100 protein-coding genes, 2 tRNA genes, 6 pseudogenes and 1 riboswitch (2 of these 109 running past the window's edge) are annotated in these 113,109 nt (G+C 72.2%); of the genes and pseudogenes, 56 read left to right on the top strand and 52 right to left on the bottom strand.

Features of this window, described 5'->3' with window-relative positions; translation table 11 throughout:
- Positions 1-279 carry the start of a flippase-like domain-containing protein gene (locus tag H297_RS0102455; RefSeq protein ID WP_037792781.1) on the bottom strand. It extends 2,535 nt beyond the left edge of the window, so 279 of the gene's 2,814 nt are visible here — the first part of the coding sequence; its start codon is at positions 277-279; the stop codon falls past the left edge of the window.
- Between the two features lie 449 nt (positions 280-728).
- Between H297_RS0102455 and H297_RS0102450 the strand changes: the two genes are divergently transcribed.
- The 5 genes from H297_RS0102450 to nudC all read left to right on the top strand — a co-directional run bounded on the left by H297_RS0102450 (position 729) and on the right by nudC (position 11,099).
- Positions 729-1,160, top strand: coding sequence for an MGMT family protein (locus H297_RS0102450; protein ID WP_078513677.1), 432 nt, complete (start codon positions 729-731; stop codon positions 1,158-1,160).
- 200 nt (positions 1,161-1,360) lie between these two features.
- On the top strand, positions 1,361-4,948 hold the full coding sequence (locus H297_RS0102445; protein ID WP_027735753.1) for an ATP-dependent DNA helicase: 3,588 nt from the start codon (positions 1,361-1,363) through the stop codon (positions 4,946-4,948).
- A gap of 86 nt (positions 4,949-5,034) precedes the next feature.
- Positions 5,035-8,610, top strand: a complete 3,576-nt coding sequence (locus tag H297_RS0102440; protein WP_027735752.1) for a UvrD-helicase domain-containing protein — start codon at positions 5,035-5,037, stop codon at positions 8,608-8,610.
- A gap of 10 nt (positions 8,611-8,620) precedes the next feature.
- Positions 8,621-10,030 carry a M20/M25/M40 family metallo-hydrolase gene (locus tag H297_RS0102435; RefSeq protein WP_027735751.1) on the top strand — a complete coding sequence of 470 codons (1,410 nt, stop codon included), beginning with the start codon at positions 8,621-8,623 and terminating at the stop codon, positions 10,028-10,030.
- Between the two features lie 94 nt (positions 10,031-10,124).
- The gene (gene nudC / locus H297_RS0102430) at positions 10,125-11,099 is read left to right on the top strand and encodes an NAD(+) diphosphatase (protein WP_027735750.1); all 975 of its coding nucleotides are present in this window, start codon (positions 10,125-10,127) and stop codon (positions 11,097-11,099) included.
- 236 nt (positions 11,100-11,335) lie between these two features.
- On the opposite strand, the gene H297_RS0102425 is transcribed toward nudC, so the two are convergent.
- The gene (locus tag H297_RS0102425) at positions 11,336-11,578 is read right to left on the bottom strand and encodes a mycoredoxin (RefSeq protein WP_027735749.1); all 243 of its coding nucleotides are present in this window, start codon (positions 11,576-11,578) and stop codon (positions 11,336-11,338) included.
- 135 nt (positions 11,579-11,713) lie between these two features.
- Here H297_RS0102425 and H297_RS34060 point away from each other — a divergent pair, with 135 nt between their 5' ends.
- Complete coding sequence (locus tag H297_RS34060) at positions 11,714-14,176, top strand: ATP-dependent DNA helicase UvrD2 (protein ID WP_078513676.1); 2,463 nt, start codon at positions 11,714-11,716, stop codon at positions 14,174-14,176.
- Positions 14,177-14,471: 295 nt separating this feature from the next.
- Here H297_RS34060 and H297_RS0102415 read toward each other — a convergent pair whose 3' ends face one another.
- On the bottom strand, positions 14,472-14,819 hold the full coding sequence (locus H297_RS0102415; RefSeq protein ID WP_027735748.1) for a VOC family protein: 348 nt from the start codon (positions 14,817-14,819) through the stop codon (positions 14,472-14,474).
- A 385-nt stretch (positions 14,820-15,204) separates the two neighbouring features.
- Between H297_RS0102415 and H297_RS41005 the strand changes: the two genes are divergently transcribed.
- The 3 genes from H297_RS41005 (at position 15,205) to H297_RS0102405 (ending at position 16,335) form a co-directional block, all read left to right on the top strand.
- A complete protein-coding gene (locus tag H297_RS41005) occupies positions 15,205-15,480 on the top strand; it encodes a hypothetical protein (RefSeq protein WP_199787129.1) in 276 nt (91 codons plus the stop codon).
- Positions 15,481-15,610: 130 nt separating this feature from the next.
- Entirely contained in the window at positions 15,611-15,979 is a 369-nt protein-coding gene (locus H297_RS0102410; RefSeq protein ID WP_027735747.1) for a WhiB family transcriptional regulator, read from the top strand.
- Positions 15,976-16,335 carry a hypothetical protein gene (locus H297_RS0102405; RefSeq protein ID WP_051351421.1) on the top strand — a complete coding sequence of 120 codons (360 nt, stop codon included), beginning with the start codon at positions 15,976-15,978 and terminating at the stop codon, positions 16,333-16,335. Before H297_RS0102410 ends, H297_RS0102405 begins: the two co-directional genes overlap by 4 nt.
- Before the next feature lie 78 nt (positions 16,336-16,413).
- On the opposite strand, the gene H297_RS34055 is transcribed toward H297_RS0102405, so the two are convergent.
- Positions 16,414-17,805 carry an ABC1 kinase family protein gene (locus tag H297_RS34055; protein WP_037792506.1) on the bottom strand — a complete coding sequence of 464 codons (1,392 nt, stop codon included), beginning with the start codon at positions 17,803-17,805 and terminating at the stop codon, positions 16,414-16,416.
- 76 nt (positions 17,806-17,881) lie between these two features.
- Positions 17,882-18,982: a ThiF family adenylyltransferase gene (locus H297_RS0102395; RefSeq protein WP_027735745.1), complete on the bottom strand. Its 1,101-nt coding sequence runs from the start codon at positions 18,980-18,982 to the stop codon at positions 17,882-17,884.
- Positions 18,983-19,497: 515 nt separating this feature from the next.
- Here H297_RS0102395 and H297_RS0102390 point away from each other — a divergent pair.
- Positions 19,498-20,070 (top strand): M48 metallopeptidase family protein, encoded by a 573-nt coding sequence (locus tag H297_RS0102390; protein WP_027735744.1) that lies wholly within the window; start codon positions 19,498-19,500, stop codon positions 20,068-20,070.
- Between the two features lie 45 nt (positions 20,071-20,115).
- Here H297_RS0102390 and H297_RS34050 read toward each other — a convergent pair whose 3' ends face one another.
- Positions 20,116-20,724, bottom strand: a complete 609-nt coding sequence (locus H297_RS34050; RefSeq protein WP_051351420.1) for an NUDIX domain-containing protein — start codon at positions 20,722-20,724, stop codon at positions 20,116-20,118.
- Positions 20,721-22,262: a zinc-dependent metalloprotease gene (locus tag H297_RS0102380; protein WP_027735743.1), complete on the bottom strand. Its 1,542-nt coding sequence runs from the start codon at positions 22,260-22,262 to the stop codon at positions 20,721-20,723. Before H297_RS0102380 ends, H297_RS34050 begins: the two co-directional genes overlap by 4 nt.
- Positions 22,263-22,450: 188 nt before the next feature.
- Between H297_RS0102380 and H297_RS0102375 the strand changes: the two genes are divergently transcribed.
- The 4 genes from H297_RS0102375 to H297_RS0102360 all read left to right on the top strand — a co-directional run bounded on the left by H297_RS0102375 (position 22,451) and on the right by H297_RS0102360 (position 25,846).
- A complete protein-coding gene (locus tag H297_RS0102375) occupies positions 22,451-23,551 on the top strand; it encodes an SDR family oxidoreductase (protein WP_027735742.1) in 1,101 nt (366 codons plus the stop codon).
- A 73-nt stretch (positions 23,552-23,624) separates the two neighbouring features.
- Entirely contained in the window at positions 23,625-24,125 is a 501-nt protein-coding gene (locus H297_RS0102370; protein WP_199787128.1) for a molybdopterin synthase catalytic subunit, read from the top strand.
- 229 nt (positions 24,126-24,354) lie between these two features.
- The gene (locus H297_RS0102365; RefSeq protein ID WP_027735740.1) at positions 24,355-24,705 is read left to right on the top strand and encodes a hypothetical protein; all 351 of its coding nucleotides are present in this window, start codon (positions 24,355-24,357) and stop codon (positions 24,703-24,705) included.
- Between the two features lie 25 nt (positions 24,706-24,730).
- Positions 24,731-25,846 (top strand): PDZ domain-containing protein, encoded by a 1,116-nt coding sequence (locus H297_RS0102360; RefSeq protein WP_027735739.1) that lies wholly within the window; start codon positions 24,731-24,733, stop codon positions 25,844-25,846.
- A 118-nt stretch (positions 25,847-25,964) separates the two neighbouring features.
- Here the strand turns inward: H297_RS0102360 and H297_RS0102355 are convergent, their stop codons facing one another.
- A complete protein-coding gene (locus H297_RS0102355; protein WP_027735738.1) occupies positions 25,965-26,531 on the bottom strand; it encodes a PPA1309 family protein in 567 nt (188 codons plus the stop codon).
- 162 nt (positions 26,532-26,693) lie between these two features.
- On the opposite strand from H297_RS0102355, the gene H297_RS0102350 reads away from it, so the two are divergent.
- The 4 genes from H297_RS0102350 (at position 26,694) to H297_RS0102335 (ending at position 32,254) form a co-directional block, all read left to right on the top strand.
- Positions 26,694-29,609 carry a UPF0182 family membrane protein gene (locus H297_RS0102350; RefSeq protein WP_486589399.1) on the top strand — a complete coding sequence of 972 codons (2,916 nt, stop codon included), beginning with the start codon at positions 26,694-26,696 and terminating at the stop codon, positions 29,607-29,609.
- Between the two features lie 48 nt (positions 29,610-29,657).
- Positions 29,658-29,731 (top strand) — tRNA-Met (locus tag H297_RS0102345).
- A 179-nt stretch (positions 29,732-29,910) separates the two neighbouring features.
- Positions 29,911-31,734 (top strand): tetratricopeptide repeat protein, encoded by a 1,824-nt coding sequence (locus tag H297_RS0102340; protein WP_486589376.1) that lies wholly within the window; start codon positions 29,911-29,913, stop codon positions 31,732-31,734.
- Between the two features lie 446 nt (positions 31,735-32,180).
- Positions 32,181-32,254 (top strand) — tRNA-Met (locus H297_RS0102335).
- A 65-nt stretch (positions 32,255-32,319) separates the two neighbouring features.
- On the opposite strand, the gene H297_RS0102330 is transcribed toward H297_RS0102335, so the two are convergent.
- The 4 genes from H297_RS0102330 to H297_RS0102315 all read right to left on the bottom strand — a co-directional run bounded on the left by H297_RS0102330 (position 32,320) and on the right by H297_RS0102315 (position 35,790).
- On the bottom strand, positions 32,320-33,468 hold the full coding sequence (locus tag H297_RS0102330; protein ID WP_486589375.1) for an ABC transporter substrate-binding protein: 1,149 nt from the start codon (positions 33,466-33,468) through the stop codon (positions 32,320-32,322).
- Positions 33,469-33,487: 19 nt separating this feature from the next.
- A complete protein-coding gene (locus tag H297_RS0102325) occupies positions 33,488-34,345 on the bottom strand; it encodes an ABC transporter permease (RefSeq protein ID WP_027735734.1) in 858 nt (285 codons plus the stop codon).
- A 5-nt stretch (positions 34,346-34,350) separates the two neighbouring features.
- Positions 34,351-35,169, bottom strand: coding sequence for an ABC transporter ATP-binding protein (locus H297_RS34045; RefSeq protein ID WP_037792501.1), 819 nt, complete (start codon positions 35,167-35,169; stop codon positions 34,351-34,353).
- 204 nt (positions 35,170-35,373) lie between these two features.
- Complete coding sequence (locus tag H297_RS0102315; RefSeq protein WP_027735733.1) at positions 35,374-35,790, bottom strand: Fur family transcriptional regulator; 417 nt, start codon at positions 35,788-35,790, stop codon at positions 35,374-35,376.
- Between the two features lie 164 nt (positions 35,791-35,954).
- Here H297_RS0102315 and H297_RS0102310 point away from each other — a divergent pair, with 164 nt between their 5' ends.
- Positions 35,955-37,391 carry a catalase gene (locus H297_RS0102310; RefSeq protein ID WP_051351496.1) on the top strand — a complete coding sequence of 479 codons (1,437 nt, stop codon included), beginning with the start codon at positions 35,955-35,957 and terminating at the stop codon, positions 37,389-37,391.
- 114 nt (positions 37,392-37,505) lie between these two features.
- On the opposite strand, the gene H297_RS0102305 is transcribed toward H297_RS0102310, so the two are convergent.
- Both H297_RS0102305 and hisN read right to left on the bottom strand, forming a co-directional pair.
- Positions 37,506-37,928, bottom strand: coding sequence for a CBS domain-containing protein (locus H297_RS0102305; RefSeq protein ID WP_027735731.1), 423 nt, complete (start codon positions 37,926-37,928; stop codon positions 37,506-37,508).
- A gap of 187 nt (positions 37,929-38,115) precedes the next feature.
- On the bottom strand, positions 38,116-38,910 hold the full coding sequence (hisN, locus tag H297_RS0102300; RefSeq protein ID WP_027735730.1) for a histidinol-phosphatase: 795 nt from the start codon (positions 38,908-38,910) through the stop codon (positions 38,116-38,118).
- 166 nt (positions 38,911-39,076) lie between these two features.
- On the opposite strand from hisN, the gene H297_RS0102295 reads away from it, so the two are divergent.
- Complete coding sequence (locus H297_RS0102295; protein ID WP_027735729.1) at positions 39,077-39,757, top strand: TetR/AcrR family transcriptional regulator; 681 nt, start codon at positions 39,077-39,079, stop codon at positions 39,755-39,757.
- A gap of 10 nt (positions 39,758-39,767) precedes the next feature.
- Here H297_RS0102295 and H297_RS0102290 read toward each other — a convergent pair whose 3' ends face one another.
- From H297_RS0102290 to H297_RS0102275, 4 genes are all read right to left on the bottom strand, one after another.
- The gene (locus tag H297_RS0102290) at positions 39,768-40,091 is read right to left on the bottom strand and encodes a DMT family transporter (RefSeq protein ID WP_027735728.1); all 324 of its coding nucleotides are present in this window, start codon (positions 40,089-40,091) and stop codon (positions 39,768-39,770) included.
- Between the two features lie 84 nt (positions 40,092-40,175).
- Complete coding sequence (gene rsgA, locus H297_RS0102285; protein ID WP_027735727.1) at positions 40,176-41,201, bottom strand: ribosome small subunit-dependent GTPase A; 1,026 nt, start codon at positions 41,199-41,201, stop codon at positions 40,176-40,178.
- Positions 41,202-41,215: 14 nt separating this feature from the next.
- Positions 41,216-42,595, bottom strand: a complete 1,380-nt coding sequence (gene aroA, locus H297_RS0102280; protein ID WP_027735726.1) for a 3-phosphoshikimate 1-carboxyvinyltransferase — start codon at positions 42,593-42,595, stop codon at positions 41,216-41,218.
- Between the two features lie 64 nt (positions 42,596-42,659).
- Entirely contained in the window at positions 42,660-43,388 is a 729-nt protein-coding gene (locus H297_RS0102275) for a M50 family metallopeptidase (RefSeq protein ID WP_027735725.1), read from the bottom strand.
- Between the two features lie 201 nt (positions 43,389-43,589).
- On the opposite strand from H297_RS0102275, the gene H297_RS0102270 reads away from it, so the two are divergent.
- The 8 genes and pseudogenes from H297_RS0102270 to def all read left to right on the top strand — a co-directional run bounded on the left by H297_RS0102270 (position 43,590) and on the right by def (position 51,383).
- On the top strand, positions 43,590-44,432 hold the full coding sequence (locus H297_RS0102270; protein ID WP_027735724.1) for an SOS response-associated peptidase: 843 nt from the start codon (positions 43,590-43,592) through the stop codon (positions 44,430-44,432).
- 80 nt (positions 44,433-44,512) lie between these two features.
- Entirely contained in the window at positions 44,513-45,190 is a 678-nt protein-coding gene (locus tag H297_RS0102265) for an alpha/beta family hydrolase (RefSeq protein ID WP_027735723.1), read from the top strand.
- A 431-nt stretch (positions 45,191-45,621) separates the two neighbouring features.
- Complete coding sequence (locus H297_RS0102260) at positions 45,622-46,293, top strand: sigma-70 family RNA polymerase sigma factor (RefSeq protein ID WP_027735722.1); 672 nt, start codon at positions 45,622-45,624, stop codon at positions 46,291-46,293.
- The gene (gene rsrA, locus H297_RS0102255) at positions 46,290-46,658 is read left to right on the top strand and encodes a mycothiol system anti-sigma-R factor (protein ID WP_027735721.1); all 369 of its coding nucleotides are present in this window, start codon (positions 46,290-46,292) and stop codon (positions 46,656-46,658) included. Before H297_RS0102260 ends, rsrA begins: the two co-directional genes overlap by 4 nt.
- A gap of 353 nt (positions 46,659-47,011) precedes the next feature.
- Positions 47,012-47,812: pseudogene (locus H297_RS34040) on the top strand (HD-GYP domain-containing protein); the annotation flags it as partial.
- Positions 47,813-48,048: 236 nt separating this feature from the next.
- Positions 48,049-49,389 carry an HD domain-containing protein gene (locus H297_RS0102245; protein WP_027735720.1) on the top strand — a complete coding sequence of 447 codons (1,341 nt, stop codon included), beginning with the start codon at positions 48,049-48,051 and terminating at the stop codon, positions 49,387-49,389.
- Positions 49,390-49,641: 252 nt separating this feature from the next.
- On the top strand, positions 49,642-50,643 hold the full coding sequence (locus H297_RS0102240; RefSeq protein ID WP_027735719.1) for a tetratricopeptide repeat protein: 1,002 nt from the start codon (positions 49,642-49,644) through the stop codon (positions 50,641-50,643).
- 95 nt (positions 50,644-50,738) lie between these two features.
- Positions 50,739-51,383: a peptide deformylase gene (gene def / locus H297_RS0102235; protein WP_027735718.1), complete on the top strand. Its 645-nt coding sequence runs from the start codon at positions 50,739-50,741 to the stop codon at positions 51,381-51,383.
- A gap of 99 nt (positions 51,384-51,482) precedes the next feature.
- Here the strand turns inward: def and H297_RS0102230 are convergent, their stop codons facing one another.
- From H297_RS0102230 to H297_RS0102195, 8 genes are all read right to left on the bottom strand, one after another.
- Complete coding sequence (locus H297_RS0102230; protein ID WP_027735717.1) at positions 51,483-52,511, bottom strand: ribonucleotide-diphosphate reductase subunit beta; 1,029 nt, start codon at positions 52,509-52,511, stop codon at positions 51,483-51,485.
- A complete protein-coding gene (locus H297_RS0102225; protein WP_027735716.1) occupies positions 52,511-54,937 on the bottom strand; it encodes a ribonucleoside-diphosphate reductase subunit alpha in 2,427 nt (808 codons plus the stop codon). Before H297_RS0102225 ends, H297_RS0102230 begins: the two co-directional genes overlap by 1 nt.
- A gap of 108 nt (positions 54,938-55,045) precedes the next feature.
- Positions 55,046-55,182: riboswitch (cobalamin riboswitch) on the bottom strand.
- Positions 55,183-55,249: 67 nt separating this feature from the next.
- Positions 55,250-55,747, bottom strand: a complete 498-nt coding sequence (locus H297_RS0102220) for a GNAT family N-acetyltransferase (protein ID WP_027735715.1) — start codon at positions 55,745-55,747, stop codon at positions 55,250-55,252.
- Between the two features lie 97 nt (positions 55,748-55,844).
- On the bottom strand, positions 55,845-57,521 hold the full coding sequence (gene mctP, locus H297_RS34035; protein WP_486589374.1) for a monocarboxylate uptake permease MctP: 1,677 nt from the start codon (positions 57,519-57,521) through the stop codon (positions 55,845-55,847).
- Positions 57,518-57,826 carry a DUF3311 domain-containing protein gene (locus H297_RS0102210; RefSeq protein ID WP_027735714.1) on the bottom strand — a complete coding sequence of 103 codons (309 nt, stop codon included), beginning with the start codon at positions 57,824-57,826 and terminating at the stop codon, positions 57,518-57,520. Before H297_RS0102210 ends, mctP begins: the two co-directional genes overlap by 4 nt.
- Before the next feature lie 131 nt (positions 57,827-57,957).
- Complete coding sequence (locus tag H297_RS0102205; RefSeq protein WP_027735713.1) at positions 57,958-58,158, bottom strand: YbdD/YjiX family protein; 201 nt, start codon at positions 58,156-58,158, stop codon at positions 57,958-57,960.
- Positions 58,155-60,275 (bottom strand): carbon starvation CstA family protein, encoded by a 2,121-nt coding sequence (locus tag H297_RS34030; protein WP_051351494.1) that lies wholly within the window; start codon positions 60,273-60,275, stop codon positions 58,155-58,157. Before H297_RS34030 ends, H297_RS0102205 begins: the two co-directional genes overlap by 4 nt.
- 287 nt (positions 60,276-60,562) lie before the next feature.
- Positions 60,563-61,360: a GntR family transcriptional regulator gene (locus H297_RS0102195; RefSeq protein WP_027735712.1), complete on the bottom strand. Its 798-nt coding sequence runs from the start codon at positions 61,358-61,360 to the stop codon at positions 60,563-60,565.
- 341 nt (positions 61,361-61,701) lie between these two features.
- Between H297_RS0102195 and H297_RS0102190 the strand changes: the two genes are divergently transcribed.
- From H297_RS0102190 to H297_RS0102160, 7 genes are all read left to right on the top strand, one after another.
- Positions 61,702-62,925 carry an extracellular solute-binding protein gene (locus H297_RS0102190; protein WP_051351493.1) on the top strand — a complete coding sequence of 408 codons (1,224 nt, stop codon included), beginning with the start codon at positions 61,702-61,704 and terminating at the stop codon, positions 62,923-62,925.
- 69 nt (positions 62,926-62,994) lie between these two features.
- Entirely contained in the window at positions 62,995-64,005 is a 1,011-nt protein-coding gene (locus H297_RS0102185; RefSeq protein WP_027735710.1) for a carbohydrate ABC transporter permease, read from the top strand.
- The gene (locus tag H297_RS0102180; RefSeq protein WP_027735709.1) at positions 64,005-64,835 is read left to right on the top strand and encodes a carbohydrate ABC transporter permease; all 831 of its coding nucleotides are present in this window, start codon (positions 64,005-64,007) and stop codon (positions 64,833-64,835) included. The genes H297_RS0102185 and H297_RS0102180 overlap by 1 nt, the downstream gene beginning before the upstream one ends.
- 4 nt (positions 64,836-64,839) lie before the next feature.
- Positions 64,840-66,369, top strand: a complete 1,530-nt coding sequence (locus tag H297_RS0102175) for a glycoside hydrolase family 3 N-terminal domain-containing protein (protein ID WP_027735708.1) — start codon at positions 64,840-64,842, stop codon at positions 66,367-66,369.
- Between the two features lie 115 nt (positions 66,370-66,484).
- On the top strand, positions 66,485-67,546 hold the full coding sequence (locus tag H297_RS0102170) for an SIS domain-containing protein (protein ID WP_027735707.1): 1,062 nt from the start codon (positions 66,485-66,487) through the stop codon (positions 67,544-67,546).
- Positions 67,547-67,558: 12 nt separating this feature from the next.
- Positions 67,559-68,227 (top strand): class II aldolase/adducin family protein, encoded by a 669-nt coding sequence (locus H297_RS0102165; protein ID WP_199787126.1) that lies wholly within the window; start codon positions 67,559-67,561, stop codon positions 68,225-68,227.
- A 289-nt stretch (positions 68,228-68,516) separates the two neighbouring features.
- On the top strand, positions 68,517-70,013 hold the full coding sequence (locus H297_RS0102160; RefSeq protein ID WP_027735705.1) for a PAS domain-containing sensor histidine kinase: 1,497 nt from the start codon (positions 68,517-68,519) through the stop codon (positions 70,011-70,013).
- Positions 70,014-70,242: 229 nt separating this feature from the next.
- On the opposite strand, the gene H297_RS0102155 is transcribed toward H297_RS0102160, so the two are convergent.
- A complete protein-coding gene (locus H297_RS0102155) occupies positions 70,243-70,506 on the bottom strand; it encodes a WhiB family transcriptional regulator (RefSeq protein WP_016469673.1) in 264 nt (87 codons plus the stop codon).
- A gap of 319 nt (positions 70,507-70,825) precedes the next feature.
- Complete coding sequence (locus H297_RS0102150; protein WP_027735704.1) at positions 70,826-71,794, bottom strand: diacylglycerol kinase family protein; 969 nt, start codon at positions 71,792-71,794, stop codon at positions 70,826-70,828.
- A 101-nt stretch (positions 71,795-71,895) separates the two neighbouring features.
- Between H297_RS0102150 and H297_RS0102145 the strand changes: the two genes are divergently transcribed.
- Positions 71,896-72,303: a hypothetical protein gene (locus H297_RS0102145; RefSeq protein ID WP_051351419.1), complete on the top strand. Its 408-nt coding sequence runs from the start codon at positions 71,896-71,898 to the stop codon at positions 72,301-72,303.
- An 81-nt stretch (positions 72,304-72,384) separates the two neighbouring features.
- Here H297_RS0102145 and H297_RS0102140 read toward each other — a convergent pair whose 3' ends face one another.
- From H297_RS0102140 to H297_RS41000, 4 genes are all read right to left on the bottom strand, one after another.
- A complete protein-coding gene (locus tag H297_RS0102140; RefSeq protein WP_199787139.1) occupies positions 72,385-73,317 on the bottom strand; it encodes an RNA polymerase sigma factor SigF in 933 nt (310 codons plus the stop codon).
- Positions 73,318-73,337: 20 nt separating this feature from the next.
- On the bottom strand, positions 73,338-73,751 hold the full coding sequence (locus H297_RS0102135; protein ID WP_027735701.1) for an ATP-binding protein: 414 nt from the start codon (positions 73,749-73,751) through the stop codon (positions 73,338-73,340).
- Between the two features lie 517 nt (positions 73,752-74,268).
- A complete protein-coding gene (locus tag H297_RS34025) occupies positions 74,269-75,021 on the bottom strand; it encodes a pyridoxal-phosphate dependent enzyme (protein ID WP_051351418.1) in 753 nt (250 codons plus the stop codon).
- Between the two features lie 138 nt (positions 75,022-75,159).
- Complete coding sequence (locus H297_RS41000) at positions 75,160-75,513, bottom strand: hypothetical protein (protein WP_078513671.1); 354 nt, start codon at positions 75,511-75,513, stop codon at positions 75,160-75,162.
- A gap of 78 nt (positions 75,514-75,591) precedes the next feature.
- Here H297_RS41000 and H297_RS43950 point away from each other — a divergent pair.
- Positions 75,592-75,744: pseudogene (locus H297_RS43950) on the top strand (hypothetical protein); the annotation flags it as partial.
- A 45-nt stretch (positions 75,745-75,789) separates the two neighbouring features.
- Positions 75,790-76,239 (top strand): hypothetical protein, encoded by a 450-nt coding sequence (locus H297_RS0102120; protein WP_027735699.1) that lies wholly within the window; start codon positions 75,790-75,792, stop codon positions 76,237-76,239.
- Positions 76,240-76,840: 601 nt separating this feature from the next.
- Here the strand turns inward: H297_RS0102120 and H297_RS43945 are convergent.
- The 3 genes and pseudogenes from H297_RS43945 to H297_RS43555 all read right to left on the bottom strand — a co-directional run.
- A pseudogene (locus tag H297_RS43945) lies at positions 76,841-77,008 on the bottom strand (1-aminocyclopropane-1-carboxylate deaminase); the annotation flags it as partial.
- A 63-nt stretch (positions 77,009-77,071) separates the two neighbouring features.
- Positions 77,072-77,662: a peptidoglycan recognition protein family protein gene (locus tag H297_RS0102115; protein WP_027735698.1), complete on the bottom strand. Its 591-nt coding sequence runs from the start codon at positions 77,660-77,662 to the stop codon at positions 77,072-77,074.
- A 227-nt stretch (positions 77,663-77,889) separates the two neighbouring features.
- Positions 77,890-79,737: an NsdA family TPR-like regulatory protein gene (locus H297_RS43555; RefSeq protein ID WP_027735697.1), complete on the bottom strand. Its 1,848-nt coding sequence runs from the start codon at positions 79,735-79,737 to the stop codon at positions 77,890-77,892.
- A gap of 248 nt (positions 79,738-79,985) precedes the next feature.
- Here H297_RS43555 and H297_RS0102105 point away from each other — a divergent pair, with 248 nt between their 5' ends.
- Positions 79,986-81,341: an NsdA family TPR-like regulatory protein gene (locus H297_RS0102105; protein WP_027735696.1), complete on the top strand. Its 1,356-nt coding sequence runs from the start codon at positions 79,986-79,988 to the stop codon at positions 81,339-81,341.
- An 85-nt stretch (positions 81,342-81,426) separates the two neighbouring features.
- Positions 81,427-81,957: an NUDIX hydrolase gene (locus H297_RS0102100; RefSeq protein WP_027735695.1), complete on the top strand. Its 531-nt coding sequence runs from the start codon at positions 81,427-81,429 to the stop codon at positions 81,955-81,957.
- 133 nt (positions 81,958-82,090) lie between these two features.
- Here the strand turns inward: H297_RS0102100 and H297_RS0102095 are convergent, their stop codons facing one another.
- The gene (locus H297_RS0102095; RefSeq protein ID WP_027735694.1) at positions 82,091-82,324 is read right to left on the bottom strand and encodes a hypothetical protein; all 234 of its coding nucleotides are present in this window, start codon (positions 82,322-82,324) and stop codon (positions 82,091-82,093) included.
- A gap of 156 nt (positions 82,325-82,480) precedes the next feature.
- Between H297_RS0102095 and H297_RS0102090 the strand changes: the two genes are divergently transcribed.
- Entirely contained in the window at positions 82,481-83,455 is a 975-nt protein-coding gene (locus tag H297_RS0102090; RefSeq protein ID WP_199787125.1) for an EamA family transporter, read from the top strand.
- A gap of 47 nt (positions 83,456-83,502) precedes the next feature.
- A complete protein-coding gene (locus H297_RS34020; protein WP_037792492.1) occupies positions 83,503-84,702 on the top strand; it encodes a N5-glutamine methyltransferase family protein in 1,200 nt (399 codons plus the stop codon).
- A gap of 29 nt (positions 84,703-84,731) precedes the next feature.
- On the opposite strand, the gene H297_RS0102080 is transcribed toward H297_RS34020, so the two are convergent.
- The 3 genes from H297_RS0102080 to H297_RS40100 all read right to left on the bottom strand — a co-directional run bounded on the left by H297_RS0102080 (position 84,732) and on the right by H297_RS40100 (position 87,638).
- Entirely contained in the window at positions 84,732-85,502 is a 771-nt protein-coding gene (locus H297_RS0102080; protein WP_027735692.1) for a hypothetical protein, read from the bottom strand.
- Between the two features lie 90 nt (positions 85,503-85,592).
- Positions 85,593-86,630 carry a helix-turn-helix domain-containing protein gene (locus H297_RS34015; protein WP_051351417.1) on the bottom strand — a complete coding sequence of 346 codons (1,038 nt, stop codon included), beginning with the start codon at positions 86,628-86,630 and terminating at the stop codon, positions 85,593-85,595.
- 39 nt (positions 86,631-86,669) lie between these two features.
- The gene (locus tag H297_RS40100; protein ID WP_051351416.1) at positions 86,670-87,638 is read right to left on the bottom strand and encodes a helix-turn-helix domain-containing protein; all 969 of its coding nucleotides are present in this window, start codon (positions 87,636-87,638) and stop codon (positions 86,670-86,672) included.
- A 254-nt stretch (positions 87,639-87,892) separates the two neighbouring features.
- Here H297_RS40100 and H297_RS0102065 point away from each other — a divergent pair, with 254 nt between their 5' ends.
- A complete protein-coding gene (locus tag H297_RS0102065) occupies positions 87,893-89,029 on the top strand; it encodes an ANTAR domain-containing protein (protein WP_027735691.1) in 1,137 nt (378 codons plus the stop codon).
- 385 nt (positions 89,030-89,414) lie between these two features.
- On the opposite strand, the gene sodN is transcribed toward H297_RS0102065, so the two are convergent.
- Positions 89,415-89,810 carry a superoxide dismutase, Ni gene (gene sodN, locus H297_RS0102060; protein WP_027735690.1) on the bottom strand — a complete coding sequence of 132 codons (396 nt, stop codon included), beginning with the start codon at positions 89,808-89,810 and terminating at the stop codon, positions 89,415-89,417.
- Between the two features lie 172 nt (positions 89,811-89,982).
- On the opposite strand from sodN, the gene sodX reads away from it, so the two are divergent.
- Positions 89,983-90,597: a nickel-type superoxide dismutase maturation protease gene (sodX, locus tag H297_RS40990; RefSeq protein WP_078513668.1), complete on the top strand. Its 615-nt coding sequence runs from the start codon at positions 89,983-89,985 to the stop codon at positions 90,595-90,597.
- 50 nt (positions 90,598-90,647) lie between these two features.
- Here the strand turns inward: sodX and H297_RS34005 are convergent.
- Positions 90,648-91,280 (bottom strand): annotated as a pseudogene (locus H297_RS34005) (CGNR zinc finger domain-containing protein); the annotation flags it as partial.
- Positions 91,281-91,357: 77 nt separating this feature from the next.
- Here H297_RS34005 and H297_RS0102050 point away from each other — a divergent pair.
- Positions 91,358-92,146, top strand: coding sequence for a class I SAM-dependent methyltransferase (locus H297_RS0102050; protein ID WP_027735688.1), 789 nt, complete (start codon positions 91,358-91,360; stop codon positions 92,144-92,146).
- Positions 92,147-92,246: 100 nt separating this feature from the next.
- On the opposite strand, the gene H297_RS0102045 is transcribed toward H297_RS0102050, so the two are convergent.
- Positions 92,247-93,443: an NAD(P)-dependent malic enzyme gene (locus H297_RS0102045; protein WP_027735687.1), complete on the bottom strand. Its 1,197-nt coding sequence runs from the start codon at positions 93,441-93,443 to the stop codon at positions 92,247-92,249.
- A gap of 537 nt (positions 93,444-93,980) precedes the next feature.
- Here H297_RS0102045 and H297_RS0102040 point away from each other — a divergent pair.
- The 7 genes and pseudogenes from H297_RS0102040 to H297_RS40985 all read left to right on the top strand — a co-directional run bounded on the left by H297_RS0102040 (position 93,981) and on the right by H297_RS40985 (position 100,467).
- Positions 93,981-94,940, top strand: a complete 960-nt coding sequence (locus H297_RS0102040) for an ABC transporter substrate-binding protein (RefSeq protein ID WP_027735686.1) — start codon at positions 93,981-93,983, stop codon at positions 94,938-94,940.
- A 72-nt stretch (positions 94,941-95,012) separates the two neighbouring features.
- Positions 95,013-95,963 (top strand): amino acid ABC transporter permease, encoded by a 951-nt coding sequence (locus H297_RS0102035; protein WP_027735685.1) that lies wholly within the window; start codon positions 95,013-95,015, stop codon positions 95,961-95,963.
- Complete coding sequence (locus H297_RS0102030; RefSeq protein WP_027735684.1) at positions 95,960-96,721, top strand: amino acid ABC transporter ATP-binding protein; 762 nt, start codon at positions 95,960-95,962, stop codon at positions 96,719-96,721. The genes H297_RS0102035 and H297_RS0102030 overlap by 4 nt, the downstream gene beginning before the upstream one ends.
- Positions 96,722-96,785: 64 nt before the next feature.
- Positions 96,786-97,691, top strand: a complete 906-nt coding sequence (locus H297_RS0102025; RefSeq protein ID WP_027735683.1) for a TIGR03620 family F420-dependent LLM class oxidoreductase — start codon at positions 96,786-96,788, stop codon at positions 97,689-97,691.
- 152 nt (positions 97,692-97,843) lie between these two features.
- On the top strand, positions 97,844-98,806 hold the full coding sequence (locus tag H297_RS0102020; protein ID WP_027735682.1) for a zinc-binding dehydrogenase: 963 nt from the start codon (positions 97,844-97,846) through the stop codon (positions 98,804-98,806).
- 140 nt (positions 98,807-98,946) lie between these two features.
- Positions 98,947-99,570: a GNAT family N-acetyltransferase gene (locus tag H297_RS0102015; RefSeq protein WP_078513667.1), complete on the top strand. Its 624-nt coding sequence runs from the start codon at positions 98,947-98,949 to the stop codon at positions 99,568-99,570.
- 87 nt (positions 99,571-99,657) lie between these two features.
- Positions 99,658-100,467: pseudogene (locus H297_RS40985) on the top strand (IS5 family transposase).
- Positions 100,468-100,793: 326 nt separating this feature from the next.
- Here the strand turns inward: H297_RS40985 and H297_RS0102005 are convergent.
- From H297_RS0102005 to H297_RS0101990, 4 genes are all read right to left on the bottom strand, one after another.
- Positions 100,794-101,957, bottom strand: coding sequence for a low temperature requirement protein A (locus H297_RS0102005; RefSeq protein ID WP_027735679.1), 1,164 nt, complete (start codon positions 101,955-101,957; stop codon positions 100,794-100,796).
- Positions 101,958-102,165: 208 nt separating this feature from the next.
- A complete protein-coding gene (locus H297_RS0102000; RefSeq protein WP_027735678.1) occupies positions 102,166-102,546 on the bottom strand; it encodes a DUF2255 family protein in 381 nt (126 codons plus the stop codon).
- 73 nt (positions 102,547-102,619) lie between these two features.
- Positions 102,620-103,585 (bottom strand): alpha/beta hydrolase, encoded by a 966-nt coding sequence (locus H297_RS0101995; RefSeq protein WP_486589373.1) that lies wholly within the window; start codon positions 103,583-103,585, stop codon positions 102,620-102,622.
- Positions 103,582-104,520 carry an alpha/beta hydrolase gene (locus H297_RS0101990; protein WP_027735676.1) on the bottom strand — a complete coding sequence of 313 codons (939 nt, stop codon included), beginning with the start codon at positions 104,518-104,520 and terminating at the stop codon, positions 103,582-103,584. The genes H297_RS0101995 and H297_RS0101990 overlap by 4 nt, the downstream gene beginning before the upstream one ends.
- A gap of 177 nt (positions 104,521-104,697) precedes the next feature.
- Between H297_RS0101990 and H297_RS0101985 the strand changes: the two genes are divergently transcribed.
- Positions 104,698-105,579 carry an MmyB family transcriptional regulator gene (locus H297_RS0101985; protein ID WP_027735675.1) on the top strand — a complete coding sequence of 294 codons (882 nt, stop codon included), beginning with the start codon at positions 104,698-104,700 and terminating at the stop codon, positions 105,577-105,579.
- 339 nt (positions 105,580-105,918) lie between these two features.
- Here H297_RS0101985 and H297_RS0101980 read toward each other — a convergent pair whose 3' ends face one another.
- Both H297_RS0101980 and H297_RS0101975 read right to left on the bottom strand, forming a co-directional pair.
- The gene (locus H297_RS0101980; RefSeq protein ID WP_027735674.1) at positions 105,919-106,437 is read right to left on the bottom strand and encodes a DUF6624 domain-containing protein; all 519 of its coding nucleotides are present in this window, start codon (positions 106,435-106,437) and stop codon (positions 105,919-105,921) included.
- Between the two features lie 167 nt (positions 106,438-106,604).
- Positions 106,605-107,447 (bottom strand): class I SAM-dependent methyltransferase, encoded by an 843-nt coding sequence (locus H297_RS0101975; protein ID WP_027735673.1) that lies wholly within the window; start codon positions 107,445-107,447, stop codon positions 106,605-106,607.
- Between the two features lie 545 nt (positions 107,448-107,992).
- On the opposite strand from H297_RS0101975, the pseudogene ybiA reads away from it, so the two are divergent.
- Positions 107,993-108,301: pseudogene (gene ybiA / locus H297_RS34000) on the top strand (riboflavin biosynthesis intermediates N-glycosidase); the annotation flags it as partial.
- Positions 108,302-108,371: 70 nt separating this feature from the next.
- Here ybiA and H297_RS33995 read toward each other — a convergent pair.
- The 4 genes from H297_RS33995 to H297_RS0101950 are packed head-to-tail and all read right to left on the bottom strand — an operon-like array spanning position 108,372 to position 111,928.
- On the bottom strand, positions 108,372-109,487 hold the full coding sequence (locus H297_RS33995) for an NAD(P)H-dependent flavin oxidoreductase (protein WP_486589372.1): 1,116 nt from the start codon (positions 109,485-109,487) through the stop codon (positions 108,372-108,374).
- Entirely contained in the window at positions 109,484-110,263 is a 780-nt protein-coding gene (locus tag H297_RS0101960; RefSeq protein WP_027735672.1) for a CoA-transferase, read from the bottom strand. The genes H297_RS33995 and H297_RS0101960 overlap by 4 nt, the downstream gene beginning before the upstream one ends.
- A complete protein-coding gene (locus H297_RS33990; RefSeq protein WP_106959550.1) occupies positions 110,260-111,150 on the bottom strand; it encodes a CoA-transferase in 891 nt (296 codons plus the stop codon). Before H297_RS33990 ends, H297_RS0101960 begins: the two co-directional genes overlap by 4 nt.
- Before the next feature lies 1 nt (position 111,151).
- A complete protein-coding gene (locus H297_RS0101950; RefSeq protein WP_027735671.1) occupies positions 111,152-111,928 on the bottom strand; it encodes an enoyl-CoA hydratase family protein in 777 nt (258 codons plus the stop codon).
- Between the two features lie 120 nt (positions 111,929-112,048).
- Between H297_RS0101950 and H297_RS0101945 the strand changes: the two genes are divergently transcribed.
- Positions 112,049-112,807, top strand: a complete 759-nt coding sequence (locus H297_RS0101945; RefSeq protein WP_027735670.1) for an SDR family oxidoreductase — start codon at positions 112,049-112,051, stop codon at positions 112,805-112,807.
- 34 nt (positions 112,808-112,841) lie between these two features.
- A protein-coding gene (locus tag H297_RS0101940) for an SDR family oxidoreductase (protein ID WP_027735669.1) crosses the window boundary here: on the top strand, positions 112,842-113,109 show its 5' end (the start). Its footprint extends 668 nt past the window's final position; only the first 268 of its 936 coding nucleotides appear in the window; it begins with the start codon at positions 112,842-112,844; its stop codon lies beyond the right edge, outside the window.

Below are 113,109 nucleotides of genomic sequence, written 5' to 3'. Positions count from 1 at the left end.
CCGCAGCAGGTCCGAGGGGCGGTGCACCCGCGCGGAGAGCAGCGGCTCGTCGCTCTCGATCTCGATCCGGTCCCCCTTGGCGACCGCCTCCAGCTTCTCCCCGGGCCGCACCGTCTCACCCACCGCGGCCCTGCGGGCTTCCCCGCTTCCGGCACGCCCGGCGTCGCTGCCGGGCCCGGCAGCGCGCCCGTCGGCTTCGGCGTCACTCCCCGGGGCCCCGGTGTCCGCCCCGGCACCCTCGGTGCCGGGCTCGGCCTCGGCTCTCTCGGCATCCGTCATCTCGGCGTCGGTCTGCTCCGCCCTGCCTCTCACGGCTTCGCTGTCCGCGGCCACGCGCTCGGCCCGGCCCCTGCCGGCCGTGCCGGACGTGCCGTTCACGGGGCCCTCCGTGGCCTTCTCGGCGGCCCCTCCCGGGGCCTGCTCCGCGGTCTCCTCCTCGGCCTGCTCGACCGTGCGCCGGTCGTCTTCTCGGGCAGCTTCTCGGGCAGCACTGTCTGCGGCGGGTGCGCCCCCCGCGCGGGAGCCGGCACCGTGCCGCTGTCCGGATTCCGTCTCGTCGTGGTCCCGTCTCACTCGTCACCGCCCGGAAGATGGTGGCACGAGGAAAGGCTCGCCGGGACAACGAGGGGGCATTCCGGGGTCCCGGGGGACGAAACGGCGCTCCGGGGCGTGCGCCGCCGGTTCGGGAGGCGGCCCGGCTGTCGGTGGCATGAGGCAGCATGGCTCGCATGCCTGGAAACCCCGCAGGCGGTCGGCCGTCCCCCGGCGCCACCGCACCACCCGAGGGAAGTGCGGCCGTGCCGCCCGGCACGGCCGCGGCCGCCCTGCCCGAGCTGCCCGATTACGCGGAGCGCGTACTGGACGTGGCCGACCTCGTCCCGGCCGGCCGGGTGCTGACGTACGGCGACATCGCCGAGTGGCTGGAGGACGGCGGCCCCCGCCAGGTGGGCCGGGTCATGGCGCTGTACGGGGGCGCGGTGTGCTGGTGGCGCGTGGTGCGAGCCGACGGCGTGCCGCTGCCGGGCCAGGAACTCGAAGCGCTGGCGCACTACCGCGCGGAGGGCACCCCGCTGCGGGAGAGCGGTCCGGCGTCCCGTACCCCGGGGCACATCCCGCGTATCGACATACGCCGGGCCCGCTGGGACGGGAACAGCGGGTGACCCCGCGCTGCGGCTGCTGCTCACAGTTCCCAGCTTCCGTCATGCCTCGCGACCCGAGGTGTCCGCACGTCCGGACGGAGTACAGCAGCCGCACGGGCCGCGGCGGCCACCCGGGGTGCGGGAGCGATGCGCTGCGGCACATGTGCCGGACGGCGTAGCGTTCGCACCACGTCGCACAGTCCTCTCCCTAGGCGATTTACGTGAGTCCCTCCCTTACCGCCGCCGCGCCGCAGCGCTCCCGCGGTCCCGGCGCGTACCGGCTGGTGCGCACCCCGGCGGGGCCGGTCGATCTCCCTGCCTCTGACGCGGCACAGCGCGCCGTGGTTGACCACCGCGGCGGTCCGCTCCTCGTCCTGGCCGGGCCGGGTACGGGCAAGACCAGCACCCTGGTCGAGGCGGTCACCCGGCGTGTCCGTGAGGGTGTGGATCCCGAGCGGATCCTGGTGCTCTCCTTCGGCCGCCGGGCAGCGAACGAGCTGCGCGACCGGATGACGGCCCGGCTGGCCGCCCCGGCCGACGCCCCGCCCCCGATCCTGTCCGGCACAGCGGGCGGCACAGCGGACGGTGCCGGAAGCGGCCGGGTCCTGAACGCGCCGCGGGCCACCACGTTCCACGCCTACTGCTACGCCCTGGTGCGCGCCCACCAGGACGCCGATCTGTTCACCGAGCCGCTGCGGCTGCTGACCGGACCCGAGCAGGACCTGCACATCCGGGAGCTGCTGGAGGGCCAGCTCGCGCTGGAGAGCCGGGCGCGGGCGACGGTGCGCTGGCCGGACGAACTGCGTGCCTGCCTGACGACCCGCGGCTTCGCCGACGAGGTGCGTGCCGTGCTGGCCCGCACCCGCGAGCTGGGGCTCGGCCCTGCCGCACTGGGGGACTTCGCCCGGCGGGCCGGGCGCCCCGACTGGCGGGCCGCGGCCGGCTTCTTCGCCGAGTACCTGGACGTGCACGACGCACAGGGCGTGCTCGACTACGCGGAGCTGGTGCACCGCGCGGCGCTGCTCGCCGAGCGCGACGACGTGGCCGCGTGGCTCGCCGGCGCCTACGACGCGGTCTACGTCGACGAGTACCAGGACACCGACCCCGCGCAGGTGCGGCTGCTGCGGGCCCTGGCGGGTGACGGGTCCCGCACCCTCGTCGCCTTCGGCGACCCCGACCAGTCGATCTACGCCTTCCGTGGTGCGGACGTGAACGGCATCCTCGACTTCCCCGACGTCTTCCGGCAGCGCTCCGGAGCCCCCGCGCCCGTGCGTGTGCTGCGCACCGCGCACCGCGCGGCCCCCGCCGTGCTGGCCGCCACCCGCCGGCTGGCCGCACGGATGCCGCTCACCCGGCTGCCCGCCGGCGCCGTCCGCGTCCACCGCACACCGGCCCCGCCCGCCCCCCCTGCCCCTCCCGGCCGCTCCGGCGAGCGCGACGGCACGTACCCGGGCGCCCAGCAGGGGAGCACGTGGGCGGGGGTCGGGCCCGGCGGCGGCGCGGACACGGAGGGTGAGTCCGACGGCGGGCGTGCGACGGGGGCGGGCCGCGTCGAGGTGTTCACGTATCCGACGGCGGGTGCCGAGCTGGAGCACATCGCCGACCTGCTGCGCCGAGCCCACCTGGAAGACGGGATCGGGTGGGGGGAGATGGCCGTGCTGGTCCGGGCGGGCGGACGCTCCCTGCCTGTGGTGCGGCGCGCGCTGGTCTCCGCCGGGGTGCCGGTGGACGTGGACGGCGACGACGTCCCGCTGCGCCACGAACCGGCGGTCGCCCCTCTGCTGTCGGCGCTGCGGGTCGCCGCCGAGGGCGCCCTGGAGGGGAGCGCGGCCCTTCGGACCGGGACCGCGCTGACGCTGCTGACCTCCCCGCTGGGCGGGATGGACGCGGCGGACCTGCGCCGCCTGGGCCGGGCGCTGCGCGAGGAGGAGCGCGCCGCGGGTGCCACGGTGCCGCGCCCCTCCGACGTGCTGCTGGCCGAGGCGCTGGCCGAGCCCGGGCGGCTGGCCGCCCACACCCCGCACCCGTCGGCCGCCTCTTCGCCGTACGGGGGCCACTGGGCGGAGGGCGCGCACAGCCTGGGCCTGCTGCTGCGCAAGACCCGCGAACTGCTGGCCGGGGGCGGCACCGCCCAGGAGGCGCTGTGGGCGCTGTGGTCGGGCACCGGCTGGCCGGACCGGCTGGAGCGGGCGGCGCGCAGGGGCGGCACCGGCGGCCGCAACGCGGACCGCGATCTGGACGCCGTCTGCACCCTGTTCGCGGTGGCGGCCCGGGCGGAGGAGCGCGGCGGCGGCCGGGGCGCCCTCAACTTCCTCACGGAGCTGGAGGCCCAGGACATCGCCGCCGACACCCTGGTGCGGCGGGCGGTACGCCCCGAGTCCGTACGGCTGCTGACGGCGCACCGCGCCAAGGGGCGCCAGTGGCGGCTGGTGGTGGCCGCCGGGGTGCAGGAGGAACTCTGGCCGGACCTGCGGCGGCGCGGCTCGCTGCTGGAGGCCGACCGCATCGGCCGGGACGGTCTCGCTCAGCCGCTGTCCGCGGGGGCGCTGCTGGCCGAGGAGCGCCGGCTGTTCTACGTCGCGGCGACCCGTGCGGCCGAGCGTTTGGTGGTCACGGCCGCACGGGCGCAGGCGGAGGACGGCGACCAGCCCTCGCGGTTCCTGGGTGAGCTGGGGGTGGAGCCGCAGCACATCGCGGGCCGGCCGCGCCGCCCGCTGTCGGTGCCCGCCCTGGTCGCGGAGTTGCGGGCCACCACCGTCGATACGAAGGCGTCGCCCGCGCTGCGGGACGCGGCCGCGCGCAGGCTGGCGCGGCTCGCCGCCGAGCGCGACGAGGAGGGCTACGCGCTGGTGCCGGCGGCGCACCCGCAGCGCTGGTGGGGGCTGGCGGAGCCCACCCGCTGCGACGTACCGCTGCGCGACCGCGACCGGCCGGTGGCGCTGTCGGGCAGCGCCCTGGAGGGGCTGGTGCGCACCTGCTCCCTGCAGTGGTTCCTGGCGCGCGAGGTGAAGGCGGACGAGCCGGCGACGGCCGCCCAGGGGTTCGGCAACGTGGTGCACGTCCTGGCGGACGAGGTGGCCTCCGGCAGCGCCCCCGCGGACCTGTCCGTGCTGATGGAGCGGCTGGACGCCGTCTGGGACGGGCTGGCCTTCGAGGCGCCGTGGAAGTCGCGGCAGGAGAGGGAGAGTGCGCGTGCCGCCCTGGAGCGGTTCCTGCGCTGGCACGTCATGGAGCACGGCGAGGGCCGCGAACCGGTCGGCAGCGAGCACGGTTTCGAGGTGACGCTGCGGGCGGGGGAGCACGCCGTCCGGATCCGCGGCAGCATGGACCGCGTCGACCGCGATGCGCACGGCCGCGCCTACGTGGTCGATTTCAAGACGGGCCGCACCCGCCCCACCGGCCCGGAGGTCGAGCGCCACCCGCAGCTCGCCGTCTACCAGCTCGCCGTACGGGAGGGTGCCGCCGACGCACTGTTCGACGGGCGGCGCCCCGAGCCGGGTGGCGCGGAACTCGTCCACCTGCGGCTCGGTGCCGCCAGGCGGGACGGCGGTGACGCCCTCCCGGTGGTGCAGCGCCAGGAGCCGCCGGGCGGTCCTGCCGATGCCGACCACGAGGGCGACCACTCTGCCGACCCGGAGGGCGACCGCTCTGTCGACCAGGAGGGCGACTGGGTGGGCGGACTGCTGGCCACCGCCGCCGCCCGCGTACTGGACGAACGCTTCACCCCCACCCCCGGGCAGCACTGCACCCACTGCTCCTTCCGCTCGGCCTGCTCCGCCCTCCCGGAGGGCCGCCACATCGTGGAGTGACCTCCCCCACACCCCGCCCGCACAGCCGCAGGCGGGCCGCCCGGCCGCGGCGCGGAGTGTCAGCCGAGCCCGCTAGCGTCTGAGGAGTGCCCGCACCACTCACCGACCCCGGACAGCTCGCCGAGCTGCTGGGCATCCCGTTCACCCCGGAGCAGACGGCCTGCATCACCGCGCCGCCCGCCCCGCAGGTGATCGTGGCCGGAGCGGGCTCGGGCAAGACCACCGTCATGGCCGCCCGCGTGGTGTGGCTGGTGGGTACCGGGCAGGTCGCCCCCGACCGGGTCCTGGGCCTGACGTTCACCAACAAGGCGGCGGGGGAGCTGGCCGACCGCGTCCGCAAGGCCCTGCACCGGGCGGGTGTCACCGACCCCGACCCGGACCCGGCGGCCGCTGCCGGCAGTGGCGAGGCCGCCGGGGAACCGCAGATCTCCACCTATCACGCCTTCGCCGGGCAGTTGCTGAGCGAGCACGGGCTGCGGCTGGGCATCGAGCCGACGGTGGCGCTGCTGGCCGACGCCACCCGCTTCCAGCTCGCCGCCGGTGTGCTGCGCACCGCGCAGGGCCCGTTCGACGACCTGACCAAATCGGTGCCCGCCCTGGTGGAGGATCTGCTCGCCCTCGACGCCGAACTGTCCGAGCACCTGGTCGACCCGGAGGCGGCCCGCTCCCACGGCGAGGAGCTCCTCGCGTCCCTCGACGGCGCCGAGTTGACCAACGACAAGCTGCGCAGAGTGCCCCAGGCCACCCGCGCCCGCCAGGAACTGCTCGGCCTCGTCGAGGCCTACCGCGCCCGCAAACGGGAAGGGGAACGCATCGACTTCGGCGACCAGATCGCCCTGGCCGCCCGCCTCGCCCGCATCCCCGACGTCGGACGGGCGCTGCGCGAGCAGTTCTCCGTCGTCCTGCTGGACGAGTACCAGGACACCTCCGTCGCCCAGCGCGTCCTGCTCGCCGGACTGTTCGGGCAGGGCACCGGCCACCCGGTCACCGCCGTCGGGGACCCCTGCCAGGCCATCTACGGCTGGCGCGGGGCCTCTGTCGCCAACCTCGACGAGTTCCCCCGCCACTTCCCGCACGCCGACGGCAGCCCGGCATGCCGCCAGTCACTGAGCGAGAACCGCCGCAGCGGCGGCCGGCTGCTGACACTGGCCAACGGGCTCGCGGCGCCCCTGCGGGAACGGCACGCAGGCGTCGAAGCGCTCCGCCCGGCGCCGGACGCCGCACAGGCGGGACGGGTGCGGGCCGCCCTGCTGGAGACCCAGGAGCAGGAGACCGACTGGCTGGCCGACTCCCTCGCCCACCTGGTGCGCACCGGAACCCCGCCCGGCGAGATCGCCGTCCTGTGCCGTGGCGCCGGTGACTTCGCCCGGATCCAGCGCGCCCTGACCGAACGGGAACTGCCCGTCGAGGTCGTCGGACTGTCCGGGCTGCTGCATCTGCCCGAGATCGCCGACCTGGTCGCCGTCTGCGAAGTCCTCCAGGACCCCACCGCCAACGCCTCCCTGGTCCGGCTGCTGACCGGCCCCCGCTGGCGCATCGGCCCCCGCGACCTGGCCCTGCTCGGCCGCCGCGCCGCCCTGCTGGTCGCCCACCAGCGCGCCGGCACCGACGACGACCCCGACCAGCGCCTGGCCGCCGCCGTCGAAGGAGCCGACCCCACGGAACTGCGCTCCCTCGCCGACGCCCTCGACACCTTCCTCGACGGCGACGGGCCCGACGACGCGCTGCCCTTCTCCGCCGAGGCCCGCATCCGCTTCGCCCGGCTCGCCGCCGAACTGCGCGACCTGCGCCGCTCCCTGGCCGACCCGCTCATGGACGTCCTCCACCGGGTGCTGACCGTCACCGGGCTGGACGTGGAGCTGGCCGCCTCCCCGCAGGCGGTGGCCGCCCGGCGGCGCGAGACCCTCGGCCGGTTCCTCGACATCGCCGCCGGCTTCGCCTCCGTGGACGGCGAGACCTCCCTGCTGGCGTTCCTCGCCTTCCTGCGCACCGCGGTGCAGCACGAGAAGGGGCTCGACAGCTCCCTGCCGGGCGGCGAGAACACCGTCAAGCTGCTGACAGCGCACAAGTCGAAAGGGCTGGAGTGGGACGTGGTGGCCGTCCCCGGGCTGGTCGCCAAACAGTTCCCCAGCGAACAGGCCCGCGAGACCTGGACGACCCAGCCCAAGGTCCTGCCCTACGCGCTGCGCGGCGACGCGGCCACCCTGCCGCCGGCGCCCGCGTGGAGCGCCAAGGGCCTCAAGGAGCACGACAAGGCGCTCCGCGTCCACCAGGCCACCGAGGAGCTCCGCCTCGGCTACGTCACCTTCACCCGGCCCCGCAGCCTGCTGCTCGGCTCCGGCCACTGGTGGGGCCCCGCACAAAAGCGCCCCCGTGGCCCCTCCGCCTTCCTGGAGGCACTCCGCGCCCACTGCGAGGCCGGCCCCGCCAACGGGGAGGTCGAGCACTGGGCGGATCCGCCCGAGGAAGGCACCACCAACCCCGCACTGGAGGAGCCCGCCGAAGAACGCGCCTGGCCGCTGCCGCTGGACGCGACAGCCCTGGAACGCCGCCGCGATGCGGCCCGCACGGTCCTCTCCCACCTCGAAGCCCCTTGGGACCGCGCCGCCTCTGTGGACCGCGCCCCCGCCACCGCGGGCGGCACCGGCGCCGCGGGGGGTCCCTCGGACGAGGACACCGACCGGGACAGGGCCGGGTCCGCGGGGCACACAGGGGAGGAGGGTCTGGCCGAGGGCGGGGCCGAGTCCGCGGGAGACCTCTTGGAAGAGGGCACCGACCGTGCGGGGACCGGCGGTGCCGGTGGGTCCGTCGTGGAGGAGGGAGCTCTCGCCGGGGCGCCGCCGGACGGGCCCGTGGAGCCGGCCGGAGCCGCCGAACTCACGCCCGAGGAGGCGCGGCTGGTGGACGCCTGGGACCGTGACCTGGGAGCCCTCACGGACGAACTGCGCCGCTCCCGTGCGGCGGTGCGCGACGTCCCGCTGCCCGGCACCCTGAGCGCCACCGAACTGCTGCGGATGGCCGCCGACCCGGAGGGCTTCGCACGGGAGCTCGCCCGCCCCATGCCGCGTCCGCCACGGCCTGCCGCAGCGCGCCGCGGCACCCGCTTCCACGCCTGGGTGGAGTCCCGTTTCGAGGAACTGACCCTGCCCATGCTGGGCCCCGACGAACTGCCCGGCGCCGACGGCGAGGGCCCCGACGGCAGCGAGCCGCCCGCCATCGCGGACGAGCGCGACCTGGCCGCCCTCAAAGAGGCGTTCGAGCGCACCCCGTACGCGCGCCGCACCCCCTACCGCGTCGAGGCGCCCTTCCAGCTCGTGCTGGCCGGACGCGTCATCCGGGGCCGTATCGACGCCGTGTACCGCGACCGCACGGCCGACGGCGGTGTGAGGTTCGACATCGTCGACTGGAAGACCGGGCGGACACAGGACGCCGACCCCCTCCAGCTCGCCGTCTACCGCCTGGCCTGGGCCGAGCAGCGCGGAGTGCCGCTGTCCTCGGTCGGGGCGGCGTTCTTGTACGTACGCAGCGGCGACCTGGTCCGCCCGACGGGGCTGCCGGGCCGCGCCGAGCTGGAGGGCCTGCTGACCGGCGCCGCCGGATCGCCTGCCACACAGGTGCCGGGCAGCCGTCCGGCTGCGGAGGAACCGCCCGGTGACCGTTAGAGTCGAGGGCATGAGCACCACCCCGGCTCCTCCGGACAGCGCTGTCCGGGCCTTCATCGACGACCAGCGGTCCGCCTTCCTCTCCGATCTGGCCGGATGGCTGCGCATCCCCTCCGTCTCCGCCGATCCGGGGCACGCGGACGACGTGAGGCGCAGCGCCGCCTGGCTCGCCGACACGCTGCGCGCGACCGGCTTCCCCGTCGCGGAGGTGTGGGAGACCCCGGGAGCGCCCGCCGTCTTCGCCGAGTGGCCGGCCGCCGACCCGGCCGCCCCCACCGTCCTCGTCTACGGACACCACGACGTCCAGCCCGCCGCCCTCGCCGACGGGTGGCACAGCGAACCGTTCGAGCCCGAGGAGCGTTCCGGACGGCTGTACGGGCGCGGCGCCGCCGACGACAAGGGCCAGGTGCTCTTCCACACCCTGGGGGTCCGCGCCCACCTCGCCGCGACCGGCCGCACCGCCCCCGCCGTCACCCTCAAACTGCTGATCGAGGGCGAGGAGGAGTCCGGCTCCCCGCACTTCCCCGCGCTGCTGCACGACCACGCGGAGCGGCTGAGCTGCGACGCCGTCGTCGTCTCCGACACCGGCATGTGGGACGAGCACACCCCCACCGTGTGCACCGGCATGCGCGGCCTCACCGACTGCCAGATCGACCTGTACGGCCCCGACCAGGACATCCACTCCGGCTCCTTCGGCGGCGCCGTTCCCAACCCCGCCACCGAGGCGGCCCGGCTCGCCGCCGCGCTGCACGACGCGGACCGCAGGGTGACCCTCCCCGGCTTCTACGACGGCGTCGTCCCCCTCACCGACGAGGAACGCACCCTCTTCGCCGAACTCCCCTTCGACGAGGACGCCTGGGTGCGCACCGCCCACTCGCACGCCACCCTCGGCGAGCGCGACTACACCACCCTCGAACGCGTCTGGGCCCGCCCCACCGCCGAGGTCAACGGCATCAGCGGCGGCTACCAGGGCCCCGGCGGCAAGACCATCGTGCCCTCCAAGGCGCAGCTCAAGCTGTCCTTCCGCACGGTCGCAGGACAGGACGAGGAGGCCGTCCAGCAGGCGCTGCGCGAGTGGACCGCAGCCCACCTGCCCGCGGGCATCCGGCACGAGATCACCTTCTGGGGCACCACCCGCCCCTGCCTGACCCCGCTCGACCACCCCGCGCTGCGCTCCCTCACCCGCGCCATGAGCCGCGCGTTCGAACAGCGGATCCGCTTCACCAGAGAGGGCGGCTCCGGGCCCGCCGCCGACCTCCAGGACGCGCTGGCGGCACCGGTCCTCTTCCTGGGCATCTCCGTCCCCTCGGACGGCTGGCACGCCCCGAACGAGAAGGTCGAACTCGATCTCCTCTTCAAGGGCGCCGAGACGGCCGCCTACCTGTGGGACGACCTCGCGGCACACTGGAGCGCGGGCTGACCACCGGGCCGGCCGCCCTCCCGACAGCCCACCCACCGCCCCCTGACCCGCACCGGCAGGGAGGCCCCGACATCTGGGGGAGTAGGAAACAGCAGTGACCACCCGGACCCCGACCGACCGCCCCGACCGCCCGGAGAACCCCGACCGGGCCGAACGCCCGATCAGCCTCACCGCCACCGGAGGCATCGACCGCGCCTCCCACCACCGGCTCGACGAGGCATGGCTCGCGGCGGCCTGGAGCCACCCCACCACCCGCGTCTTCGTGGTCTCCGGCGGGCAGGCCCTCATCGAGGACAAGGAGGACGGCACCACAGAACTCGTCATGATGCCCTCCTTCGACGCGCCCTTCACCGAAGCCCACCGCTACTTCCTGGGCACGGACGAGGACGGGGTGCGCTACTTCGCCCTCCAGAAGGACAGCCTGCCCGGACGGATGGACGACATCGCCCGCCCCGCGGGCCTCCGGGAGGCGGGCGTGCTGCTCTCCGACCGCGACAGCGAACTGATGACCCACGCCATCGGCCTGGAGAACTGGCAGCGCACCCACCGCTACTGCTCCCGCTGCGGCGAGCGCACCGGCATCGCCGCCGCCGGGCACATCCGCCGCTGCTCGGCCTGCGGCGCGGAGCACTACCCGCGCACCGACCCAGCCGTGATCATGCTGGTCTCCGACGAGAAGGACCGCGCACTGCTGGGCCGCCAGGTGCACTGGCCCGAGGGCAGGTTCTCCACCCTCGCCGGCTTCGTCGAACCGGGCGAGTCCCTGGAGGCCGCCGTTCGCCGTGAGGTCGCCGAGGAGGCAGGCGTGACCGTCGGCCCCGTCAGCTACGTCGGCAGCCAGCCCTGGCCCTTCCCCTCCAGCCTGATGCTCGGCTTCATGGCCCGCGCCACCTCCCCGAAGATCCAGGTCGACGGCGACGAGATCGAAGAGGCCCGCTGGTTCTCCCGCGACGAACTGCGGGAGGCGATCGAGTCCGGCCAGGTGCTCCCGCCCTCCGGCATCTCCATCGCGGCCCGCCTGGTCGAACGCTGGTACGGACGCCCCCTGCCGCAGCCCCGCCACCCCTGAGTGGCCCCCTGCCGCTCCGTATCCGACACCGGCACAGCCGCCGACCCGCCGGTCTGCCGACCTGCCGTTCCGGCGGTCCGGCAGCCCATCGTTCCAAGGGGCGGCCCCGCAGAAGAGCGATCAGCCCCTTCGGCCTCGGTCCCGCTGCGGTTCCCGGGCCGCGACTGCCCCGCAGCACGAAGGCCCCGCCGGACGGCTCGGTCTCGAACCGTCCGGCGGGGCCTTCGGCAGGGCGCTCAGGCCCCGATCTTCTCCTTGACCTGCGCCAGAGACGGATTCGTCAACGTCGATCCGTCGGGGAAGAGCACCGTCGGCACGGTCTGGTTGCCGCCGTTCGCCTTCTCCACGAAGGCCGCCGAGTCCGGGTCCTGCTCGATGTTGATCTCCGTGTACGCGATGCCCTCGCGTTGCATCTGGCTCTTCAGCCGACGGCAGTACCCGCACCACGTGGTGCTGTACATCGTCACAGTGCCCGCCATCTTCCCGCGCTCCTTCGTCTCGTCCGGTGCCCTCGGTGAACGCGCGACGGCCCCAGGCCATTCCCCGCGCCATTCCCCGCACCCCGCGGAAACCCGCACCCGCAGGCAACCAGCATCCGGGAAGCGGCCCCATTCATGCGATTCATACGATCAACACCCCCACCCTGTGGACAGCCGCCCCTCACCCCGCACCCGCCCTGGCAGCATGGCCATGTGACAGCAGCAACGGACCCCCAGCTCTTTCCGCAGGCACCCGACTCCCCCGACGCGGTGCTCGAGGGCCTCGACCCCGAGCAGCGCGAAGTGGCGACCGCCCTGCACGGTCCCGTATGCGTGCTGGCCGGCGCGGGCACCGGCAAGACCCGAGCGATCACCCACCGCATCGCCTACGGCGTCCGCGCCGGAATCCTGCCGCCCGCCGCCGTGCTGGCCGTCACCTTCACCCAGCGCGCCGCCGGAGAGATGCGCGGACGTCTGCGCTCCCTGGGCGCCCAGGGCGTCCAGGCCCGCACCTTCCACTCCGCGGCACTGCGCCAGCTCCAGTTCTTCTGGCCCCGGGCCGTCGGCGGCGAACTGCCCCGCCTCATCGAGCGCAAGGGACCCCTCGTCGCCGAGGCCGCCACCCGCTGCCGGCTGCGCCTGGACCGCAACGAGCTGCGGGACGTCACCAGCGAGATCGAATGGTCCAAGGTCACCCAGACCGTGCCCGAGGACTACCCGGCAGCCGCCGCCAAGGCAGGCCGCCAAGCCCCCCGCGACGCGGCCGAGACCGCCCGTCTCTACGCCCTGTACGAGCAGCTCAAACGCGAACGCTCCGTCATCGACTTCGAGGACGTCCTGCTGCTCACCGCCGCCGTCCTGGAAGACCGCCCGGACATCGCCGAGACCGTCCGCAGCCAGTACCAGCACTTCGTCGTCGACGAGTACCAGGACGTCAGCCCCCTCCAGCAGCGCCTCCTGGAACTGTGGGTCGGCGACCGGCACAGCCTCTGCGTGGTCGGCGACGCCAGCCAGACCATCTACTCCTTCACCGGCGCCAGCGCCGACCACCTGCTGGACTTCCGCACCCGCCACCCCGACGCCACCGTCGTCAAACTGGTCCGCGACTACCGCTCCACCCCCCAGGTGGTCCACCTCGCCAACGGGCTGCTGACCCAGGCCCGCGGCCGCGCCGCCGAACACCGCCTCGAACTCGTCTCCCAGCGCGAGGCCGGCCCCGAACCCGTCCACGTCGAACACGCCGACGAACCCGCCGAGGCGGAAGGCACCGCGCGCCGCATCCGCGACCTCATCGCCTCCGGCGTATCGGCCGGCGAGATCGCCGTGCTCTACCGCATCAACGCACAGTCGGAGATCTACGAGCAGGCCCTCGCCGACGCCGGCGTCCCCTGCCAGCTCCGCGGCGCCGAGCGCTTCTTCGAACGGCCCGAGATCCGTGAGGCCTTCGTCGTCCTGCGCGGTGCCGCCCGCGCCGGCGGCAACGACGCCCTGCTGGACGACGCCGTCGACCTCCCCTCCCAGGTGCGCGCCGTCCTCGGCACCAAGGGCTGGAACCCCCAGCCCCCCGCCGGCTCCGGCGCCGCACGCGACCGCTGGGAATCCCTGGCCGCCCTGGTACGCCTTGCCTCGGACCTCGGCACGGCCCGCCCCCAGGCGGCACTCTCCGACTTCGTCGCGGAGCTGGACGAACGCGCCAGGGCCCAGCACGCCCCCACGGTCGAAGGCGTCACCCTCGCCTCGCTGCACGCGGCCAAGGGCCTGGAATGGGACGCCGTCTTCCTCGTCGGCCTCACCGACGGCATGCTGCCCATCACCTATGCCAAGACCGAGGCGCAGATAGAGGAGGAGCGCAGACTCCTGTACGTCGGCATCACCCGCGCCCGGCGCATACTCACCCTCTCCTGGGCGCTGGCCCGCTCCCCGGGGGGCCGCCCCGTCAGACAGCCGAGCCGTTTCCTCACCGGCCTCCGCTCCGGCAGCGGCGCCGCGCGCACCCTTCGCCCGGGCGCCGCCACCGGCAGCGTCGAGGGCGGAGCAAGCGGCAGCGCCGCCGGTAGCCACCGGGTCCCGGGCGCACGCTCGCGGGTGCGCCGCGCCCCCGCACGGTGCCGCGTGTGCGGGCGCACGCTCACCCACCCCGGCGAGGTGAAGCTGATGCGCTGCGAGGACTGCCCCGCGGAGCTGGACGAGGTCCTCTACGAGCGCCTGCACCAGTGGCGCGCCGACCAGGCCGCCCTGCTGCGTCAGCCGGAGTACTGCGTCTTCACGGACAAGACCCTGCTGGCCATCGCCGAGGCAGTCCCCGGCGACGAGGCCGCGCTGTCCCGGATCTCCGGCGTCCGCGCCCGCAAGCTCCAGCAGTTCGGCCCCGCTGTCCTGGCCCTGTGCGCGGGCGAGGAGCTTCCGCGCACGGACGAGGACGAGGAAGACGAGGAAGACGAGGAAGACGAGGAAGAGGCCACGGCGCGAACCGGACGTCCCCCCGAGGACCAGGCCCCGCGTGAGCGTACCGACGAGGACCGGACCCGGCGGAAGGGCAACCCCGAAGCCCAGGCCGACGAGGCGGAGGAGGAAGAGGCGGACGACAAGGGTCCGTGACTTAGGAGAGGCGGCGGAGGAGGGTGGGGGTGGGGGGAGGGGGAAGGAGCCCTGCACGCCCTCCGGCCTTTGTGCGACTGAGCGCTTCAGTTGGCCCTTGAGCGCCGTGGTCGGCGCGGCTCGGCGCCCGGGGTTGGCCCGTGGGGTGGTGACAAGGTTGTGAACTGGTGTTCTGAGGCGAATTTGAGGCGAAGGGGTGCTCGCTGCTCGGGGTCGCTGACGCCGAGCCGGGCGGCGCGGCCCACGGCGCCCCGCGGCTCGGGCGGGCACGCAGTCTCCGCCACGACAGGGCGGATTACGCCACCGGGTTCTCCAGCAGGGTTACCAGGTTGCCGTCCGGGTCCTCCAAGGCGGCGAACCGGACACGCTCGCCGCCGGTCTGCACCGGCCCCGCCGTAAGCCCGCCCTCGGCCAGCTCGGACAGCGCCTCGTCCAACGCGGGCACCTCCAGGTTGAGCAGCGTAGAACCGGCGTGTGCCGGGTCCTCGAAGACCTGGAGCCAACCGCTTGCGGTGAGGTGCCAGTCGGCCAGCGACGGCATCGGCCGGAGGTCCGCCGGACGGCCCAGCAGCCGTTCATACCAGGCCACGGCGGTGTCGATGTTCCGTACCGGAGAGACCATCAGTACGCGAGTCACGTCCATGAGAATCACCTGCTTCCACAGCGCGTTCTTGGTGCTTCTTGCACTGCAGACAACACGCAGAGCCAGAAGTCATCGGTCCTCGAACACATCGCAGCCTGCCTCCGGCATGGCGCCCTTCCCCCCGTGAGGGCCACCTTGGGCGCTCAGCCAGGCCCAATCCTTGCGCTCAAGAGCCAACTGAAGCGCTCAGTCGTACTCTGTCACAGAAGCTGTGACAGAAAGCCGCGGAAAATGGTTTGCGCCCGCCGTGCGGAGCCTCATAGCCTTCCGGACATGGAGAGGGCGGGCCTTTTCGGCTCGCGCTTTCCATGCTCTACTCAGTCCTGAACATCTTCGGACCGGCTTCGCAGCCGGTCCCCGAGACGCCGAGAGGAGGCGGAGACCAGTGGCCACGATCATGACGAAGATCAAAATGACCGATCACTCGGTCATCCGCACCTGCCTGCTCGGCTCCCGCCTCCACGGCACCGGTCTGCCCGGTGTCGTTCTGGGCGGCAATGAGCGACCGACCCAGGCACCCGCGGTAGCAGCACCGGCAGTGGCAGCAGTGGCCTTTGCCAGTGGCTTCGCGGCCAACGGTGCCGGCGAGGGACGCCAGAAGACGCAGCGCTACGGCATGTGGGCCTTCCGTGGGCCTCATCCCTGGAGAGATCCAGCCTGATCGGCAGATCAGGTCGGCACCTTCCAGGGCCGCGGAACCCACACCGGGATCCGCGGCCCTTCTGTTTGCCCGACCGGCCACCAGCCGGACCGACACGACAACAGACACACGACAGACAGGAAGAACCGAAGTGCACACCGAGACGCACCCCAACCCGTTGCGCCCCGCGCCTTCTCTGCCGCCTGACGTCTCCACGGAGGACTCCTTGACCGCCCCGCTGTTCACTCTCACCGAGCTCGACGACGCGATCGAGCGTCTCGGCGTCGATGTTCCCTGCCGCTCCTACGACCCGGAGGTCTTCTTCGCCGAGGCCCCGGCGGACGTGGAGTACGCCAAGTCCCTGTGCCAGACCTGCCCGCTGCGGGAGGCCTGCCTCGCCGGCGCCAAGGACCGCCGAGAGCCCTGGGGCGTCTGGGGCGGCGAACTGTTCGTCCAGGGCGTCGTCGTTCCGCGCAAGCGTCCGCGGGGGCGTCCGCGCAAGAACCCGGTGACGGCATGAGCTCCCGCCGTCGCAGTTCGGCCATCCGCCGGACGACGGCTGCCGGAACGATCGATCACCCGTCGGCGCTGGACCCACGCACGCGCCACCTCACGAAGCAGGATCCGACGATGACATCCACCCACAAGATCACCACTCGCTCTCCCTCCGACGCGACGCTCGTCCGTCAGAACAGGAACCGCGACATGCAACTCATGCCAGAAAGCCTGGCGAGGGTGCACATACACGACAGACTGCAGGAGGCCGAGTCAGAACGCCGGGCGCTGCGGCTGCGGACGGCCCGCCGCCTGCAGCGCCGGGCCGAACGGGCCACCAACCGGGCGCGCCGCGCTCTGGCCATGGCCGTCATGCAGTGACTCACTCACCTTCACCGAAGAGCCGGGGCCTGTGCCCCGGCTCTTCGCCGTTGGTGGTCCGGCGCCGGGGCCGGGCGGTTACAGGGCTGCTTCGGAGGGCTCCGGTTCGTCGGGGTCGGCTGACGGTGCCGGTGGGGCGCCGGGGGCGAAGCCGGGGACCCAGCTCTCCATGTCGTCCCGCATCTCCACCGTGGCGCCGAGTTGGCACAGCACACCGATGGTGCTGAGCGTCACACGGTGGATCAGCAGGTAGGAGGGCGGCAGGTTGAGCCGGCGTCCCAGCTGGTGCGCGGGGGAGCGGGGGTCGGCAATCCGGGCGGCCTGGCTGCGCATCCACTCCCGGGTGAAGGTGAACTCCTCCACGCAGGCGGGTTCGAGAATGGGCAGCAGATACTCGCGGACCGCCTCAGGCTCCAGGTCGATCTCTTCCCTGACGAAGCTCTCGTCCCGCAGCAGGGTGTAGGCGCTCTCCGCGTCACCGTCGAGTGTGAGTCGCAGCACGGTGCCGATGGTGGGCGGCAGGCCGCCGGGCAGCCTGTCGACGGTCCCGAAGTCCATCACGCCCAGCCGCCAGTCCTCGGGCGCGGTACTGCCGTCCGTCACCAGACGGAAGTTGCCCGGATGCGGGTCGGCGTGGAGCAGACCGGTGCGGGCGGTGCCGGAGAAGAGGAAGCGGCTCAGCAACTGTCCGGCCCGGTCGCGCTCTTCCTGGGTGCCGTCGGCTATCACCCGGGAGAGGGGTGTGCCCGGCAGCCACTCGGTGACGAGGATGTCCTCGCCCTGGTGCACCACGTCGGGGACGAGGACTTCCGGGTCGTCCGTGAACTCCTGGGCGTAGGCGTGCTGGGCTTCTGCCTCCAGGCGGTAGTCCAGCTCCTCGGTCACCCGGTCGTGGAGTTCGGTGAGCAGCGGTTTGATGTCCATGCCGGGGACGAGGGGGCCCAGCAGGCGGGCGAAGCGCCCGAGTTGGGCGAGGTCGGAGACGAGGGCCTCGCCCGCGCCGGGGTACTGCACCTTCACCGCGACGTCACGGCCGTCGTGCCAGACCGCGCGGTGGACCTGGCCTATGGAGGCGGCTGCCGCCGGTTGGTCGTCGAACTCGGCGAACCGGCTGCGCCACTGCGGCCCGAGCCGTTCTGCCATCAGCGTGTGCACCGTGGCAGCGGGCAGGGGCGGGGCTGCTTCCTGGAGGCGGGTGAGGGTGGCGCGGTAGGGACCGGCGAGCTCGTCGGGGAGCGCCGACTCGAACACCGAGAGGGCCTGGCCGAACTTCATGGCGCCACCCTTGAGTTCGCCGAGCACCTTGAAGAGCTGCTCGGCGGTGCGTTGTTGCAGCTCCTGGCCGACCAGGTCCGCGGAGAGGCCGCCGAGGCGCTTGCCCAGCCCCCAGGCGGAGCGGCCCGCGAAGCCCAGCGGCAGGGCGGCCAGCTTCGCCGTACGCGTCACCGCCTTGCGGGGAAGATCAGACATGCGTCCCTCCAACTCCCTGACGGCTCTGCCGGGACAGCGCCGAGGACGACAGCTACTGGAGTCATTGTGGTGCGGGCTACCCGGCCATTGTGGCGTGCGGGTCCGGGTTCCCGGAGTCCGCGGTGGGGGCGCTCACCGAAGCGGCACCGCACGGACACTCGGGGTGCGCGGCGAACTGCTCGGTGTCGGGCAGCAGATGGGGCAGTGCGAAGCGGAGGCGGTAACCGGCGGCGCAGGCGCCGTCCCCGTCGAGGTAGCTGAGAGCGTAGGAGGCCGTGGCACCGGCGACCACCGTAGCCAGGGCGACATCGCAGGCGGGGACCCCGGTGCGTCGTCTGTTGGCCGTCCGCCACTGGCCTACGAGCATCGGCCAGCTGGGCTCCCGGTCGGTCCGGGTGCGGGTCAGGCAGTCGGAGCAGGGCGAGGAGCCGGGCAGGACGAGGGGCCCCACCACGCCGGTTGCCTCCACGACGCCGCCGTAGAGGTGGGGTGTCTGTGCGGTCATGAACCGCTCGGAGAGCTCCGGGTCCGGTGCGTAGGCGTCCAGGCCGTCGCGCGGCGCGATGATCACCAGGTCGATCCGTCCCCGTGACTTGCTCCTCCAGGCACGGGTCTGCCGGACCGTGCCGCGCGCCGCGGCGTCGCGCCGCATCCCGGCCTGGGCCGCTGGGATGCCGCCGGGGGCGGTGTCCCACTCCTCGACGACTCCGCCGTCGACGACGTCGACCTGGCCGACCCCGGCTGCGGCCAGTGTGGTCGCCACCGCCGCGCCCACGCGACCGGCGCCCCGCACCTGGACGCGGGCTGCCCGCCGTGCGGCCAGCCTGCGCACCGCGCCGCCCGGCTCGCGGTGCACCACGGACAGCGACGCCAGGTCCGGCCGTAACCGGTCGGTGACGGCGGCGGAGGCGGCGCGGTCGGCTGTCGCGTCGTCGAGTACGCCGGCCGTGGTGAGCCGCTCGGTGAGCTTGTCGGGTGTCTGGGGCGCGAGGCCGAGCCGGTGGGCCTCCTGCTTGAGGCGTTCCATGCTGCGGGTGCCGTCCATCAGCTCCATGAACGCCGCGGTGGCGTCTCCCATCGGCCCCAGCAGCACTGCGTGCGCGGGCGCTACCCCGTACTGCACGGTCTCCCTGTCGCGCCAGCCGCGTCGCAGCGCGGGCTTGATCATCGGATGCATGCCGTCCCCTCTTCTCTGTGCCGGGCCGTCGAGGCCCGGCACTGCCGTCACTCCTCGTCGCAGCCGAAGCTGCGCGGGAACGTCTTGCGTCTTCTGCTGTTCTCTTCGGTTCTCTGTGCCGGTCGCTGCCGCAGCGACGCGTTGCCCCAGCCCGTACGCTGCGGGAGCGACCACCTTTGCGCCGACCGATTTCCCCTGCCGGGTCCCGGTGCTGAGCGGCGCCGTGCCGGTCGTACCGCATCGGTAACTGCCGGTGAGCGCCTCGGGGTGCTGCCGGAGCCGATCATCAGCCGGTCACGCAGACAGCATGCGGTCTGCGGCGGAAACGGCGGAGCGGGTTGTCCACAGGCGTCCGCGTTAGTCGTACGAATGCGGGGCGCTTCTCGTCGGGCGCGCGTCGCCCGGTTCGGCTGTGCCGCGGCCGTGTGGGGCCCCGGGCGGCGTTTCGCGGGCTTTCCCCCCTGAGCGAGGTCGGAGCGGGGACTTCCGCCGCTGCCAGCGGGTAACGTCGAGGCGTGTCCGCCGACCCGCTGTACAGAACCAGCAGTGCCCGTCAGAGCGCGGTCGAGGTGCGCCGCAGTGCGCGTCGACGCCGCACGGTGTCCGCCTACCGTGAAGGGGATCGCACCGTCGTGCTCCTCCCGGCCCGGATGACGGCTGACGAGGAGAAACGCTGGGTCGGCGTGATGCTCGACAAGCTCGCCGCGCAGGAGAGCCGGCGGATGCTCGGCGACGGGGACCTCGCCCGGCGGGCGGCTCAGCTGTCCGAGCAGTATCTCGACGGGCACGCGTGCCCGTCCTCGGTGCGCTGGGTGACCAACCAGAACACCCGGTGGGGATCGTGCACCCCTGCCGAGGGCAGCATCCGCCTCTCCCACCGGCTCCAGGGGATGCCGGAATACGTCCTCGACTACGTGCTGCTGCACGAGCTCTCGCACCTGCTCGTGCCCGGACACGGCCCGCGCTTCTGGCGGCTGCTGGAGGCGTATCCGCGCACCGAGCGGGCGCGCGGTTACCTGGAGGGTGTCGCGGCGGCGGAGCGCCTGCCGCACCTACCGGTCGACGGGGCGGAACAGAGCGAGTCCTGAACGCTCCGCGAAGGCCCGGCCCGGTCTGCAGCCAGGTGCACCCCGTCAGGCGCTCCCGGGCCCGCCCGCACGGTGCCGGGTCTGCACGTCGGGGCGGTGTCCGGCCCGCAGTGCGGCGACCGTCCTTGTGGTGAGACGTACGACGGAGTCGTCGGCCACGCCGGCGACCTGGTCGAAGGCGTACCAGCGCAGGTCCAGGGACTCGTCACTGATCTCCGCCACGGCCCCCTCCGGGGCGAGAGCCGCGTACTGGACGTCCAGGTGCCAGGCGCAGGGGGTGTGGTGCTTGTCCAGCCGGACGGGGCCGCCGGGCATCAGGGCCAGTCCTGCGATCCCCGACTCCTCGGCGGCCTCACGCAGCGCCGCCTCGGCGAGGGTGGCGTCCTCGGGCTCGCAGTGGCCGCCCATCTGGAGCCACATCTTCAGCTTCCGGTGCAAGGTCAGCAGCACCTTTCCGCTGCCCGGATCGACGACCAGAGCGCTGGCGGTCAGGTGCCCCGCGGAGCACGCTTTCCACATGCCGTCCGGGTGCGCGGCAAGGTGGATCAGGTACTCCTTGCGGAGCTGTTCCTGGAGCGCGTCACCACAGGGGTCACGCCACTGGGCCAGTACGTGCTCGGCGTTCTCGTGGAGACCTGCCGAAGGCGTGCTCACCGCTTTCCTTCGCCGGTGCCCTCGTCACCTTCCCCGCCGTCGGCCTGTCCACCGTGGCCCTTTTCGCCCTCTGTCCGGCCCTCGGACGTGTTGTCCCGCGCCTTCCCGTCGTCCTCGGTGCTCGCGCCGCTCCCGGTACCCGGGGTGCCGGCCTGCGCGGCCGCGTCGCCCAGGATCCGGTCGAGCTCGGAGAAGTCCGGCTGCTCGCGGTGGACGAAGGCGTCCGGGTCGTCCAGATCCGCGGCGGTGGGCAGCATGTCCGGGTGCTCCCACAGGGCGTCGCGCCCCTCGGTACCGCGTGCGTCGGCCAGCGACGCCCACAGGCGGGAGGCGTCCCGCAGCCGCCGTGGCCGCAGCTCCAGACCGATCAGGGTGGCGAACGTCTGCTCGGCGGGCCCGCCCGAGGCGCGCCGCCTGCGCAGCGTCTCGCGCAGCGCCGAAGAGGACGGCAGGTGTGGCTCCGCGGCGGCGTGCACCACCGCGTCCACCCAGCCCTCCACCAGGGCCAGCGCGGTCTCCAGCCGGGCGAGGGCGGCCTTCTGCTCCGGGGTGTCCTCCGGCTGGAACATGCCCTGCTGAAGCGCCTCCTGCAGCTCCTCAGGGCGCTGCGGGTCGAGCTGGCCGACGACGTCCTCCAGCTTGGAGGTGTCCACCTTGATGCCCCGTGCGTACCCCTCCACGGCGCCGAAGAGATGCGAGCGCAGCCACGGCACGTGGGCGAACAGCCGCTGGTGCGCCGCCTCCCGCAGGGCGAGGTAGAGCCGGACCTCCTCCTGGGGGATGCCCAGGCCGTTGCCCAGTGCCTCGATGTTGACCGGGAGCAGCGCCGCCTTGCCCGCGGGGCCCAGTGGCAGCCCGACATCGGTGGAGCCGACGACCTCACCGGAGAGCACCCCCAGGGCCTGGCCGATCTGGGTGCCGAACATGGCGCCGCCCATGGAGCGCATCATGCCCAGCAGCGGGCCCGCCATCGCCTGCATCTCCTCGGGCAGCACGCTGCCCATGGCGGTGCCGACGCGCTCGGCGACCGGGTCGACCAGGTCCTTCCAGACCGGCAGGGTGGCCTCGACCCACTCCGCGCGGCTCCAGGCCACCGCCGTACCGGAACCGGACGGCAGCGAGGTCACTCCGTCCAGCCACAGATCGGCCAGGCGTACCGCCTCCTGGACGGCCGCGCGGTCCTGGGAGCTGACCGAGGCGTCCTTGGAACCGTCCTGCGCGCCTGCCGCCACGGTCTGACGGGCGATGTCCTTGGCCATGTCCCAGTTCACCGGGCCGCCCTCGTAGGAGAGCATCTGGCCCAGCTTCTGGAAGGCGGCCCCCAGGTCGCTCGGGTCGAAGCCCCCGCCCTGCCCGCCGCCCAGCGAGCCGAACATCGCGGCCAGCGGGTTGTCCGCTCCGGAGCCGGTACCGCCGCCGAAACCGAACGGGTTGGGCTGCCCGCCGCCCGGCTGTCCGCCGCCCGGCTTCTTCTTGCCGTCGTCCCCGTCCTCGGGCTCCTCGGGAGGTACGCCGAATCCGAATGGGGTGTCACTCACGGGTTTCCTCGGCTCTGTCTCGTCGGACGGTCTGGTGGTTGCGGGGCGGTCCGCGGCGTGTGCCGCGGATGTCTCGCGCTTGCGCATGTCCTCGGTGCGATCTGCGGGCTCTGCCCCCAGCCTAGACACCAGTCAGGCAGGATGGAGCCTGCGCACCTCGTACCAGAAACAACCACTGGAGACGCCCGGTGAGTTCCTCCGAGCCCCACGTTCGCGCAGCGCGAACCCCGACCGTCGCCGTCACCGGCGCCGCCGCGGGGGTCGGCGCGCTGCTCACCGAGCGGCTGGCGGCCTCCGAGGAGATCAAGCAGGTCATCGCCCTCGACGAGCGGCGGGGCGAGGTGAGCGAGGCCCAGTGGCACACGCTGGACGTGCGCGATCCGGCCATCGCCGACCGGCTGCGGGGGGACGGGGATCCGGTGGACGTCGTCGTCCACCTCGCCCTCGATCTCGACCTGGAGACGGATCCGGCCGCCCGCACCGCCTACAACGTGCGCGGCACGCAGACGGTGCTGACGGCTGCCGCCGCGGCAGGCGTGCGCCGCGTGGTCCTGTGCACCTCGGCGATGGTCTACGGGGCGCTCCAGGACAACGACGTACCGCTGTCCGAGGAGGCGGAGCTGCGGGCGACCGCGGACGCCACCGGCGTCGGGGATCTGATGGAGATCGAACGCCTGGCACGGCGCGCTCCTCGTGCCCATCCGGGACTGAACGTGACCGTGGTGCGGCCCGCTGTGCTGGTGGGTGCCGGTGCGGACACCACGCTGACGCGGCACTTCGAGTCGCCGCGGCTGCTGGTGGTCGCCGGGTCGCGGCCCTGCTGGCAGTTCTGCCATGTCGAGGACCTGGTCACGGCTCTTGAGTACGCGGCGCTGGAGAGGGTCGAGGGCGAGGTGGCCGTCGGCTGCGACGGATGGCTGGAGCAGGAGGAGGTCGAGGAGCTGACGGGGATGCGGCGCATGGAGCTGCCCTCCAGCGTCGCCCTGGGGGCCGCCTCCCGGCTGCACCGGCTCGGCCTGACCCCCTCACCCGCGGCCGACCTCGCCTACACGATGCATCCCTGGGTCGTCAGCGGCAGCAGGCTGCACGACGCGGGTTGGCGGCCCCGGTGGACGAACGAGGAGGTGCTGGCCGCGCTCCTGGAGGAGGTGGCGGGCCGGCACACCGTCGCCGGGCGGCGGCTGGGCCGCACGGAGGCGGCGACGGCAGCCGGTGCGGCCGGTGCCACCGTCGCACTGATCGGTACGGCGGCACTGGTGCGCCGGGCACGCAAGCGGCGCGGACTGTGACCGGCTGTACGAGGGGCAACCGGCCGGCGGGCGCGACAGTCGGATGTTCCGGTTTCGAGGCGGGTAGGGCAGCATGACCGGTATGGCACAGACGTACGACGCCGCGGGTGGCGACCGGAGTACGCACCCCGACCACCCTGGTGAGCAGGGCTCCGAGGACCCCATCAGGCTGCTGGAGGTCCGCGAGGCGCCGCTGTCCGTGGACGAGGTCTTCACCGCGGTCGGCGACCACGCGGCGGGCGGGACGGCGCTCTTCGTCGGCACGGTCCGCGATCACGACGGCGGCAGCGATGTCGCCCGTCTGGGTTATTCCTCGCATCCCAGCGCCGAAGCCGAGCTGCGCCGCGTCGCGGAGAAGGTCGCGGCCGACCACCCGGTGCGGGCCCTCGCCGCCGTGCACCGCGTCGGGGATCTGGACGTGGGCGACCTCGCGGTGGTGGTGGCCGTCTCCTGCCCGCACCGGGCGGAAGCGTTCGACGCCTGCCGCAAACTCATCGACGACCTCAAACACGAAGTGCCGATCTGGAAGCACCAGACGTTCTCCGACGGCACGGAGGAGTGGGTCGGCGCCTAGTCTGCCCGGTCCGGCTGCCTGCTTTCCGGTTCGGCCGGTGCCCCCGCGGGAGCGCCCAGGAAGCCGTTCGGTGGACGGGTCCGGGTACGTGGGTGCGGCGTTCTCCGGTTGCGTAACCGTGTGTCTGGGCGGACCGTTGGAACACCGACGGTTAATCTGCTCATCGGCCGGTCTGCCGGCCGCCGGGCCGCATGCCCGGAAGGCGCGTTCGAGGGGTCGGGAGGTCCCGATGGCGGCTCTCGCCTGGTTGCTCATTCCGGTCGTCGCCGCTGTGGCGGCCGCCCTGTGGGGAGGCTGGGCCGGGCGGCGCCGCGCCAAGATGCCCGACACTCTGGGCGTCGCCGGATACGAACGTTTCCGTGCCGCCATGGAGCGCTCCGGCGCAAAGGCTGCCCCCTCCCGCCCGGGCTCGGCGGTCCGGTACCCGGCCCCGCCCGGAGCAGTCGGCACATCCGAGGGGCACCAGGCCGGGCCGACGGTCTCCCAGAGCGCCCGCATGGATCCGCAGGAGGCCGCGCTGGCCCCCGCCGGGGCGCTGGCTCATGCGGCCCCGGACGGACCGGCCCCGGGCGCCGACTGACAGGACCGTCCCGTACTGTCGTGCCATGCCTCGCCGCACCGCGACCCTGCTCGCCTCCACGCTGCTGCTCATAGCGATGCTCTGCGCCGGAGTGCTCATCGAGGTGCCCTACGCGGAGATGTCACCGGGTCCGACGGTGAACACTTTGGGGGAGCACGGTGGGGATCCGGTGCTCAACATCAAGAAGCGGCCCGGCCACAAGGGAGAGCCGAAGGAGTACGACACCTCCGGTCACCTGAACATGACCACGGTCCGTGTCACCGGTTCCGAGTACCACATGACGCTGCTGGGGGCGTTGTCCGGCTGGATCAGTGACGACAGCCTCGTCGTCCCGCACAAGTCGCTCTACCCGGAGGACAGGTCGGCCGAGGAGGTCGACCAGCAGAACGCCGAGGAGTTCACCGCCTCCCAGGAGAGCGCGAAGGTTGCCGCCTTCAAGGAGCTGAAGCAGCCGGTCAGCTCCTATGTTGCCGTCGGCTCGGTCGAGAAGGGCGCCCCCGCCCACAAGCGGCTGCACGCGGGGGACGTCGTCACGGCGGTGGACGGGAAGCCGGTCTCCAAGCCGGAGCATGTCGGAATGGTGGTCCGTGCGCACAAGCCGGGGGAGAAGGTCTCCTTCACCGTGGTCCCGGCCGACGAGGTGAAGGCCGCCCAGAAGAAGGGCAAGAAGCTCTCCTCCAAGAAGGCGGAGAAGGTCACCGTGCGCACCGGGAAGATGAAGGGCAAGAGCGCCGCCCGGGTGGGCATCACGACGACGCTCACGCACGTCTTCCCGTTCGAGGTCGACATCAAGCTCGCCGACATCGGGGGCCCCAGCGCCGGGCTGATGTTCGGGCTGGGCATCGTCGACAAGCTGACCCCCACCGACCTGACCGGCGGGAAGTTCGTGGCCGGCACCGGCACGATCGACGACGCCGGGAAGGTCGGCGAGATCGGCGGCATCCAGATGAAGACGCTGGCCGCCCGGAAGAAGGGCGCCCGGTTCTTCCTCACCCCGGCGGGCAACTGCGCCACCGCGGCCAAGAACAAGCCCGAGGGGCTGACCCTGGTGAAGACGTCGTCCATGGACGACGCCCTCAGCTCGCTGAAGAAGATCCGTACGGGGCATACGGACGACCTCACCCGGTGCACGGTGCACTAGGCACGCTGTCCACCTCCTGGCGACCTCCTGTCCATCTCCTGTGCACGTCGCCGTCAACGCGGCGGCCGGCGCCGGGACGGCAGCGGCCTGCCCACCCAAGACGCCGGCCCGGATCCCCTCACTCCTCGAACGTCGCCGCCAGTGCCTGCGCGAGGCCCGGCACCAGGTCGGCGCCGGTGAGCACCTCGGTGGCCGAGTCCTTCTCCCGCAGCCGCAGTGCCGACTCCCGCTCTCCGCCGCGTACGACCGCCACCGTCATCCGCACCTCCTGGCGCTCCGGGTGCTCGGCGACCCACCGGGTGAGCGCGTCGCCGTCCAGGTCCTCGGGTACGGCCGACTCGGCGGACGGCGGCAGCATGAGCCGCTCCACGGTGAGCGCGCAGCCGGCGACGGCGTCGGGCCAGGCGATGGTGCCCAGGAACTCGTCCAGCGGGACTCCGGAGGGGATCTCGTCCTGCTCGACGGGGGTGAGGGAGCCGCTGGGGGTGTCCTCGGCCTGCTCGTCCATGCCGAGTTGCTGCGCCAGGCCGGGCTCCTCGGTGCGCAGGCGTTCCGTGTCGACCAGTGCGAAGAGCCGTGCGGGCTGGTCCCAGCCCAGCCCCGCGGCGTACTCGTCGATCTCCAGCACCGCACGGGTCAGGGGTCGGGATGCGAGGGGGGTGCCCTCGTGGGGGAGGTTGCTCATCCCCATATCGTGCCGCCTCCGCCGCGGGAAGGAGGACTTGGACCCCGGAAACGGGAACTGGGTAAAGCCTCGGTAAGTTGCTTAGGTGGGCCGTACGATGCGGGCCCAGCATATTTGCTTCACAAAACGCCGATATTCGAGGTGCGCACCTTGGCTTTCCAGATGCCGGACCGGGGCTCCGGTGGGGGTCCCTCCGGACCACGGATCAGAGTGGGCCGGCCATCCCGGCGTGCCCGGACCCTGTTGATGACGGCGGGCGTGCTGGTCGTCCTGGCGATGCTCTTCGTCATGTTCTCCGGGTTCTGGACCGAGTGGCTGTGGTACCGCTCGGTCGACTACAGCTCGGTCTTCACCAAGACCCTGTGGACGAAGATCGGCCTGTTCGCCGTCTTCGGCCTGCTGATGGCCCTCGCCGTCGGGTTCAACATCTGGCTGGCCCACCGGCTGCGTCCGCCGCTCAGCGCCATGTCGCTGGAGCAGCAGAGCCTCGACCGCTACCGCATGGGGCTGGCGCCCTACAAGAAGTGGGTGCTGCTGGCCGTCACGGCCCTCATCGGGCTGATCTCCGGCGCGTCCGCGGCGGGCCAGTGGCGCACCTGGCTGATGTGGGTGAACGGCGTCGCCTTCGGCACCAAGGACCCGCAGTTCCACAAGGACGTCTCGTTCTACGCGTTCGACCTGCCCTTCTACCGGTTCCTGCTGAGCTTCGGCTTCGCCGCCGCGATCCTCTCGCTGCTGGCGGCCGCGTTGGTGCACTACCTCTACGGCGGGCTGCGCGTCACCACCCCGGGCGCGCGGGCGACGGCCCAGGCCACCGGGCATCTGTCGGTGCTGCTGGGCGTCTTCGTGGCGCTCAAGGCGGTGGCCTACTGGCTGGACCGGTACGGACTGGCGGTCAAGTCGGGTGACTTCAAGGCGACGGACAACTGGACGGGTCTCAAGTACGTCGACGCCAACGCCTTCCTGCCCGCCAAGACGATCCTGTTCATCATCGCCATCATCTGCGCGCTGCTGTTCTTCGCCACCATCTGGCGCCGCACCTGGCAGCTCCCGGTGATCGGGTTCGGCCTGATGGTGCTGTCGGCCATCCTGATCGGCGGGCTGTATCCGGCGCTGGTGCAGAAGTTCCAGGTCTCGCCGAACGAGCAGGCCAAGGAAGCGCCCTACATCAAGAAGAACATCGATGCCACCCGCAAGGCGTACGACATCGACGACGCCCAGGTGCGCAACTACAGCGGCAAGAGCAAGGCCGACGACGGCGACCTGCGGGAGGCGGCGGACTCCACGGCGAGCATCCGGCTGCTGGACCCGAACGTGGTCTCGCCGACGTACCAGCAGAAGCAGCAGGTGCGCGGCTACTACCAGTTCCCGCAGACGCTGGATGTGGACCGCTACAAGAAGAACGGCAAGGAGCAGGACACCGTCGTCGGCGTCCGGGAGATCAACACGGACGGTATCCCGGAGAAGAACTGGATCAACGAGCACTTCAAGTACACCCACGGCTACGGCATGGTCGCTGCCAAGGGCACCTCGGTGGACAAGGACGGTGCGCCGGACTTCACCGAGAAGGACCTGCCGCCCAAGGGGGATCTGACCAAGGACAAGTACGAGGGCCGGATCTACTACGGCGAGAAGACCGACAAGTACGCCATCGTCGGCGGGCCGCAGAAGGAACTGGACTACGCCGACAACAAGGGCGAGAAGCCGTACACCTACAAGGGTGACAGCGGCGTCGACCTGTCCAACCCGGTCAACCGCGCCGCCTACGCGGTGAACTTCAACGAACCGCAGATCATGTACTCGGGCGCGATCGGCGAGGGTTCGCGGATCCTGTACAACCGCACGCCGAAGGAGCGCGTCGAATCGGTCGCCCCCTGGCTGACCATCGACGGTGACCCGTACCCGGCGGTCGTCGACGGCCACGTCCAGTGGATCGTGGACGCGTACACCACCTCGAACGGCTATCCCTACGCGTCGCGCACCACGCTGGGGGACACCACGCAGGACTCCCTCACCGACGGGCAGCGGTCGGTGGTGGCCCAGCAGAACCGGGTCAACTACATCCGCAACTCGGTCAAGGCGACCGTGGACGCCTACACCGGCAAGGTCAAGCTCTACCAGTGGGACAAGAAGGACCCCGTCCTCAAGACGTGGATGAAGGCCTTCCCCGGCACGGTCGAGTCCAAGGACGCCATCAGCAAGAATCTGATGGATCACCTGCGCTATCCGCAGGATCTGTTCAAGGTGCAGCGTGAGCTGCTGCAGACCTACCACGTGACGTCGCCGTCGCAGTTCTACAGCGGCTCGGAGCGCTGGCAGGTGCCGGACGATCCGACGCACAAGGGCAACGCGGTGCCGCCTTACTACCAGAGCCTGAAGATGCCGGACCAGAAGGAACGGAAGTTCCAGCTGACGACGACGTTCAACCCGAACAAACGGGAGACGCTCGGCGCCTTCATGGCCGTGAACGCGGATGCGCGCAGTGGTGACTACGGGAAGATCAGAATGCTCAGACTCCCGCCGAACACGGGTGTCGCCGGCCCCTCCCAGGTGCAGAGCAAGTTCAACTCCGAACCTGACATCGCCGAGATCATCAACCGCATCAGACGGGGTGACTCGGAGGTCGAGTACGGCAATCTGCTGACCGTGCCACTGGAGGGCGGGCTGCTGTACGTCGAGCCCGTGTACGTCCGTGGTGCCGGGGTGAACTATCCCCGTATGCAGAAGGTGCTGGTCACCTACGGCGAACGGGTCGCCTTCGAGGACAGTCTCGACCAGGCGCTGAACAAGGTGTTCAACACGCCGGACAGAGACGAGGGCGACGAGCGGACCGGCCCAGGAAACGGGGAGAAGGAAGGCGACCAGCCCAACGCGACGGTCGAGCAGGCCCTCAAGGACGCGCAGCGCGCCTACGACGACGGCCAGAAGGCCCTCAAGCGAGGCGACTTCGAGGAGTACGGCAAGCAGCAGAAGGCGCTGCAGGAGGCGCTGAGCGACGCAGCCGACGCCGAGAAGGCGCAGGACGGCAAGGGCGGCTCCGGCTCGGACGGGAAGTCCGGGTCGGGCGAGAGCGGATAGCCGGGTGAGACCACCCCGCGGCGTGGTGTAGAGTTATGAACACAACGGCGCGGGGTGGAGCAGCTCGGTAGCTCGCTGGGCTCATAACCCAGAGGTCGCAGGTTCAAATCCTGTCCCCGCTACTTGGATCGAAGAGGTCCGGAGTCAACAGACTCCGGACCTCTTCGCTTGTATGGGGGATCGTCACGCGATGTGGTTTGGGGTATCTCTACATCGGGAAGTCGACAAACCGCTGAAGTGACCTCACTGGCTGCGGTATACCAGGTGTACGCGGGTTGCAGGTGGTGCGACGATGGAGCTTATGGGGGAGATGGCAAGGCCGACGGACCCGGTACGCCCCGGTCCGGGCCTGAATGTGGAGGAGTACACCGAGAAGACCGCAGCCGCAGCGACGATCGAAGCTGCCGGCACCGAAACCGTGGACACGACCGCCGCGGACAGTGTGCTGGGGGCACAACTGCTGCGCCGGGGGGATCTGGACGGCGCCGAGCCGCACCTGCGGGCCGCCACGGCCGCGGGGGACCGCGCGGCCGCCAACAACCTCGGGGTGCTGCTTCACCAGAGGGGGTACACGGAAGAGGCCGCGGGATGGTGGCGCACCGCCGCCGTCGCCGGCTCGGCCGCCGCAGCGCACGCGCTCGGCCGTCACCACCGCGAACACGGTGACGAGCCGGCGGCGCACTACTGGCTGCGGCTCTCGGCCGAGTCCGGTCACGCGCTGGGCGCCTACGCGCTGGCCGACCTGCTGGAGCACCGCGGGGAGGACGGTGCGAAGGAATGGTTCCGCGCCGCTGCCGAGCGCGGACACCGGGAGGCGGCCTACCGCGTCGGGAAGCTGGCCGGTACGCAAGCCGGCCGGCTGGCGGCGGATGAGCGGTCCGACGCCGTCACCGTCCGGGAGGCGGAGGAGGAGGCCGAGCGCTGGTACCGGCAGGCGGCCGCACGCGGTCACCGCAGAGCGGCGCTCGCCCTGGGCGCCATCCTGGAGGGCCGCGGGGAGCTGAAGGAGGCCGGCCGGTGGTACCTCACCTCCGCGAAGGACGGTGAGGCCCGGGCCGCCTGCGCGCTGGGCTTCCTGCTGCGGGACGCCGGAGACGAGGAGAGCGCCGCGGTCTGGTGGCGCCGCGCGGCCGAGGACGGTGACGGCAACGCCGCCAACGCCCTCGGTGCGCTGCACGCCGACCGCGGTGAACGGCAGGCTGCCGAGCGGTGGTACCGCGTCGCGCTGGACGCCGGCTCCGACAACGGTGCCTTCAACCTTGGGCTGCTGTGTGCCGCCCAGGGCCGCACCGCGCAGGCCGAGCAGTGGTACCGCCGGGCCGCCTACGCCGGGCACCGGGAGGCCGCCAACGCGCTCGCCGTGCTGCTGCTGCAGCGCGGCGACGCCGAGGGCGCCGAACCCTGGTTCTCCAAGGCGGCCGAGGGCGGCAGCGTCGATGCCGCCTTCAACCTGGGCATCCTGCACGCCGGTCGCGGAAACGAGCGTGCCGCGCGTGCCTGGTACGAGCGGGCCGCCGCCGCCGGGCACGCGGAGGCCGCGCTCCAGGTCGGCATCGCGCTGCTGCGCGAGGGCGAACTGCACGCCGCCGAACGGCATCTGCGGTGTGCCGCGGGCGGTGGCAGCGTCGAGGGCGCCTTCCGGCTCGGCGCGCTGCTGGAGCGTGTCACCCGGCGCGACACCGGGGAGTTCGGCTCCGCCCACGAACTCGGCCGCGCGGAAGGGGCGCGGGCCGAGTACGAGGAGTGGTACGAGCGTGCCGCCGAGCACGGCCACCGCCGGGCACAGGTGAGGCTGGGCATGTGCGTCGCCGCGCGGGGAGAGGTCGTCGACGCCGCCCGCTGGTACCGCGCGGCGGCCGAGGCGGGCAGCCCGAACGGTGCCTTCAACCTGGGGCTGTTGCTGGCCCGTGAGGGCAGCGAGCAGGAGGCCGTCCTGTGGTGGACCCGTGCCGCACAGGCGGGGCACGGCAGGGCAGCGCTGCGGCTCGCGCTCCTCAGCGCCCGGCAAGGAGAGCTGAACGAGGGCCAGTTCTGGTGCGCCCGCGCCGTCGAGCTGGGCCCCGCCGAGGTGGCCGAGCGCGCTGCCCGCCTCCGCGAGGCGCTCCGCGCGGAACTCACGGCGTGACCCCTGGGGCCCGCACCGCCGGTGCGGGCCCCAGGCACCCGGGACCGCACGCCTCGCCTCCCCGGCACCCACCGAGGCGAGCCCTCGAACGGCTCGGCACCGGCCTCTGCTTCACACCCAGGTGCCATCGGGTGCGGCCCCGGCAGCAGGCGCTGAGCGCTCCCCGGAGCACCTCGGGGTGCGGATCGGCACCGCGCCGGTGCCCCGCGCCTCCCGGTCACGCGACGTACCCGGGCCGGACCGACACCGAGCCCGCACTCCCTGCCCCGACGGGTGCGACACCGGGACCGCGCACGTTCCCGGTTCCCTGGATGCAGTCCCGCGGCAGGCATCCCGCGGTCGGTCCCCACCGGTCCCATGGACGGGTCCCCGGCGGGGTGGGGACGGTGTTGTGGGGTGGGATTTGCACTGGTCGTCGGGGTGCGTTAATGTAGTGCACACAACGGCGCGGGGTGGAGCAGCTCGGTAGCTCGCTGGGCTCATAACCCAGAGGTCGCAGGTTCAAATCCTGTCCCCGCTACTGAAGGCGAAGGCCCGGATCCTCGGATCCGGGCCTTCGCCATGTGCGACGGACATCGAGTCACTTCACGGTGCGTGTCCGACCGCTTCCGCGTAGAGCCGCCGGTCGACCAGGCGGGCCTCGGGCACGGGTTTGCCCTCGGTGACGCCGGCGTCACGGTAGGCCTTCTGCAGACGGTCCGTGGTGCCCTTGCGGATCTCCCAGTCCATGCGCAGCGAGGGCACGGCGGTGAGCACCTCGGGGTCCTGCTTGAGAGCCTTCGCCAGTTCGGCCACGAAGGCGCGGTCCTTCTTGTAGTCGCCGGCGAAGTAGGTGTTGATCGTTCGGATGTAGCCCCGCAGCAGCGCGACGCCGGCGTCCACGTCGGTGCTCAGCAGACCGGGCCCGAACAGGGCCCCGCCCAGGGGCTCGCCGGGAGGCTGGCCGCCCAGGAAGGCATACCGTTCGTCGCCGTCCACCCGTCGCCAGACCGGGTCGAGCAGCCAGGCGGCGTCGATGCCGCCGCCGGTGAAGGCGGTCAGCACGTCGGATGAGCCCAACTGCTGGAACGTCATGGACTTCATCTCGGCGCCGTGCCGGGCCAGGATGCTGTCCATGGGGTAGGAGATCACCGATCCCTTGCCGATCAGCGTTCCGATCCGCCGGTCCGCCAGGGAGACGGACGAGGGCTTCTCCCCTTTGGGTACCCGGGCCCACAGGCCGCTTCTGGACTCCGGATCGGGGGAGAAGTTCCCGGCGACCCAGCGGATGTCGAACCCGGAGTCGATGCCGTTGACGACGGCGGCTTCGGGCGCTGCCCACAGGGCGTCGATCTCGCCCTTGGCGAGCAACGGCAGTGCCTCGGGGGTGGGCAGGACCTTCACCTCGACCTCCAGCCCCTCCTTGGCGAACTCGCCCTTGGCGAGGGCGATCTGCAGTGGTGCGACGTACTCGGCGGCCAGTGTGCTGGTGGCGAGGGTGAGTTTGCGGTGTCTGCGCAGCTTGCGGGGGGCCGGGGCACCGGGTTCGCAGCGGGCGGGGGCGCGGCTCTCGCCGCGAATGCCGGGGTCGGTCCAGGCGCGGGCGCCGCATCCCGGTACGGGCTCGATGTCGCGGTCTGCGGTGCCCAGGGCGTCGTCCCGCTGCGCCGCGCAGCCGGTCACGGCGGCCACGAGGACGACCACCACCGCGATCAGGGTGGCGGGGGCCCGGACGGTGGGAGAGGAGGGACGCACGGGGACCTCCGGTCGGTGGTCAGGACTGGCCTCGGCCCCGGTCCCGGGGCGCCCAGGGGGTGAGGATGCGCCCCGCGAGCCGTACGAGCTCGGAGAAGAGCACGCCCAGCACGGCGACGCAGAGGATGCCGACGAACATCACGTCGTTCTGGAAGAGCGCCCGGGAGTCGAAGATCAGGTGGCCGAGTCCGTCCGAGGCGGCGATGGACTCGGAGGCGACGATCACCAGGACCGCGACGCCGGCGGCGATCCGGGCTCCGACCAGCACGGACGGCAGGGAGGCCGGCAGCAGGACGTGCCGGAACATCTGCCAGCGCCCGGCGCCGAAGACCCGGCCGGCGTCCCGGTGCCCTTCGGGGACGGCGAGCACGGCGGCCATGGTGGAGATCCAGACGAAGAAGAACACCGTCGCGGCGACCAGCGCGATCTGCGGGCCCTCGCCCAGCCCGAACATGTTGAGGAAGATCGGCAGCAGCGCCAGTTTGGGCACCACGTACAGGGCGTCCATCGTCGGTTCGAGGGCCGCTCGCACCAGGGGAAGCGCGCCCATCAGCAGGCCCAGCAGACAGCCGCTCACCGTGCCGAGTCCGTACCCGGCCAGCACCCGCTTGAGGGTGGCCCACACGTCCGGCCACAGGTCGCCCTCGGCGGCGCGTTCCCAGCCGTCGGCGAGGACCGCGGTGGGCGCGGGATAGACGCGGGCATCGATCCACTCGCGGGTGGCGGCGAGCTGCCACAGCAGGACGAGAAGGAGCGGTACGGCCACAGCCAGCGTCAGCTCCAGTGTGCGCCGCCGCCGGTGGGCCCTCTCCGGCGCCGTCTCGCGGGGTCCGGGCCGGCGTATCAGGCGGCCTTCGTCGGGGCGCGACGTCTCCAGGGTGCTCACGCGGGCGCCCCCTCACCCTGTGCGGGGGTCGTGGACGGGGCGGGGCCCGGCGCGGACGGCACGGACCGGCCGAGCTCGCCGCGCAGCAGTTCCCACAACTCGTCCTTGAGTGCGGTGAAACGGGGATCGGAGCGGACGTCACCGGTGCGGGGGCGGCCGAAGGGCGGGCGGCGTTCGGCGATGACCCGGCCGGGCCGTGCGGACATGACCAGGACCCGGTCGCCCAGGACGAGGGCCTCTTCGAGGCTGTGGGTGATGAACAGGGTGGTGGCGCTGGTGGTCCGGGTCAGGGCGAGGAGTTCGTCCTGCAGGAGGGTGCGCAGTTGCGCGTCGAGGGCGGCGAACGGCTCGTCCAGTAGCAGGATCTCCGGTTCGACGGCGAGGGCGCGCGCGATGGCCACCCGTTGCCGCATGCCGCCGGAGAGCGCGGCCGGGTAGGCGTCGGCGAAGTCGGCGAGTCCGAGCCGGGTCAGCCAGGCGGTGGCCCGCGCGTCGGCCTCCCTGCGGGGCGTGCGCTGGACATCGAGGCCGAAGCGGACGTTGGCCAGCACGGTCTTCCAGTCGTAGATGCCGTAGTCCTGGAAGATCATCGCGGCGGGGTGGGCGGCGTCGGTACGCAGTTCGAGTTCACCCGCGGAGGGGCGCAGCAGTCCGGCGGCGATGCGCAGCAGCGTGGACTTGCCGCAGCCGGAGGGGCCGACGACGCAGACGAACTCTCCCGCGGCCACCTCCAGGTCGAGCGGGCCCAGCGCGGCGAGCCTGCGGGGGCCCCGGCCGAAGTGGCGGGTGACGGCGCTGGCGCGGATTTTCGGCATGTGACTCCCCGTCCTGGGTGGGGAAGCGTACGGCCTCGACCGTGACGATATGACGGGCCGTCAGATACCGGCAAGAGTGCTGCGGCAAGCCGCTGCCGCGCGCCGGTGCGAGCCGGGGGCAGCGGGAAGGGCCCGCACCCTGACGGGGTGCGGGCCCTTCCGGGTGCGGCGCGGGCCGCAACGGTGCCGGGTGTCGGCGCGGTACTAGGCGTCGGCGCAGTTGGGGCAGATGCCGCGGTAGGTGACGGTGGCCTCGGCGACGGCGAAGCCGTACCGCTCGTTCGCCGGGAGGGCGGCCAGCGGGTCGCCCGTCGGGTGGACGTCGCGGATGGTGCCGCAGCGGGAACAGACCAGGTGCTGGTGCGAGTGGCGCGCGTTCGGGTCGTAGCGTTTCGCCCGTCCGTCGGTGCTCACTTCGAGTACCTCGCCGAGGGCGACCAGCTCACTGAGCGTGTTGTAGACGGTGGCACGCGCGATCTCCGGCAGGCGGTCCGCCGCACGGGCGTGGACCTCGTCCGCCGTGTAGTGCACATGGTCGCCGTCGAGTACCTCGGCGACGACTCGCCGCTGCGCGGTGAGCCGCCAGCCGCGGTCCCGGAGCCGTTCCAGCAGGTCACTCATGGCTCCAGACTAGCAGGGTCCGGTCCAGCAGCAGAACCCGTACGAGTTTCGCCTCCTTCTTGACTTAGACAAAGTCCAAGGTAGGGTGACGAGTGGTTGGCCCACAGGACAGATGTGAAGCACAGGAGGCGCACGTGACCGTGCAGGACGAGACGTCCGGACCCATGACGACGGAAGCCGGTGCTCCGGTCGCGGACAACCAGAACAGCCAGACCGCCGGTGTGGGCGGCCCGGTGCTCGTTCAGGACCAGCACCTGCTGGAGAAGCTCGCGCACTTCAACCGTGAGCGCATCCCCGAGCGGATCGTGCACGCCCGGGGCGCGGGCGCGTACGGCACGTTCACCGTCACCGCCGACGTGACGCCGTACACGCGGGCGAAGTTCCTCTCCGAGGTCGGCAAGGAGACCGAGGTCTTCGCGCGGTTCTCCACGGTGGCCGGCAACCTCGGTGCGGCGGACGCGGTGCGCGACCCCAGGGGTTTCGCGCTGAAGTTCTACACCGAGGAGGGCAACTACGACCTCGTCGGCAACAACACCCCGGTGTTCTTCGTCAAGGACGCCATCAAGTTCCCCGACTTCATCCACACCCAGAAGCGCGACCCCTACACCGGTTCCCAGGAGCCGGACAACGTGTGGGACTTCTGGGGTCTGTCGCCCGAGTCGACGCACCAGGTGACCTGGCTGCACGGCGACCGCGGCATCCCGGCCTCCTACCGGAACATGGACGGCTTCGGCTCCCACACCTTCCAGTGGAGCAACGAGGCGGGCGAGATCTTCTGGGTCAAGTACCACTTCAAGACCGACCAGGGCATCAAGAACCTGACGGCGGCCGAGGCCGAGGTGCTGGCCGGCAAGGACCCCGACAGCCACCAGCGCGACCTGCGCGAGGCCATCGAGCGCGGCGAGTACCCGAGCTGGACCGTCGGCGTGCAGATCATGCCCGCGGCGGAGGCGGCGAACTACCGCTTCAACCCGTTCGACCTCACCAAGGTGTGGCCGCACGCGGACTACCCGATCCACTGGTTCGGCAAGATGGAGCTCAACCGCAACCCGCGCAACATCTTCGCCGAGACCGAGCAGTCGATCTTCTCCCCGCACCACTTCGTGCCGGGCATCGGCCCCTCCCCGGACAAGATGCTCCAGGGCCGGCTGTTCGCCTACGGTGACGCCCACCGCTACCGCGTCGGCATCAACGCCGACCTGCTGCCGGTGAACGAGCCGAAGGCCGCCCAGGCCCGTACCCACGGCCGCGACGGCGTCATGTACGACGGCCGCCACGGCGGTGCGAAGAACTACGAGCCGAACAGCTTCGGCGGCCCGGCCGAGACCGGCCGCGCCCTGTGGGAGCCGCAGGGTGTCAGCGGCACCACCGAGGACCACCCGGCGCCCTCGCACGCCGAGGACGACGACTTCGTCCAGGCCGGGAACCTCTACCGCCTCATGTCGGAGGACGAGAAGCAGCGGCTGATCGACAACCTCGCGGGCGGCATCGCGGCCGTCTCCCGCGACGACATCGCCCAGCGTGCGATCGAGAACTTCCGCAGGGCGGACCCCGACTACGGCAAGCGGCTGGAGGCCGCGGTCCAGGCCCTGCGCGGCTGACCGACCGCTCGCCGTACGAGCCCGGAGGGACCGGACGCCATGGGGCTCCGGTCCCTCCGGTGCGTCGGGACGGCACCGCAGGGACCGGAGGGGTCGGAGCTCAGGCCGGACGGGTCAGGGAGTCAGTTGCCCGTCCCGGGCGCCGGGCACCGCGGGCGCCGGGTCGGACCAGCTGCGGACGATGTCGCGGACCGAGAGGACGCCGACCGGTTCGCGTGCGTCCAGCACGATCAGGTGGCGGAAGCCGCCACGGGTCATCGCGGCGGCCGCCTCCGTCAGCGTCCACTCGGGCGTCGCGAAGACGACGTCGGTGGTCGTGTGCGCCTGGGCCGTCTCCCGGTCGGGATCCTGTCCGGCGCCGAGGGAGTCGAGGATGTCGCGCTCGGTGAGGATGCCGAGGCCGCTGGTGTCGGGGTCGAGGACCACGGCCGCACCGACCCGGCGGGCCGACATCAGTTGTGCTGCCTGGCGCAGCGTGTGGGTGGGGCCGATGGTGAGGATGACGGTGCTCATGGCGTGTTGGACGTGACCGGGCATGAGGGGGCTACCTCCTTGGCGGAATGCTCCCCGGCGCGGCCGGTCCGCACCTTGAGAAGCGATTCACAAAGGCACAAGCGCGCTCATCTTCAGGGTCACATGTGAGGCAGGCCACAACAAGGAAGCGTGTACGGACCACCCGGAGGAGGGGCGGCCCCGGGCTCATGCCGTGCGGGGCCGGCCCGGGTCACGCCGTCAGGTAGTTCAGCAGCGTCTCGTGCAGCAGTCCGTTCGAGGCCGCCGCGCTGCCGCTGTGCGGACCGGGGTTGCCGTCGAGTCCGGTGAAGCTGCCGCCCGCCTCCTCGACGATGACCGCGGAGGCTGCCATGTCCCACAGCGACAGCTCCGGCTCGGCGCACATGTCCACCGCGCCCTCGGCCACCATCATGTACGGCCAGAAGTCGCCGTAGCCGCGGGTACGCCAGCAGTCGCGGGTCAGGTCCATGAAGCCGCCCAGCATCCCGCGCTCCTCCCAGCCGTGCAGCGAGGAGTAGGCGAACGAGGCGTCCGGCACCTCGGCGACCTTGGAGACCTCGATCCGGGTCGCCTTGGAGAGGCTGCGGCCGGTGTAGGCACCGGAGCCGAGCGCCGCCCACCAGCGCCGGTGCAGCGCCGGCGCGGAGACGACGCCGACGACCGGCCGGTCGCCGCCCTCGCCCATCTCCATCAGGGAGATGAGCGTCGCCCACACCGGCACGCCGCGCACGTAGTTCTTCGTCCCGTCGATGGGGTCGATCACCCAGCGGCGCGGGCCGTGTCCCTCGGTGCCGAACTCCTCGCCCAGCACCGCGTCCCGGGGGCGGGTGCGCTGGAGCGAACTGCGGATGAGCTGCTCGGCCGCCTTGTCGGCCTCGCTCACCGGCGTCATGTCCGGCTTGGTCTCGACCTTCAGGTCGAGAGCCTTGAACCGCTCCATGGTCGCGGCGTCGGCGGCGTCGGCCAGCACGTGGGCGAGACGCAGATCATCGTGATAGTCCAGCATGTCCGCACAGTATCCGGCGGGGTGATCCCGGGCCACAGGGCCATGCGCGTGCGCCGCGTATTGACACCTCATGGCGGTGCGTCAATTCTGTCCCGCACGCCGGGCTGTCGGGCTTCGGGTCGGTTGGTGCCGGTTTCGGGGTGGTTCCGGGCTGGGGGAGGCGACGATGCCTACTGCACGCGAGACCCTGCTGAACGCCGCCCATGTGGCGGTACGGGCGCGGCCCTGGACGGTCGTGCGGATGGTCGACGTCGCCGCCGCCGCGGGCGTCTCCCGGCAGACGCTCTACAACGAGTTCGGCAGCAAGGAAGGGCTGGGCGCGGCGCTGGTCAGCCACTTGGTCGAGGACTTCCTGGACGGTGCGGGCCGCGCGGTCACCGAGGCCCGCCGCGACGGCGCGGACCCCGCGGCGTGCTGTGCCGCCGCGGCGCACTGGGTGCTGCGTACCGCGCGCAGCGAGCCGATCGTGCACGCGGCGCTGACCGGCTGCTGGGGCTCGCGGATGCCGCTGCCGGCCCGCCCCCTGGCCCCGGCCACCGCCTCGTGGGCCGCCGGCCGCACCGTGCCGGGTGAACCGGAGCAGCTCGCCCGGGTGCTGTGCGACCGTGCGGTGCGGGGGCTGGAGCGGGCCGTGCGGCTCCCGGTCGGCCACCATCCCGTCCGCCGGGGTCCGGTGGCGGACGGCTCCACGTGCGGCGGCGGCCGCGACCGGCAGGAGCTGGCACACGCGTACGAGACGGGGTTACGGGTCGCCCTGTCCTATGTGGTGGCGCCCTGCGGCGGCCGGGACGACGAGGAGCCCTGCGGCCGGGTCGACCAGGTCGTACGGGCCATGCTGGCGCGGTGAGCGCACGGCGTCAGTGCGCGCTCCCGGACAGTTGGAGCCCCATCACGCCGACGATCACCAGCGTGATGGAGACCAGCTTGAGGGCCGAGACGACGTCGCCCATGAAGACCATGCCGTAGATCGCCGTACCCGCCGCACCGATGCCCGTCCACACCGCGTAGGCCGGGCCCACGTCCAGCCGCTTGAGGGAGAGGGTCAGCAGGCCGAAGCTGCCCAGCGCGAAGGCGCAGAAGGCGATGGTCGGCCACAGCTTGGTGAAGCCGTGCGAGAGCTTCAGACACACGGCGAAGCCCGTCTCCAGCAGCCCCGCGACCATCACCAGCAGCCACGCCATGTGCTCTTCCTCCCGTTGCGCCTCGGATGCGGTCCAGGTCAAGCGCAGGCAAACCAGTATGCCGCCGCGGCCGGACGGAAGCGATCAGTCCCCTTCGCGGCGTTCCCGTGTGGCCAGCAGGCGGCGCAGCGAGTGCAGCCGGGCCGGTTCCGCGTGCCCCTCGGCCACCCACGCGTCCAGCGCGCAGCCCGGCTCGTTGTGGCTGCACCCGCGCGGGCACCCGGCCGCCCCTTCCTCCAGGTCGGGGAAGGCGTGGATGACGCGCGAGAGCTGAATGTGGTTCAGTCCGAAGGAGCGCACCCCCGGGGTGTCGATGACCCAGCCGTTCTCGCCCGTGGTGGAGGGCGGCAGCGGCAGCGCCAGCGCGGAGGTGGTGGTGTGCCGGCCGCGCCCGGTGACGGCGTTGACATCACCGGTGGCCCGCTGCCGCTGCGGTACCAACGCGTTGACCAGCGTGGTCTTGCCCACTCCGCTGTGCCCCACGCAGACGGTGATCTGATCGCGCATCAGCTCGCGGACGGCCTCGACGCCGCCGGCTCCCTCGCCCGAGTCGTCGTCCCGGCCGGTGACCACGTAGCGCAGCCCCAGCGGCGCGTACGTCTCCAGCAGCGGACCGGCCGGGGCCAGATCGGACTTGGTCAGCACCAGCAGCGGCTCCAGGCCCGCGTCGAAGGCCGCCACCAGGCAGCGGTCGATCAGCCGTGGCCGCGGCTCGGGGTCGGCCAGCGCGGTGACGACGGCGAGCTGGTCGGCGTTGGCCACGACGACCCGCTCGTAGGGGTCGTTGTCGTCGGCCGTCCTGCGCAGCACCGAACTGCGCTCCTGGACGCGGACGATGCGCGCCAGCGTGTCCTTGGCCCCCGACAGGTCACCGACGACGGCCACCCGGTCACCCACCACCACGCCCTTGCGGCCCAGTTCGCGGGCCTTCATCGCGGTGATCGTCCGGCCCTCCACCAGGCAGGTGAGCCGGCCCCGGTCGACGGTCAGCACCAGCCCCTCGGCCGCGTCCTCGTGCTTGGGCCGGGTGTGGGTGCGCGGGCGGGTGCCCCGGCGGGAGGGTCGGACCCGGATGTCGTCCTCGTCGGTGTGCTTGCCGTAGCGGCGCATCGCGGCGAGCCCTCTCAGGCTCTCGCCCCGGCCGGTACGCCGAGCATGCCCGCCCACATGGCCGGGAAGTCCGGCAGGGTCTTGCCCGTGGTGGCGACGTTCTCCACCTCGACGCCCTCGATGGCCAGTCCGAGCACCGCGCCCGCGGTGGCCAGCCGGTGGTCGTCGTAGGTGTGGAAGACGCCGCCGTGCAGCGGGCGGGGGCGGATGCGCAGCCCGTCGGCGGTCTCGGTGACGTCGCCGCCCAGCCCGTTGATCTCCTTGACGAGCGCCGCCAGCCGGTCCGTCTCATGCAGCCGCAGGTGGCCCACCCCGCGCAGCACCGACTCGCTCTCCGCCAGTGCCGCGACGGCCGCGATGCCGGGGGTCAGCTCGCCCACCTCGCCCAGGTCGATGTCGATGCCCTGGACGCGGCCGCTGCCGGTCAGCGTCAGGCCCCGTTCGTCCAGCTCGCAGGAGCCGCCCATCGCCGTGAAGATCTCCCGCAGCGTGTCACCGGGCTGCGTGGTGCGCCGGGGCCAGTCAGGGACGGTGACCCGGCCGCCGGTGACCAGCGCCGCCGCCAGGAACGGCTGGGCGTTGGACAGGTCCGGCTCGATCGTCAGGTCGCGGCCCAGCAGCGCGCCGGGCCGCACCCGCCACACGTTCGCCGCCCCGCCGTCCTCGGGTGCGTCCACCTGGGCACCGGCGGCCCGCAGCATCTCCACCGTCATCCGGATGTGCGGCAGCGACGGCAGGGTGCGGCCCGTGTGCCGTACCTCGACGCCCTGGTTGAAGCCCGCGCCCGACAGCAGCAGCGCGCTGACGAACTGGCTGGAGGAGGAGGCGTCGATCTCCACGGTGCCGCCGGTCAGCGAACCGGCGCCGTGCACCGTGAGCGGCAGCGCGCCGCGCCCCTCGTCGTCCACCCGGGCGCCGAGCGCGCGCAGCGCGTCGATGACGCCGTGCAGGGGGCGCTCGTAGGAGCGCGGGTCCCCGTCGAACCGGACGGGCCCGTCGGCCAGCGTCGCCAGCGGCGGCAGGAAGCGCATCACGGTGCCCGCGTTGCCCACGTCCACCGTGGCCGGGCCCCGCAGCGGACCGGGCAGCACCCGCCAGGCCTCGCCCATGGCACCGGCGTCGTCCACCCCGGCGGTGGGGGACGCGGAGGCCGAGGAGACGGTCTCCTCGATCCCGACGCCCAGGGTCCGCAGCGCCCCGGCCATCAGCAGGGTGTCCCGGGAGCGCAGCGGCCGGCGCAGCCAGCCCGGCTCGGCGGACAGCGCCGCCAGCACCAGTGCCCGGTTGGTGACCGACTTCGACCCCGGCACGGTGACGGTCGCCTCGACGCGTCCCGGCGCGGTCGGCGCGGGCCAGAGTGCGGAGTCTGCGGGGCGTGCGTGCTGGTCGGTCATGGGGCAACTGTAATGGCTGGGGTACCGGCGGCCCCTGTCTCCCGGCCCTCTCCCGGCGGTGGGCTCACAGCTGTTCCAGCACCGGCGCCAGCAGCCAGCGTCCCCCGCCCGCCAGGCAGCACAGCGAGACCGCGTGGAAGAGGAACAGCCACATCGCTGCCGGGACGTGGGTGAGCCGCGAGAGCTGGTCCGCGTCCGAGTCCCCTGCCTGTCCGTACCGCCTCTTGCGTTGCAGCTCGAACGCCGGCCGTACCCCGCCGAGCAGCAGGAACCACACCACCGCGTAGGCGAAGGCCGCCTGCACCTCGGGGCCCGTCAGCCAGGAGACGAGGACGAAGGCGCCGCCCGCCACGACGACGGTCAGCACCCCGTAGGCGTTGCGGATCATCACCAGCATCGCCAGCAGCAGCACGGTGGCGCCCCACAGCAGTGCGGTGATGTGGTCGGCTGCCAGCAGCCAGGCGCCGCCCAGCCCCAGCAGCGGGGGAGCGGTGTACCCGGCGGCGGCGGTCAGCACCATGCCGATACCGGTCGGCTTGCCCCGCGAGACGGTCAGCCCCGAGGTGTCCGAGTGCAGCCGTATCCCGTCCAACTGCCGTCCCGAGAGGAGGGCTATCAGCCCGTGCCCGCCCTCGTGGGCGATGGTGACGGCGTTGCGCGAGATCCGCCACGCCCCGTGCGGCGCCACGGCGAGCAGCGCCACGACGGCGGTGGCGACCACCAGCCACTGTGCGGGGTCCGGCTGGCTGCCCACGACGCGGTCCCAGACATCCGTGATGCTCGCGTTGTCCATGTTCGCGGCGTTCTCCTCGTGTGACTCGTGTGTCTCGTACGACTCGGACAGCTTGCGCGAGCCGTGCGGTCCGCGGGCGGCCGTGCCCACCGGCCCGGGTGCGCTCCCGCGTGTCCCGGGCCCGGCGGCGCGGCTGCTCCGCGTCTGCTGTCCACGTCAACGCACGGCGGCGTGTCCGCGTGCCGTGGCAGTCTTGCAGGCATGTGCGGACGGTATGCAGCGAGCCGGGGGGCCGAGGACCTGGTCCCCCTGTTCGGCGTGGAGGAGTGGGACGTGCAGGAGGCGTTGGCGCCGGACTGGAACGTGGCGCCCACCAAGCAGGTCCACGCGGTGCTCGACCGGCCTCTCAAGGGCAGCGACGACCCGCGGCCGGTGCGGCAGCTGCGGCCGCTCAAGTGGGGCCTGGTGCCTGGCTGGGCAAAGTCGCCGGACATGGGCGTCAAGATGATCAACGCCCGGGCGGAGACGGTCCACGAGAAGCCCGCCTACCGCCGCCCCTTCGTGGCCCGGCGCTGCCTGCTGCCCGCCGACGGCTACTACGAGTGGGTCACCGCCGAGGGCGAGCTCAAGCTCGAACAGGAAGGCAGGCGCAAGCGCCCCCGCAAGCAGCCGTACTTCATCTCCCCGGCCGGTGACGGCGCCGGGGCGGAGCGGCCCGTGATGGCGATGGCCGGGCTCTACGAGTTCTGGCGTGACAAGACGCTGCCCGACGACCACCCGCAGGCCTGGTGGGCGACGTGCACCGTGCTCACCACAGCCGCGGAGACGGCCCCGCTGGCCAACGCGGACGAGCTCGCCGAGGGCGGACCCACCTCGCTGGCCGACATCCACCCGCGCATGCCGCTGATGCTCACCCCGGACCGCTGGGACGCCTGGCTCGACCCCGCCACCACCGACCGCGAGCAGCTCCGCGCGCTGCTCGCCCCGCCCCCGCCCGGCCTGATGCGGGCCCACCCGGTCTCCACCGACGTCAGCAACGTCCGCAACAACGGCCCGCACCTGCTCAAGGAGCTGCCCGCCCCGGAAGAGGAGACGCTCTTCTGATGAACGGACCGGTGGTCGGCCGGACGGTTGGGGTAGTCGGACGGCCGGTATGCGGATCGCCCACTGGGAGGATGCCTCTCATGAACGCGCACACGAACAGGGACCAGGCGCACCCGGGCGGCAGCGCGGGGCGGGCCGAGACGGTCGCCACGCCCGTCGGTGAGGCCCGCATCACCTGGCACGACGCGAAGAAGGCCCACACCGTGCTGGCGCTCGGGCACGGCGCGGGCGGCGGGATCGAGGCCCGGGACCTTCAGGCGCTGGCCGCCGCGCTGCCCGCCGAGGGCGTGAGCGTGGCGCTGGTGGAGCAGCCGTGGCGGGTGGCGGGCAAGAAGGTGGCCCCCGCGCCCCGCACCCTGGACGCCGCCTGGAGCGCGCTGTGGCCCGCGCTCGTGCTGCCGGGGCTGCCGGTGATCGCGGGCGGTCGCAGTGCGGGGGCCCGGGTGGCCTGCCGTACGGCGGGTGAGCTGGGCGCCCGGGCGGTGCTCGCCCTCTCCTTCCCGCTGCACCCGCCGGGCAAGCCGGAGAAGTCCCGCGCGCAGGAGCTGACCGGGGTCGAGCTGCCGCTGCTGGTCGTCCAGGGCGGACGGGACCCGTTCGGGCGACCGGAGGAGTTCCCCGCCGGGACCGGTCTCGTCGAGGTCCCGTACGGCGATCACGGTTTCGCGCTGCCGAAGTCGGCGGCGGTGACGGAGGAGGAGGCCATGGGCGTGATCACCGGCGCCGTCGCCCGCTGGGTGGGCGGCACCGCCGGCTGACGCCCTCCGGCCTCCCCACAGGCGGGTCGGGTGTCGGGGGACGGCGCCCGCCTCGGGAAGCGGACCGAAGCGGAACGAAGCGGACCGAAGCACCCTGTCACTCCTGCCGAAGGAGAAACGTACGGGCGGCCGGGAATGACCGGCGGGGCGTCGTGGTTGCACGCAGTGTCCGGATACGGAAGGTCCGGATGCGGAAGCCGAACCGAGGCCGCGGCGCAGCACCTGCGTACCGGGGCCGCCACCCAAGGCGAAAGGAAGCCGCGAGGATGGGTTCTGTCGTTTGCCCCCAGCGTCCGCGGGCCGCTGACCTGGACTGGGCCACCCTGGCGCTGGCCGCGGGGACGACGGTTCGAGCGGCGGACGGCATGGATCGTCGTCTATTCTCCGAATCGGGCGGGTCCTCCTTCGGGCTCGCCTCGACATCGGAGGAGGTGGGTCCGGTCGCCGGGACCGAAGGCAGCTCGAACGCGCGGCCAGGGAATCAGGAGTCGGAGACGGCACAGGAGCGCAGCGCACGCTTCGAGCGTGACGCGCTCGCCTTTCTCGACCAGATGTACTCGGCCGCGCTGCGCATGACGCGCAACCCGGCCGACGCCGAGGACCTGGTGCAGGAGACCTACGCGAAGGCGTACGCGTCCTTCCATCAGTTCCGCGAGGGCACCAACCTCAAGGCGTGGCTGTACCGCATCCTGACCAACACGTTCATCAACTCCTACCGCAAGAAGCAGCGCGAGCCGCAGCGCAGCGCGGCGGAGGAGATCGAGGACTGGCAGCTGGCGCGGGCCGAGTCGCACATGTCCACCGGGCTGCGCTCGGCGGAGGCGCAGGCGCTCGACCACCTGCCCGACTCGGATGTCAAAGAAGCGCTCCAGGCCATTCCGGAGGAGTTCCGGATCGCCGTCTACCTCGCCGATGTAGAGGGCTTTGCGTACAAGGAGATCGCCGACATCATGGGGACACCCATCGGCACGGTGATGTCCCGTCTGCACCGCGGTCGGCGTCAGCTTCGGGAGATGCTGGAGGGCTACGCGCAAGAGCGCGGCCTGGCCCCGGCGGGTGCCGCGGCGGACGGGTCGCACGACCGGAAAGGCTCGGGCTCATGAGTTGCGGAGAGCCGCACGAGACGGATTGCGCCGAGGTCCTCGACCACCTCTACGAGTACCTCGACCGGGAGATGCCCGAAGGCGACTGCGAGAAGTTCAAGGAGCACTTCGACGAGTGCAACCCCTGCTTCGAGAAGTACGGCATCGAGCGCGAGGTCAAGAAGCTCGTCAAGCGCTGCTGCGGGCACGACGACGTCCCTTCCGACCTGCGGGAGAAGGTGATGGGCCGGATCGAGGTGATCCGGCAGGGCCAGGCCCCCGCGGAGCCGCAGGCCCCCGCGGAGTCGCGAACGGAGACGGAAGGCGGACCGGGCGCCGACGCCACCCTGGGCGCGGACGCCACCGAGGGCAGGAACCCGGCCTGACCGCTCGACTGCCCCGCTGCTTGACCGCGTGGCCGGCCGACGACCTGACGGCCAGGTCGGTCACGGGCGGTCACAGCGTGCGCAACCGTGCCCGCACTTCCTTTCCCTCTCCCCCCTCCGGGTGAGCTGCGCGCTTCTCGTACGGGGGAACCCCTCCCCGTAACGGCAACCGGCCCCTGCGCAGCCCTCCTATTCTCCCCGCCATGGACGAGGCGGTCAGGGGGTTCGCGCGGCCCGCGAGCGGGCGGTTCCGGAGGCGTGCGGCGACGAGGGCAACGAGCGCGGAGCCGACAGCGGCACGGCGCGGGGGAACGTTCGTGCTGGCGTGCGCGCTGGCCGTCCCCGCCGTGATCCTGCTGTGGCGCAGCCCCCACGGCCCCTGCGCCGCCCTGCTGGTCCTGGGGCCTTTGCACCTGGCGTGGTGGGGGCTGCGGCAGTGCCGTCCCGAACACACCGCCCGGCAGACGGCAATGAGCGCGCTGGCCCAGGCCGTCCACATCAAGGACCACTACACGCGCGGCCACGGCGAGCGGGTCGGCCTCGCGGCGGCCCTCATCGCGCGCGAGCTCGGCTGGGACGCGGAACGCACCGAGACGCTGCGCTGCGCCGGCGTACTGCACGACGTCGGCAAACTCGGCGTCCCAGGAAGGCTGTTGCGCAAGGAGGGCCCGCTCACGCCGCAGGAGCGCCGCGTCATCGAGCGGCACCCCGAGCACGGGGCCGAGATCCTGCGCGGCCTCGACTTCCTGGGCGAGGCGCGGGCCGCGGTGCTGCACCACCACGAGCGCATGGACGGCCGCGGCTACCCGCACGGCCTGGCCGGGGAACAGATCCCCGAGGTCGCACGCGTGGTGGCCGTCGCCGACGCCTTCGACGCGATGACCTCCACCCGCTGCTACCGCAGGGGCCGCCCGGTGTCCGCGGCCGTGGCGGAGCTCGAACGCTGCGCGGGCACCCAGTTCGACCCCCGCATGGTCGCCGCCCTCGCCCGGGCACTGGCCCGGCACGGCTGGCCGTACGCGACGGCGGCCGAACCGTACGCGACAGCGGCGCCCGGCGGCACGCAGGCGCTGCCCGGCCTGTCCGGGGCGCCCCGCGCACAGGGCGGGGCGCCGGCGCCGGACGTAGCGGCGAGGGGCGGCGTGGCCGTATGACGCACTCCGCCGTCGCACGCCTGCTGCCCTGGGGCCGCGCCCGGTCGGGCCCCACCGGGTCGGACCCCGCGGGGACGCACCCCGCCGGATCGGACCCCGCGCGAGCGCGCTTTGACCGGACACGGCCCGCACGGTCGCAACCCCTACGGGCCGGCCTGCGAAAGACGGTGTCCGCGCCGCAAGTGCTCCTCGCACCTGCACGGCGGGCGCTCGGCCGGGCGGTAGGGCAGCGGCGGTTGGCCGCGCGCCTGGTCGCTGCCGTGTACGCGGCCGCCGCGGTGCTGGCGGTCGCCGCGCTGTGCGTCACCCTCTGGCACGGCCTGGTCCGCCCCGGGGCCGCCCTGGCGTTCGGACTGGTCGTCGTGGTGGGGGAGTTGGCGCGGGTACGCCTGCCGGAGACGGGAACCGACCCCGCCACGCGGACCACCGGGCTCGTCTCCGGGGCCGGGGCGCTCGGTTACGCCCTCCTCGGCGCGGCGGACGGGGCCTCCGGCGGCCACGGTGCGGCGCAGGCCGTCGCGGTGGCGCTGGTGGGCTCGCTCGTCGGACTGCTCCCGCACGTGGCGCTCGGTCAGGCGCCGCCGCCGCACGCCGCGGGCCGCCTCACTCTCGGTGTCGGGCTCGCCGCCGTCTGCTGCGAATTGCTCACGGCCGACGGCCCGTTGGGGCGGCCTCCGGAGCCCGGCGCGCCGCTCACCCTGTGCCTGCTGGCCGTTGCGCTGCTCGCCGGGTGCGTCGACGCCTTCCTCGCCACCGCGACAGCCGCCGCAGCCCGCCTCCCCTCGCCGACGCCGCTGCCCGCAGTCGGGGATACGGCCGCCCGGCCGTACGGGCCGCTGCTGCCCGACCAGTTGCGCGCCCGGCTGGTCACCGTGCCGGCCGTCGCCGCAACGGGGGTGCTGCTGGCCCTGGCCGTAGCCGCGGTGGGGCTCTGGGCGCTCCCGGTGTGCTGCGCGCCGCTGCTGCTGACCCAGGCCGTGCTCCGCCGCCGCGCCCCCGTACGGGCGACCCGGCGCTCCACCCTCACTTCGCTGGCGCGGGCGCCCGAGGTGGCCGGGTGCAGCCCGCACGGGCACGCACGCCGAGTGGCGGACCTGAGCCGGGCGGTGGGCCGCGAGCTGGGGCTGACCAAGGGGGAGCTCACCGAGGTGGAGTACGCGGCCCTCGCGCACGACGTGGGGCGGCTCGCGCTGACCGATCCGGCACCCGGCGGCGCCGCGACGGCCCCGGAGCCCGGCAGCCCGCGGGGGCTCGCCCTGCTGGGTGGGGCCGTGGTCCGCCAGACCGGGGTGCGCTGGCGGGTGGCCTCGGCGGTGGAGGCCCAGGCGGACCCGTACCGCGAACAGTCCCTCACCGCCCGCATCGTGCGCACCGTCACCGCCTACGACGCCCTGCGCACGGCCTGCCGCGGCGGCGCGGCACCCGGCTGTTCCAGGACCGCCACCGGTACCCGCAGCGAGCGCGCCGACCCGTGCGGATGCGTACTGCGGCGACTGCGCACGGCCACCGGGCGTGACCACGAACCACGCGTCGTGGACGCCCTGTCACGCGTCGTGTCCCGCTCCGCGGACCTCTGACGCACGGGTAATGAGCGGGCACCCGAGCGGGCATGGTTGGATGCGAAGGGGGAACCGCGACAGGCGTGGAGGCGCGCGCCGGTGGCGGACCCGCCGAGGGCGGCGAGCCGCCGGACGGCCGCCGGGCCACGCAACAGGCGGTACGGCGGGGCTCCGGCAGGAGCGGCCCGGACGGCGGGAAGAGCGGTGGGAACAGCGCGAAACAGCAGGAATGCAGCGGGAACGGCGGGAACGGGAAACGGCGGGAACACTGTGAGGATCTTCAGCAAGGTGCGGCACCGGCCCTCCGCCTCATGGCGGCAGGCGACGGACCGCGCGTTCACGCTCATCGGCGACGGCCGGTACGAGGACGCGGGTGCCCTGCTCACCCGCGCCGCCGACCTGGAGCCGTGGCTCTCGGAGTCCTGGTTCAACCTGGCGCTGCTGTACAAGTTCCGGCACGACTGGGAGCAGGCCAGGACCGCGGGCCTGCGCGCCGTCGCCCTGCTCGACCGGCAGTCCGGTGCGCCCGACTGGTGGAACGTGGGCATCGCGGCCACCGCCTTGCAGGACTGGCCGCTGGCCCGCCGCGCCTGGCAGGCCTACGGGCTGCACGTACCCGGTCAGCCGCAGACCGCCGCGGCCGGGGAGGAACCCAGCGGCATGCAGCTGGGCAGCGCCGCCGTGCGGCTCTCCCCCGAGGGCGAGGCGGAAGTCGTGTGGGGGCGGCGCGTCGACCCCGCCCGGATGGAGGTGCAGAGCATTCCGCTGCCCTCCTCGGGGCGCCGCTGGGGCGAGGTCGTCCTGCACGACGGCGTGCCGCACGGTGAGCGCTCCACCACCGCGGGGCCGTCCTACCCGGTCTTCGACGAGATCGAGCTGTGGGCCCCCTCGCCGGTGCCCACCTGGGTGGTCCTGCTGGAGGCCGCCACGGAGAGCGACCGGGACGCGCTGGAGCGGCTGGCGGCCGACGCCGGGTTCGCCGCCGAGGACTGGTCGTCGTCCGTCCGGCTGCTGTGCCGGGCCTGCTCGGAGAGCGCCATGCCCGCCGACGAGGGCGACGGCACCGCGCATCTGGACCCGCACGACCACAGTTCACCCGGCCACCCCGGCCCGCTCGGCCACATGACGCAGGGCGGCCCCGGCGAGCTGTGGGTGCCCGAGCGCGAGTGCGGACTGGCGGCCCCCGCCGCGCTGGTGCGCGGCCTGCTGGACGGCTGGGTCGCGGACAGCCCCGACACCCGTGAGTGGCGGGATCTGGAGGAGGTCTGCTGAGCACCGTCGCGGCGCCCCGTACTCTGTAGGGCGAGCATTTCGCGGTGCTCACCGGACTCAGCTCTCACAGGGACGCAGGAAGGCGTAACGACGGCATGGCGCAGCAGCAGGAAACCAAGGCCGGCTCGGCCGGTGTCGCCGAGGGCGGGTTCGTCGACGACGTGACGGACGCGGCGGCCCGCGAGGAGGCGCACACCGCTCGCGGTACGGCCCGCCCCATCACCGTCGTCGGCAACCCGGTGCTGCACCGGACCTGCCAGGAGGTGACCGAGTTCGGCGAGGAGCTGGCCGCGCTGGTGGACGACATGTTCGCCAGCCAGCGGGCCGCCGAGGGTGTGGGCATCGCCGCCAACCAGATCGGTGTGGACGCCAGGGTCTTCGTCTACGACTGCCACGACGACGAGGGTGTACGCCACGTCGGTGTCGTCTGCAACCCGGTGCTCGACCAGCTCCCCGTCGAGCGGCGCGTCCTGGACGACGGCAGCGAGGGCTGCCTGTCGGTGCCGGGCGCCTACCATCCACTGGCCCGCACCGACTACGCCGTGGTGCGCGGCCAGGACGCCCAGGGCAGGCCGATCGCCGTGCAGGGCACCGGCTACTTCGCCCGCTGCCTCCAGCACGAGACCGACCACCTCGACGGGTACCTGTACATCGACCGGCTCTCCAAGCGGGAGCGCAAGGACGTGCTGCGGCAGATGGCCGAGAGCACGCCCCGCTACGAGACGGTCCCGAACCCGTAGCCGCGGACCGGGTGGGGCCTGGGCCACCTGGCCCCACCCGGCGTTCTCGGGGTGCCGCGGCTCGTCCGCGGCCGTGCCGGCCGTCTGCGGCCGGCCGGATCAGAAGTCGTCGTCCAGCGACACCGAACCCTCGACGGCGACCTGGTAGGCGGACGGGCGGCGCTCGAAGAAGTTGGTCAGCTCCTGGACGTTCTGCAGCTCCATGAAGGAGAACGGGTTGGTGGCCCCGTAGCGTTCGGGGAAGCCCAGCCGGCGCAGCCGCTGGTCGGCGACGGCCTGCAGGTACGCGCGCATGGAAGCGGTGTTCATGCCGGGCAGCCCCTCGCCGCACAAATCGCGGGCGAACTGGAGCTCCGCCTCGACGGCTTCGTCCAGCATGGCCACCACCTCCTTCTCCAGCTCGGCGTCGAACAGCTCGGGCTCCTCCTGGCGCACGGTGTCCACCACGTCGAAGGCGAAGGACATGTGCATGGACTCGTCGCGGAAGACCCAGTTGGTGCCGGTGGCCAGCCCGTGCAGCAGGCCGCGGGAGCGGAACCAGTAGACGTAGGCGAACGCGCCGTAGAAGAAGAGCCCTTCGATGCAGGCGGCGAAGCAGATCAGGTTGAGCAGGAAGCGGCGCCGGTCGGCCGCGCTGCCCAACTGGTCGAGGTGTTCGACCGAATCCATCCACCGGAAGCAGAACTGCGCCTTCTCCCGGATGGAGGGGATGTTCTCCACCGCGGCGAACGCCTGAGCCCGCTCGTCGTGGTCGGGCAGGTAGGTGTCCAGCAGGGTCAGATAGAACTGGACGTGCACGGCCTCCTCGAACAGCTGCCGCGACAGATACAGCCGGGCCTCGGGGGAGTTGATGTGCTTGTAGAGGGTGAGCACGAGGTTGTTGGCGACGATCGAGTCGCCGGTCGCGAAGAACGCCACCAGCCGCCCGATCATGTGCTGCTCCCCGGGGGAGAGCTTGGCCAGGTCGGCGACGTCGGAGTGGAGGTCGACCTCCTCCACGGTCCAGGTGTTCTTGATGGCGTCCCGGTAGCGCTCGTAGAAGTGCGGGTAGCGCATGGGCCGCAGGGTCAGCTCGAAGCCCGGGTCGAGCAGGCTGGGCGTCGTGGTCGATGTGGGTGCCGTGGACATTACTGGCAGGCCTCGCAGGACTCGGGGTTCTCCAGGGAGCAGGCGACGGCTTCACCGGCCGTCGGCGGGGTGGGCGCGGGAACGGCACCGGCGGTGGCCGCTCCCGCCGCCTGCGCGATCCGCGTGGCGGGGCGCGAGCGCAGGTAGTAGGTCGTCTTGATGCCGCGCTTCCAGGCGTACGCGTACATCGAGCTGAGCTTCCCGATGGTGGGCGCGGACTGGAACAGGTTCAGCGACTGGCTCTGGTCCAGGTAGGGGGTGCGGGCGGCGGCCATGTCGATGAGGGCGCGCTGCGGAATCTCCCACGCGGTGCGGTAGAGCGCACGGACCCGGGCGGGCACCCCCGGCAGCTCCTGCACCGAGCCGTTGGCCTCGCGCAGCGCTTCGCGGGTCCGCGCGTTCCACAGCCCGTGCTGCTTGAGCTCGGCCACCAGATACGCGTTGACCTGGAGGAACTCCCCGCTGAGCGTCTCGCGTTTGAAGAGGTTGGAGACCTGCGGCTCGATGCACTCGTACACCCCGGCGATGGCGGCGATGGTGGCGGTCGGTGCGATGGCCAGCAGCAGCGCGTTGCGCATCCCGGTGCGGGCGAGGCGGGTACGCAGCGCCTCCCACCGGTGCGGCCAGGCGCGGCCCTCGCTCGCCTGCGGGTAGTGGTCGGGGTGCAGGACGCCGCGTGCGGTGCGGGTCAGCTCCCAGGCGGGCAGCGGGCCGTGCCGTTCGGCCAGCTCGGCGGAGGTCTCGTACGCCGCGAGCATGATCCGCTCGGCGATACGGGTGGACACCTCGCGGGCCTCCTCGGAGTCGAACGGCAGCCCGAGGCGGAAGAAGACGTCCTGGAGCCCCATCACGCCGAGACCGACCGGCCGCCAGCGGGAGTTGGAGCTCGCGGCCTGCTCGGTGGGGTAGAAGTTGATGTCCACCACGCGGTCCAGGAAGGTCACCGCCGTGCGGACCGTGGCGTCCAGCCGTTCCCAGTCCATCCGGCCGTCCTCGCCCAGGTGCGCGGCCAGGTTGACGGAGCCCAGGTTGCACACGGCGGTCTCGCCGTCGTCGGAGACCTCCAGGATCTCCGTGCACAGATTCGAGGAGTGCACGACGTGTCCGGGCGCGCCGGTCTGGTTGGCGGTGCGGTTGGAGGTGTCCTTGAAGGTCATCCAGCCGTTGCCGGTCTGCGCGAGGGTGCGCATCATCGCCCCGTACAGCTGGCGGGCGGGCACCTGCTTGACGGCGCGGCCCTCTGCCTCCGCGGCCCGGTAGGCGGCGTCGAACTCCGCGCCCCACAGGTCGACCAGCCCGGGCACGTCCGAGGGGGAGAACAGCGACCAGTCGGCGTCGGCCTCGACGCGCCGCATGAACTCGTCGGGGATCCAGTGCGCGAGGTTCAGATTGTGGGTGCGGCGCGCATCCTCGCCGGTGTTGTCGCGCAGTTCGAGGAACTCCTCGATGTCCGCGTGCCAGGTCTCCAGGTAGACGCAGGCGGCCCCCTTGCGCCGGCCGCCCTGGTTGACCGCGGCGACCGAGGAGTCCAGGGTCCGCAGGAAGGGCACGATGCCGCCGGAGTGTCCGTTGGTGCCGCGGATCAGTGCGCCGCGGGAGCGGATGCGGGAGAAGGGCAGACCGATTCCGCCCGCGTGCTTGGACAGGCGGGCCACCTGGTGGTAACGCTCGTAGATCGAGTCCAGCTCGTCCCTGGGGGAGTCCAGCAGGTAGCAGGAGGACATCTGGGGGTGGCGGGTGCCGGAGTTGAACAGGGTGGGCGAGGAGGGCAGGTAGGCCAGCGAGCTGAGCAGCCGGTAGAACGCGGTGACCTCGGCGAGGGCCTCGGCCGACTCGTCCGCCGCCAGACCGCAGGCCACCCGCAGGAAGAAGTGCTGCGGCGTCTCGACGACCTGCCGCGTGGTGGGATGCCGCAGCAGGTAGCGGGAGTGCACGGTGCGCAGCCCGAAGTAGCCGAACCTGTCGTCGGCACCCTCCGCGACGGCCTCCTCGACCAGGGCGTCGAGCGCGGCGGCGTGCGCCTGCACGAAGGCGTGGGTGCGCTCGGCGATCAGCCCCTCGGCGTGGCCGAGGGCCGAAGACGCCGAGAAGCTGGTGGCACCGGCGGCCGCCGTCTCGTCACGGATCGCGAGGGTCAACAGCCGGGCCGCGAGCGCCGAGTAGGACGGCTCCTCGCTGATGAGACCCGCGGCGGCCTCGACGGCCAGCGTGCGCAGGTCGGCCGCTGTGGCCGCCGGGGCACGCCCGCGCAGCGCCGCCGCGAGCACGGGGGCCGGGTCCGCGTCGGGGAGGCCCGCGGCCAGCGCCGTGAGGGTTTCGCTCAGGGCGGCGGCGGGGCCGTCCGCCGCGTCCGTGGCGGGGTCCGGGCCGGAGCCTGGAGGGGTCCGCTCCTGACTGGGTGACGGGGCGGTGGGGGCGATGGTCACGCGATGCTCTCCCTCGCTGCTCGTGCTCGCGGCGGGGCACGGCGTGGGGGAGCGGGCAGGACAGGCCCTCCGCGCTCCGTCCGCCGGCCCAGTCCACGAGACCCGGACGTGTCGATGCCGGCGCCGGCAGGTGATCGGACTCGCGGGCAGCACCGAGCTGCTCCGCACACCGTTGCGGGACAGTCCCGGATTCGCACCGGGTTCCCCTGCGTCAGTGGCGACGGCCGTGAGGGAGCATACATGTTGTGGCCCCCTGGCTGTGACCCCCCATATCTTGTGTCTTGTTCGGTGCGGTGTGTCGGTGTGGCGCCGTCACAGCGCCAGGGTGTAGGCCCACAGGGGGACGTCCTCGACCGGGCACCAGTCCCGCTCGGGCGTCCGTACGAAACCGAGCCGCTCGTAGAGCCGGTGCGCCGCGAACATGTGCCGCTGGGTGGAGAGCACCAGCCCGCGCAGGCCCAGGGCGCGGGCCCGCTCCACGCAGGCGGTCACCAGCGCCTCGCCCACTCCGCGCCCCCGCGCGCCCTGGCGCACGGCGAGCATCCGGAACTCGCCCTCGCCCTCGGCCGCGCGCTCCGCGTACGGCCCGCCGGCGCCGACGAAGGTGACCGTGCCGAGCACCGTTCCCCGCCCGTCCTCGGCCACCAGCAGCTCCGCCTGGGCGGCGCGGGAGGCGGCGTCGCGCAGGGTCGTCAGATACGGATCGTCCTCGCCGAAGTCCAACAGCCCGCCGTCCAGGTAGGCGCGGGCGACCAACTCTCCGGTCTCGGCGTACTCGTCGGGCCGGGCGGCCCGGATGGTGAGGTCCATGCCGCCATCATGGCCCGTGACACCGACACCCGCCCCCGTGCAGAACGGGAGCGGGTGTCAGGGCGGTTCCGGCCGCGCCGGAAGCGCGGCTGCGGCCTCAGTGCGCGGCGGTGGCCTCCACCTGGGGGTCCTCGCCGGTGTCCGGCCCCTTGCCGGTGGAGACCGTCGGTGCCGGGTCCTTCGCCGGGGCGGTACCGGGCTGCGGGGCGTCGGCCGTGTAGTCCTCCGGCCGGGTCTCGTCGATGCCTGCGGGCGCCTTGAGGGCCCGGAGCACCAGCGTGCCGACCACGGTCACGGCCACGTTCGCCACGAATGCCGTCACGCCGATGTAGCCGGTCTCCCCGATGCCGGGGATGACGTCGTTGCTGCCGCCGAAGTGCTTCTGGGCGGGGCTGGCGACGCCGTACGCGGCGACCGTGCCGTAGACCATGCCGACGGCCCAGCCGGCCAGCAGCGCCCAGCGGTGGAACCAGCGGGTGAACAGGCCGCCGACCAGCGCGGGGAAGGTTTGCAGGATCCAGATGCCGCCCAGCAGCTGGAAGTTGATGGCCACGGTCTTGTCCATGCCCAGGACGAAGACGAGGGCGCCGACCTTGACCAGCAGGGAGACGAGCTTGGAGACCTTGGTCTCCTGTTCGGGCGTGGCGTTCGGCTTGAGGAAGTCCTTGTAGATGTTGCGGGTGAACAGGTTGGCCGCCGCGATGGACATGATGGCGGCCGGCACCAGGGCGCCGATACCGATGGCGGCGAAGGCGACGCCGGTGAACCAGTCGGGGAACATGTCCTCGAAAAGCTGCGGAATGGCGAGTTGGCCGTTGTCCACCTTGACGCCGGCGGCGATCGCCATGAATCCGAGCAGTGCCAGCAGCCCCAGCATCAGCGAATACAGCGGCAGAATGGTGGTGTTGCGCCGGATGACGTTCCGGTTCTTGCCGGAGAGCGTCGCCGTGATCGAGTGCGGATACATGAACAGGGCGAGCGCGGAGCCGAAGGCGAGGGTGGCGTACGCCCACTGCGACTTGTCACCGCTGACGATCTCGCCGCGGGGTTGTCCGGTTGCCGGGTTCTTCTGGGAGAGGGCGTCGCCCGCCTTGGCGAAGATGTCGTCGAAGCCGCCGAGTTTGATCGGGATGTAGACGATGGCGACGGCGATGACCAGGTAGATGAGTGCGTCCTTGACGAACGCGATCAGCGCCGGGGCGCGTAGCCCGGAGGAGTAGGTGTAGGCGGCCAGGACGCCGAAGGCGATCAGCAGCGGCAGGTCCTTGATGAACCAGTTGGTGGATTCCGTACCGCCGATGCCCATCACGTCCAGCACCGCCTGGATGCCCACCAGTTGCAGCGCGATGTAGGGCATCGTCGCCAGGATGCCGGTCACCGCGACGGCGAGCGAGAGGCCCCGCGAGCCGAACCGGCCGCGCACGAAATCGGACGTGGTCACATATCCGTGCCGGTGCGAGACCGACCAGAGGCGGGGCAGGAAGGTGAAGATCAGCGGGTAGACGAGAATGGTGTACGGCACCGCGAAGAATCCCGAGGCGCCGGCCGCGTAGATGGCCGCCGGAACGGCCACGAAGGTATAGGCGGTGTACAGGTCGCCGCCGAGCAGGAACCAGGTGATCCAGGTACCGAAACTGCGGCCGCCCAGCCCCCATTCGTCCAGGCTGTTCTCGTTCGCCGCTTTCCGCCACCGGGCGGCGCGGAAACCCATCACGGTGACGAGGACGAAGAAGAAGATGAAGACGGCGAGTGCGATGCCGTTGACGTCCTTCATCGGGCCTCACCGCTTTCCGCCGCGGCGGCCTCGGCGACGGTGCCGGCGGCCACGGCACGCCGCGCGGCCGCCTGTTCCCGGCGCACGATGCGGTAGGCGATCGACGTGAGCACGGCGGAGACCAGCACCCACAGCATCTGGTACCAGTAGAAGAACGGGACACCGATCAGCGTCGGCTCGACACGGGCGTAGGAGCCCACCCACAGGATGCCGACGAACGGCGCGAACAGGCACAGGCCCGCCACGACGCGTGCCGGGGTGATGACCGGGCGTCTTTTCCCGGCCGTCGGGGGTGGTGCGGACATGTGCGTGCTCCGTCCTCGTTCGGATGTATCCGTGGATCATGCAAGGTGCACGCAACTTAAAGGAGGGCTTTGATCCACGTCACGGCCCGTCCGTATAGCGGACACGACAGTCCGCGGACTCCCGGCAGGACTCAGCAGCAGCGGAACCCCTCGCGGGGGTCGCCCTCGCGCGCGTCCGTACGGTGCCGCTCGAACTCCCGGCGGCCCGGCACCGGGGCGTGCGGCCCCTGGTGCAGCTGTACGTGGGCGACGTACCGCTCGTAGGCGCTCTCGCCCGTCAGCTCGCGCACGTACCAGCGCACCCATCGCCCGGCCCGCAGCACGGACTTCACCTGCCGTCTCCCGCGGAGCCGGGCGGCTGGTCCGCCTCGTCCGGTCCGGCCCCGCGCGGTCCGGCCGCGGCCAGTGCCGCCTGCTCGGCCTTCTCCGCCCTGGTGGGAAGGAGACCGGCGGGCGCCACCAGCCGGGAGGCCACGTACGGCGCCTCGTGCAGTACAGCGCCGCCCGGGTCGCGTACCGCCTTGAGGCAGGTGCGGCCTGCGTCCACGAGGACGATCACGACCAGCAGCGCGAACAGGGCGGAAAGCACGCCGTCCACGGTGGAGTTGGTGACGACGGTGTGCATGTCGTCCATGGTCTTGGCGGGCGCGATGACCTTGCCCGCCTCGATGGCGTCCTGGTAGTCGGAGCGCTGCTGGAAGAAGCCGACCTTCGGGTCGCTGGAGAAGACCTTCTGCCAGCTCGCCGTCAGCGTCACCACCGTGTCCCACGCCAGCGGTACCGCCGTCACCCAGGCCCACTTCAGCCGTCCGGACTTGACCAGGAGCGTGGTGCAGACCGCCAGGGCGACGGCCGCCAGCAGTTGGTTGGCGATGCCGAAGAGGGGGAAGAGCTGGTTGATCCCACCGAGCGGCTCGTGCACGCCGACCCACAGGAAGTAGCCCCACAGTCCGACGACCACGGCACTGCAGACCAGCAGCCCCGGCCACCAACTGACGCGCCGGAAGGGCTTGTACACGTTGCCCAGCATGTCCTGGAGCATGAACCGGCCCACCCGGGTGCCGGCGTCCAGCGCGGTGAGGATGAACAGCGCCTCGAACATGATCGCGAAGTGGTACCAGAACGCCTTCATGCCCGAGCCGCCCACGACCTGCGAGAAGATGTCCGAGACCCCGATGGCGAGCGTCGGCGCCCCGCCCGTACGGGAGAGCAGCGAGGACTCCTCCACCGCCTTCGCGGCGGCTGCCAGTTGATCCGGGCTGATGCTGTACCCGAACGAGCGCACCGCCTCGGAGGCGGACTGCACCGAGTCGCCGACCACGCCGGCCGGTGCGTTCATCGCGAAGTAGAGCCCCGGATCGATGATGCAGGCGGCGACCATCGCCATGATCGCCACGAACGACTCCATCAGCATGGAGCCGTACCCGATCATCCGTACCTGGGTCTCCTTCTGGATCATCTTCGGCGTGGTGCCCGAGGAGATCAGCGCGTGGAACCCGGACAGGGCGCCGCAGGCGATGGTGATGAACACGAACGGGAAGAGGGACCCGGCGAACACGGGCCCGTCGCCGACCCCGGCGAAGTCGGTGACCCCCTCCATCTTCAGCGTCGGCAGCGCCACCACGACGCCGACGGCCAGCAGCCCGATGGTGCCGATCTTCATGAACGTCGAAAGGTAGTCGCGCGGGGCCAGCAGCATCCAGACCGGCAGGATGGAGGCGACGAGGCTGTAGCCGAGGATCCACAGGACCAGGGTCGGCTTGTCCAGGGTGAAGGCGCCCGCCCACGAGGACTCGGCCACCCACCGCCCGGCGACCAGCGCGAGCAGCAGCAGCGCGATGCCGATGAGGGAGACCTCGGTGATCCGTCCGGGCCGCAGCACCCGCAGATAGAAGCCCATGAACAGAGCGATCGGAACGGTCATGCCGATCGAGAAGGTGCCCCACGGCGATTCGGCGAGCGCGTTCACGACGACGAGCGCCAGCACCGCCAGCAGAATGATCATGATGGCGAAGACCGCGAGCAGCGCCGCAGCCCCGCCGACCGGGCCGATCTCCTCCCGCGCCATCTGCCCCAGCGACTTGCCGTCCCGGCGCATCGAGAAGAACAGCGTCACCATGTCCTGCACGGCACCGGCCAGGATGACGCCCGCGACGATCCATATGGTGCCCGGCAGATACCCCATCTGGGCCGCCAGCACCGGGCCGACCAGCGGTCCCGCCCCGGCGATGGCCGCGAAGTGGTGGCCCAGCAGCACCCGTCGGTCGGTGGGGTGGAAGTCGATGCCGTTGTCCAGCCGTTCGGCGGGTGTGGCCCGGTTCCCGTCCACACGCAGCACGCGGCGGGCGAGGAAGCGCGCATAGAAGCGGTAGCCGATGGCGTACGAGCCGAGTGCGGCGGCCACCATCCAGGCGGCCGACACCTCCTCGCCGCGGGCGAGCGCGAGCATCGCCCAGCCCGCCGCGCCGACCAGCGCGACGAGCGCCCACCCGGCCACCGGTCGCCAGCCGGGACCCCCGGCGGACCGAGCGGTGCCGGGCGCGGACCGGCCAGTGTCCTGCTGGGCAGAGTTGCGCACGCGCGTTCCTCCTTGAGACACCCGGCCCACCACTGGGTGGGCGCACCACGACGGCAGGGTGACCGTAGAACAGCCACGGGGCCCGCGCTATACCCCCTGCAGGAGGGTTACTGGATCTCAACTCCGCTGCGTGGCACGGCGCGAGAGGGCAACCACGGCTAGCGGGCGGTGGGGCGCTGGAGGTTGGCGACGAACTTGTAGCGGTCGCCGCGGTAGACCGAGCGGACCCATTCGACGGGTTCGCCGTCGGTGTCGCGGGAGTGCCGGGAGAGCATCAGCATCGGGAGTCCGACGTCGGTGCCCAGCAGCCCGGCCTCGCGCGGGGTCGCCAGGGAGGTCTCGATCGTCTCCTCGGCCTGCGCGAGGTGGACGCCGTACACCTCGGCGAGCGCGGTGTAGAGCGAGGCGTACTTGACCAGGCTGCGGCGCAGCGCGGGGAAGCGCTTCTGCGACAGGTGGGTGGTCTCGATCGCCATCGGCTCCCCGCTGGCCAGCCGCAGCCGCTCGATGCGCAGCACGCGTCCGCCCGCGGGGATGTCCAGCAGGCCGGCGAGCCGGTCGTCGGAGGTGACGTAGCCGATGTCCAGCAGTTGCGAGGTGGGCTCCAGGCCCTGGGCGCGCATGTCCTCGGTGTAGGAGGTCAGTTGCAGCGCCTGCGAGACCTTCGGCTTGGCCACGAAGGTGCCCTTGCCCTGGATGCGTTCCAGCCGTCCTTCGACGACCAGTTCCTGGAGGGCCTGGCGCACGGTGGTGCGGGAGGTGTCGAACTCGCTGGCCAGGGTGCGCTCGGGCGGCACGGGGGTTCCGGGCGGCAGGGTTTCGGTCATTTCCAGCAAGTGCCGCTTGAGTCGGTAGTACTTGGGCACGCGTGCGGTGCGGGCCGCCGATCCGTTGCCGCCTGCGGTCGCGGTGTCCGCGGCGGTCGGCGCCATGGCGCCGCCCCCGTCCGTGCTCATGGCCCGCCTCTCCGACTCGCCTCGTGCTGCCGTCACCGGCTCCTCCGTGTGCTTGGCGGTTCACATCGTGGCACGGCCCCGCCCGGTGCGCCCGCCCCAGCTCAGATGTCGTTCCGATAACGGAACCGACTGCGAGCTTTATACACCGTTGACACCCCTAAAGGTCTAGGCCAGGCTCTGCGCATTGGTCTAAACCAACTGTCCAGACGGGCCCCGGATGTGCTGTCCGGACGGACGGGCCGTCCGGATGCGCTGCTGTGCGAGCGTTCCAGTGTGCAGGGGAGAGTGCAGTGAAACGTCATCAAAAGGGCCTCATCGCCGCGGCCGGTGTCGCGGTGCTGATGGTGAACGTCGCCGCTTGCGGGTCCGACGACAAGAAGTCCGGCCCCGACAGCTTCAAGGGCCAGACCCTCACCCTCTGGGCGATGGACGGATCCACACCGGACGCGTGGACGAAGGACGTCAAGGCTGCCTTCGAGAAGAAGACCGGGGCCAAGCTCAAGTTCGAGGTCCAGCAGTGGAACGGGATCCAGCAGAAGATCACCACCGCGCTCTCCGAGTCGGACCCGCCGGACGTCCTGGAGATCGGCAACACCCAGACGCCCGCCTACGCCCGCACCGGCGGACTGGCCGACCTCGGTGACCTCAAGAAGAGCCTCGGCAAGGACTGGACCTCCTCCCTCAACAAGTCGGCGGTCTACGACGGAAAGCAGTACGCCGCCCCCTGGTTCGCCGTCAACCGCACGGTCATCTACAACAAGAAGATCTGGGCTGACGCCGGCATCAAGGGCACGCCCGCGACCCGGGAGGAGTTCTTCGCCGACCTGGACAAGATCGAGCAGAAGACCGACGCCGAGCCGCTCTACATGCCCGGCCAGAACTGGTACTTCTTCGACGGCCTGCTCATCGGCAACGACGCCGACCTGATCAAGAAGAAGGGCGGCAAGTGGGTCTCCAACCTCGCCGACTCCAAGGTCGGCGAGGCGATGAAGGTCTACAAGAAGTACGCCTCCTACTCCAAGGCGCCCAAGGACAAGGACGAGGCCACCCCGCAGCAGGGCGAGGTCTTCGCCAAGGGGAAGACGGGCGCCTTCGTCGGTCTGAGCTGGGAGGCGGCGACCGCGGTCAAGGCCAACAAGAAGATCGAGAAGGACATCGGCTACTTCACCGTTCCGGGTGAGAGCGCCGGCAAGCCCGAGGGCGTCTTCCTGGGCGGCTCCAACCTGGCGATCGCCGCCGGCAGCGAGAAGCAGGAGCTCGCCAAGGAGTTCCTCAAGATCGCCCTGTCGGACAAGTACGAGGGGGCGCTGGCCAAGGAGAGCGGCGTCATCCCCAACAAGGAGTCCCTGCAGAGCAGTCTGAAGGGCAACCCGGCCGCCGAGGCCGCCGCGCCCGCCGTCAAGGGCGGCGGTCTGACGCCGCTGGTCCCCGAGTGGGGCGCGGTGGAGAACCCGCCCAACCCGATCAAGACGTACATGACCTCCGTCCTGAAGGGGAAGTCGCACGCGGCCGCGGCCAAGGGCGTCGAGGACGAGATGAACAAGCGGCTGTCCCAGAAGCAGTAACCGAAAGCAGTAACCCGTCCGAGGCGGGGTGGGGGCGGCGTGCCGCACCCACCCCGGTGGGAGTCCGCAATGTCTGTGCAAACCGGTGAGGCACCGCCTCGTGACAAGGTGCCCGTCGAAGCGGTGGGGGCCCCCGGGGCGCCGCCCCGCGAGGGGCGTGCCGCGCGGAAGGGCTCCCTTCCCTATCTGCTGCTGCTGCCCGCGCTCGGGCTGACGGCCGTCTTCCTCGGCTGGCCGCTGGTCAACAACGCCATGTTGTCGTTCCAGAACCTCAACATGACCCAGCTGATCCAGCACGTGACCGAGTGGAACGGGCTCGGCAACTACACCGACACCCTCACCAGTGACACGTTCTGGCGGGTCACCCTCCGCTCGGTGCTCTTCACGGCCGTCAACGTCGTCGCCATCATGATCGCGGGCACCCTGATCGGGCTGCTGCTGGCGCGGCTCGGGACGAAGATGCGGCTGCTGCTGTCGGTCGGCCTGGTGCTGGCGTGGGCCATGCCCCCCATCGCCGGCACCACCGTCTACCAGTGGCTGTTCTCCCAGCGGTTCGGCGTCGTCAACTGGGTGCTCGCCGAGATCGGGTTCGACTCGATGGCGGACTACAACTGGACCGGCAGCCAGCTCTCCACCTTCTTCGTCATCTCGCTGCTCATCGTGTGGATCTCGGTGCCGTTCGTGGCGATCAACCTCTACGCGGCGACGACCACGATCTCCAAAGAGCTGTACGAGGCCGCGGCGCTGGACGGGGCCGGCGCGTGGAAGAGCTTCAAGAACGTGACCTTCCCGTTCCTCAAGCCGTTCCTGATGGTCGCGACGTTCCTCGAAGTCATCTGGATCTTCAAGGCGTTCCCGCAGGTGTTCGCCGTCAACGAGGGCGGCCCCGACCGGCTGACCGAGACGCTGCCCGTCTACGCCTTCGTCGAGGGCGTCGGCAACCAGCACTACGGCGCCGGTGCGGCGATCTCGATCCTGACCATCCTGATCCTGCTGGCGCTGATGGCGTACTACCTGCGGCTGGTGATCCGTCAGGAGAACGAAGAAGAGGCGGGCGAGAACAAGGGGGCCAAGGCCTGATGCAACGGTCACTGCTGGGCCGGATATGGCCGAACGCCGCCGCGCTGGTGCTGTTCGTGGGGTTCGTCTTCCCCGTCTACTGGATGTTCAACACGGCGCTCAAGCCGAACGGGCAGATCATCACCGAGAACCCCGTCTGGTTCCCCACCTCGCCCACTCTCGAACACTTCTCCACGGCGGTGCACGCCGACAACTTCTGGACGCTGGTGCGCAACTCCGTCACCGTCACCGTGCTGTCCGTCGGCATCTCGCTGCTGGTGGCGCTGTTCGCCTCGTTCGCGCTGGCCCGCATGCGGTTCAAGGGACGCAAGGGCATCCTGCTGACATTCATGATCGCCCAGATGGCCCCCTGGGAGGTCATGGTCATCGCGATCTACATGCTCGTGCGGGACGCCGACATGCTCAACAGCCTGGTGCCGCTCACCCTCTTCTACACCGTCATGGTGCTGCCGCTCACCATCATCACCCTGCGCGGCTACGTCGCGGCCGTGCCCAAGGACCTGGAGGAGTCCGCGATGGTGGACGGGTGCACCCGCTTCCAGGCGTTCCGCCGGGTGATCTTCCCGCTGCTGGCCCCCGGGCTGATGGCCACCTCGCTCTTCGGGTTCATCACGGCGTGGAACGAGTTCCCCATGGTGCTCATCCTCAACAAGGACGCGGAGGCACAGACGCTGCCGCTGTGGCTGTCGCAGTTCCAGACCGCCTTCGGCGACGACTGGGGCGCCACGATGGCGGCGGCCTCGCTCTTCGCCGTCCCGATCCTGCTGCTCTTCCTCTACCTCCAGCGCAAGGCGGTGGCCGGCCTCACCTCCGGCGCGGTGAAGGGATGACTCCATGACGACCTCGCTCCGTGCCTCCGACACCCTCACCCGTGACGCCCTCGCCGTCCTCCAGCCCGGCTTCGCCGGCACCTCGGCGCCGTCCTGGCTGCTGCGCCAGCTCGAACAGGGCCTCACGTCCGTCGGCCTGTTCACACGCAACATCGACACCCCCGAGCAGCTCGCCCTGCTGACCGAACAACTGCGGGACGTCCGCCCGGACCTCCTCGTCGCCATCGACGAGGAGGGCGGCGACGTCACCCGCCTGGAGGCCCGCACCGGCTCCTCCTACCCCGGCAACCACGCCCTCGGCCACATCGACGACCCCGACCTGACCCGGGCCGTCGCGCACGAACTCGGCACCCGGCTCGCCGCGGCCGGCGTCAACCTCAACTGGGCCCCCGCCGCCGACGTCAACTCCAACCCCGACAACCCCGTCATCGGCGTCCGCTCCTTCGGCGGCGCCCCGGAGCTGGTCGCCCGGCACACCGTCGCCTACGTCGAAGGGCTCCAGGCCGCCGGCGTGGCCGCCTGCGTCAAGCACTTCCCCGGCCACGGCGACACCGCCGTCGACTCGCACCACGCCGTGCCCCGCATCGACGCCGGCCTCGACACCCTCCGCGGGCGCGAACTGGTGCCCTTCGCGGCGGCCGTCGACGCCGGCACCAAGTGCGTGATGAGCGCGCACATCCTGCTGCCCGCCCTGGACGCCGCCCGCCCCGGCACGCTCAGCCCCGCCACGCTGGGACTGCTGCGGGCACCCCGGGAGGAGGGCGGGCTGGGCCACCAGGGGCTGATCGTCACCGACGGCATGGAGATGCAGGCCATCTCCGGCACCTACGGGCTCGAACGCGGCAGCGTGCTCGCGGTGGCCGCCGGAGCCGACGCCATCTGTGTCGGTGGCGGGCTCTGCGGCCAGGACACCGTGCTGCGGCTGCGCGACGCGCTGGTGTCCGCGGTGCGCGACGGCGAACTGCCCGAGGAACGGCTCGCCGACGCGGCCGCGCGGGTACGCGCACTCGCCGCGTGGGCGCTGGACGCCCGCAGGGGCCGGTCGGTCACGGGGGGACCGGCCGGCTCCGCGCACGCCGGCCAGGGCGGCATCGGGCTGGAGGCCGCACGCCGGGCGCTGGTGGTCACCGGACTGGAGACCTACCGGCGGCCGGCCGGCCCGCTGTACGTGGCGGCACTGACACCGCTGGCCAACATCGCCGTCGGCGACGAGACCCCCTGGGGGCCCGCTGCCGAACTGGAGAGGATGGTGCCCGGCACCCGGACCGGGACGTACGGCAGCACCGACGGGGACGTGGCCGCCGCGGTGCTCGCCCAGGCGCAGGACCGGCCCGTGGTCGCCGTCGTGCGCGACGCGCACCGCCACCCGTGGATGGCCGAGGCGGTCACCCGGCTGGTCACCGCCCGCCCCGGCACCGTCGTCGTGGAGATGGGCCTGCCCCAGACCGCGCCGTCCGGCGCGCTGCACATCGCCACCCGCGGCGCCGCCCGCGTGTGCGGCCGGGCCGCCGCGGAGGTCATCGCCCGCGGCTGATCCCGGCCGGCCAGGGGAGACGGGCAGGGACAGCGGCAGAAGTGCGCCGACTGCCACGACGTAGGATCGAAAACACCCCGCACCCAGCGACGAACCCCACCGGGAGGCGACCCGCATGTCCTCGAACGCCCCATCCGAGCCGGGCACCATCATGTCCGGCGAGATGGCCGAGCAGCCGGCCGTGCTGCGCCGCATCCTGGACGAGGGTGCGACGGCCATCCGTGAGGTGGCCGAGCGCATCGCGGCGAGGAACCCGCGCTTCGTGCTGCTGACGGCCCGCGGCACCTCGGACAACGCCGCGCTGTACGCGAAGTACCTGCTGGAGATCCAGCTCGGCAAGCCGTGCGGCCTGACGTCGATGTCGACCACCACGGCCTACGGAGCCCAGCCGGACCTCACCGACTGCCTGGTGATCACCATCAGCCAGTCGGGCGGCAGCCCGGACCTGGTCGCCTCCACCGAGGCCGCCCGCGCGGCCGGCGCGCTCACGCTGGCCGTCACCAACAACGCGGACTCGCCGCTCGCACAGGTCAGCGAGTTCCACATCGACGTCCTGGCCGGCCAGGAGAAGGCGCTGCCGGCCACCAAGACGTACACCGCCGAGCTGCTGGCGCTCTACCTGTTCGTGGACGGCCTGCGGGCGGGGCAGGGCGCCGAGGCGGCCAAGGCGCTGCCCGAGGTGGCCGACGCGATCCTGGCCCGCAAGGACGAGGTCAAGGCGCTGGCCGCCCGCTACCGGTTCGCGGAGCGGATGGTGCTCACCTCGCGGGGGTACGGCTACCCCACCGCGAAGGAAGCCGCGCTCAAGCTGATGGAGACCAGCTACATCCCTGCCCTGTCCTACTCTGGCGCGGACCTGCTGCACGGCCCGCTGGCCATGGTGGACAACATCTCCCCGGTGATCGCCGTGGTGGCGGACGGCAAGGGCGGCGAGGCCCTCCAGCCGGTGCTGGAACGGCTCCGGGACCGGGGTGCCGACCTGGTGGTCATCGGCCGCCAGGAAGAGGTCGACCGCGCCTCGGCCGGGTTCGCGCTGCCGACGGACGGGCTGCCCGAGGAGCTTCAGCCGATCGTGCAGATCCTGCCGCTCCAGATGCTGGCGTACGAGGTCACCATGGCGCGCGGCCAGGACCCGGACGCGCCGCGTTCGCTGGCCAAGGTCACCGAGACCCGCTGAGGGAGGCGCTGCATGGAGGGCCGTACGGGGGGCGGCAGGCCCCGGATGCGGCAGGCGGAGACCGTCGACGGGCTCGTCGAGCAGCTCATCGACGTGGGCGCCGACATCGTGCGCCGGGGCTACGCGCTGGCCAGCGGCGGCAACCTCTCGGCCCGGCTGCCGGGCGCGGCGGAGTTCGTCATCACCGGCAAGGGCACCTGGCTGGACCGGCTGGAGCCCGCCGACTTCACGGTGATGGACCTGGCCGGCGAGATCGTCGGCGGCAACCCGGCGCCCTCCAGCGAGTGGAAGCTGCACCAGCGCAGCTACCGGGTGCGCGAGGACGCGAACGCGCTCGTCCACATGCATCCGCAGCACGCGGTCCTGGTGGACGCCCTCGGCCACGAGATCCGGCTGCTGACGCTGGACCACGCGGTGTACGTACGGTCGCTCGGGCGGGTCCCGTTCCATCCGAACGGGTCCGACGAGCTGGCCGACGCCGCCGCCGAGCAGGCTGCGGAGCACAACTGCGTGCTGCTGTCCCACCACGGCTGCTCGGCGCTGGGCGAGGACGTGGGGATGGCGTTCCGGCGTGCCATGAACATCGAGGAGGCCGCGACGGCCACCTACCGCGCCCTGCTGCTGGGGGACCGCGCCACGCGCTTCCCGACGACCGCGGACGAGGCGATCCAGCACGCCTGACCGGCGCGCAGGCCCCTGAGAAAACACTTCGGGCCGCGGCGCCGGAGCGGGACCCTCAACCCGCCCGGCACCGCAGCCCGGAGCCACAAGACCCGGCCGCTGTCAGGGCAGAGAGCGTCACGGGCCTCGATCTGCCCTCCTGTGCGGGGAGGACAGAAGTTCTCTTCCCGGAATTGTGGACTAGACCACGCCCCGCTGTCTACAAATCGCACAGTGCCGGGGGAGCCGTGCGGCCCGCCGGCGGCGGGACGGGCATCCGAACTGTCGTACCCTCGGCCCCGTGCCCTCCATGAACGACCTCGTACGCCAGCACACCGCGCTCTCGGACGCCGAGCTCGAATGGCTGCACCTGCTGATCTCCGAGTGGCAGCTGCTCGCCGACCTCTCCTTCGCCGATCTGGTGCTGTGGGTACCCACGCTGGACGGTACCCGGTACGTCTCCGTCGCCCAGATGCGGCCGAACACCGGGCCGACCTCGCACCAGGACGACATGGTCGGCCACCTGGTGCCCCGTGGCCGCCGCCCGCTGCTGGACGCCGCGCTGGACGAGGGCAGGATCGTGCGCGAGGGCGACCCGGAGTGGCGCGAGGAGGTACCCGTCCGCGTCGAGTCGATCCCCGTACGACGCGAGGGCCGGGTGCTCGGCGTCATCGCGCGCAACACCAACCTGCTGACCGTGCGGACCCCAAGCAGGCTGGAGCTGACCTATCTGCAGAGTGCCAGCGACCTCGCCCAGATGATCGCAACCGGCAGCTTCCCCTTCCCCGGCCACGAGGTCGACATGGACCACGTGCCCCGCGTCGGGGACGGCCTCATCCGCCTGGACGCCGACGGGTACGTCCAGTACGCCAGCCCCAACGCCCTGTCCGCCTACCACCGGCTGGGGCTGGCCGCCGACCTGGTGGGCCTGCACCTGGGGGAGGCCACCGCCGAGCTGGCCCCGTCCCGGGGCCCGGTGGACGAGGCGATGGTCAAGCTCGCCAGCGGCTGGGCCCCGCGCGGTGCGGAGGTGGAGGCCAACGACTGCATCGTCCAGTTGCGGGCCATTCCCCTGAAGCCGAAGGGCACCCGGATCGGTTCGCTCATCCTGCTGCGCGACATCACGGAAGTGCGCCGCCGTGAACGCGAATTGATCACCAAGGACGCCACCATCCGGGAGATCCATCACCGGGTGAAGAACAATCTGCAGACGGTGGCCGCGCTCTTGCGCCTGCAATCCCGGCGGATGGATTCCGAGCAGGGCAAGGACGCTCTCAACGAGGCGGTACGCAGAGTCGGTTCCATCGCCATCGTGCACGAGACGCTCTCCCAGAACCTGGATGAGCGCGTCGACTTCGACGACATCGCGGACCGCGTACTCGCGATGGTCGCCGAGATCTCCCCGGGGCGCATCACCGGCCGCCGTACGGGCCGGTTCGGCATTCTGGGCGCGGAGACCGCCACGCCGCTGTCGATGGTGCTGACCGAGGTCCTGCAGAACGCCATCGAGCACGGCTTCGGCCCCGGGGAGCAGGGCGCCGTGGAGGTGCAGGCGGTACGGGGAGCGGCCACGGGACACAGCGGGGCGCGGCTGTTGGTCACCGTGCAGGACAACGGCCGTGGTCTGCCCGCCGGGTTCGACGCCCGCAACGGCGGCAACCTGGGCCTGCAGATCGTGCGGACCCTGGTGGAGGGGGAGTTGGGCGGCACGTTCGACATGCTGCCCGCGCCCGCCGGCGGCACCAGGGCGCTGTTCGACCTGCCGGTGGCGGCGGAGAAGCAGCGCGAGAAGCGCGAGAGGCGCTGACGCGGTTCCCTACCTCGGCGAAGGGCGGACGGGCGGGTTGGGCAGCGTACGGTTCCCGGAGTGCGCCGCGGGCGCACAGCGCAAAGCCCCCGGTCCGCCGGTGGCGGCTCGGGGGCTTTGCGCTGTTCACGCTCTGCGTTTGTGCGGGCGCTCTGCTTGCTGCTAGGCGCTCCGAGGGCACTGCGCGCGCTGCGTCTCGGGGGTGCAGCTGTCGGTGCAGGGCTGGGCGTCAGGCGGTCGCGGCGTTGTTCCGCGCCCGGTTGCGGGCGGCGCGGCGCTTCATCGCACGACGCTCGTCCTCGCTGAGGCCACCCCAGACACCGGAGTCCTGGCCGGACTCCAGGGCCCACTGCAGGCACTGCTCCATGACGGGGCAGCGGCGGCAGACGGCCTTGGCTTCCTCGATCTGCAGCAGCGCAGGACCGGTGTTGCCGATGGGGAAGAACAGCTCGGGGTCTTCCTCGCGGCAAACGGCGTGGTGACGCCAGTCCATGGCTGCTACCTCTCCTCGTGTGTGGCTTGGTTGCTTGTGAATGTGAACGCTTTCACGAATCCCCCCGCAGGGGAAGTGGGGCCTCATCAACTGTGATGCGGGTCCCACTGAAGTTAAGGAAGGGGATTCGGCTCTCAAGGGGGCCCTGGTGGGCGGGCCGTCCCGATCGCCATGAAGAGACTCGCAAACCTCGGCGGCGGACACAACCCCTTCCGGAAACTTTTTTTTGAATCCTTGGTGTCGGCTAGCTCACAGCCGTCATTCCAGGGGGTGGATCCTTGTCTAAACGTTCGAGTAGAAGGACTTTCGGGCCTTCCACTTACACAATCACACGCAGTGCACGCCGTACGCCTGTGAAGCTCACGCTCGTACGCAGTCCCAGGTGGTCACCGTCCATCTGAAAGGGCAGTGGAACCTGCGAATGCAAGGTGAACGTCGTGAGGTCGTGCAGCGTCACTGCGTGCTTGCCGCGGGGCCCCCGTTCGGGGTTCGAAGTCAGCAACTGAGTGCCGTAACGGCTCACGGCCAGCGGCGTCAGCCGCCTGAGTCCCAGCACGTCCAATCCGGTGTCGAACGAGGCCTCGGGCGCCGCGTACAGCGGCTTGTTCCCCAGGTACGACCAGGGAGCGGTGTTGCAGACTATCGACAGCGCCAGCTCCTCGACCGGCTCCGCGCCCTCGCGCTCCAGCGTGATCGTGCCGTGCCGCCGGTGCGGCTCGTGCAGGAACTGCCGGACGACCTGGCGCACGTACAGCGGATGCGTCGAACGCTTGCCGCGCTCCCGCTGCTGCTCGACCCGGCCCACCACGCCCGCGTCGAACCCGAGACCCGCGGCGAAGGTGAACCAGCGCGCCGGGATCTCCGCGTCGTCGCTGCCGGGGACACCGCCGGTCAGCCCCAGGCCGACGGTTCTCTCCGTGCCGGACTCCAGCGCGTCCAGCAGGTGCCCCGTGGCCTCCACCACGTCGTTGGGCATGCCCAGCGCGCGCGCGAACACATTGGTGGAGCCGCCCGGTACCACCGCCAGCCTGGGCAGCGTCTCGGGTGCGGGACCCTCGTGCAGCAGACCGTTGACGACCTCGTTGATGGTGCCGTCCCCGCCGAGCGCGATCACCAGTTCGGTCGTGCCCCCCTGCGCCGCCTGCCGGGCCAGGTCGCGGGCGTGTCCCCGGTACTGCGTGGTGGCGACTTCCAGCTTGAGGTCACTGGCCAGCGCGTGCGCCAGCACATCGCGGGTGCGTGCGCTGGTGGTGGTTGCTGCCGGGTTGACCACGAGGAGTGCGCGCATGGGGTGAGCGTACCTACCTGGCGGTACAGGGCCCAGTCCAGCCGGAGGACTAGGCTGCACGTGTGAGCGAGAGCGTGACCGAGACGAATGCGGAAGAGCCCATGGTGAGGGAGACGGGCGGCGCGCGGGGGCCGCGCAGGATCGTGGCCGCCGCCGTGGTGACCGGCCTGGAGGGGCTGGTCGTCGCTGCGTTCGGGATCTTCTCCCTCGTTCTGCTGGCCACCGGCAGCCCCGACGACATGACGCAGGCCGCCACTCTCGCGGTGACCGTCCTCGCGCTGTCCGCGCTGCCGCTCCTCGCAGCGCGCGGACTGTGGCTGAGGCGGCGCTGGAGCCGCGGCCCCTCGATGATCGTCCAGCTTCTCGCCCTGCCCGTCGCCTGGCAGATGGCGCAGAACGGGGGCGGCCTGCTCGCGGCCGCCGTGGTGCTGGCACTGGCCGCAGTCGCCGTGCTGGCGTGCCTGGTCAACCCGAAGGCGACAGCGGCGCTCGGTATCGGGCCGAGGTGAGACCCGCGGCCCGACGGGCCGCCGCGCCGCTCCTCGGCGGGCTCTTCCGGACGACGTCCGGGGGAGGGGGCCGGACGTGGTTCACTCCTCGACCAGGAGGCGGTCCCGCAACTGGGCCAGGGTGCGGGCGAGGAGCCGGGAGACGTGCATCTGCGAGATGCCCACCTCCTGCGCGATCTGCGACTGGGTCATGTTCCCGAAGAACCGCAGCAGCAGGATCTTCTTCTCCCGCGGCGGCAGCTCCTCCAACAGCGGCTTGAGCGACTCCCGGTACTCGACCCCCTCCAGCGCGTCGTCCTCGGCGCCCAGGGTGTCGGCGACGGCCGGCGACTCGTCGTCGGTGTCGGGGACATCCAGGGAGAGCGTGCTGTAGGCGTTGGCCGACTCCAGCCCCTCCAGCACCTCCTCCTCGGAGATCGACAGCCGCTGCGCCAGCTCGTGCACCGTCGGCGCGCGCCCGTGCTGCTGGGAGAGCTCGGCGGTCGCGGAGGTCAGGGAGAGCCGCAGCTCCTGGAGGCGGCGGGGCACGCGGACGGCCCAGCCCTTGTCGCGGAAGTGACGTTTGATCTCGCCGACGACCGTGGGGGTCGCGTACGTCGAGAACTCGACACCTCGCTCGGGGTCGAAGCGGTCGACCGACTTGATCAGGCCGATCGTCGCGACCTGCGTCAGGTCGTCCAGCGGCTCGCCGCGGTTGCGGAAGCGGCGGGCCAGGTGCTCGACCAGGGGCAGGTGCATCCGCACCAGCCGGTTGCGCAGCTCGGCGCGCTCGGGCCCGTCCGGCAGCTTGCGCAGTTCGACGAAGAGCGCGCGCGCACCGTCGCGGTCCTGCTGCGGGTCGGACCCGCGCGGACCGCCGTGGGCCGCCCGCCCGCGGCGATCGTGCTGCTGCTGGTTCATGGCGTCCGCCCGCTTCGCCTGCCTGGGTCGCTGCATGCTGGGGTCGGCCGGGTGCGGGCGGGGCTGCTGTTCCGGAACGCCCCGGGGGACCGCCCCCGGGCGGCCTGACCACATCTGACTCGCCTCGTGCTCGGTCACGATGCTCCGGGCCCTGCACCGCGCTTCTTGTGCAGGCTGATGCTCACCGTACGGTCGTCCGACACTGCTGAACCCACCTCACCGGCCAGGGCCGAGAGCACCGTCCACGCGAAGGTGTCGCGTTCGGGTGCCCGGCCATCGGTCGTCGGCGCCGAGACGGTGACGTGCAGCGAGTCGCCGACGAGCTGGAAGACACAACTGAGCACGGAGCCGGGGACGGCCTGCTGGAGCAGGATCGCGCACGCCTCGTCCACGGCGATCCGCAGATCCTCGATCTCGTCGAGGGTGAAGTCCAAGCGGGCCGCGAGCCCGGCGGTGGCCGTCCGCAGCACCGACAGATAGGCACCCGCGGCCGGCAGCCGGACCTCGACGAAGTCCTGCGACGCGGGGTCGCCTGCGATCTGGGACACCCTCACCTCCAAGGTGACACGAGCCGGTTGGGCCTCGCGGCCGCCGCGGCTGTTGGTTCGTTTCGTCAGCGACGCTATCGCGATCTGTGTCACGATGCCGCACGCGCCGATCATTGCCGCCCCAACCCACGAGCGTCACCCATAGTAAACATACGGGCACTTTCTGTCGCTAGGGGTCGGGGCTCTCAAATCCTCTGTGATTACGCTGAGTTGACACCCGGAGCGGCCGCGAACGGCTTTCCCGGGCCAGACCCTCGTACCTCGTCGGCCACCCTGTGTGCCCGAAGCCGGGACCAGGTCGCCGATGAGGGGGCCTGTCATGTCGATACCCGTCACCCGTTGCGTTCATAGCCCCTGGCGGCACACGCTCCGACAAGGGCCGAAACCCGCCCCTGTGGGGGACACCGTGGCGACGTGGGAGGCGGGAGTGGCGGCCCATACCCTCACTCTGAGTAGCGAAGCGGCCAGGGTGGAAGAAGGGGCCGTCACGGAGTGTCAGAACAACTCTTACTCTCCGTCATGATTCACCGGTCCACGGCTGCCCCGTCACGACCGCCGTCACCGTGCTGCCGCGGGGGAAGGCACCCTCGTCCGTGAGGTGGGTGAGGGCGAGCAGCAGCTTGGCCACGTAGGTGGTCTCCAGTGCCGGCAGGGCGTGCCGCTGGGCGAAGTCCGCCGCGAAGTCGGCCAGCCGCGCGCTGGTCCGGGCGTAGCCGCCCTCGTGGAGACGTTCCTCCATCCGCCAGTGGCCGCGCGGGCCGCCGAAGGCCTCGCGTTGGAGACGGCGGACCTCACCACCGAGAAAGCCGCCCTTGAGTACGGCCACGCCGATACTTCGCTGAGCTGGGGAAAGGCCCGCCGCCATGCCCGCGAGAGTGCCACCCGTGCCGCAGGCGACCGCCGCGATGTCGGTGTGCCCGCGCAGTTCCTCGCCCAGCAGGGCGCACCCGCGCACGGCCGCCGCGTTGCTGCCGCCCTCCGGTACGACGGTGCACGCGCCGAAGCGGGCCCGCAGCGCGTCGTGGAAGGCGGGATCGGCGCGACGGCGGTAGGCGGAGCGCGGCACGAAGTGCAGCAGCATCCCGTCCTCGGCGCAGCGCGCCAGCGACGGGTTGAGGGGCCGGTCGGCCAACTCCTCGCCGCGTACCACCCCGACCGTGCGCAGCCCCAGCAGCCGGCCCGCTGCCGCGGTCGCGCGCAGGTGGTTGGAGTAGGCGCCCCCGAAGGTCAGCAGCCGGCGGTGCCCCGTCTCGGCCACCTCGCGCAGAATGGGGGCGAGTTTGCGCCACTTGTTGCCGGAGGGTACATGCTCACTGGTTTATGTCCAGGTCACCCCCGTTTCCGGGCCACGCGGAAGCCCCGCCCGCGTCGGTGATGCAGACGCGGGCGGGGTCGAGCGGTGGACGCCTCAGCCGAACGCCTCGGCTGACAGGTGGGGGTGTGCTTCGGCGTCGTCGTCCGGGGCCACTGCGTCAGCCGTTGCCCTGCTCTCCACGATGCGCAGCACGTCACGCAGGCACTCAGTGAGTCGCCTTGCGGTGAAACGCGCCTCTCCGAGAGCCACTCCTTCGCTTCGCAGCAGCGTGCAGGCGTGCCGCAGCACCTCGTGTGCTGTGTGGAGCTGTTCAGCTTCCACCTCGTCGGCAAGTGTTGACAGGCGGCTGTCAGGGTCGTCGGTACTCAGGTAGCAGGGCTTCCCTTCGGGCGAGCTCCAGGGCAGCAGCCGGAGGCCGGTAGCTACTTCTTCGTTGGTTGAGGCCATGCAGCGAGATTCCACTTTCAGGTGGGGATGCAGTAGCGGCCCGCTGTGTGCCCACGTGTAGGCCCGATGTAGGCCACAATGGCGGGTATGAATGTTGGGGAGCGCATTCGAGACCGCAGAAAGCAACTGGGGTGGTCGCAAGAGCGGTTGGCCAAAGAAGCGTGCCGCGCCGCAGGTGTCGGCCCCGATGCTCTAGGACGGCAAGAGATCTACAGGTACGAGAAGGGCATGCGAACGCCCCGCGATTGGCTGGGTCCGATTGCGCAGGCACTCGGCATGTCCACACATGTCCTCAGCGGAGCACAGCCCGGCGACGCCGGAGCGCTGTCCGGCATCTGGCGGAGCGAGTACACCTACACGAGCACGAAGCGAGGGGAGGTCCGCCGACGTCACCATGTGATCGTCCGGGAAGTGGGAAACCGTCTGCACTGTGAGAGTCTGCCCGGCTCCAACGACTCCCCGATCTTCCTCGACTTCACGCGGGACGGACCGGCTCTCACGGGCACGTGGACCGAGCGGACGGCTATCGAGGGCCACTACAGGGGAGCTGTCTACCACGGTGCTCTGCAACTGCTTGTCGACCTCACCGGCCGAAGGGCTGAGGGCAAGTGGGTAGGGTTCGACAAGTCGTTCCAGGTGGACAGCGGTCCCTGGAAGCTGAGCTTCGAGACGCCGGACACCAGCCGACGGGCCGTGACGCGCTTCAACAGGCCGCCCCAGGCGTAGCCGACACACGAGCCCACTGGCGCCGGGCCCTGCCAGCTCGCCACAGGGAGGCCGACGCCAGCCGCCTACGGCAGCCGCTGAGGCGAGCAGGGAGAGCCCAGGACCGAATCGGCGTAACGTCTCCTTACTTGTTCAAGGGCGCGCCTGCGGCGCGCCGCCCGGTGCGGCTCTTGCCGCCCCGGCCAGGCGTGCGGCCTTCGGCCGGTCCTGTCCGGGCGGCCGCCACCCGGGCGCACCGGCGGCCCTGAGGCGCGGGGAAGGGCCCCGTTCGGTTACGGGCTCCCTCTCGCCATGCTCCGCGGAGACCGCCAGCCTGCGCCCCGGTGGGCGGCTGGAGCGTGCGGCGCCGAGAGGCTTCAGACAGCTCCCACGGGGCGAGCCCGCTAAGACCTTGCGGACTTCCAGCCCTTCCCGCTCAGCCCGACCGCACAGGTCCCTCTCGTGTGCGTGCAACGTCGTCTTGTCGTCCTGCAACGTGCTTCGCCGCCGGTAGAGGTCGCACAGCTCCTTTACGTTGGTCATCTGACTCATACGCCCCTACGCAAGTACAACGGACCGGCCGAGGCGTTCGCTTCCCGTTTTCACCAGTCGTCCTGTACCTGGGTAGTGCGGGATGTACGAGATCGTCCCGCTTGAGCAGCAGTCGCACGCCGCGCCGGCCGAACCGCTCGTCCTCGACCTCCTGGAGCACGGAGGGCAGCCGTGGGGCGAGGGCGGCGAGGGCGGCGAGGGGGTCAGGGTCGTGACCGGGCGCGGAGTCGGATACCACCCGTCCATTGTGGGCAGTACCCGCCTCCGCGCCCGGGAGGGGGCCAGGCCCGCCGCGGGGCCCTCACTTCAGCCGTGCGGCGATCCGCTCGCGCAGGTCGTCCATGGTGAAGCCGCGCGGGTCCACCTTCTGGTCCGTCCACTCCAGGTGCCCGATGACCGAGCGGGCGCCCCAGTTGTGGTGGCGGCACAGCGCGGCCGCGGCCCGCTCGATGGCCTCCAGTTGCTCGGCGGGCCAGGGGTCCTTGCCGTCGCCGAGGTTCTCGCACTCGAAGCCGTAGAAGTACCTGTTGCCGTCGGTGTTCTGCTGGTTCGGCGCCGGGGTGGCGCGCTCGGCGACGACGGCGCGCAGCACGTCGTCGTCGCCGAGCCCCGCGTGGTTGGCGCGGCCGTGCCCGGTCAGATGGACGGTGCCGTCCTTGGTGATGCAGCCGTGGGCGAGCGGGCCCGGCAGCTCCGGGTGCCCGTCGTAGACCAGGTCGACCGTCTCCTTCGCGCCGCTGGTGACGGTGTGGTGGATCACGATGCCGTGCACCGGGCCCCACGGCCCGTGCTGGTTGCGGTTGTGGTTGCGCCAGTCGCGTACCTCTTCGACCGTCACGCCCTCCTTCTTGAGGGCCTGCACGAAAGCGGTCGCGCTGATGGGTGTGGCCATCTCGCCCCCGTCCGGTGCGTCCGGTTGTCGGTTCGTCCGGCGTGTGCGGCGGTGCGCCCGCTGTGGGTGCCCACTGCCGCTGTGCTCACCGCTGTTGCTCACTGCCGTAGGCGCGCTGTCCTACGGCTGTGCCCGCCGCCAGCGGTGCCGCCGGGCGCCGGCGGGGATGCCGCACGCACCCGCCGCCGACGGTGTGTTCCCCTCTCATACCCCGTGGCGGGCCGCTTCTAGTCGCCGTGACCGCATTCTGTCCGTGGGGTCGCCTGTGCGAGGAGTGAACGCACCCGGTGATCGCGGGAGTACGGCCGCAGCAGCCCGGGTATCCGCGAACGCGCGGCCCGTACGCGCCCCGAGCGGACCGGTGCCGACTCCGCGAGGAAACCGCGCCAGGCGGCGCAGGCCTCGTCCAGCCGGCCCCGGGAGAGCAACAGCTCGGCGAGTTGCGCCTGGCACAGGGCGCGCGAGCGGCGCTCGTCCGCCGGGCGGCTGCGCAGCGAGGCGCGCAGGTCCCGGATGGCGCCTTCCCGGTCGCCCAGCGCGGTACGCATCTGGCTGGACTGGTAGAGCAGCGCCGCGTTCTGGTACGTGCCCACCGGCTCCCCGCTGGGGCTCTCCAGCCCGGTCGTCAGGTCTGCGGGGGCCCGCGCGAGCTGCCGCTCGGCCCGCCCCATCGCCTCCAGCGCCCGGCGGCGGTCACCGTCCGCGGCACCCGCGACGGCCAGGCCCGCGTACAGGAACGCGCGCGTCGAGGGATCGGTGTCGGCGGGCGCCGCCGCCAGGGCGGCCTCGGCGAGCTCCAGGCTGATCCGGGAGTGCCCCAACTGGTGCGCCTGGGAGCTGAGGGCGCGCCGGGCCAGCGCCACGCCCTCCGGGTCGGCGGCCTCCTGCGCGAGCTGTGCCGCGGTCAGGAAAGCCCGCTGCGCCAGGCCGTTGCGCTGCTCGTCGGCGTAGACCCGCGCCAGCAGGAAGCTGAGCCGCGCCGCGCCGGCCTGCACGCCCCGGTGCTGCACGCCCTCCTCGCCGGCGCGCAGGCTGCTCACCAGCCCGGACAGGTAGGCGGCCAGCGGGATACGGATGTGGCCGCCTCCGTACCGGTCGGCCTGCAGCGCGAAGAACCGTGCGTGCTCGTGCACCGACGCCACCTCGCCGGGACCGGTGCGCCCCACGGGCCGGGAGCCGCGCCCTGTGCAGGAGTTGCGCGCCCCGGGCAGCGGAGCCGGAGTGGGAGCGTTCGGCTCCGCGGGGTGCGTCGTTGCCGGGTCCGGGTCCGGTGCCAGGCCCGCGAGGTCCGGGCGCTCCGCCCTCGGGGCCGGGTCAGCCGGGCGCTGGGGGGCCGCGTCCCCGGGTGAGGCCGCGGAGGCCGAGGGGGCCGTCCTCTCCCCGTTCCCTTTCCCTCCCTCGGCGGACGCGGGCCGGCGGGCGGACGCGCGTACCGTCTCGGTCAGCAGCCGCAGGGTGTACGGCGCCGGGGGAGGGGTGTCGGCGCGGGGCGGGGGGATCACGGGGGCGGTCAGCGCGGTGAGCTGGTCGGCTGGACGGGAGGGCCGCCCCAGGCCGAATTGCCGGAGGTCGACCGGGTGCGGCCGGGCTCCGCCGTGGTCGGTGTCCGGGGGGCTCCAGGCGTGCTCACCGCTTCCGTCCCGGCCCCCGGGTGCGCGGGCCGGGTCCCGTGGCCCGGAGGGATCGGACGCCTCGTCATCGCCGTCCATGCCGCCCCGGGGGCGCGCTCCCGCTGCCGTACGCCCGCCCCGCGTGCCGGGCCCGTACATGGGGCCCTGGCGCATGCCCAGTTCGGCCACCGTGACGCGGCGCCCGAGCCGGCGGGTGAGCGCCTCCGCCATCAGGTGCTGCACCCGGGGGTCGGGGCGGCTGCCGCGCAGCCAGTGGGCGACTGAAGTCCTGTCGTACCGAAGGTGGAGGCCCACCTCGGCGCCGAGACGAGCCAGGGCACGTGCGAACGCGGCCTGTGTCCACTCGGTCTCTGCGAGCAGGGCACGCAGCGCGCCGTTCGGGGTGCGGGTGCGGGAGCGGACGCTCGGGTGCGCCGTGGTGCGCGTGGGGTCGGTGTCATACATGGCTGTTCCTGTGGTCGAACCTGATGGGGTCGTTCACCGTTCTGCCTCACTTCCGGAATCCAGCGATGCTTTTCCGTAGCTCTGCGTGCACCGGATGTGCTGTCATGCACGCGGACAACTTCAGGAAAGCGCATCGCTCACGGCGGCGGGAGCATGTGCCGGGCGCACGACTGCGCGGTGCATTCACACCCCGTGTGAAGACAAGTCCGTTACTCTGCGAAACAACACGTCGGACGACGGAGGGCGGTATGGAGCCCAACAGTCAACTGGACGCGCTCCTTGACCAGTCAGGAATGTCGCGGGCCGGACTCGCGACGAGAGTCAACCGATTAGGCAACCGCGCAGGTATCACCCTGCGTTACGATCACACGGCCGTGGCGCGCTGGCTCAAGGGGCAGCGTCCCCGCGGCAGGGTTCCCGAGTTGATCTGTGAGGTCCTCGGTCGGCAACTCGGCAGAACCCTCACCCTCAGTGACGTCGGCATGGATGTGGCCGCGGCGGGAGCCACCCTCGGCCCCCCGTCCGGACCCGAAGCGGCGGGGCTCGGCCGGTTCGTGGAGCGTGCCGCCTCCCTGTGGCGCTCCGACCAGGTGCACGGCGACCGCCCGGGCCCGGGACTGCTCACCGGCGCCGCAGCCGTGGCACCGGTGTGGGAGTGGGAGAACCCGCCCGAGGACACCGACGTCTCCCGCACCGGCGGACCCGAGGTCGGCGATGTGCACATCTCCGTGCTGCACACGGCCCGCGGCCACTACGAGCACCTCTACCGCAACGCCGGGGGAGTGGCCACCCGCGCCCGCGTCGTCGGCTTCCTCAACGGCCAGGTCGCCCCGCTGCTGCGCGGCGCCTACGACGACGCCACCGGCCGCCGTCTCTACCGCGCCGCCGGCTCGCTGGCCGCCGTCAGCGGCATCTGCGCCTACGACGCGGACGCCCAGGGGCTGGCCCAGCGCTACTTCCACCAGGCCCTGCGGCTGGGCAAGGCCTCCGGCGATCTCCTCTTCGGCGGCTACGTCGTCGCTCTCCTGGTCAACCAGGCCCTCTTCCTCGGGGACACCCGGCACGCCCTGGCCTGCGCCGAGGCCGTGCTGCGCACCCTGCAAGGGCGTATCAGCCCCGCGCTCGCCACGGATCTGTACGCGATGCAGGCCGGCGCCTACGCACGGCTCGGCGACCGGCGCAACGCGCACGCCTGCATGCGCCGGGCCGAGACGTACTCCCGACGCATCCGCCCCGACGAGGAGCCCGAGGAGACCGGGTACGTCCAACCGGGCCTGGTCGAGGTGCGGTTGGCCGAGGGACTGCTGCTGCTGGGCGAGCTGTCCGCCGCGGCCGGATACGCGCAGGAGGCCGCGCGTGCGCCCGCGCACGTCCGCGGCCGCGTCAACCGGCTCGCCACCCTCACCGACGTGGCCCTGCACGCCGGGGAGCCGGAGCGCGCGGCGGACAGCGCGGCCCGGATGGTGGACACCGCGCAGGGCATCGAGTCGCAGCGCCTGCGCGGGCGCATGCGCAGGGTCAGGCAGCGGTTGGCACAGCATCCGGGGGCTCCGGCGGCCGAGGCCGCGAAGCTCATCGAGGACGCGCTGAGCGTGCCGTTCTGAGGCGGGTCGCGCCCGCTCCCCCTGTCAGTGGGAGCGCGCGCCGTGCTGGGATGTGCCCAACTCCGTCGGGAAGGGGGCACATGACGTGCGATGGAAGAACCTGGGTGAACACACGGTGTACGAGAACCAGTGGCTGCGGGTGAATCTGGCGGACGTGGAGCTGCCCGACGGGCGGCATCTGGACCACTACCTGATCCGGCTGCGTCCCGTCGCGATGGCCACCGCGGTCAACGAGCGCAACGAGGTGCTGCTGCTGTGGCGGCACCGCTTCATCACCGACAGCTGGGGGTGGGAGCTGGCGGCCGGCGTCGTGGAGGACGGTGAGGACCTCACGGATGCCGCGGCCCGCGAGATGGAGGAGGAGACGGGCTGGCGCCCGGGGCCGCTCCGCCATCTGATGACCGTGGAGCCCTCCAACGGGCTGACCGATGCCCGGCACCACATCTACTGGTCGACAGACGCCGACTGGATCGGGCCGCCCGAGGACGACTTCGAGTCGGAGAAGCGCGAGTGGGTTCCGCTCAAGGAGGTGCCCGACCTCGTCGCCGCGGGCGAGGTGCCCGCGGCGAACATGGCGGCCGCACTGCTGATGCTCCACCGCGTCCGCTTCGGCTAGCCCGGCAGCCGCTCGGCCGCCCCGCCGCCCGCGCCCGCGACGCGGGACGGCCACGGCTTCCCGGGCCGGGGGAGCTGCCGGCTCACCGGCGAGTCGATCGCGGGGGATCGCGGGGGATCGCGGAGGAGGGGCGTCAGCTCTTGAGGAAGCCGTCGCCGTTCTGCGCGACGTGCTCCTGGACGGCGGCCAGTGCCTGCTGCACCTCCTGCGCGGAGCCCGTGCCACGCTGCTCCGCGTAGTAGGCGGCTCCCAGGCGGCGCAGCAGGTCGTTCCCCGCGCGCTGGGCCTGGACCTCCTCCACCTTCTCCTTGCCCTGCGCGAGTCCTCGCTGGGCCTGCTCCTTGGCGCGGTCGAGAAAGCCTGCCATGGTCCTGCCTCCGTCGTGTGCGGCGGTACCGGCCCGTTCGCGACCGGCATCCGCTCAACGTATGCCGCGATCGGCGGGTTCCCCGGCGCGCTCGACCGGGCGCGGGGGCCCGGGCGGCATTTCACACGATCGCGGGACACCCGTAGCGTTGCTGCCATGACCACGGCACGACCCTCCCCGGGCGCCACCGCAGCAGCCGGTACCGCCGCACCAGGGGGCGCTCCCGGACAGCCGGCCGCGGGCGGGAGCGATCCGGCTGTGGGCCCCGTGCCGCAGGGCGGCGGGCGCGGCGGGCGCCCGGGTGGCGTCGGACTGGTGCTCGGCAGCGCGCTGTCGCTGCAGTTCGGCTCGGCGGTCGCCGCGCTGCTCTTCCCCCGGGCCGGAGCCCTGGGCGTGGTGACGCTGCGGCTGGTCTTCTCCGCGGTCCTGCTGCTGGCCCTCTTCCGCCCGCGGCTGCGCGGGCACAGCCGCGCGGACTGGCTGGCCGTCACCGGCCTCGGGGTCGCCCTGGCCACCATGAACACCCTCTTCTACCAGGCCGTCGAGCGGATTCCGCTCGGTGCCGCCGTCACCCTGGAACTGCTCGGCCCGCTCGTCCTGTCCGTCCTCGCCTCCCGGCGCGCCCTCGACGTGGTGTGGACCGCACCGGCCGGCGTGGGGGTCTACCTGCTCGGCGCCGGCGACCTCGACCGGCTCAACGTCCCCGGCGTCGCCTTCGCGCTGGCCGCCGGCGCCATGTGGACGGCGTACATCCTCTTCAACGCCCGTACCGGAGCCCGCTTCCCCAAGGTCGACGGACTGGCGATCGCCATGGGCGTCGCCGCGCTCATCAGCGCCCCGCTCGGCGTGTTCAGCGCGGGCGGCGCACTGCTCGACCCGCTCACGCTGGGGCTCAGCGCTGCCGTGGCGGTCCTCTCCTCGGGGCTGCCCTACACCCTGGAGATGCTCGCCCTGCGCCGGCTGTCCCCGGCGACCTTCTCCGTGCTGATGAGCCTCATGCCGGTGGCCGCCACCGCCGCGGGCTTCCTCGTCCTCGGCCAGAGCATGGGCCCCGCGCAGCTCCTGGCCATCGCCCTGGTGGTCGCCGCGAGCATGGGAGCGGTGCGCGGCTCCGGCGGACAGCACGGCTAGGCAGGTGCCCGGGGGCGCTGTCGGAGGGCGCGGCTAGGGTTTGCCCGGTGAGCGCACGAAATGGGGCCGTCGAGACCGTCGGCTGGGACGAGGACGGGGTGTGGCGTACGGCCGTGTGGCGCTCCGGGAGCGGAGCACGGCCACCGCGCCGGGTGGCAGTGGCCGACGACAGAATGGCCGCCGACCTCGCCTACAAACTCGTCTGCGAGGGCACCGCGCTGCTGTGGCGGGGCGACTACCACGGTGCGCGGCAACTGCTGGCCGCGCTCGGCCGCCGCGTGGACCGCAAGCCGCCCAAGCAGGGCCCCACACCGCGGGAGAGCTTCCACCTCCACCGGCAGGCCCGCTCCCGCCGCGCCCGCGTGCTGGGCATGCTGCTGGTGCCGCTGGAGTCGGACGGCGACGGTTCGTACGAGGTGCCGCTGCGCAGGGCTCCCCGGGTGGGGGAGGCCTGCGTCGAGGCGTACGGTCCCTCCCACGGTGCGGCCCACGAGCTGACGCTGGTGTCCCTGCGCGAGCTCCAGGGGATCGTCGGCGCCCACGAGTGGCGGCGCAAAGGGGTGCCCGTCGAGGCGCTGGGCGGCGCCCGTGTCCACCCGTACTACGGGGTCTTCTCCCCGGTGCGCGGCGAGTACGTCGACCTGGTGGCACGCGCCCCGCTGCCGGCCCGCGGCCCGGACGGCGGGCGCGCGCGGCTCACCGCGTTCGACATCGGCACCGGCACCGGCGTCCTCGCCGCGGTGCTCGCCCGGCGCGGGGTGGCCCGGGTGACCGCGACGGACCTGGGCGAGCGCGCGCTGGCCTGTGCGCGCGAGAACGTGGCGCGACTGGGTGTGGACCGGACGGTGGAGGTCGTACGGGCCGACCTGTTCCCGCCCCAGGAGGCGGGCCTCGCCGATCTGATCGTCTGCAACCCGCCCTGGGTGCCGGCCAAGCCCACCTCCGTGCTGGAAGAGGCGGTCTACGACCCCGACAGCCGCATGCTGCGCGGCTTCCTGTCCGGCCTGGGTGCACGGCTCGCCCCCGGCGGCGAGGGCTGGCTGATCCTCTCCGACCTCGCCGAGCATCTGGGGCTGCGCCCCCGCGCGCAGTTGCTGGAGTGGTTCGAGGAGGCCGGCCTCCAGGTCGCCGGACAGCTCGACGCCCGCCCCGTGCACGGCCGGGCCGCCGACCCGGCGGCCCCCTTGCACGCCGCCCGCGCCGCCGAGGTCACCACCCTGTGGCGGCTGCGCCCCGCGGACGGCTGAACCGGACAGCGCCGGGCAGGCCCGGCCGGTCACCCGGAGCGCCGCAGCCGGTGCCGTACCCACACATTCGGCTCGACGTACACCGCGTGGCCGTGCGCGAGGTCGCAGTGGACGGGCACCAGGGCACCCGTCACCTCCACGTCGCCGTCCCGGTCGAAGGGCAGGCCGGTCCACTCCCGCCAGCGCTCCAGCGAGGCGCTGACCGTCATGGAGGCGGGAGCCACCCTCTCCACGGTGCCGCCCGCCCGCACGTGGACGCGCAGCCACGGATCGGCGGGCAGCCCGTCGGCGCGGCGCTCGTCGATGTAGGCCCTCAAGGGGACGCGGGGGCGCAGATGCTTGCCCGTGGGGCGTACCGGAGCCAGCAGCGCCGCATGCCCCTGCTGCGCGGCGGCCTCGCGCAGGGCGGCCACCATGCGGGGGGAGAGACCGCGGCCGAGGTACCCGGTGTCCACGGTGATCTCCAGTGCGCTCGCCGCCGTCCCCGCACGTCCTGCCCAGCGGTCGGTGAACGCCCAGGTGAGCACCTGGTCCCAGCCGCCGTCCGGTGTCTCGGCGCGGCCCTCGGACACGGCGTCGAAGGGCACGCTGAGACCGCGGGCCACGACGCGGCTGCCGTCGGTCGCCACCACGCAGTAGGCGGGGAACTCCTGCGGCACCCGGTGCAACAGGGCGGCGGCGACCGGGTCGTGCGGAACGAAGACGGGCCGCTCCTCGGCCATGTCGTACAGGCGACCGGCCGCCTCGGGGCGCTCCGTGAGCCGGGTGATCTCGATGCCGACGGGCGGTGTGGGAGTCATGAGGGGGCACTCCGGTACCTTGCGCGCGCCGCGGGCCGGCGGTTTCGGAGCCCCGGCGCGGTACGCCGGCCCGCGGTGGGGCAGCCCCGTTCAGCCACGCAGCACCTCCTGCGGTGTGCGTCCGTAGGTGGCGCGGCACGCGGCGGCGAACCGGCCCGGGTGGGCGAATCCCCAGCGGCGGGCGACGGCCGCCACGGTGACGCCCTCGGACGGGGCGGCCGGGTCGGTGGGGTCGGCCGCGGTCAGTTCGCGGTAGGCGCGCTCCAGCCGCAGACGGCGCAGGTGGGCGGTGGGGGTGGTGTCGAGGTGGTCGCGGAAGGCGCGTTGCAGGGCGCGCGGTGTGGTCCGCGCCGCGCGGGCCATCTCACCGAGGCCGACGGGCTCGTGCGCGTGCTCCTCCATGTAGGCGACAGCGCGCCGGACCGCGGCCTCGGACGCTCCGGTACGGGCGCCGGCCGTCCGCGGCCCCTTCGGCCCCGACACGGCCGTGTTGGGGAACGTCGTCAGCAGCGCGGCGCCCAGGGAACGCGCCGCGCTGTCCAGCACCAGCGGCTCGGCGGCCGCCGTGGCGGCGCGGGCGGAACCGGTCAGCAGATGGCCGGTCAGCAGGTCGAGGACGCCGCCGCAGTAGCGGGCCGCGTTCGCCGTCACCGGGGCGCAGCCGGTGAACCGCACATCGGGTGGACCGGTGCTCTCGGACGCCGGGGTCTCCGCCGTGCTGCCCACGACGCTCGCCAGCACGGCCGGATCCAGGCTGACCAACTGGAGGCTGATGTCGTCCCAGCGGACCACGTACGGCGCCTCGGGGGTCGAGACCAGGAAGACGTCCCCTTGTGCGGCGCGTAACGTTTCTCCACCCGTACGGCGCTCGATGTGCCCGTGCACCACCCGTGCCAGCACCAGCCGTCCCAGCGGCTCCGTGACGTGTTCGACCGCCATGCTGTGGCTGAGTACGGCCACCGAGAGCGGACCCGCCTCCTCCTGGGTGTGGGCCATCCGGAAGCCGTCCCGGCCCCCGGTGATCCTCATGGCGTTGTCGGCGTAGGTGTGCCGCAGGAACGCGTGGGCGCGTTCGGGATCGGTGGTGGCGAACTCCCGTGCGGCCGCGCGGGGTTGTGCAAGGGACAATGCCGGCTCCTTCGCCCCGCTGTGCTGCGGGGGTACAGCTCATGTGCGCAACGTGTGGCTGGGGGAGATCCCGTATCTGGCACGGTAATGCCCCGCGAACCGGCCGGGTTTGGCGAACCCCCAGCGTGCGGCCACACTCGCGACCGTGACTCCGGAGGCGGGGTCGGCCGCCTTCAGGTCCCGGTGGGCGCCCTCCAGCCGGACGCGGCGCAGATAGCCGGTCGGCGTCGTCTCGCAGTGCCGTGCGAAGGCGTGCTGGAGTGCGCGCGGACCGGCGCCCGCCGCCTGCGCGATGTCGCGCAGGCCGATGGGCCGGTCCGCGTTGGCGTCGATGTAGTCCATGGCGCGGCGCAGGGCGGCCGGCGCCAGCCAGCCCGGCGTGGGCAGCTTCGCCCGCTCGGCGGCGCTGCGCGGGAAGGCCGCCAGGGCGGCGGTGGCCAGCAGCCGTGTCGTCTCCGCCTGCACCAGGGGGCTGCTCACCGCCTCCAGGTTGGCCAGTACGTCGTGGTGGACGTGGCGCACCACCGCCTGCCAGTAGCGCGCCCGCTCCGGCGAGACGGGCCGGCTGAGGGCCAGCCGCCCCGGTGCCGCCTGGGCGGCTCCCTCGCTCTCCGCCGCGATCCGCTCCACCTCACGCAGGCCGATGCGCACGATGCCCAGCCGCACGTTCTGCCACGTCACCCGCGTCGGGGCGTACGGGTCGCACAGTTGCAGGTCGCCGGGTCCCGAGCGCAGTTCGGCCCGCCCGGCCGCCATCTCCAGGCCGCCGCCGAGCACTTGCACGACGTAGACGCAGCGGTGCGGCTCGGTGTCCGCGTCCATCCGCATCGACTGCGCGATCCGTTCGACGCCGAACGCGCCGACCTGGGTGAGCGTCGCATGGAAGCGGAACTGCTCGTGGTCGCCGGACAGCCGTGGCGTGTGCTCCACATAGGCCTGTCGCAGGAAATGTTCGGCCTCGCGCGGATCGGCGGTCTTCAGCCGTACGCGGCGCACCGGGTCGTGCATGGCCTCCGCACCTCCTCGCTCGGGCCGCGGCCCCGCCTTCGATGCTAGGGCGGCAACCGGTCCCACCGCAGCCCACATCACGAAGTGAGTGGCCATCGAACGACATCCGTACCCGACGGCGCTTGCGCCGCCGACGGGGGGCACGTTGTCCTGAGCGGTGCCGTGCCGCGCGCCGTTCCCGTCCCGATTGGTGCGGAGGCCCCGCATCGGGGGAGTGGACGGAACCGACGGAGCGAAACAGGACCGGAGTGACGATGTCTGTGCCGAGGCCCGGCGCGGCGGCCCCCCACACGAACCCCTCGCGCCCTGCGAGTTATCCGCGGCCCGCGCAGCGCCACGGCCAGGCCGCGGACGGGCTCGACCTGGCCGCTGCCCTGTTGTCCCTGGCCGGTTCGCACCCCTGCGCGCCGGACCTTCCCGACCCCGCAGACCCCGGCGTCACCCTCTCCGCCCCCGGTGCACCCGATCCGCTCCGGGAGGGGCCGGGCGGCAGCCATCCGCGGCTGGTCGCGCTGGCGGTGCGGGCCCACCTCCGGCTCGCCCAGGAGGGCCGCCCCGGCGGTACCGCCGTGCTGCTCCACGCCCCCGCCAGCCGTGGAGGGCGGGAGGCGGTGCCGCACGGTCACAGTGGTGCGTGGGCGGCCCGACTGCGGCTGCTGGAGGCGGCGGAGGGCGAGGGCCCCGGCATCGCGACCCTGCGTACCGGTGAGCCGGTCGAGGGGCTGTCGCTGGAGGGGCCGGATGTGCCGTGGCCCCGGTACGCTCGGGCCGCGCGCAAGGCGGGTGTGCGGACGGTGCACACCGTTCCGCTGCCGGCGGAGGGTTTTCCGCCTCCGTCCGGACCGGACCCACGTCCGCGCCCGGACACGGCCGCCCCGACACCTGCCGCGCCGGTGAACGGCCTGCCGCCGACAGCCGCCGCGCCGGTGAACGCCCCGCCGCCCGGGGAGCGACCGCAAGGGGTTCCACCGGCGGCGGCCGGACCGGCAGGGGTCCGGCCCGCGGAGACCGGGCCAGGGGAGGCCCGGTCCGCCGGGGACCTGTCCGCGGGGGATCGGCCGGCAGGCGTGCTGGTCGTCCATCTGCCCGACGAGGGGCCGCTGTCCCCCGCCACCCGCGCGGACCTGGCCGCGCTGGCCGGGGCCTGCGCAACGGGCCTGGCCCACCAGGCGGCGTTGCGCCGTGTCGACGAGCTCGAACGGGCGCTGCACAGCAGGGTCGTCATCGAGCAGGCCAAGGGCGTGCTCGCCGAGCGCCGGCGGGGCACCGTCGAGGACGCGTTCCGCACGCTGCGCGGCTATGCCCGCGCCCACCGGCGGCCGCTGCACGAGGTGGCCCGCGACGTCGTCGCGCGCCGGCTCGTCGGCCCGCCGTTCCACCGGGACGGGTGACCGGAGGGCCGGGCCCCACGGCGCGGCCCGGGGCGCGAGAGGGGATTCGCAGTGCCCCGGGCCGCTCGGGCCCGCCGCCGATAGGCGCGGCGGCGGGCCCCCGTACCAGCGGGGGATCGCCGTCCAAGCCCCCGTGGCACGCTCCCGGCAGCTCTGGGCTGCCGGGTATCCCATCATCCTCTCTCCGCACCGGGTTCCGAGCGACTTCGGCCAAAGATGCCGGAGTTGCTTTCCCCGTGCCGTCCCTCCGGCAGGGGGCGCGACCCGGCACAAGACCGCACCCGACCTGCCACGACCTTGGAAGGCGGGTGGCGGACCGGGTGCGGTCGAACTTGCGTGCGGCCCTGTGGTGCGGCCGCGGCCGGCGTCCGGAAGCGGAAGCCGTTCAGCCCTTCTTGGTCTCCCAGAAGATCTTGTCGATCTGGGCGATGTAGTCCAGCGCCTTCTGCCCGGTGGCCGGGTCGGTGGACCCCTTGGCCGTGCTCAGCGCCTTGAGGGTGTCGTTGACGAGCTGGTGCAGCTCCGGGTACTTCTCGAAGTGCGGGGGCTTGAAGTAGTCGCTCCACAGCACCGAGACGTGATGCTTGGCCAGCTCCGCGCGCTCCTCCTTGATGACGGTGGCGCGGGTGCGGAAGTGCGGGTCGTCGTTGGCCTGGTACTTCTCCTGAATGGCCTTCACGGATTCGGCCTCGATCCGGGCCTGTGCCGGGTCGTAGACGCCGCAGGGCAGGTCACAATGGGCGCTGACCCGCACCTTCGGGGCGAACAGTCGGGAGAGCATAAAAGCCATCCTTCCTCGTGATCGTCTTCTCACGTGCGAGATTACTCCGTGTGGGAAGCCTTTTCGCGTGTGCCCCCGCGGGCTTAGGACAAAAGTCCGGTCGGGTGCCGGATCTGTTGGAGCAATCGGGCCGGGCACGGTGGCGCGGCCGGGACGACCGGAGGCGGAGAAGATGCCGGAGGGTACGCCGCAGCGCGGGCTGTCGCACGGCAGGGAGCCGACGTCCGGTGCGCGGCACCCGGAGGACGGCGGCGAGCGCGGGCCCGGCGGCGGCCGTGCCCGTGGGCTGCGCAGGATCGGGCTCGCCGAGGTCTACAACCCCTCGATGCGGCCCACGCTGCACCCCGGCGACCGGCTGCTGGTCACCTACGGTGCCGCCGTACGCCCTGGTGACGTCGTCGTGCTGTGCCATCCCTTCCAGCACGACCTGCTCATCGTCAAGCGGGCGGTCGAGCGCCGGACGGGCGGCTGGTGGGTGCGGGGCGACAATCCACTGGTGCGGAACGACAGCCGCGAGTTCGGCGTGGTGCCGGACGAACTCGTGCTCGCGCGGGCGTGGCTGCGCCTGCGGCCCCCGCGCGGGGTTCAGTCCTCGCCCGTGCCGGCAGTGCGCTGGGTGCTCTCGGCCGCGCGGCCGCTGACGGGCCCGCTCCGCCCCAGGCCGCCCGCCTGGGGCGCCGACCCGGCCGGCCCCTCCGCCTCCCCCGCCTCGTCGTCCGGCTCTGCGGCCCCCTCCGCCTCAGCAGGCCCGTCCGTCCCGGCGGAGCGGGTGGAACCGGAGGAATAGGCGGACCGGGTCAACCCCGCCGCCCCGGCCCCCGAGGCCGCTTTGCCCGGCCTCCCGCGGTCCTGGGCGCGCGCGGTCCCCGTCGCACCGTCGCCGGCCGCCTCGTCCCGGCCCTCCGGGCTGCTCTCGCGCCGCTTGCGGGCCCGGTAGGCCGCCACGTTGGCGCGGGTCGCACAGCGGTCCGAGCAGTAGCGCCGCGACCGGTTGGTGGAGGTGTCCAGGTAGGCGTTCCGGCAGGGGCTCGCCTGGCAGATGCCGAGCCGGTCCACGCCGAGGTCGGTCAGGTGGAAGGCCAGCCCCATGCAGGCGGTGGCCGCGTAGGCGGCGGTCGCGTTGGCGGGCTGCTCGGCCAGGTGCATGTGCCAGCGGGGGCGGCCCTCGCCGTCCAGGTCGCCGTGTCCGGAGATCTGCGGACTGGTCGGGAACTCCATCAGCAGGGCGTTGAGGAGGTCGACCGCCCGTACCTCGTCGCCTTCCGAAGCCGCCGCGAAGACCGCCCGCAGGCGGGTGCGCACGGCCCGCAGCCTGCTCACGTCCGCATCGGCGGCGCGCCGCCGCATGGCGCTGTTCGCCGCCATCAGGTCGCGTACCGCGTCGACGGAGGTGAGGGTGTCCTCCCCGCGCTCGGGCTGCTCGGTGTTGACCAGCCGCACTGCCAGATCGGAGTAATAGTTCAGTTCCACTTGTGATCCTTACGGCGGGCGTTCTACTGTAGGTAATGGCTGAAATGACTACGAGGGTATTACGGCAGAGGGGAACCATGACGACACCCGCACTGCACGAGGTCGACTGGCGAAGCTGGCAGCGCAGTTGGGACCGGCAGCAGGAGGAGTACATGCCGGACCGCGAGGAGCGGTTCCGGGTCATGACGGAGATGACCGAGGCCCTGGTCGGCCCCCGGCCCAAGGTGCTCGACCTGGCCTGCGGCACCGGCAGTATCTCGGACCGCGTCCTGGCGCGGATGCCGAACGCCAGGACTGTCGGCGTCGACCGCGACCCCGCCCTGCTCGCACTCGCCCGCGGCACCTTCGCCGAGGAGGAGCGGGCCACCTTCGTGACGGCCGACCTGAGCGATCCGGACTGGCCCGACGCGGTGGCCGACGAGGGCCCCTTCGACGCCGTACTGACCGCGACCGCACTGCACTGGATGCGTACCGAGCCGCTGCGCGCCCTCTACGGGCAGGTGGCGGGGCTGGTACGGGAGGGCGGCGTCTTCATGAACGCCGACCACATGCCGGACGAGTCGACACCGCGGATCAACGCCGCCGTGCACACCTGGGAAGAGGCGCGGCGCAGGCGGGGGTCGGCGGAAGGCCGGCTCGACTGGGGTGGCTGGTGGCAGGCGCTGGCCGACGACCCGGCGCTCGGCAAGGTCGCGGCCGAACGGTTCGCCCTGTTCGGCAACCCGGCCGAGGTGCGGCACGACCACAACAACGAGGAGTTCCAGAGCGCCGAGTGGCACGCCGCCACCCTGCGGGAGGCCGGCTTCGAAGAGGCCCGCGCCGTGTGGTGCTCCGCCACCGACTCCCTGGTGCTCGGCCTGCGCTGAACGGCCGCCGCGCGCGACCCGGCCCCCGCTCCTGCGCGGAGCGGGGGCCGGGTCGCTTTGCGGGCCGTCGCCGGGGCCGTCGGCGCGACCCGGCGCGGGGTCAGCGGCGGGCGACGCCCTCCGCCCGCGCCGCGGCGGCCACCGCCGAGGTGACCGCGGGGGCGACGCGCTCGTCGAAGGGGGAGGGGATCACCCGGTCCGGGCTCAGCTCGTCGGCCACCACGGCGGCCAGCGCCTCGGCCGCGGCCAGCTTCATGCCCTCGGTGATGTCCGTGGCCCTCACCTGGAGCGCCCCGGCGAAGATGCCGGGGAAGGCCAGCACGTTGTTGATCTGGTTGGGGTAGTCGCTGCGTCCGGTGGCGACCACCGAGGCGTGCTTGCGGGCGACGTCCGGGTGGACCTCCGGGTTCGGGTTGGCCATGGCGAAGACGAAGGAGTCCTGCGCCATGGTGGCGACGGCCTCCTCCGGCACCGTGCCGCCGCTGACGCCGATGAACACGTCGGCGCCCTCCAGTGCCGCCTGGAGGGAACCGCTGAGGTTCGCCTTGTTGGTGAAGCCCGCCAGCTCCCGCTTCACCTCGGTGAGGTCCTCGCGGTCCTGGGAGACGACACCCTTGCGGTCGCAGACCGCCACGTCGCCGATGCCCGCCTCGACGAGGATCTTGGCGATGGCGACCCCGGCGGCGCCGGCGCCGGAGATGACGGCGCGCAGCTGGCCCAGCGCCCGGCCGCTGAGCTTGGCGGCGTTGCGCAGCGCGGCGAGGGTGACGATGGCCGTCCCGTGCTGGTCGTCGTGGAAGACGGGAATGTCCAGCCGCTCCTTGAGGCGGGCCTCGATCTCGAAGCAGCGGGGTGCCGCGATGTCTTCCAGGTTGACGCCGCCGAACGAGGGCGCCAGCCGGGCGACCGTGTCCACGATCTCGTCGGTGTCCTGGGTGTCCAGCGCGATCGGCACCGCTTCCACGCCGCCGAACTGCTTGAAGAGGATGGCTTTGCCCTCCATGACCGGAAGGGAGGCCTCCGGGCCGATGTCGCCCAGTCCGAGCACCGCGCTGCCGTCGGTCACCACGGCGACGACCTGGGACTTCCAGGTGTAGTCGTCGACGAGCTCGGGCTGCTCGGCGATGGCGCTGCAGACCTTGGCGACGCCGGGCGTGTAGGCGAGGGACAGGTCGTCCGCGTCGCGCACGGGCACGGTGGCCTGCACGGCCATCTTCCCGCCGCGATGCAGGGCGAACGCCGGATCGATGACGTCCGGTTCCAGCCCGTCCTTCTGGTTGACGATCTCCGCTGCCACTGTGTTGAACCCCTTTGTCGAATCGTGTGAGGGTGACCGCTCCCTGCGGTGAGGAACGGGCGGGCACCACGTCCGTTTCCCGGGCGAGCGGCCTGTCGCGGCCCGGAGGGAGGTACGGACGCCGGGCGTGCCGCACACACGCCCTGGTCCCCGGGTGAGGGGTGTAATCGACCTTTCTACCCGACGACCGCCACCGCGGACGACTCACTTCCGGCCGCTCCGGCGTCCATCCTGGCCCAATCCCGGACAAGCTCGACCGTTCCGGGCGCGATGTCCGACAGGTGAGACGGAAGGCAGGGTTCCGGCGCGGTGCAGGGCGCCCGGCCGCCTTTACGGCCTGCGCAGGTGCCCTGTAATCGGATTCGCCTCTCCGTTATCCGATTGCGACCTCGGCGGCGTCCTGCTCCCGCCTGTCCGGATGGCAAGATGCCCCCCATCCGTTCATCCGCTCATCAGTTCACGTCGGACACGGTCGCGACATCCGAAGGTGTGTGCCCGACCCCACGGCTGCTCCCTCACCGCCAGGAGGACCCGCCCATGACCGCAAGCAGGCCCCACACCGCCGGCCGGACCGCGCGCGGGGCCGCGCGGCGCGCCCGGACCGTTCCTCTCGCTCTGCTGGCCGGTGGCGCCCTGCTGCTGGCAGGCTGCGGCGACCAGACGGACGGTGCAAACGGCGGCGGGTCCGGAGGGAGCGGCGGCGAACTGAGCGCGAAGCTGCCCGACAAGATCCGCGACGCGGGTCTCGTCAAGGTCGGCTCGGACGCCGCGTACAAGCCCATGGAGTACAAGGACGGCGCGAACATCGTCGGTCTGGACGTGGACATCGCCAACGCGATGGGCAAGAAGCTGGGCGTCCGGTTCCAGTTCACCAACGGCACCTTCGACGGCCTGATCACCTCCATGCAGACCGGCCGTTTCGACATGATCATGTCGGCGATGACGGACACCAAGGACCGCCAGGAAGGTCTCGGGGAGGACGGCAAGAAGGCGGGCAAGGGCGTCGACTTCGTCGACTACCTCTCCGCCGGCTCCTCCATCCTCGTCCGCAAGGGCAACCCCGAGAACGTCGAGACGGTCGGCCAGATGTGCGGCAAGAAGGTGGCCACCCAGCGCGGCACCACCTCGCACGAGATCCTCAAGGCCCAGACCAAGAAGTGCGTCAAGGACGGCAAGAAGAAGATCGACGTCGAGGCCTACAACACCGACGACGAGGCCCGGCTGCGGCTGAAGGCCGGCGGCGTGGTCGCCGACATCTCCGACTTCCCGGTCGCCGCCAACGCCGCCAAGTCCAGCGGGGACTTCGAGGTGGTGGGCAAGCAGATGCAGTCCGCCCCCTACGGCGTGGCCGTCAGCAAGGACAACAAGATGCTGCGGGGGGCCCTGAAGGCCGCCATGGACGCCATCATCGAGGACGGCAGCTACCAGCGGGCGCTGGAGAAGTGGGGCGTCCAGGACGGCGGCGTCAAGAAGGTCACCGTCAACGCCGGCTCCTGAGCCGGGCCACCACCGACAACGACCGCAGGGCCCACGACCGCCCCCGCCCAGGATGCTGAGAGGCAAGTCCCCGTGAAAACAACCGACGCCACCCCGCCCGACGGGTCCTCCCCGTCGAAGACCGCCCCGGAGGCCATCAGGGCCATACCCGTGCGGCACTACGGACGCTACGTCGCCGCTGTCGTCGTCCTCGGGCTGCTGGCGCTGCTGGCCAACGCCGTGGCCGGGGCGGACCTGCAGTGGTCGGCGATCCCCGACTACTTCTTCGACGGCCAGGTCCTCGAAGGCGTCAAGAACACCCTCGTCATCAGCGTGCTGTCGATGATCATGGGCCTGGTGCTCGGCATCGTCCTCGCGGTGATGCGGATGTCGAAGAACCCGGTGACCTCCTCGGTCGCCTGGGGCTACATCTGGTTCTTCCGCGGCACGCCCGTCTACGTGCAGCTGCTGCTGTGGTTCAACCTGGCGTTGATCTTCCCGATCCTCGACATCATGCCGATCTACAAGGACGAGATGACCGACGTCATGACCCCGTTCATGGCGGCGCTCCTCGGCCTCGGCCTCAACGAGGCCGCCTACATGGCGGAGATCTGCCGGGCCGGCATCCAGTCGGTCGACGAGGGCCAGACGGAGGCGTCCCAGGCGCTGGGCATGACAGAGACCCAGAACATGCGCCGCATCGTGCTGCCCCAGGCGATGCGGGTGATCGTGCCGCCGTCGGGCAACGAGTTCATCAACCTGCTGAAGACCTCGGCCCTGTGCGAGGTGGTCACCTACGAGGAGACGCTGCGCAAGGCACGCAACATCGGGAACAACTCCGGAGCGGTCATGGAACTGCTCATCGTGGCCACGCTGTGGTTCCTGATCATCACGACCGTCTTCAGCATCGGGCAGTACTACCTGGAGCGCCGCTACGCCAAGGGGGCGTCGCGGCAACTGCCGCTCACGCCGTGGCAGAAGGTGCGGCGCAACCTGTTCACCTGGCACCGTCGGCCCGCGCGCTCCGGAGGCATCTCGTCATGACAGCGATGGTCAAAGCCGAGGCCGTCCACAAGTCGTTCGGCCCCGTCCACGTCCTGAAGGGCATCGACCTGGAGGTGCGGACCGGCGAGGTCTTCTGCATCGTCGGCCCCTCGGGTTCGGGCAAGTCCACGTTCCTGCGGTGCATCAACCACCTGGAGAAGATCAACGCCGGCCGGCTCCACGTGGACGGCACCCTGGTGGGGTACCGCGAGAAGGGCGGCAAGCTCTACGAGCTGCGGGACCGCGAGGTGGCGGCCCAGCGGCGCGACATCGGCATGGTCTTCCAGCGCTTCAACCTCTTCCCGCACATGACGGCGGTGGAGAACGTGATGGAGGCGCCCGTCCAGGTCAAGCGGACGCCCAGGGCGAAGGCGCGCAAGCGGGCCGAGGAGCTGCTGGACCGGGTCGGGCTGGCGGACAAGCGGGAGAGCTACCCCGCCCAGCTGTCCGGCGGCCAGCAGCAGCGGGTCGCCATCGCCAGGGCCCTGGCCATGGACCCCAAGCTGATGCTCTTCGACGAGCCGACCTCCGCGCTCGACCCCGAACTGGTGGGCGAGGTCCTGGACGTGATGAAGGCGCTGGCCCGGGACGGCATGACGATGGTCGTGGTCACCCACGAGATGGGCTTCGCCCGGGAGGTCGGTGACTCGCTGGTCTTCATGGACGGCGGCGTCGTCGTCGAGTCCGGCGCACCGCGTGAGGTGCTGACCAACCCGCGGCACGAGCGCACCAAGTCGTTCCTGTCGAAGGTGCTGTAGCCGCGGACGCCCAGGAACCCGTCGATCCTGGAATAGCCGGCGCGGATGTGATGCTGTGGGCGCCATGGCTTACAACGCACACCTGGGCAGGGTCGGCATCTGGGCGGTCTCGCTGCGCACCGACGACGCCGCACGACGGGCGCAGGTCGAGGAGGCCGCCGCCGAACTGGAGGAGCTGGGGTACGGCACCCTCTGGCTCGGCGGCAGTCCGTCGCCCGACATGGCCTACCGGCTGCTGGCCGCCACCTCGCGGGTGACGGTGGGCACCAGCATCCTCAGCATCTGGCAGCACGCGGCCCCCGAGGTCGCCGCGCGCCACGCCCAGCTCAGCGACGAGTTCGGGGGCCGCTTCCTGCTGGGGCTCGGGGTCAGCCACGACGAGATCAAGAGCGGCGCCACTCTCGACCACCCGCTGGTCAACCGCCCCTACTCGGCCATGCGCTCCTATCTCGACGTGCTGGACAACGCGCCCAGCCCGGTGCCCGTCGCCCAGCGCGCGCTGGCGGCGCTGGGGCCGAAGATGCTGAAGCTGGCCGCCGACCGGGCGCTGGGCGCCCTGCCCTACCTCGTCACCGCCGAACACACGTCCGAGGCTCGTGGCATCCTCGGGGACGGCCCGCTGCTGGCGCCCGAGCTGAAGGTCGTACTCCAGCGTCCGGGCGCCGACCGCACCGAGGCCCTCGGCACCGCCCGCGACTACCTGGCGGGCTATCTGCAGCTGGCCAACTACCGCAACAGCCTCCAGCGTCTCGGCTTCACCGAGTCCGACTTCGACGGCGGCGGCAGCGAGCGCCTCGTGGACGCCGTGTTCGCCCTCGGCGACGCGGAGGCGGTCCGGGCCCGCGTCGACGAGTTCCTCGCGGCCGGCGCGGACCACGTCGCCCTCCAGGTCGTCACCGCCGACACCGGCACCGACCTCCCGCGCGAGACCTGGCGCACCTTGGCGGAGGCCCTGCCGGTGGGACAGTGACCTTGTGAGCTCGCTGTCCGGGTGAGCGGGACGCGCAGCCGCGCACGGAACAGATCCTCGTGGAGGAGTTCGTGCGCTGAGCGCGTGATCCGGCTCGCTCCGCGTCCGTCCGGGCTGTTGCCGGGCGGACGCCGCGGCGTAGCGTCGGCGGCATGTTTGCTGCCTACGCCGCGCGTATCGACAAGGAACAGCCGCTGGCCGGACTGGAGCTGGGGGAGAGGCCCGAGCCGAAGGTGCCACCGGGGTGGACGACCGTGGCGGTGAAGGCGGCCTCGCTCAACCACCACGACCTGTGGTCGCTGCGGGGCGTGGGGCTGGGTCAGGAGTCGCTGCCGATGATCCTGGGCTGCGACGCGGCCGGGATCGACGACGACGGCAACGAGGTCGTGCTGCACTCCGTCATCGGGCAGAGCGGCCACGGCGTGGGCCCCAGGGAGCCGCGCTCGATCCTGACCGAGCGCTACCAGGGCACGTTCGCCGAGCGGGTGGCCGTACCGCAGTGGAACGTGCTGCCCAAGCCGGCGGAGCTGTCCTTCGAGGAGGCGGCCTGCCTGCCGACGGCGTGGCTGACCGCGTACCGGATGCTGTTCACGAACGCCGGCGTCCGCCCCGGCGACTCGGTGCTGGTGCAGGGCGCGGGCGGCGGCGTGGCCACCGCGGCGCTCGTCCTGGGCGCGGCGGCGGGGCTGCGGATGTTCGCCACCAGCCGGGACGCGGCCAAGCGGAACCGCGCCCTGGACCTGGGGGCCGAGGCCGCGCTGGAGGCGGGCGCCAGGCTGCCGCACCGGGTGGACGCCGTGCTGGAGACGGTGGGCGCCGCCACCTGGTCGCACTCGGTCAAGTCGCTGCGCCCCGGCGGCACCCTGGTCATCTCGGGCGCCACCAGCGGCCCCAACCCGCCGGCCGCCGAGCTGAACCGGATCTTCTTCCTGGAGCTGAAGATCGTCGGCTCCACCATGGGCACCAAGGAGGAGCTGGCCTCCCTGCTCGCTTTCTGCGCCGCCAAGGGCATCCGGCCGGTGATCGACTCCTGCTTCCCGCTGGACCGGGCCCGTGAGGGCTTCGAGAAGATGGCGGGCGGTGAGCTGTTCGGCAAGGTCGTGCTGACGGTCTGACCGTCCGGGCGGCCGAAGGCCGGCCCGCCAGGCCGGGGGCGGGTGATCCGGTACCGCTGACGGGCGGCTCCTCGTGCGGCATACTCGCGTCTCGAACTGACGGTCGCAGGTGGCGAGTCGAGAGCGTGGTGGAGAAGGGGATGAATCCCGACGCGGTGCGGACACGTGCACGTACCCGGGCGACGATCCGTGCGGTCGGCGAGGAGGACCTGGGTGCTGCGCGTGCGCTGCTGCACGCGGCCTTCCGTACGGACGAGGTCAGCAGGTGGATCTTCCCCGAGGAGGACCGCAGGGAGGCCCTGCACCCGGTGCTGTTCGGGACGTTCCTGGCGGGCGCACACGCACACGGCACGGCGGAGCTCACCGGAGACGGTACGGGCGTCGCCCTGTGGTTCGACGTACGGGACGGCGCCCAGCACGGCGGTGAGGAACTGGGCGCGGCCCTGGACGAGGTCGACCCGGGAAACGAGCGTCTCCGGGCGATGGGCGAGCTGACGGAGCAGTGCCACCCGCACGAGGACCACGCCTACCTCCAGGCCGTCGCCGTCGCCCCGGACCGGCAGAGCCAGGGCATCGGGGGCGCGCTGCTGCGCCACCGTCTCGCGGTCTGCGACCGGGAGGGGCTGCCCGCCTACCTGGAGGCGTCCTCCGAGCGGAGTCGCGCCCTGTACGAGCGGCACGGGTTCGCCGTACGCGGCGAGGGTATCCACTTGCCGTTCGGGGGGCCGGTGATGTGGCCGATGTGGCGGGAACCTTGCGGGTGAGGTGAACGGTTCGGCTAACTGATCGTTTCAGAAAGAGTCGAGCTACGGGTTTCGTGCTCGACGATCTTGGTCGGCATCGTGTTCCGGATGCGTGCTGATCTTGTTCCGGATGACCTGTGGGAGCGGGTGGCGCCGCTTCTGCCGCCCGCTCCCGAACGGCGTCACCGCCGCCCGGGCCGACTGCGTGTTCCGGACCGAGTGGCCTTCGCGGGTGTCACGTACGTCTTGCGCACCGGTATCGCTTGGCGCGATGTCCCGGCCGACATCGTGGGCTGCTCCGGCGTAACGGCCTGGCGCCGGCTGCGGGACTGGACCGAGGCTGGCGTCTGGCCACGTCTGCACGCCGTCCTGCTGACCGAACTGCGCCGCGCCGACCTGCTGGACCTGGACGACTGTGCCGTGGACGGTTCTCACGTCCAGGCCCTCAAAGGGGGGCGCGTCGGCCCCTCGCCCGTGCCCGTCCCGGCTCCCAGCACCATCTGATCGTCGACCGCCATGGCACCCCGCTCGTCGTCACGCTCACCGGTGGCAACCGCCATGACGTCACCCAGCTCCTGCCACTGCTGGACGCAATCCCAGCGAGTCGGGGTCTGCGAGGCCGTCCCCGCCGCAGCCCTCGGCGTCTGTATGCCGATCAGGGCTACGACTTCGACTTCGACAAGTACCGTCGTCTGCTGTGGAAGCGCGGCAGCAAGCCGATGATCGCCCGGCGCGGCGTCGCGCACGGCTCCGGGCTGGGCACGGTGCGCTGGGTGGTCGAGCGCGCCTTCGCCTGGTTGCACCAGTTCAAGCGGCTCCGCATCCGCTACGAAGGAATTTCACCAGGGCCTGCTTGAACTGGCTTGTAGCCTCGTATGCCTTCGCCGCCTCCGCACTTCATTCTCCAAGGATCAGTAGGGGGTGCTCGCCAGTTGGGTAGCAGTGTCGTCGCCTCGTACAGGGCCTCAGCGAGTCGAACTTCGATTCCGGGCCTGTCCGTGGGTCTTCGCTCCGTCTGTAGCCGGCGTGATCCCGCTCGCTGCCTTCGTGTGGGGGCAGAACCCCACGGCTAGCCGGCTGCACCCTGGGCGGCACCGACGAACAGATGCTCCAGCTCCTGGAGCCATACGCCGCGGGCAGCCCGGCTCATCCTGTCGTCGCCTGCCCCGCCGCAGGGCACTTCGGGCGCCGCACAGTCGCATCACTCATCTCCCACACGACCGAGGCGGCTGCAGGGAGAAGGGTTAGGCGTTGGCGGTGTCGATCGGCTGTCTCCAGACGAGCACGGCGACGGTGCCCGCGAGGATGACCGCGGTGAGGGCGAAGGGGACGGGGATCAGGGGGTCGATCAGGATCAGGAGGCCGGCCAGGGGCAGGATGGTGTTGACCACGCGGTCGGCGTGCGGCCTGATCGCCAGCGCCCAGATGCCGAGGACGAACACTGCCAGAGGGATCGTGTAGGCGAGCGACGCCCAGGGCTGGTGGAGCTCGCTGTGCCCGGTGAGCACATCGATTTCGACTTCGATGCCCGCGGAGAAGGCGCCCGCGGCGGCGAAGATGAAGAAGTGGCCGTACCCGTAGGCCAGGGAGCTGGCGAAACTTGAGATGGCGTGGTGGTGCGGCGGCCAGAAGTAGATCCACCACAGGGCGGCGGTGGCAACCAGCGTCAGTGCGGCGACGCCGATCAGCGGCGTGAGGTGGGCGGCCTCGTCGAGAGCCTCGATGATCGCGTTGGCCGACGCGAGCAGGCTCTCACCGAGCAGGATGAGGGTGAACAGGCCGTAGCGCTCGGTGATGTGGTGCGGGTGCCACGGAGTGGAGCCGGTGCGCTCGGCGACGATCGGCACGGCGAGCTCGGCGGCCACCAGGACGACAAGGGCGACGAAGAACGTCGATTCCGGCAGCAGCAGGGAGGCCAGCCACAGTAGTTGGACGCCGGTGATGCCGCCGGCGTAGATGAGCGTGGCGCTCCGCGCCTGTCCGGCGGAGCGGGAGGCGCGCAGCCACTGGGCGACCAGGGCCAGGCGCATGACGACGTAGGCGAGGATCAGTACCGAGTAGTTGTGGTCCTCGAAGGCCGGTTTGATCCCGGAGGCGAGGACGAGCACGCCGCCCATCTGCACGATGGTGAGCACTCGGTAGAGCCAGTCGTCGGTGTCGAAGGAGGTGGCGAACCAGGTGAAGTTCATCCAGGCCCACCAGATCCCGAAGAACACGATCCCGTAGTTGAGGAGCCCTTCGAGGACGTGCCCTTTCGTAAGGGCGTGGTGCAGCGACACCGCGGCGGTGCTGACGGCGACGACGAAGACGAGGTCGAAGAACAGTTCGAGGGTGGAGGCGGTGCGGCCCTCCGCGTCGGGGTCGCGCGGCCGCATCGGGACGAGCCGGAATCGGGATTCGACGGTCATGACGGGGATGCCTCCGTGTCCTGGTCATGGGAGGTCCGCGGCCAGGGGTGGGGTGGGGTGCTCGGTCCCGGATGCTTGCCGTAGAGGGTGGCGACGACGGGGATGACTTGACCGTTCGCACCGGCAGGCCGGACTGGTGATGGCGGGCAGAACAGGCCGTGCGGTCCGGGGCGTCACCCGCCCCGGACCGCTGCACGCATCCGGGGCGTCACTCCTCGGGGACCACCTCGAGGGTGTTGCGGCGTACGGGCTCGGTCGACATCGTCACCGAGTACTCGCTGTCCGCGTACTTCTCCAGGTAGGAGGCGTCGACGGCCTGGTTGGTCTCCTCGTCGTCGGGGTCGACGGGTACGAAGCGCACCGGCTTTTTGACCCCGCCGGCCGAGATCCGGCCCCGGCCGGTCTTCAGGGCCGGCCCGTACCACTTCCCCCGTGTGCCGTTGTAGGAGCGGATGAAGATCCGGTTCCCGACGGGCACGGACCAGATGTCGACGGTCTTGGGGGTGGTTCCGTCCGGCAGGGTCGCCCCGACGGTGAAGTAGGTCTCGGCGTTGATGCGATCGAGCTCATCCGGAGTCCAGGCGGTCATGGCCGGTCTTCCTTTCGCGTCTGCGGTCAGGCTGCCCCGCTTGAGCGGGGCGGGGCGGCGACGACTGCCTGGGTCAGAGCTTGTCGGCGAAGAAGGGGCCGAGCTTGCTGACGGCCTCGGCGACCTCCTTCTCGCCGTCGTAGAGCTCCATGTGGTTCGATCCCTCGACGACGTGGAAGGACTTGTCCTTGCTCGCGGCGCGCGCGAACAGGTCATCGCTCATCCACTTCGATCCGGCCTCGCTGCCCGCGATCACGAGCAGCGGCTGCGTGAGGAACGCCTCGGCCTTGTGGAAGGCGTCGTAGGTGATGATCTGGCTCAGGCTGCGCGCGGTCATGAAGCCCGGCGCGTTCGGGTGCTCGCAACGCGGCGTGTGGTAGTACTCCCACGCCTGGCGCAGCTCCTCGTCCGGCGCGTCTTCCTCGCGCATCGGTGCGAGCGGGAAGGGGTTGTCCTTGCCCTGGACATCGGTGGTGCGGGCCTCCGCGCCCATCGCGAGCAGGGGAGCGGCGTCGGCGTCGGCGACGTCGTTCGTCCAGCCGTTGCGGAACATCTGGCCGGTGTTGACGAGGCTCACGGTGCCCACGGCCTTGATACGGGGATCGTTGATCGCGGCGTTCGCGGTGTAGCCGGCCCCGGCACAGATGCCCATCGCGCCGATGCGGCTGCTGTCCACGTAGCCGAGCGTGGTCAGGTAGTCGACCACGGCGCTGACGTCCTCGGTGCGGATGTGCGGGTTCTCCAGCTGGCGCGGCTCCCCGGTGCTCGCGCCCTGGAACGAGGCGTCGTAGGCGACGGTCACGAAGCCGTGCTCGGCGAGCTTGCCCGCGTACAGGCCGGCGGCCTGCTCCTTCACGCCGCCGCCCGGGTGGGAGACGACGATCGCCGGGTAGGTCTTCGACGCGTCGAAGCCTTTCGGGAAGTTGATCACCGCGGCGAGGGTGGTGCCGTAGCCGTTGAGGGTCTTGATGCTGATGTTCTCGCTCATGATGTTCCTCGGGTCTGCTGTCGAATGGGTTTCTGGGTGGGCCGGGATCACAGGTGGGCGCCGAAGAATTCCGTCGCGGCTTCGATGGCCTGGCGCGTCGGCTCCGGCCGGTCGTAGAGGTCGTAGTGCGAGGTGTCCTCCACGACGAGGAGCCGCTTGTCCTTCGTGGCGGCGCGGCCGTAGATCTCCTGGCCGTCGCGGTAGGCGCCGAGCCCGCCGGGCTTGTCGCCGATCACGACCAGCAGCGGCCGGGTGAGCAGCTGCTCGGCGTCGAAGAACGCGTCCCAGCCGATCGCCGCCGCGCGACGCGACAGCACCGCGCTCGTGGCGCCGCCCGGGCTCTGTCCCCGGCCGGTCTTGTAGTAGTCCGTGGCCTCCAGCACGTCGATGTCCGTCAGCCCCGCCTCCCGTCCGGCCTCGACCGAGGCAGGCAGGAGGTCGTCGACCCGCGGATCCGCGCCGCGTGCCTCGGCGGTGCGCTGCGCCGCCATCTGCTCCAGAGCGCCGATCGGGTCGTAGCCGCCGAATGACTCGCGACTGAGACGCCCGAAGTTCACGCCGGTGATGCTGGTGACGGCCTTGATCCGGCGGTCGGTCATGGTCGCGTTGATGACGTAGCCGCCACCGCCGCAGACCCCGATCCCGCCGATGCGGTCCGCATCGACGTAGGGGAGCGTCACGAGGTGGTCGACCGCGACGCGGACGTCCTCCACGCGCTGCGCGGGATCCTCGACCACACGCGGCTGCCCGCCGCTCTCACCCTGGTAACTGGCATCGAAGACCAGCACCACGTAGCCGGCCTCCGCCAGCGCCTTCGCGTACACGGTGCCGGCGGTCTGTTCCTTGCAGCTGCCGATCGGGTGAACGCTCACGATCGCCGGATAGGAGCCGTTCTCGTCGAAATCCTCGGGCAGGTGGAGGATTCCCGCCAGGTCCCAGGCCATCCCCGGGGAACGGAAGCTCACACGCTCGGTCCGTTCAGTCATGATTCCTCCTGGCTGTCCTGCTCATCGTCGTCCGGGAGCCGGATCGGCGCCCGTCGGCTCTTGCGACATCAACAGTGGGTGCCCTCGATCGAGGGTGGAAGGTTGCGACAGAACCCCCCTCGGAGGGGGGTCTGGCGGAACCTGGCCCCTGGCCCCGATCGCCCATAGCGTGAGGTCATGGCACCGAAGGACGAGCGCGTACGGGACTTCCTGGCCACCCGCCGCGCGAAGATCACCCCCGACATGGCCGGCATCCCGGAGGGCGGCGGAGCGCGCCGCGTCCCCGGCCTGCGCCGGGAGGAGGTCGCGATGCTCTCCGGCGTCTCGGTCGACTACTACACCCGGATCGAGAAAGGCGACCTGACAGGGGTCTCCGACGAGGTCCTCGACGCCCTGGCCCGCGCCCTGCAGCTGACCGAGGACGAGAGCGCCTACCTCTACGACCTCGCCCGCACCGCGCGCCGCCCCTCGCGGGCGAGGAGACAGCCGAAGCCCGCGGCGGGCGTGCCGCAGCAGGTACAGCTGCTCATCGACGCGATGAGCGCCACCCCCGTCATCGCCCTGAGCAGGAGGCTCGACGTCCTCGCGGCGAACCCGCTCGGCCGGGCCCTGTTCGACATGGCCTTCACCAGCCCGACCCGGCGCTCGTCGTCCTCCCCGCCGAACCTGGCCTCCGTCGTCTTCCTCGATCCCGCCGCGGCCAAGTTCTACGACGACCTCGACGATGCGGCAGCCGCGTGCGTGCGCATCCTCCGGGCCCAGGCCGGCGCGACACCGCACGACAAGCATCTGATACAGCTCGTCGGCGAGCTGTCCACGCGAAGCACCGACTTCAGATCCCGCTGGGCCGCTCATGATGTCGGCGTCCACCGCGCAGGCAGCAAGACCCTCCACCACCACCAGGTCGGAGAGCTCATCCTGGGCTTCGAGGAACTGACCCTCGACTCCTCACCCTCCATCACCCTGTCCGCGTACATCGCCGAGCCCGCCTCCCCCACTGCCGAGCGTCTGCAACTACTGGCCAGCTGGGCAGCGACGACCGGGGCGCCGCACCGGTGAATCAGGCTGAGCTGCCCGCCGACGCGGGGCGTCTCGATGCCGCCGAAGAACGCAGCACGGTCAGCAAGGCGGCGTCCAGGCGCTTGTCCCGGCCCAACCCCGCGGCAAGCGCCAGGCCGTCACGCCGAAACAGCCCACGGTCTTCGCCGGGACGTCCCGCCAGGCGACGCCGGCCAGCGCTGTTCGGTCAGGAACAAGCAACCGCCTCAGATGCCGGCGGCGCCGCTCGGGAGCGGGCCTGCCGACAGGCCGACAGGAACAAGATCAGCACGCACTTGGGACGCCCTGGCGACCAAGCTCGTCGAGCACAGGATCCGCAGCCACCTCATTCTGAAACCATCAGTAAGGCTTCGGCAGGAACTGCGCCATGTACTCGTCGAACGGCAGGATGCCTGCCTCGACCCGGTAGGTGTCCATCTTCTCCGGGTCCTCCACCGGCCACGGAACGGGCCGGCCGTCCTCGGCCACGCCCTGGATCTGGGTGCTGTAGCGCTGCGGAAGCCCCGCGTTGACGTGGAACCTGTCCTGGAGGAAGGCCAGCCGGCTCGGCCCCTCGGGACCCGCCGAGCCGTCCCGCACCGCGTCCTCCAGCAGCCGCACCGCCAACTGCTGCACGTCGAGCTGACGGTCGGCGTGCTGGGCGACCAGCCAGGCGGCGAGGGCCCCTTCCTCGCCCACCTCCTGGGCGGTCGGCCAGTGCCCGTGCTCCCGGAGCAGTGCGCGCAGGGTGTCACCGTGCCGGGCGGTCAGCCGGCGCCAGGCCAACTGCTCGGCGGGATCACTACTGTTGGCCTGGGCCGCCGCGGCGTTGTCCGCGGCCTTCATCGTGACGAGGGTGTGGGCGGGTTCAGAGGCCATGCCGCCCACCCTAGGAGCCGTCCTGGGGCCAGATGTCGTCCTGGCGGATGGTGACGCGGCCCCCTCCGCGCCCTCATGATGGAACACAGGACGCCTTCCCGCCGTCGGCGGGGCGTCCGAGGGGCCGGCCACCGGTTTCGAGGAGGAAGTCGCCATCTGAACGTCTCCTACGACTGAGCGGCGCCCGTCCTGGGCGGCCCCTGGTCCGCTTCCGTACTGCCGGAGGACGGAGCGGGCGCGGCCGTGAGACGGAGCTTGGACTGGCCGTGGCCGGTCAGTTCCCAGTCGTCCATGAAGCGCGCCCGCAGACCGTGGCGGTCGGCCAGCGCGGTGAGGGTCTCGGTGCGGTAGCAGAAGTCCTCGCGCAGCACATGGTGCTCGGCACCGAGTGTGCGGTCGAACGTGAAGTCGAAGAACCCGCCGGGGGCCAGCACACGGCCCACATGGGCCAGGCACTCGTCGATGACGTGCAGGGGGGAGTGCGAGAAGACGCTGTGCGCGTGGACGACGTCGAAATATGCGTCGGGCAGGAAGTCCAGCGTGAGGTCCTGGACGAGGGTCAGGTGGGGCAGCTTGGTCTGCAGACCCTGCGTGGTGAGGGTGCGCTTCGCGGAGACGAGTACGTCGGGGGAGATGTCGATGCCGTAGTAGTGGCCGGGCGCGAGGTGGTCGATGAAGCGCCAGCCGGCCCGCAGGTTGCCGCAGCCGATGTCCAGCATGCGATGGCCGGGCCGCAGTCCGTGCGTGCGCAGATAGTCGAACTGGAGCGCGCCCAGTTGCAGCCATCCCTCGTGGGTGGAGCTGCCCACGGCGGCCTCGGGGCTGCGCCGGGTGTCGGAGGCCATGACCGCCCGGTAGTAGCTGACGTGGTCACGGTGCTTGAACGTCAGCCAGCGGTCCCGGCCGGCGCGCTTGAGGTGCGCCGGGATGCGGTGCGGGTGGGCGAGGGCGTACCGGGCCTTGTGGGCGAGCGCGGTGCGGTCGGCGACGAGGTTCTTCCTGCTGGCCATGCGGGCTCCGTCTCCGTTCCGGCAGCCGGTGCCCGCACCGGGCGAGCGGTGGGGGCACCGGAGCGGGGCGTGCAAGGTGGGTCGCGGCGGGTCGGAGCGCGGGCCGCCACCCCGGTGTCCTGGGACGGCCGGAAGGGGGACCGCGCTCACCGCCAGTGTCGGCCGGAGCGCGGGAGGGCGGATCAGCGGACTGCGCCGGACGGACCCTCCGCCTCACCCGTGCGAGCGGCTGCCCCCGCCGTATCGCCGGGCTGTGCGGGCCCCGGGCAGGCGCCGTCGGGGTGGAGCCGGGTCACGGACGCGGCGGCCTCGGCCAGCGCGTCCCCGATGAGCGGCGGGTCGGGGCAGGGCGCCCTGGGTGAGGACCCCGTGCAGCACGCCGAGCTGCCGGGCGCTCAGGTCGTCGCGGAAGACGCCCTCCCGCCGTCCGCGCCGCGCCAGGTCGACCAGGGTCCCCGACACCGCCGGTCCGCGTTCGCCCGGTCCCCCCGCGGGCCCGGTGGCCACCGGCGTCCAGCAGGCGCGGCGCGTGAGGCAGGCCACCGCATCCGGGCGCGGCGAAGGCGCTGGGCCGTCAGGTGCGCGGCTTCGACGAGGAGACCTGGGCCCGGGAGCGGTACGGCATCGTCGTCGCCGCGAACACGGCGAAGTTCGGACAGGACCCGCAACTGGCCGGCTTCCTCGCCGGCACGGCGGGGCGGGTGCTGGTCGAGGCCGGCCCGCTGGACCGCGTGTGGGGCAGCGGACTGGCGGCCGACGACGCCCGCGCCGCCGACCCCACCCGCTGGCCCGGCACCGACCTCCTCGGCTTCGCCCTCATGGAGACCCGGCAGAACCTCACCACCGCCGAGTGACCGCTGCGCCGCCCGACGCCGCGCGCTGTGCCGTGTCCGGTGCCGTGCCCGGCGTGGCCGATGACGTCGCTCAGCCGGGCGCACCCGGCGCCGCGGCGCGTGCGGCCGGCTCCCTCAGCAGGGCGGCGGCCCGGGTGACCGTGGTCTCGACGACCTGCGCCACGCTCGGCAGGTCGTCGATGAGCCCGGCGACCTGCCCGGCGGACATCACGCCCGCGTCGGTGCGGCCCTCCACCATGGCGGCCCTCAGCAGCATCGGGGTGCTGGCGGCGAGCAGCGTCTGACCGAGGGTGAGGTCCTTGCCGTGGCGCAGGGCGCGGCCGTCGCGCAGCATCGCCGCCCACGACATGCCGGAGTGCTTCTTGAAGGCGGCCGCGTGCCGCAGCGCCCGCAGCAGGGAGGCGGCCCGGCCGGCGGACTCCAGCGCCGCCACCATCTCGCTGCGCAGCATCCGGTGCGGCAATCCGTCCACCTTCGTGGTGACGGTGACATCGGTGACCTTCGCCGCCAGGTAGCGGGCTTTGACCGCGTCGGGCACCGTCGACTCGCGGGTGAGCAGGAACCGGGTGCCCATGGCCGCGCCGGCCGCGCCGTAGCACAGGGCCGCGGCCAGTCCGCGTCCGTCGTGGAAGCCGCCCGCGCCGACGACGGGGATGTCCACGGCGTCCACCACCTGCGGCAGCAGCACCGAGGTGGCGACCTGCCCGGTGTGCCCGCCGCCCTCGCCGCCCTGGACGAGCACCGCGTCCGCGCCCCACGCGGCGACCTTCTCGGCGTGCCGGACGGCGCCGACGGAAGGGATGACGACGACGCCCGCGTCCTTGAGCCGGCCGACCAGCTCGCGGGAGGGCGCCAGCGCGAACGAGGCGACGCGCACGCCCTCCTCGGCGATCAGCCGCACCCGTGCGGCGGCGTCACCGGCGTCGGCCCGCAGATTGACGCCGAAGGGGGCCGCGGTGCGGGACTTCACCTCGCGTACCGCGTCGCGGAGTTGGGGCAGTGTCATCGTCGCGGAGGCCAGGACGCCCAGGGCGCCGGCCTCGGCCGTGGCGGAGACCAGCCGCGGCCCTGCCACCCAGCCCATGCCGGTCTGCACGAGCGGATGCCGGACCCCGACCAGGGAGGTGAGCGGGGTGCTGAGCGGGGGCGGCGGGGCCGGTGGCACGGGCGCCGCTGCGGTGTTCACCCGCGCACCTCCCTGTCCCGGGCGGAGCGCGGATCCAGCACGTCGCGGATCAGCCGCAGTTCCTCGGCGGTCGGCTCCGGGGTGACGGGCACCTCGGCGGGGATCTCCAGCGCGAACCCGGTGCGCGCGGTCACGTCCGCGACGCCGACGCCGGGGTGCACGCTCGCGAGCCGCATCCGGTGGTCGGGCGTCGCGAAGTCCAGCACCGCCAGGTCCGTCACGACGCGGCGCAGCCCGTGGAAGCGGGTGGCCGCCCGGCCCGCCTCGGCCGCCCGGTCGTAGCCCACGCCGCTGACCGTGTCCACGGCCTCCACGAACACCCGCGTCGAGTGGCGGGGCACCCAGTAGGAGACCGGGTGGTTGACGGTGTTGGACGGTGCCCCGCGTGCGCCGAGCAACTGCCGTGCGGGGCGGGCCCAGTCGCCGATGCAGGAGATGTTCTGGTTGCCGTACCGGTCCAGTTGACTGGCTCCCATCATCATGTGCCGCTTGCCGCGCGCGGCCAGGGAGAGGTGCCTGCGGTAGGGGAGCCAGCCCTCCACGTGGCCGCTCTCGTGCGGCCCGGCCAGCAGCATGGCCTCGCCGTCGGTGAGCAGCAGTTCGGGGCCGAACGTCAGGCGCGCCAGGCGGGCGCCGAGGGCGGGGACGGTACCGGCGGTGGCGGCGAGGACTTCGCCGTCGCCGCGCCAGGCCTCGGCACAGGCGACGACGCAGACCTCGGCGCGGGTGGGGGCGCCGGACGCGCAGGCGTCGGCGGTGGTCGCTGAAGCGGTCACTTCGTCCGGTCCTTCCGTGCGGCGCGCGGGGAGCCGTCCTCGTGCGCGAGGGCGTCGACGGCCCGCTGGTAGTCGTCCTCGTCCCCGGCCAGGAAGCGCCTGTGGAATCCGCGCCAGGCCGCCGCGTCCTGCGCGGCCTGCGCGTACGCGCGCTGGAACTCCTCGTCGCGGCCGTGGTCGGGGGCGCAGCTGGTGAAGTGCGCCCCGCGCGGGGTGTGCAGCACGCCGGTGACGTTCTGCCGCTGCACCAGCAGCGTCTGCGGCGGCCCCTCGAACCGCTCCACCAGCCGCTCGCAGGACAGGTAGGCGGTCTCCGCGGCCTCGGTGAACAGGTCGTCGAAGAAGGGGTCGGGCCCCAGCACCTGCCCGTTGCCGCGCGTGTCCGCACGGTTGACGTGGACGAGCGCCACGTCCATCCGCAGCGCCGGCGCCGCGATCAGCTCCTCGCCGTCCTCGTAGGGGGAGGTGACGGTGCGCAGCCGGGGGTTGTTGCGCGGCACGTCGGAGCCCAGGCCGCCACGTACGGGCAGGAACGGCACCCGGTGCGCGGCTGCCGTCAGTCCCCACAGGAACATCGACTCGTCCCACTCCTCGAACGTGAGGGCCCCGCTCTCGCGTGCCGCGCGGAAGTGCGGCTCCAGCGGCACCGAGTCCAGGGTGACGAACGGCGCCACCAGGGTGCTGATCCGCCCGGCCGCGGCGAGCAGCCCCACATCGGGTCCTCCGCAGGAGACGACGGTCAGATCCTTCACGCCGGTGCGCAGCAGCGCCCGCACCAGCGCCATCGGTTTGCGGCGCGAGCCCCAGCCGCCGATGCCGACGGTCATGCCGGACTCGATGCGGCCGGCGAACTCCTCCGGCGTCACCTGCTTGTCCCCGCTCACCAGGTCACCGTCCCTTTCGCGCCTGTGCCTGCGCGTCGACGAAGGAGTCCCGGTGCCGGTCGGCGGCACCGGAGAGGTGGGCCTCGAAGGTGAAGCCCTGTTCGTAGCGGTAGCTGCGGCGCACGTCGACGGGGTCGATCCCGTTGAGGGCCTCCTTGGCCAGGCGCAGCAGGTAGCCGTCCTTGGCGGCGATCTGGCCCGCCAGCTCCAGCGCGGTCTCCAGCACCGTCGCCGCGCCCTCGGCCAGCGCCCAGACGGCCCCGTGGTGGTGCAGTTCGCGGGCGGTGAGGGTGCGGCCCGTGTAGTAGAGGGTGCGCATCAGGTGGGGCGGCAGCATGCGGGCCAGGTGGGTGGCCGCGCCCAGGGCGCCCCGGTCGAGTTCGGGCAGGCCGAAGGTGGCGTCCTCGCTCGCCACGACGGCGTCCGCGTTGCCCACCAGGCCGATGCCGCCGCCCAGGCAGTGGCCGTGCACGGCCGCGACGACGGGGACCTCGCACTCGTGAACCGCCGCGAACGCGGCCGCGCAGCCGCGGTTGGCGCCGATGAGGACCGTGTTTCTTCCGGTCCCCTCGGCGCGCTGCATCTCCTTGATGTCGACGCCCGCGTTGAAGCCGCGGCCGCCGGCGGCCAGCACGACGGCGCGGGTGGTCCCGTCCCGGCCCGCCGCTGTGACGGCCTCGGCCAGTTCGTACCAGGCCCGCACCGGGAGGGCGTTGACCGGCGGATGGTCGACGGTCACCACGGCGATGCCGTCGCGTGGTGAGGAGGTGGAGACAGTCATGAGCGGATCAGCTACCTTTCCACCTAACGTTTGTTTGGTGAGAAGCTAGCAGTGTGTCCGCGCACTGCGGAAGAGCACGGTCCCGCCCCGCCCCCACCCCGGCCCGATCGAAGGAGCACCATGACCGTTGCACTCGTCACCGGCGGGACCCGCGGGGTGGGTGCGGGCATCGCCCGCGCGTTCCTCCGCGACGGCGCGCACGTCGTCGTCTGCGCCCGCCGCCCGCCCGCCGGCCCCCTCACCACAGGGGGGCGCGAGGCCCGTTACCTGCCCCTCGACGTGCGCGATCCACAGGCCGCCGAGGCGCTCTGCCGGCGCGTGGCGGCCGACCACGGCTCCCTCGACGTCCTGGTCAACAACGCGGGCGGCACCCCCTTCCGGCCGCTGGCCCGGTCCGCCGCCGACCGGCACGCCCGCGTGATCGAGCTGAACCTTCTCGCGCCCCTCCACCTCTCCCGCGCCGCCCACGCCCTGATGCGGCAGCAGCCCGGCGGCGGCGCGGTCGTCATGATCGGCAGCGTCAGCGGGGGACGGCCCTCGCCGGGCACCGCGGCCTACGGGGCGGCGAAGGCGGGCCTGGAGAACCTGGCGCGCTCCATGGCCGTGGAGTGGGCCGCGGACGGGGTGCGGGTCAACACCGTTGTCGTGGGCTTGGCCCGCACCGAACAGACGGAAGTCCACTACGGCGACGCGGCGGGCGTCGCCGCCGTCTCGGCCACCGTGCCCCTGGGCCGGCTCGCCGAGCCCGACGAGGTCGGGGACGCGTGCGTGTTCCTCGCCTCCGACGCGGCCCGCTACATCTCCGGCGCCTCGCTCGCCGTGCACGGCGGCGGGGAACGCCCCGCCTTCCTGGACGCGGCCACCGTCGACAACCCCTGACCCGCAGCCCGTACGCCACCCACCGGAGGACGCCATGGCACCGCAGCACACATCCGCACCCGGCCTGGCCGAGGGCCGGGTCGTCGTCGTCACCGGCGCGGGCCGGGGCCTGGGCCGCGCACACGCCCTGGCGTTCGCCCGCGCGGGTGCCCGCGTCGTCGTCAACGACCTGGGTGTCGGCCTGGACGGCGCCACCGGCGCGGACACCCCCGCCGAGCAGGTGGCGGCCGAGATCCGGGCGGCCGGCGGCGAGGCGGCCGTCAGCACCGACGACGTCGCCGACAGCGCGGGCGCGGCGCGGC

This window comes from Streptomyces sp. CNT360, assembly GCF_000424785.1.
This window is presented reverse-complemented; position numbering and strand designations above follow the sequence as displayed.

What these genes read in the sequence shown, in the direction of transcription:
- rsrA (WP_027735721.1), top strand. Translation starts at nt 46,290, where the DNA reads ATGAGTTGCGGAGAGCCGCACGAGACGGATTGCGCCGAGGTCCTCGAC.
- H297_RS0102270 (WP_027735724.1), top strand. Translation starts at nt 43,590, where the DNA reads ATGTGCGGACGGTATGCAGCGAGCCGGGGGGCCGAGGACCTGGTCCCC.
- H297_RS0102170 (WP_027735707.1), top strand. Translation starts at nt 66,485, where the DNA reads ATGTCCTCGAACGCCCCATCCGAGCCGGGCACCATCATGTCCGGCGAG.
- H297_RS0102435 (WP_027735751.1), top strand. Translation starts at nt 8,621, where the DNA reads ATGAGCACCACCCCGGCTCCTCCGGACAGCGCTGTCCGGGCCTTCATC.
- H297_RS0102425 (WP_027735749.1), bottom strand. Translation starts at nt 11,578, where the DNA reads ATGGCGGGCACTGTGACGATGTACAGCACCACGTGGTGCGGGTACTGC.
- H297_RS34060 (WP_078513676.1), top strand. Translation starts at nt 11,714, where the DNA reads ATGCGATTCATACGATCAACACCCCCACCCTGTGGACAGCCGCCCCTC.
- H297_RS0102315 (WP_027735733.1), bottom strand. Translation starts at nt 35,790, where the DNA reads ATGAGTGACCTGCTGGAACGGCTCCGGGACCGCGGCTGGCGGCTCACC.
- H297_RS0101990 (WP_027735676.1), bottom strand. Translation starts at nt 104,520, where the DNA reads ATGACTGAACGGACCGAGCGTGTGAGCTTCCGTTCCCCGGGGATGGCC.
- H297_RS0102175 (WP_027735708.1), top strand. Translation starts at nt 64,840, where the DNA reads ATGACGACCTCGCTCCGTGCCTCCGACACCCTCACCCGTGACGCCCTC.
- sodX (WP_078513668.1), top strand. Translation starts at nt 89,983, where the DNA reads ATGCCGGAGGGTACGCCGCAGCGCGGGCTGTCGCACGGCAGGGAGCCG.
- H297_RS0102220 (WP_027735715.1), bottom strand. Translation starts at nt 55,747, where the DNA reads ATGGACCTCACCATCCGGGCCGCCCGGCCCGACGAGTACGCCGAGACC.
- H297_RS34045 (WP_037792501.1), bottom strand. Translation starts at nt 35,169, where the DNA reads ATGCCGAAAATCCGCGCCAGCGCCGTCACCCGCCACTTCGGCCGGGGC.
- H297_RS40100 (WP_051351416.1), bottom strand. Translation starts at nt 87,638, where the DNA reads ATGCACGACCCGGTGCGCCGCGTACGGCTGAAGACCGCCGATCCGCGC.
- H297_RS0102365 (WP_027735740.1), top strand. Translation starts at nt 24,355, where the DNA reads ATGGCGGCTCTCGCCTGGTTGCTCATTCCGGTCGTCGCCGCTGTGGCG.
- H297_RS34030 (WP_051351494.1), bottom strand. Translation starts at nt 60,275, where the DNA reads ATGCTCGCGCTCGCCCGCGGCGAGGAGGTGTCGGCCGCCTGGATGGTG.
- H297_RS0102295 (WP_027735729.1), top strand. Translation starts at nt 39,077, where the DNA reads ATGCCTACTGCACGCGAGACCCTGCTGAACGCCGCCCATGTGGCGGTA.
- H297_RS34055 (WP_037792506.1), bottom strand. Translation starts at nt 17,805, where the DNA reads ATGTCTGATCTTCCCCGCAAGGCGGTGACGCGTACGGCGAAGCTGGCC.
- H297_RS0102305 (WP_027735731.1), bottom strand. Translation starts at nt 37,928, where the DNA reads ATGCCCGGTCACGTCCAACACGCCATGAGCACCGTCATCCTCACCATC.
- H297_RS0102185 (WP_027735710.1), top strand. Translation starts at nt 62,995, where the DNA reads ATGTCTGTGCAAACCGGTGAGGCACCGCCTCGTGACAAGGTGCCCGTC.
- H297_RS0102140 (WP_199787139.1), bottom strand. Translation starts at nt 73,317, where the DNA reads ATGTGGTCAGGCCGCCCGGGGGCGGTCCCCCGGGGCGTTCCGGAACAG.
- rsgA (WP_027735727.1), bottom strand. Translation starts at nt 41,201, where the DNA reads ATGCGCCGCTACGGCAAGCACACCGACGAGGACGACATCCGGGTCCGA.
- H297_RS0102405 (WP_051351421.1), top strand. Translation starts at nt 15,976, where the DNA reads ATGAGCTCCCGCCGTCGCAGTTCGGCCATCCGCCGGACGACGGCTGCC.
- H297_RS0102360 (WP_027735739.1), top strand. Translation starts at nt 24,731, where the DNA reads ATGCCTCGCCGCACCGCGACCCTGCTCGCCTCCACGCTGCTGCTCATA.
- H297_RS0102005 (WP_027735679.1), bottom strand. Translation starts at nt 101,957, where the DNA reads ATGACCGTCGAATCCCGATTCCGGCTCGTCCCGATGCGGCCGCGCGAC.
- H297_RS0102195 (WP_027735712.1), bottom strand. Translation starts at nt 61,360, where the DNA reads ATGAGCACGGACGGGGGCGGCGCCATGGCGCCGACCGCCGCGGACACC.
- mctP (WP_486589374.1), bottom strand. Translation starts at nt 57,521, where the DNA reads ATGAAGGACGTCAACGGCATCGCACTCGCCGTCTTCATCTTCTTCTTC.
- H297_RS0102210 (WP_027735714.1), bottom strand. Translation starts at nt 57,826, where the DNA reads ATGTCCGCACCACCCCCGACGGCCGGGAAAAGACGCCCGGTCATCACC.
- H297_RS0102000 (WP_027735678.1), bottom strand. Translation starts at nt 102,546, where the DNA reads ATGACCGCCTGGACTCCGGATGAGCTCGATCGCATCAACGCCGAGACC.
- H297_RS0102190 (WP_051351493.1), top strand. Translation starts at nt 61,702, where the DNA reads ATGGTGAACGTCGCCGCTTGCGGGTCCGACGACAAGAAGTCCGGCCCC.
- H297_RS0101950 (WP_027735671.1), bottom strand. Translation starts at nt 111,928, where the DNA reads ATGACTGTCTCCACCTCCTCACCACGCGACGGCATCGCCGTGGTGACC.
- sodN (WP_027735690.1), bottom strand. Translation starts at nt 89,810, where the DNA reads ATGCTCTCCCGACTGTTCGCCCCGAAGGTGCGGGTCAGCGCCCATTGT.
- aroA (WP_027735726.1), bottom strand. Translation starts at nt 42,595, where the DNA reads ATGACCGACCAGCACGCACGCCCCGCAGACTCCGCACTCTGGCCCGCG.
- H297_RS0101985 (WP_027735675.1), top strand. Translation starts at nt 104,698, where the DNA reads ATGGCACCGAAGGACGAGCGCGTACGGGACTTCCTGGCCACCCGCCGC.
- H297_RS0102165 (WP_199787126.1), top strand. Translation starts at nt 67,559, where the DNA reads ATGGAGGGCCGTACGGGGGGCGGCAGGCCCCGGATGCGGCAGGCGGAG.
- H297_RS0102395 (WP_027735745.1), bottom strand. Translation starts at nt 18,982, where the DNA reads ATGCATCCGATGATCAAGCCCGCGCTGCGACGCGGCTGGCGCGACAGG.
- H297_RS0102180 (WP_027735709.1), top strand. Translation starts at nt 64,005, where the DNA reads ATGCAACGGTCACTGCTGGGCCGGATATGGCCGAACGCCGCCGCGCTG.
- H297_RS0102105 (WP_027735696.1), top strand. Translation starts at nt 79,986, where the DNA reads ATGGAGCCCAACAGTCAACTGGACGCGCTCCTTGACCAGTCAGGAATG.
- H297_RS0102340 (WP_486589376.1), top strand. Translation starts at nt 29,911, where the DNA reads ATGGGGGAGATGGCAAGGCCGACGGACCCGGTACGCCCCGGTCCGGGC.
- H297_RS0101980 (WP_027735674.1), bottom strand. Translation starts at nt 106,437, where the DNA reads ATGGCCTCTGAACCCGCCCACACCCTCGTCACGATGAAGGCCGCGGAC.
- def (WP_027735718.1), top strand. Translation starts at nt 50,739, where the DNA reads ATGGCGCAGCAGCAGGAAACCAAGGCCGGCTCGGCCGGTGTCGCCGAG.
- H297_RS0102120 (WP_027735699.1), top strand. Translation starts at nt 75,790, where the DNA reads ATGTCCACACATGTCCTCAGCGGAGCACAGCCCGGCGACGCCGGAGCG.
- hisN (WP_027735730.1), bottom strand. Translation starts at nt 38,910, where the DNA reads ATGCTGGACTATCACGATGATCTGCGTCTCGCCCACGTGCTGGCCGAC.
- H297_RS0101945 (WP_027735670.1), top strand. Translation starts at nt 112,049, where the DNA reads ATGACCGTTGCACTCGTCACCGGCGGGACCCGCGGGGTGGGTGCGGGC.
- H297_RS0102065 (WP_027735691.1), top strand. Translation starts at nt 87,893, where the DNA reads ATGTCTGTGCCGAGGCCCGGCGCGGCGGCCCCCCACACGAACCCCTCG.
- H297_RS0102145 (WP_051351419.1), top strand. Translation starts at nt 71,896, where the DNA reads ATGGTGAGGGAGACGGGCGGCGCGCGGGGGCCGCGCAGGATCGTGGCC.
- H297_RS0101975 (WP_027735673.1), bottom strand. Translation starts at nt 107,447, where the DNA reads ATGGCCAGCAGGAAGAACCTCGTCGCCGACCGCACCGCGCTCGCCCAC.
- H297_RS0102265 (WP_027735723.1), top strand. Translation starts at nt 44,513, where the DNA reads ATGAACGCGCACACGAACAGGGACCAGGCGCACCCGGGCGGCAGCGCG.
- H297_RS41000 (WP_078513671.1), bottom strand. Translation starts at nt 75,513, where the DNA reads ATGGCCTCAACCAACGAAGAAGTAGCTACCGGCCTCCGGCTGCTGCCC.
- H297_RS0102450 (WP_078513677.1), top strand. Translation starts at nt 729, where the DNA reads ATGCCTGGAAACCCCGCAGGCGGTCGGCCGTCCCCCGGCGCCACCGCA.
- H297_RS0102015 (WP_078513667.1), top strand. Translation starts at nt 98,947, where the DNA reads ATGAATCCCGACGCGGTGCGGACACGTGCACGTACCCGGGCGACGATC.
- H297_RS0102025 (WP_027735683.1), top strand. Translation starts at nt 96,786, where the DNA reads ATGGCTTACAACGCACACCTGGGCAGGGTCGGCATCTGGGCGGTCTCG.
- H297_RS0102370 (WP_199787128.1), top strand. Translation starts at nt 23,625, where the DNA reads ATGACCGGTATGGCACAGACGTACGACGCCGCGGGTGGCGACCGGAGT.
- H297_RS0102020 (WP_027735682.1), top strand. Translation starts at nt 97,844, where the DNA reads ATGTTTGCTGCCTACGCCGCGCGTATCGACAAGGAACAGCCGCTGGCC.
- H297_RS0102290 (WP_027735728.1), bottom strand. Translation starts at nt 40,091, where the DNA reads ATGGCGTGGCTGCTGGTGATGGTCGCGGGGCTGCTGGAGACGGGCTTC.
- H297_RS0102415 (WP_027735748.1), bottom strand. Translation starts at nt 14,819, where the DNA reads ATGGACGTGACTCGCGTACTGATGGTCTCTCCGGTACGGAACATCGAC.
- H297_RS0102275 (WP_027735725.1), bottom strand. Translation starts at nt 43,388, where the DNA reads ATGGACAACGCGAGCATCACGGATGTCTGGGACCGCGTCGTGGGCAGC.
- H297_RS0102090 (WP_199787125.1), top strand. Translation starts at nt 82,481, where the DNA reads ATGACCACGGCACGACCCTCCCCGGGCGCCACCGCAGCAGCCGGTACC.
- H297_RS0102040 (WP_027735686.1), top strand. Translation starts at nt 93,981, where the DNA reads ATGACCGCAAGCAGGCCCCACACCGCCGGCCGGACCGCGCGCGGGGCC.
- H297_RS0102030 (WP_027735684.1), top strand. Translation starts at nt 95,960, where the DNA reads ATGACAGCGATGGTCAAAGCCGAGGCCGTCCACAAGTCGTTCGGCCCC.
- H297_RS43555 (WP_027735697.1), bottom strand. Translation starts at nt 79,737, where the DNA reads ATGTATGACACCGACCCCACGCGCACCACGGCGCACCCGAGCGTCCGC.
- H297_RS0102080 (WP_027735692.1), bottom strand. Translation starts at nt 85,502, where the DNA reads ATGACTCCCACACCGCCCGTCGGCATCGAGATCACCCGGCTCACGGAG.
- H297_RS0102155 (WP_016469673.1), bottom strand. Translation starts at nt 70,506, where the DNA reads ATGGACTGGCGTCACCACGCCGTTTGCCGCGAGGAAGACCCCGAGCTG.
- H297_RS0102095 (WP_027735694.1), bottom strand. Translation starts at nt 82,324, where the DNA reads ATGGCAGGCTTTCTCGACCGCGCCAAGGAGCAGGCCCAGCGAGGACTC.
- H297_RS0102115 (WP_027735698.1), bottom strand. Translation starts at nt 77,662, where the DNA reads ATGGCCACACCCATCAGCGCGACCGCTTTCGTGCAGGCCCTCAAGAAG.
- H297_RS0102160 (WP_027735705.1), top strand. Translation starts at nt 68,517, where the DNA reads ATGAACGACCTCGTACGCCAGCACACCGCGCTCTCGGACGCCGAGCTC.
- H297_RS0102230 (WP_027735717.1), bottom strand. Translation starts at nt 52,511, where the DNA reads ATGTCCACGGCACCCACATCGACCACGACGCCCAGCCTGCTCGACCCG.
- H297_RS0102310 (WP_051351496.1), top strand. Translation starts at nt 35,955, where the DNA reads ATGACGACGGAAGCCGGTGCTCCGGTCGCGGACAACCAGAACAGCCAG.
- H297_RS0102355 (WP_027735738.1), bottom strand. Translation starts at nt 26,531, where the DNA reads ATGAGCAACCTCCCCCACGAGGGCACCCCCCTCGCATCCCGACCCCTG.
- H297_RS0102350 (WP_486589399.1), top strand. Translation starts at nt 26,694, where the DNA reads ATGCCGGACCGGGGCTCCGGTGGGGGTCCCTCCGGACCACGGATCAGA.
- H297_RS0102050 (WP_027735688.1), top strand. Translation starts at nt 91,358, where the DNA reads ATGACGACACCCGCACTGCACGAGGTCGACTGGCGAAGCTGGCAGCGC.
- H297_RS0102150 (WP_027735704.1), bottom strand. Translation starts at nt 71,794, where the DNA reads ATGCGCGCACTCCTCGTGGTCAACCCGGCAGCAACCACCACCAGCGCA.